General features: G+C 60.4%; 100 protein-coding genes, 2 tRNA genes, 1 other RNA gene and 3 pseudogenes (2 of these 106 running past the window's edge). 41 read left to right on the top strand and 65 right to left on the bottom strand.

Annotated elements, in window-relative coordinates:
• The 3 genes in view from HU725_RS03480 to HU725_RS03470 are tightly spaced (at most 50 nt apart) and all read right to left on the bottom strand, a layout consistent with a single transcriptional unit that may run on beyond the window.
• A protein-coding gene (locus tag HU725_RS03480) for a heme ABC transporter ATP-binding protein (RefSeq protein ID WP_060478614.1) crosses the window boundary here: on the bottom strand, nucleotides 1-164 show its start. The gene continues 604 nt to the left of window position 1, outside the view; 164 of the gene's 768 nt are visible here — the first part of the coding sequence; it begins with the start codon at nucleotides 162-164; the stop codon falls past the left edge of the window.
• Nucleotides 164-1,147, bottom strand: coding sequence for a FecCD family ABC transporter permease (locus HU725_RS03475; protein ID WP_186478875.1), 984 nt, complete (start codon nucleotides 1,145-1,147; stop codon nucleotides 164-166). The genes HU725_RS03480 and HU725_RS03475 overlap by 1 nt, the downstream gene beginning before the upstream one ends.
• A 50-nt stretch (nucleotides 1,148-1,197) precedes the next feature.
• Nucleotides 1,198-2,070: a heme/hemin ABC transporter substrate-binding protein gene (locus HU725_RS03470; protein WP_186478839.1), complete on the bottom strand. Its 873-nt coding sequence runs from the start codon at nucleotides 2,068-2,070 to the stop codon at nucleotides 1,198-1,200.
• Nucleotides 2,071-2,220: 150 nt separating this feature from the next.
• Between HU725_RS03470 and HU725_RS03465 the strand changes: the two genes are divergently transcribed.
• Complete coding sequence (locus HU725_RS03465; protein WP_060478617.1) at nucleotides 2,221-2,538, top strand: Rieske (2Fe-2S) protein; 318 nt, start codon at nucleotides 2,221-2,223, stop codon at nucleotides 2,536-2,538.
• Here the strand turns inward: HU725_RS03465 and sfsA are convergent.
• Entirely contained in the window at nucleotides 2,528-3,238 is a 711-nt protein-coding gene (gene sfsA, locus HU725_RS03460) for a DNA/RNA nuclease SfsA (RefSeq protein ID WP_186478840.1), read from the bottom strand. The genes HU725_RS03465 and sfsA overlap by 11 nt on opposite strands.
• Before the next feature lie 2 nt (nucleotides 3,239-3,240).
• Complete coding sequence (locus tag HU725_RS03455) at nucleotides 3,241-4,413, bottom strand: pyridoxal phosphate-dependent aminotransferase (RefSeq protein WP_060478619.1); 1,173 nt, start codon at nucleotides 4,411-4,413, stop codon at nucleotides 3,241-3,243.
• A gap of 211 nt (nucleotides 4,414-4,624) precedes the next feature.
• Between HU725_RS03455 and dksA the strand changes: the two genes are divergently transcribed.
• The 13 genes from dksA to HU725_RS03390 all read left to right on the top strand — a co-directional run bounded on the left by dksA (nucleotide 4,625) and on the right by HU725_RS03390 (nucleotide 23,208).
• A complete protein-coding gene (gene dksA / locus HU725_RS03450) occupies nucleotides 4,625-5,071 on the top strand; it encodes an RNA polymerase-binding protein DksA (protein ID WP_060478620.1) in 447 nt (148 codons plus the stop codon).
• A 63-nt stretch (nucleotides 5,072-5,134) separates the two neighbouring features.
• Complete coding sequence (gene gluQRS, locus HU725_RS03445; RefSeq protein ID WP_186478841.1) at nucleotides 5,135-6,022, top strand: tRNA glutamyl-Q(34) synthetase GluQRS; 888 nt, start codon at nucleotides 5,135-5,137, stop codon at nucleotides 6,020-6,022.
• 241 nt (nucleotides 6,023-6,263) lie between these two features.
• Complete coding sequence (locus HU725_RS03440; protein ID WP_003250005.1) at nucleotides 6,264-6,440, top strand: hypothetical protein; 177 nt, start codon at nucleotides 6,264-6,266, stop codon at nucleotides 6,438-6,440.
• Entirely contained in the window at nucleotides 6,424-9,399 is a 2,976-nt protein-coding gene (locus HU725_RS03435) for a sensor histidine kinase (RefSeq protein ID WP_186478842.1), read from the top strand. Before HU725_RS03440 ends, HU725_RS03435 begins: the two co-directional genes overlap by 17 nt.
• A 4-nt stretch (nucleotides 9,400-9,403) precedes the next feature.
• Complete coding sequence (locus tag HU725_RS03430) at nucleotides 9,404-10,846, top strand: sigma-54-dependent transcriptional regulator (protein ID WP_060478623.1); 1,443 nt, start codon at nucleotides 9,404-9,406, stop codon at nucleotides 10,844-10,846.
• Nucleotides 10,847-11,607: 761 nt separating this feature from the next.
• Complete coding sequence (locus tag HU725_RS03425) at nucleotides 11,608-12,999, top strand: polynucleotide adenylyltransferase PcnB (protein ID WP_060478624.1); 1,392 nt, start codon at nucleotides 11,608-11,610, stop codon at nucleotides 12,997-12,999.
• Nucleotides 12,996-13,475 (top strand): 2-amino-4-hydroxy-6-hydroxymethyldihydropteridine diphosphokinase, encoded by a 480-nt coding sequence (gene folK / locus HU725_RS03420; RefSeq protein ID WP_186478843.1) that lies wholly within the window; start codon nucleotides 12,996-12,998, stop codon nucleotides 13,473-13,475. Before HU725_RS03425 ends, folK begins: the two co-directional genes overlap by 4 nt.
• A 262-nt stretch (nucleotides 13,476-13,737) precedes the next feature.
• Entirely contained in the window at nucleotides 13,738-14,538 is an 801-nt protein-coding gene (panB, locus tag HU725_RS03415; protein ID WP_186478844.1) for a 3-methyl-2-oxobutanoate hydroxymethyltransferase, read from the top strand.
• On the top strand, nucleotides 14,535-15,398 hold the full coding sequence (gene panC, locus HU725_RS03410; protein ID WP_186478845.1) for a pantoate--beta-alanine ligase: 864 nt from the start codon (nucleotides 14,535-14,537) through the stop codon (nucleotides 15,396-15,398). Before panB ends, panC begins: the two co-directional genes overlap by 4 nt.
• 151 nt (nucleotides 15,399-15,549) lie before the next feature.
• Nucleotides 15,550-17,214, top strand: a complete 1,665-nt coding sequence (gene pgi / locus HU725_RS03405) for a glucose-6-phosphate isomerase (protein ID WP_186478846.1) — start codon at nucleotides 15,550-15,552, stop codon at nucleotides 17,212-17,214.
• Nucleotides 17,215-17,344: 130 nt separating this feature from the next.
• The gene (gene acs / locus HU725_RS03400) at nucleotides 17,345-19,279 is read left to right on the top strand and encodes an acetate--CoA ligase (RefSeq protein ID WP_186478847.1); all 1,935 of its coding nucleotides are present in this window, start codon (nucleotides 17,345-17,347) and stop codon (nucleotides 19,277-19,279) included.
• A 42-nt stretch (nucleotides 19,280-19,321) separates the two neighbouring features.
• The gene (locus HU725_RS03395) at nucleotides 19,322-20,191 is read left to right on the top strand and encodes an oxygenase MpaB family protein (RefSeq protein ID WP_186478848.1); all 870 of its coding nucleotides are present in this window, start codon (nucleotides 19,322-19,324) and stop codon (nucleotides 20,189-20,191) included.
• An 80-nt stretch (nucleotides 20,192-20,271) separates the two neighbouring features.
• Nucleotides 20,272-23,208, top strand: a complete 2,937-nt coding sequence (locus HU725_RS03390; RefSeq protein WP_186478849.1) for a DUF748 domain-containing protein — start codon at nucleotides 20,272-20,274, stop codon at nucleotides 23,206-23,208.
• A gap of 52 nt (nucleotides 23,209-23,260) precedes the next feature.
• Here the strand turns inward: HU725_RS03390 and HU725_RS03385 are convergent, their stop codons facing one another.
• Complete coding sequence (locus HU725_RS03385; protein WP_186478850.1) at nucleotides 23,261-23,674, bottom strand: VOC family protein; 414 nt, start codon at nucleotides 23,672-23,674, stop codon at nucleotides 23,261-23,263.
• A 60-nt stretch (nucleotides 23,675-23,734) separates the two neighbouring features.
• Here HU725_RS03385 and HU725_RS03380 point away from each other — a divergent pair, with 60 nt between their 5' ends.
• Entirely contained in the window at nucleotides 23,735-24,037 is a 303-nt protein-coding gene (locus tag HU725_RS03380; RefSeq protein ID WP_186478851.1) for a heme-binding protein, read from the top strand.
• 81 nt (nucleotides 24,038-24,118) lie between these two features.
• Here the strand turns inward: HU725_RS03380 and HU725_RS03375 are convergent, their stop codons facing one another.
• From HU725_RS03375 to rlmE, 16 genes are all read right to left on the bottom strand, one after another.
• Nucleotides 24,119-24,469, bottom strand: a complete 351-nt coding sequence (locus tag HU725_RS03375; protein ID WP_186478852.1) for a BON domain-containing protein — start codon at nucleotides 24,467-24,469, stop codon at nucleotides 24,119-24,121.
• A gap of 263 nt (nucleotides 24,470-24,732) precedes the next feature.
• On the bottom strand, nucleotides 24,733-26,838 hold the full coding sequence (gene pnp, locus HU725_RS03370) for a polyribonucleotide nucleotidyltransferase (RefSeq protein ID WP_060478635.1): 2,106 nt from the start codon (nucleotides 26,836-26,838) through the stop codon (nucleotides 24,733-24,735).
• Nucleotides 26,839-27,088: 250 nt separating this feature from the next.
• On the bottom strand, nucleotides 27,089-27,358 hold the full coding sequence (gene rpsO, locus HU725_RS03365) for a 30S ribosomal protein S15 (RefSeq protein ID WP_016391796.1): 270 nt from the start codon (nucleotides 27,356-27,358) through the stop codon (nucleotides 27,089-27,091).
• 148 nt (nucleotides 27,359-27,506) lie between these two features.
• Nucleotides 27,507-28,424, bottom strand: coding sequence for a tRNA pseudouridine(55) synthase TruB (gene truB, locus HU725_RS03360; protein WP_186478853.1), 918 nt, complete (start codon nucleotides 28,422-28,424; stop codon nucleotides 27,507-27,509).
• A 3-nt stretch (nucleotides 28,425-28,427) separates the two neighbouring features.
• Entirely contained in the window at nucleotides 28,428-28,826 is a 399-nt protein-coding gene (rbfA, locus tag HU725_RS03355) for a 30S ribosome-binding factor RbfA (RefSeq protein WP_033696035.1), read from the bottom strand.
• Nucleotides 28,827-28,942: 116 nt separating this feature from the next.
• Entirely contained in the window at nucleotides 28,943-31,480 is a 2,538-nt protein-coding gene (gene infB / locus HU725_RS03350; RefSeq protein ID WP_186478854.1) for a translation initiation factor IF-2, read from the bottom strand.
• Nucleotides 31,481-31,507: 27 nt separating this feature from the next.
• Complete coding sequence (nusA, locus tag HU725_RS03345) at nucleotides 31,508-32,989, bottom strand: transcription termination factor NusA (RefSeq protein ID WP_060478638.1); 1,482 nt, start codon at nucleotides 32,987-32,989, stop codon at nucleotides 31,508-31,510.
• Between the two features lie 59 nt (nucleotides 32,990-33,048).
• Nucleotides 33,049-33,507 carry a ribosome maturation factor RimP gene (rimP, locus tag HU725_RS03340; protein ID WP_009685348.1) on the bottom strand — a complete coding sequence of 153 codons (459 nt, stop codon included), beginning with the start codon at nucleotides 33,505-33,507 and terminating at the stop codon, nucleotides 33,049-33,051.
• Between the two features lie 130 nt (nucleotides 33,508-33,637).
• Nucleotides 33,638-33,714: transfer RNA gene (locus tag HU725_RS03335), tRNA-Met, on the bottom strand.
• A 100-nt stretch (nucleotides 33,715-33,814) separates the two neighbouring features.
• A tRNA-Leu gene (locus HU725_RS03330) sits at nucleotides 33,815-33,900 on the bottom strand.
• Nucleotides 33,901-33,921: 21 nt separating this feature from the next.
• On the bottom strand, nucleotides 33,922-34,317 hold the full coding sequence (secG, locus tag HU725_RS03325; protein WP_060478639.1) for a preprotein translocase subunit SecG: 396 nt from the start codon (nucleotides 34,315-34,317) through the stop codon (nucleotides 33,922-33,924).
• 4 nt (nucleotides 34,318-34,321) lie between these two features.
• Nucleotides 34,322-35,077, bottom strand: coding sequence for a triose-phosphate isomerase (gene tpiA, locus HU725_RS03320; protein WP_186478855.1), 756 nt, complete (start codon nucleotides 35,075-35,077; stop codon nucleotides 34,322-34,324).
• A 66-nt stretch (nucleotides 35,078-35,143) separates the two neighbouring features.
• Nucleotides 35,144-36,484 carry a phosphoglucosamine mutase gene (gene glmM / locus HU725_RS03315; protein ID WP_060478641.1) on the bottom strand — a complete coding sequence of 447 codons (1,341 nt, stop codon included), beginning with the start codon at nucleotides 36,482-36,484 and terminating at the stop codon, nucleotides 35,144-35,146.
• A gap of 17 nt (nucleotides 36,485-36,501) precedes the next feature.
• The gene (folP, locus tag HU725_RS03310; RefSeq protein ID WP_186478856.1) at nucleotides 36,502-37,353 is read right to left on the bottom strand and encodes a dihydropteroate synthase; all 852 of its coding nucleotides are present in this window, start codon (nucleotides 37,351-37,353) and stop codon (nucleotides 36,502-36,504) included.
• Between the two features lie 8 nt (nucleotides 37,354-37,361).
• Nucleotides 37,362-39,266, bottom strand: coding sequence for an ATP-dependent zinc metalloprotease FtsH (ftsH, locus tag HU725_RS03305; RefSeq protein ID WP_060478643.1), 1,905 nt, complete (start codon nucleotides 39,264-39,266; stop codon nucleotides 37,362-37,364).
• Nucleotides 39,267-39,467: 201 nt separating this feature from the next.
• The gene (gene rlmE / locus HU725_RS03300; protein WP_054885642.1) at nucleotides 39,468-40,094 is read right to left on the bottom strand and encodes a 23S rRNA (uridine(2552)-2'-O)-methyltransferase RlmE; all 627 of its coding nucleotides are present in this window, start codon (nucleotides 40,092-40,094) and stop codon (nucleotides 39,468-39,470) included.
• A 102-nt stretch (nucleotides 40,095-40,196) separates the two neighbouring features.
• Between rlmE and yhbY the strand changes: the two genes are divergently transcribed.
• On the top strand, nucleotides 40,197-40,505 hold the full coding sequence (yhbY, locus tag HU725_RS03295; protein ID WP_054892619.1) for a ribosome assembly RNA-binding protein YhbY: 309 nt from the start codon (nucleotides 40,197-40,199) through the stop codon (nucleotides 40,503-40,505).
• 122 nt (nucleotides 40,506-40,627) lie between these two features.
• On the opposite strand, the gene HU725_RS03290 is transcribed toward yhbY, so the two are convergent.
• The 8 genes from HU725_RS03290 to grpE form a co-directional block, all read right to left on the bottom strand.
• Entirely contained in the window at nucleotides 40,628-41,077 is a 450-nt protein-coding gene (locus tag HU725_RS03290; protein ID WP_081016655.1) for an MFS transporter, read from the bottom strand.
• Nucleotides 41,055-41,537 carry a transcription elongation factor GreA gene (gene greA, locus HU725_RS03285; RefSeq protein ID WP_081016656.1) on the bottom strand — a complete coding sequence of 161 codons (483 nt, stop codon included), beginning with the start codon at nucleotides 41,535-41,537 and terminating at the stop codon, nucleotides 41,055-41,057. The genes HU725_RS03290 and greA overlap by 23 nt, the downstream gene beginning before the upstream one ends.
• Complete coding sequence (carB, locus tag HU725_RS03280) at nucleotides 41,534-44,755, bottom strand: carbamoyl-phosphate synthase large subunit (protein WP_060478644.1); 3,222 nt, start codon at nucleotides 44,753-44,755, stop codon at nucleotides 41,534-41,536. The genes greA and carB overlap by 4 nt, the downstream gene beginning before the upstream one ends.
• A gap of 106 nt (nucleotides 44,756-44,861) precedes the next feature.
• Nucleotides 44,862-45,998, bottom strand: a complete 1,137-nt coding sequence (gene carA, locus HU725_RS03275; RefSeq protein ID WP_060478645.1) for a glutamine-hydrolyzing carbamoyl-phosphate synthase small subunit — start codon at nucleotides 45,996-45,998, stop codon at nucleotides 44,862-44,864.
• 255 nt (nucleotides 45,999-46,253) lie between these two features.
• Entirely contained in the window at nucleotides 46,254-47,057 is an 804-nt protein-coding gene (dapB, locus tag HU725_RS03270; protein WP_186478857.1) for a 4-hydroxy-tetrahydrodipicolinate reductase, read from the bottom strand.
• Between the two features lie 13 nt (nucleotides 47,058-47,070).
• Nucleotides 47,071-48,195: a molecular chaperone DnaJ gene (dnaJ, locus tag HU725_RS03265; protein ID WP_060478647.1), complete on the bottom strand. Its 1,125-nt coding sequence runs from the start codon at nucleotides 48,193-48,195 to the stop codon at nucleotides 47,071-47,073.
• Between the two features lie 197 nt (nucleotides 48,196-48,392).
• Nucleotides 48,393-50,318, bottom strand: coding sequence for a molecular chaperone DnaK (gene dnaK, locus HU725_RS03260; RefSeq protein ID WP_186478858.1), 1,926 nt, complete (start codon nucleotides 50,316-50,318; stop codon nucleotides 48,393-48,395).
• Nucleotides 50,319-50,420: 102 nt separating this feature from the next.
• Complete coding sequence (gene grpE, locus HU725_RS03255; protein WP_060478649.1) at nucleotides 50,421-50,975, bottom strand: nucleotide exchange factor GrpE; 555 nt, start codon at nucleotides 50,973-50,975, stop codon at nucleotides 50,421-50,423.
• A gap of 193 nt (nucleotides 50,976-51,168) precedes the next feature.
• Between grpE and recN the strand changes: the two genes are divergently transcribed.
• Entirely contained in the window at nucleotides 51,169-52,842 is a 1,674-nt protein-coding gene (gene recN, locus HU725_RS03250) for a DNA repair protein RecN (RefSeq protein ID WP_186478859.1), read from the top strand.
• Between the two features lie 63 nt (nucleotides 52,843-52,905).
• Here recN and fur read toward each other — a convergent pair whose 3' ends face one another.
• The gene (gene fur / locus HU725_RS03245) at nucleotides 52,906-53,310 is read right to left on the bottom strand and encodes a ferric iron uptake transcriptional regulator (protein WP_060478651.1); all 405 of its coding nucleotides are present in this window, start codon (nucleotides 53,308-53,310) and stop codon (nucleotides 52,906-52,908) included.
• A 97-nt stretch (nucleotides 53,311-53,407) separates the two neighbouring features.
• On the opposite strand from fur, the gene HU725_RS03240 reads away from it, so the two are divergent.
• Nucleotides 53,408-53,941: an outer membrane protein assembly factor BamE gene (locus HU725_RS03240; RefSeq protein WP_186478860.1), complete on the top strand. Its 534-nt coding sequence runs from the start codon at nucleotides 53,408-53,410 to the stop codon at nucleotides 53,939-53,941.
• Nucleotides 53,942-54,001: 60 nt separating this feature from the next.
• On the opposite strand, the pseudogene HU725_RS03235 reads toward HU725_RS03240, so the two are convergent.
• Both HU725_RS03235 and HU725_RS03230 read right to left on the bottom strand, forming a co-directional pair.
• A pseudogene (locus HU725_RS03235) lies at nucleotides 54,002-54,118 on the bottom strand (RnfH family protein); the annotation flags it as partial.
• A gap of 42 nt (nucleotides 54,119-54,160) precedes the next feature.
• Nucleotides 54,161-54,601, bottom strand: a complete 441-nt coding sequence (locus HU725_RS03230) for a type II toxin-antitoxin system RatA family toxin (RefSeq protein ID WP_186478861.1) — start codon at nucleotides 54,599-54,601, stop codon at nucleotides 54,161-54,163.
• A 163-nt stretch (nucleotides 54,602-54,764) separates the two neighbouring features.
• Here HU725_RS03230 and smpB point away from each other — a divergent pair, with 163 nt between their 5' ends.
• Nucleotides 54,765-55,247, top strand: a complete 483-nt coding sequence (smpB, locus tag HU725_RS03225) for an SsrA-binding protein SmpB (RefSeq protein ID WP_003249914.1) — start codon at nucleotides 54,765-54,767, stop codon at nucleotides 55,245-55,247.
• 161 nt (nucleotides 55,248-55,408) lie between these two features.
• Here smpB and HU725_RS03220 read toward each other — a convergent pair whose 3' ends face one another.
• Nucleotides 55,409-56,176 (bottom strand): FCD domain-containing protein, encoded by a 768-nt coding sequence (locus HU725_RS03220; protein ID WP_186478862.1) that lies wholly within the window; start codon nucleotides 56,174-56,176, stop codon nucleotides 55,409-55,411.
• 255 nt (nucleotides 56,177-56,431) lie between these two features.
• Between HU725_RS03220 and HU725_RS03215 the strand changes: the two genes are divergently transcribed.
• The 8 genes and pseudogenes from HU725_RS03215 (at nucleotide 56,432) to tnpC (ending at nucleotide 66,285) form a co-directional block, all read left to right on the top strand.
• Nucleotides 56,432-58,102 (top strand): lactate permease LctP family transporter, encoded by a 1,671-nt coding sequence (locus tag HU725_RS03215; RefSeq protein WP_060480027.1) that lies wholly within the window; start codon nucleotides 56,432-56,434, stop codon nucleotides 58,100-58,102.
• A gap of 63 nt (nucleotides 58,103-58,165) precedes the next feature.
• On the top strand, nucleotides 58,166-59,311 hold the full coding sequence (lldD, locus tag HU725_RS03210) for an FMN-dependent L-lactate dehydrogenase LldD (RefSeq protein WP_060480026.1): 1,146 nt from the start codon (nucleotides 58,166-58,168) through the stop codon (nucleotides 59,309-59,311).
• A 74-nt stretch (nucleotides 59,312-59,385) separates the two neighbouring features.
• On the top strand, nucleotides 59,386-62,196 hold the full coding sequence (locus HU725_RS03205; protein ID WP_186478863.1) for an FAD-binding and (Fe-S)-binding domain-containing protein: 2,811 nt from the start codon (nucleotides 59,386-59,388) through the stop codon (nucleotides 62,194-62,196).
• Between the two features lie 206 nt (nucleotides 62,197-62,402).
• A complete protein-coding gene (locus HU725_RS03200; protein WP_186478864.1) occupies nucleotides 62,403-62,699 on the top strand; it encodes a PA2433 domain-containing protein in 297 nt (98 codons plus the stop codon).
• A gap of 102 nt (nucleotides 62,700-62,801) precedes the next feature.
• Nucleotides 62,802-63,193, top strand: a transfer-messenger RNA (tmRNA) gene (gene ssrA / locus HU725_RS03195).
• A 129-nt stretch (nucleotides 63,194-63,322) separates the two neighbouring features.
• Nucleotides 63,323-64,036 (top strand): hypothetical protein, encoded by a 714-nt coding sequence (locus tag HU725_RS03190; RefSeq protein ID WP_186478865.1) that lies wholly within the window; start codon nucleotides 63,323-63,325, stop codon nucleotides 64,034-64,036.
• A gap of 319 nt (nucleotides 64,037-64,355) precedes the next feature.
• Nucleotides 64,356-64,715 (top strand): IS66 family insertion sequence element accessory protein TnpB, encoded by a 360-nt coding sequence (gene tnpB / locus HU725_RS03185; RefSeq protein WP_225915513.1) that lies wholly within the window; start codon nucleotides 64,356-64,358, stop codon nucleotides 64,713-64,715.
• An 18-nt stretch (nucleotides 64,716-64,733) separates the two neighbouring features.
• Nucleotides 64,734-66,285: pseudogene (tnpC, locus tag HU725_RS03180) on the top strand (IS66 family transposase).
• Between the two features lie 81 nt (nucleotides 66,286-66,366).
• Here the strand turns inward: tnpC and HU725_RS03175 are convergent.
• Together HU725_RS03175 and HU725_RS03170 are read right to left on the bottom strand one after the other, a co-directional pair.
• Complete coding sequence (locus tag HU725_RS03175; protein ID WP_186478866.1) at nucleotides 66,367-67,320, bottom strand: retron St85 family RNA-directed DNA polymerase; 954 nt, start codon at nucleotides 67,318-67,320, stop codon at nucleotides 66,367-66,369.
• On the bottom strand, nucleotides 67,317-68,261 hold the full coding sequence (locus HU725_RS03170; RefSeq protein ID WP_186478867.1) for a retron St85 family effector protein: 945 nt from the start codon (nucleotides 68,259-68,261) through the stop codon (nucleotides 67,317-67,319). Before HU725_RS03170 ends, HU725_RS03175 begins: the two co-directional genes overlap by 4 nt.
• Before the next feature lie 797 nt (nucleotides 68,262-69,058).
• Between HU725_RS03170 and HU725_RS03165 the strand changes: the two genes are divergently transcribed.
• From HU725_RS03165 to HU725_RS03155, 3 genes are all read left to right on the top strand, one after another.
• Nucleotides 69,059-69,301, top strand: a complete 243-nt coding sequence (locus HU725_RS03165; protein ID WP_186478868.1) for a hypothetical protein — start codon at nucleotides 69,059-69,061, stop codon at nucleotides 69,299-69,301.
• 111 nt (nucleotides 69,302-69,412) lie between these two features.
• Entirely contained in the window at nucleotides 69,413-69,682 is a 270-nt protein-coding gene (locus HU725_RS03160; protein WP_060480015.1) for a DUF3077 domain-containing protein, read from the top strand.
• Between the two features lie 968 nt (nucleotides 69,683-70,650).
• Nucleotides 70,651-73,566 (top strand): Alw26I/Eco31I/Esp3I family type II restriction adenine-specific DNA-methyltransferase, encoded by a 2,916-nt coding sequence (locus HU725_RS03155; protein ID WP_186478869.1) that lies wholly within the window; start codon nucleotides 70,651-70,653, stop codon nucleotides 73,564-73,566.
• On the opposite strand, the gene HU725_RS03150 is transcribed toward HU725_RS03155, so the two are convergent.
• The 3 genes from HU725_RS03150 to HU725_RS03140 form a co-directional block, all read right to left on the bottom strand.
• On the bottom strand, nucleotides 73,543-75,252 hold the full coding sequence (locus HU725_RS03150) for an Alw26I/Eco31I/Esp3I family type II restriction endonuclease (RefSeq protein WP_189658147.1): 1,710 nt from the start codon (nucleotides 75,250-75,252) through the stop codon (nucleotides 73,543-73,545). The genes HU725_RS03155 and HU725_RS03150 overlap by 24 nt on opposite strands.
• Before the next feature lie 66 nt (nucleotides 75,253-75,318).
• Nucleotides 75,319-75,573, bottom strand: a complete 255-nt coding sequence (locus tag HU725_RS03145) for a helix-turn-helix domain-containing protein (RefSeq protein ID WP_186478870.1) — start codon at nucleotides 75,571-75,573, stop codon at nucleotides 75,319-75,321.
• A 1,522-nt stretch (nucleotides 75,574-77,095) separates the two neighbouring features.
• Nucleotides 77,096-78,481: an AAA family ATPase gene (locus HU725_RS03140; RefSeq protein WP_186478871.1), complete on the bottom strand. Its 1,386-nt coding sequence runs from the start codon at nucleotides 78,479-78,481 to the stop codon at nucleotides 77,096-77,098.
• A gap of 846 nt (nucleotides 78,482-79,327) precedes the next feature.
• On the opposite strand from HU725_RS03140, the gene HU725_RS03135 reads away from it, so the two are divergent.
• Nucleotides 79,328-79,471: a hypothetical protein gene (locus HU725_RS03135; protein WP_186478878.1), complete on the top strand. Its 144-nt coding sequence runs from the start codon at nucleotides 79,328-79,330 to the stop codon at nucleotides 79,469-79,471.
• Between the two features lie 182 nt (nucleotides 79,472-79,653).
• Entirely contained in the window at nucleotides 79,654-79,923 is a 270-nt protein-coding gene (locus HU725_RS03130) for a DUF3077 domain-containing protein (protein WP_186478872.1), read from the top strand.
• Between the two features lie 94 nt (nucleotides 79,924-80,017).
• Here HU725_RS03130 and HU725_RS03125 read toward each other — a convergent pair.
• The 10 genes and pseudogenes from HU725_RS03125 to HU725_RS03080 all read right to left on the bottom strand — a co-directional run.
• Nucleotides 80,018-80,383 (bottom strand): annotated as a pseudogene (locus HU725_RS03125) (AraC family transcriptional regulator); the annotation flags it as partial.
• Nucleotides 80,384-80,881: 498 nt separating this feature from the next.
• Entirely contained in the window at nucleotides 80,882-82,831 is a 1,950-nt protein-coding gene (locus HU725_RS03120; RefSeq protein WP_186478828.1) for a PAS domain-containing hybrid sensor histidine kinase/response regulator, read from the bottom strand.
• Nucleotides 82,821-83,684 (bottom strand): sensor histidine kinase, encoded by an 864-nt coding sequence (locus HU725_RS03115; protein ID WP_186478827.1) that lies wholly within the window; start codon nucleotides 83,682-83,684, stop codon nucleotides 82,821-82,823. The genes HU725_RS03120 and HU725_RS03115 overlap by 11 nt, the downstream gene beginning before the upstream one ends.
• Nucleotides 83,677-84,693, bottom strand: a complete 1,017-nt coding sequence (locus tag HU725_RS03110) for an ATP-binding protein (protein WP_189658138.1) — start codon at nucleotides 84,691-84,693, stop codon at nucleotides 83,677-83,679. Before HU725_RS03110 ends, HU725_RS03115 begins: the two co-directional genes overlap by 8 nt.
• Nucleotides 84,684-85,088 (bottom strand): anti-sigma regulatory factor, encoded by a 405-nt coding sequence (locus HU725_RS03105; RefSeq protein ID WP_060479434.1) that lies wholly within the window; start codon nucleotides 85,086-85,088, stop codon nucleotides 84,684-84,686. Before HU725_RS03105 ends, HU725_RS03110 begins: the two co-directional genes overlap by 10 nt.
• Nucleotides 85,085-85,447 (bottom strand): STAS domain-containing protein, encoded by a 363-nt coding sequence (locus HU725_RS03100; protein ID WP_060479435.1) that lies wholly within the window; start codon nucleotides 85,445-85,447, stop codon nucleotides 85,085-85,087. The genes HU725_RS03105 and HU725_RS03100 overlap by 4 nt, the downstream gene beginning before the upstream one ends.
• A 3-nt stretch (nucleotides 85,448-85,450) precedes the next feature.
• Nucleotides 85,451-86,302 (bottom strand): STAS domain-containing protein, encoded by an 852-nt coding sequence (locus HU725_RS03095; RefSeq protein WP_186478826.1) that lies wholly within the window; start codon nucleotides 86,300-86,302, stop codon nucleotides 85,451-85,453.
• A gap of 271 nt (nucleotides 86,303-86,573) precedes the next feature.
• The gene (gene gabP / locus HU725_RS03090) at nucleotides 86,574-87,965 is read right to left on the bottom strand and encodes a GABA permease (RefSeq protein ID WP_186478825.1); all 1,392 of its coding nucleotides are present in this window, start codon (nucleotides 87,963-87,965) and stop codon (nucleotides 86,574-86,576) included.
• A gap of 365 nt (nucleotides 87,966-88,330) precedes the next feature.
• Nucleotides 88,331-89,674 carry an MFS transporter gene (locus HU725_RS03085; RefSeq protein ID WP_186478824.1) on the bottom strand — a complete coding sequence of 448 codons (1,344 nt, stop codon included), beginning with the start codon at nucleotides 89,672-89,674 and terminating at the stop codon, nucleotides 88,331-88,333.
• A 169-nt stretch (nucleotides 89,675-89,843) separates the two neighbouring features.
• Nucleotides 89,844-90,794, bottom strand: coding sequence for a 2-hydroxyacid dehydrogenase (locus tag HU725_RS03080; protein ID WP_186478823.1), 951 nt, complete (start codon nucleotides 90,792-90,794; stop codon nucleotides 89,844-89,846).
• A 99-nt stretch (nucleotides 90,795-90,893) separates the two neighbouring features.
• Here HU725_RS03080 and HU725_RS03075 point away from each other — a divergent pair, with 99 nt between their 5' ends.
• Entirely contained in the window at nucleotides 90,894-91,781 is an 888-nt protein-coding gene (locus HU725_RS03075) for a LysR family transcriptional regulator (protein ID WP_186478822.1), read from the top strand.
• 113 nt (nucleotides 91,782-91,894) lie between these two features.
• Here HU725_RS03075 and gudD read toward each other — a convergent pair whose 3' ends face one another.
• Complete coding sequence (gudD, locus tag HU725_RS03070) at nucleotides 91,895-93,250, bottom strand: glucarate dehydratase (RefSeq protein ID WP_186478831.1); 1,356 nt, start codon at nucleotides 93,248-93,250, stop codon at nucleotides 91,895-91,897.
• 19 nt (nucleotides 93,251-93,269) lie between these two features.
• Entirely contained in the window at nucleotides 93,270-94,622 is a 1,353-nt protein-coding gene (locus HU725_RS03065; protein WP_186478821.1) for an MFS transporter, read from the bottom strand.
• A gap of 260 nt (nucleotides 94,623-94,882) precedes the next feature.
• On the opposite strand from HU725_RS03065, the gene HU725_RS03060 reads away from it, so the two are divergent.
• The gene (locus HU725_RS03060) at nucleotides 94,883-95,581 is read left to right on the top strand and encodes a FadR/GntR family transcriptional regulator (RefSeq protein ID WP_186478820.1); all 699 of its coding nucleotides are present in this window, start codon (nucleotides 94,883-94,885) and stop codon (nucleotides 95,579-95,581) included.
• 13 nt (nucleotides 95,582-95,594) lie between these two features.
• Here HU725_RS03060 and HU725_RS03055 read toward each other — a convergent pair whose 3' ends face one another.
• The 7 genes from HU725_RS03055 to HU725_RS03025 form a co-directional block, all read right to left on the bottom strand.
• Nucleotides 95,595-96,356, bottom strand: coding sequence for an ABC transporter ATP-binding protein (locus HU725_RS03055; RefSeq protein WP_060479444.1), 762 nt, complete (start codon nucleotides 96,354-96,356; stop codon nucleotides 95,595-95,597).
• A complete protein-coding gene (locus HU725_RS03050; RefSeq protein WP_186478819.1) occupies nucleotides 96,353-97,414 on the bottom strand; it encodes a FecCD family ABC transporter permease in 1,062 nt (353 codons plus the stop codon). Before HU725_RS03050 ends, HU725_RS03055 begins: the two co-directional genes overlap by 4 nt.
• On the bottom strand, nucleotides 97,411-98,526 hold the full coding sequence (locus tag HU725_RS03045; protein WP_186478818.1) for an ABC transporter substrate-binding protein: 1,116 nt from the start codon (nucleotides 98,524-98,526) through the stop codon (nucleotides 97,411-97,413). The genes HU725_RS03050 and HU725_RS03045 overlap by 4 nt, the downstream gene beginning before the upstream one ends.
• Before the next feature lie 114 nt (nucleotides 98,527-98,640).
• The gene (locus HU725_RS03040) at nucleotides 98,641-99,651 is read right to left on the bottom strand and encodes a zinc-dependent alcohol dehydrogenase family protein (protein WP_186478817.1); all 1,011 of its coding nucleotides are present in this window, start codon (nucleotides 99,649-99,651) and stop codon (nucleotides 98,641-98,643) included.
• 140 nt (nucleotides 99,652-99,791) lie between these two features.
• Nucleotides 99,792-100,382 (bottom strand): HAD family hydrolase, encoded by a 591-nt coding sequence (locus HU725_RS03035; protein ID WP_060479448.1) that lies wholly within the window; start codon nucleotides 100,380-100,382, stop codon nucleotides 99,792-99,794.
• On the bottom strand, nucleotides 100,379-101,248 hold the full coding sequence (gene tesB / locus HU725_RS03030; RefSeq protein WP_060479449.1) for an acyl-CoA thioesterase II: 870 nt from the start codon (nucleotides 101,246-101,248) through the stop codon (nucleotides 100,379-100,381). The genes HU725_RS03035 and tesB overlap by 4 nt, the downstream gene beginning before the upstream one ends.
• Nucleotides 101,249-101,376: 128 nt before the next feature.
• Nucleotides 101,377-101,949 (bottom strand): GNAT family N-acetyltransferase, encoded by a 573-nt coding sequence (locus HU725_RS03025; protein WP_186478816.1) that lies wholly within the window; start codon nucleotides 101,947-101,949, stop codon nucleotides 101,377-101,379.
• Nucleotides 101,950-102,116: 167 nt separating this feature from the next.
• Here HU725_RS03025 and pmrG point away from each other — a divergent pair, with 167 nt between their 5' ends.
• From pmrG to HU725_RS03010, 3 genes are all read left to right on the top strand, one after another.
• A complete protein-coding gene (pmrG, locus tag HU725_RS03020) occupies nucleotides 102,117-102,803 on the top strand; it encodes a lipopolysaccharide core heptose(II)-phosphate phosphatase PmrG (RefSeq protein ID WP_186478815.1) in 687 nt (228 codons plus the stop codon).
• 38 nt (nucleotides 102,804-102,841) lie between these two features.
• Nucleotides 102,842-103,756, top strand: a complete 915-nt coding sequence (locus HU725_RS03015; protein WP_060479453.1) for a histone deacetylase family protein — start codon at nucleotides 102,842-102,844, stop codon at nucleotides 103,754-103,756.
• Between the two features lie 149 nt (nucleotides 103,757-103,905).
• On the top strand, nucleotides 103,906-105,147 hold the full coding sequence (locus HU725_RS03010; RefSeq protein ID WP_186478814.1) for a TIGR03862 family flavoprotein: 1,242 nt from the start codon (nucleotides 103,906-103,908) through the stop codon (nucleotides 105,145-105,147).
• A 102-nt stretch (nucleotides 105,148-105,249) separates the two neighbouring features.
• Here the strand turns inward: HU725_RS03010 and rhlE1 are convergent, their stop codons facing one another.
• The 5 genes from rhlE1 to HU725_RS02985 form a co-directional block, all read right to left on the bottom strand.
• Nucleotides 105,250-106,581 (bottom strand): RNA helicase RhlE1, encoded by a 1,332-nt coding sequence (gene rhlE1, locus HU725_RS03005; RefSeq protein ID WP_186478813.1) that lies wholly within the window; start codon nucleotides 106,579-106,581, stop codon nucleotides 105,250-105,252.
• 57 nt (nucleotides 106,582-106,638) lie between these two features.
• On the bottom strand, nucleotides 106,639-107,553 hold the full coding sequence (gene yedA / locus HU725_RS03000; protein ID WP_060479456.1) for a drug/metabolite exporter YedA: 915 nt from the start codon (nucleotides 107,551-107,553) through the stop codon (nucleotides 106,639-106,641).
• Nucleotides 107,554-107,662: 109 nt separating this feature from the next.
• Nucleotides 107,663-108,268, bottom strand: a complete 606-nt coding sequence (locus tag HU725_RS02995; RefSeq protein WP_186478812.1) for a 3'-5' exonuclease — start codon at nucleotides 108,266-108,268, stop codon at nucleotides 107,663-107,665.
• Between the two features lie 9 nt (nucleotides 108,269-108,277).
• Nucleotides 108,278-108,757 carry a LabA-like NYN domain-containing protein gene (locus HU725_RS02990; RefSeq protein ID WP_027917740.1) on the bottom strand — a complete coding sequence of 160 codons (480 nt, stop codon included), beginning with the start codon at nucleotides 108,755-108,757 and terminating at the stop codon, nucleotides 108,278-108,280.
• A gap of 66 nt (nucleotides 108,758-108,823) precedes the next feature.
• Nucleotides 108,824-109,588, bottom strand: coding sequence for a DUF2076 domain-containing protein (locus tag HU725_RS02985; RefSeq protein WP_186478811.1), 765 nt, complete (start codon nucleotides 109,586-109,588; stop codon nucleotides 108,824-108,826).
• A gap of 156 nt (nucleotides 109,589-109,744) precedes the next feature.
• Here HU725_RS02985 and HU725_RS02980 point away from each other — a divergent pair, with 156 nt between their 5' ends.
• Together HU725_RS02980 and HU725_RS02975 are read left to right on the top strand one after the other, a co-directional pair.
• The gene (locus HU725_RS02980; RefSeq protein ID WP_186478810.1) at nucleotides 109,745-110,401 is read left to right on the top strand and encodes a YciC family protein; all 657 of its coding nucleotides are present in this window, start codon (nucleotides 109,745-109,747) and stop codon (nucleotides 110,399-110,401) included.
• 95 nt (nucleotides 110,402-110,496) lie between these two features.
• Entirely contained in the window at nucleotides 110,497-110,991 is a 495-nt protein-coding gene (locus HU725_RS02975) for a hypothetical protein (RefSeq protein WP_186478809.1), read from the top strand.
• A gap of 11 nt (nucleotides 110,992-111,002) precedes the next feature.
• On the opposite strand, the gene hrpB is transcribed toward HU725_RS02975, so the two are convergent.
• Entirely contained in the window at nucleotides 111,003-113,531 is a 2,529-nt protein-coding gene (gene hrpB, locus HU725_RS02970) for an ATP-dependent helicase HrpB (RefSeq protein WP_186478808.1), read from the bottom strand.
• Nucleotides 113,532-113,647: 116 nt separating this feature from the next.
• On the opposite strand from hrpB, the gene pmcY reads away from it, so the two are divergent.
• Together pmcY and HU725_RS02960 are read left to right on the top strand one after the other, a co-directional pair.
• Nucleotides 113,648-114,067, top strand: a complete 420-nt coding sequence (gene pmcY, locus HU725_RS02965; protein ID WP_060479469.1) for a periplasmic Zn2+ metallochaperone PmcY — start codon at nucleotides 113,648-113,650, stop codon at nucleotides 114,065-114,067.
• Nucleotides 114,068-114,091: 24 nt separating this feature from the next.
• A complete protein-coding gene (locus HU725_RS02960; RefSeq protein ID WP_060479462.1) occupies nucleotides 114,092-114,961 on the top strand; it encodes a cation diffusion facilitator family transporter in 870 nt (289 codons plus the stop codon).
• A 1-nt stretch (nucleotide 114,962) separates the two neighbouring features.
• On the opposite strand, the gene HU725_RS02955 is transcribed toward HU725_RS02960, so the two are convergent.
• A protein-coding gene (locus HU725_RS02955; RefSeq protein WP_186478807.1) for a DUF6515 family protein crosses the window boundary here: on the bottom strand, nucleotides 114,963-115,343 show its 3' end. 438 nt of this gene lie beyond the right edge of the window; only the last 381 of its 819 coding nucleotides appear in the window; its start codon lies off the right edge, out of view — the gene reads right to left on this strand; its stop codon occupies nucleotides 114,963-114,965.

The following is a 115,343-nucleotide window of genomic DNA, read 5'->3' as shown; positions in this document are numbered from 1 at the left end:
CGCTGCGGCACCAACTCGCCACACAAGACCCCGAGCAAGCTGCTCTTGCCAGCCCCATTGGGGCCAAGAACGCCCGTCACCTGTCCGGGGCTCAGTTGTAAATCTATGTCATGGAGCACGTCATTGCTGCCACGGCGCAGATGCAGCCCTTGAACTTGCAGCATCAACTGCGCCCTCTTATCAACAGCATCAGAAAGAACGGCGCACCAATAAAGGCCGTGACGATACCGATTGGCAACTCGGCAGGCGCCAGCAACAGCCGCGCGGCAAGGTCGGCGAACAGCATGAGTATGCCGCCGGCCAGCAATGACGCGGGTAGCACGACCCGATGGTCGGGCCCAGCCAGCAGGCGCACCAGGTGGGGAACCACCAGGCCGATAAAACCGATCAATCCGGCTGCAGCCACGCCAGCGCCCACCCCCAATGCGGTACAGAACACCAGTTCGCGCTTGAGGCGCTCCACGTCGACCCCCAGGTGCCGCGCCTCCGATTCGCCCAACAACAAGGCATTCAACGCTTTGGCCCGGCGCGGTAGCCAGACGGCCACGCCCACAGCGATCAGCAACAGTGGCCAAAGCCGCGCGTAGCTGGCGCCATTGAGGCTGCCCAGGTTCCAGAATGTCAGGGTCCGCAGGGTTGCATCATCGGCCAGATAAGACAGCAGGCCCACGGCGGCGCCGCCCAGCGCTGTCATGGCCACACCGGCCAGCAGCATGGTGGCAACATGGGTCTGGCCATCACGTCGGCCTAGCCGATAAACCAGGGCAGTCACGCCTAACCCACCGATGAAAGCGCACAACGACAAGAGATAAGGCGCAATTACCTCTGGCAAACCACCCAGCCAGCTGCCACCGACGATGGCCAGCGCTGCGCCCATAGCCGCCCCAGAGGCAACACCGACCAGGCCCGGGTCGGCCAGAGGGTTTCGAAACAGCCCCTGCATGGCCACCCCAGATAACGCCAGTACCGCGCCCACTGCCAAGCCCAGTAAGGTACGCGGAAGGCGAATCTGCCCAACAATCATCTCGGCCTGTTGCACCCCGTCGCCTGCGATGGGCAAGCCCAGCAGACGCAGACCGGCGCGGGCGGTGTCGCCCAATGGCAGGCTGACCGGCCCTAGTGCCAGTGACAACCACACCGCCAGCAGGCACAGCAATGTCAGGCAAGTGAAAAGTGTTCGCGGTGCAATCCGTTGTTTCATTTAGCGTTGCTTGCCGGATAGAACGCCGCGGCCAGTGCCTGCAAGGCCCCTGGCAAACGCGGGCCCAGGCCACCCACCAACAAAGTCGGGTCGAACGACACCAGGCGCTGTTCATGCACGGCGCGCGAAGCCGCCAACCCGGGATTCTCCTTCAGCAAGGCCTGCAACGCCTGCTCGCCGGCCAGCGCGCGGTCGGAAAACACCACGACATCCGGGTCGAGCGCCGCCAATGCCTCGCTGGAAAAATTCTTGTAGCCCTGGTGCTCTGCGAGGTTACGCGCACCTGCCTGGCGCAGCACCCAATCCCCTGCCGTGCCCTGCCCGGCAACCAGCGGCTTGGCGCCGGCATGGCCGATCAGCAGCAGCACGCCCGGTGCCTTGCGTTGCTGCTTGGCCTGCGCCACGTGCAGCTCCAGCGCCTGCATTTGCTGGCGATAGCTGGCCGACAGCTGCGCGGCCTTCTGCTCGGTGCCCAACAGCGCGCCCAAGTGCGTGAGGTTCTGATCCACCGCAGCCAGCTCAGCCTGGCTTGTGAACAGCTCCACCCGCACACCGGCATTACGCAACTGCGTGAGTACCGGCGGCGGCCCCATCTCGTCGGTGCCCACCAGCACATCCGGGCGCAAGCTGAGAATGCCTTCGGCTGACAACTGCCGCTGATAACCTATGCTGGGCAGCGCCTTGAGCGACTCGGGGTGCTGGCTGGTGGTATCCACCCCCACAAGACGTGACTCACCGCCCAGCTCGCAGATCCACTCACTCAGCGCACCGCCAGCACTCACCCAGCGTTGCGGCACATCGGTGGCCACAGCCTGGAGAGAAGTGAATAAAGCTGCACACAGGGCGAGCAAAGCAGCGGGACGGCGCATCGTTGGTTTCCTTCTGAAGGCGGGCCGCAGGCCTTGTAGCGGGCGGCAGAACTGCGCACCATAGACAGCTGGCGCAGCCAATGAGTGGAATTTGATAATTATTCGCATTGGCGCGTCAAGCCATCACTTTGTTTCACGAGCCTTTGTGCAATGCACTTTCTTTGTCCTTCCGCAGCCCTGCCCGAGGCCCACAGCCGCGCTTTCAGCGTAGACGGCATCGACCTGTTGGGCGTGCGCCGTCACGGCCAGGTTTACCTGTACCGTAACCGCTGCCCGCATCGCGGCATCCCGCTGAACTGGGCACCCGATGCTTTCGTGGATGAGAGCGCCAGCCTGATCCGCTGCGCCCATCATGGCGCGCTGTTTCTTGTGGAAAATGGCGAATGCGTGGCAGGCCCCTGTGAAGGCGAGGTGCTGCAAGCCCTAGGCTGCCATGAAGACAGCCAGGGCATCTGGCTCAAGAATTGAGCAGCACCGGCAGAGCGCGGTCGATGACAATTTGTTCGCGGTCCAGACGAACAGCGTAGGCCAACACGTGCACACCGTCCGCTACTGCAGCCCGCAGGGCCTGGGCATAGGCAAAGTCGATTTCCTCGGCAGGACGCACGGCCTCGATACCGGTAAGGTTCACGCAATACAGCTGCACGGCCCGAACGCCTTGACGGGCCAGGGCCGCCAATTCGCGCAGATGCTTGGCACCACGCTGGGTCACGGCATCCGGAAATGCCGCTACGGCCGTGTCCGGGTAACCAAGGGTTACGCTTTTGACCTCGACATAAGCAGGCCCGGCAGGGAACTCAAGGCGAAAATCCACCCGGCTGCGTTCTTCACCATAAGCGACCTCACGTTTGAGCCCGGTGAAACCGGCAAGCTCCTCAATCACGCCTGCTCGCAGGGCCTCCTCGACCAACGCATTGGCCCGCCCGGTATTGATACAGGCCAGGCGCCCCTGCGGCGTTTCGCTGATCTCCCAGGTGCCTGGCAGCTTGCGCTTGGGGTCATTAGAGCGGCTGAACCATACCTGCCCACCCTCGCGCATGCAGTTGAGCATGGAGCCGGTGTTCGGGCAGTGAATGGTGAGCTGCTCACCATTGGCCAACTCGATGTCCGCCAGAAAGCGTTTGTAGCGGCGCAGCAGGCGCCCTTGTTCCAGTTTTGGAAAAAGCACCGTTAGCCCTGCCAGCTGCGCAGGCCACGGGCGATGCGCTCCACCGCCTGCTCCAGGCGCGGCAGGCTCTGGGTGTAGGCAAAGCGTACATGGTGCCCGGCCAAGTGGCGGCCAAAGTCCAGGCCCGGCGTGAAGGCCAGGTGTTCGGTTTCCAAAAAGTGCTGACAGAACGCGAACGCGTCACCGCCGAAGGCGCTGATATCGGCATACAGGTAGAACGCCCCCTGCGGTTCCACAGCGATGCGAAAGCCCAATTCACGTAACGCAGGCAACAGATAGTCGCGTCGACGAGCGAATTCAGCCCGGCGTTCCTCGAAAATCGCCAACGTTTGTGGCTGGAAACACGCCAGCGCAGCATGCTGAGCCATGCTCGGGGCACTGATGTAGAGGTTTTGTGCCAGCTTTTCCAGGTCGGCAACAGCACCGGGCGGCGCTACCAGCCAGCCAAGCCGCCACCCGGTCATGCCGAAATACTTGGAAAAACTATTGAGAACGAACGCCGAGTCGTCCACTTCCAGTACGCTCGGCGCATCCATGCCGTAGGTCAGGCCGTGGTAGATCTCGTCCACTACCAAATGGCCATGACGCTCATGGGTTGCCTTGGCCAGGCTAGCCAGTTCATCGCGCCCAAGCACCGTGCCAGTCGGGTTGGCCGGCGAGGCGACCAAGGCACCGACGCTGTCCTTGTCCCAGTAGCGTCCGACCAGGTCGGCTGTGAGCTGGTAATTGACCTCCGGCCCCACTGGCACCAACTGCGCCCCGCCTTCGACCAGGCGCAGAAAATGGCGGTTGCACGGGTATCCAGGGTCGGCCAACAGCCAGTGCTTGCCCGGATCTACCAGCAGACTGCTGGCCAGCAGCAACGCGCCCGAACCACCCGGCGTGACCAGAATTCGCTCGGGGTCGATACCCAGGCCGTAACGCTGGCCATAAAAATCGGCGATCGCCTCACGCAGCGCCGGCAACCCACGAGCGGCAGTGTAGCGAGTGTGCCCGGCAGCCAGCGCGGCCTGGCCGGCGGCGACGATCGGTGCAGCGGTGGTGAAATCCGGCTCGCCGATTTCCAAGTGGATCACATCATGCCCGGCCGCTTGCAGCTCGTTGGCACGCGCCAGCAAAGCCATGACGTGGAAGGGTTCGATGGCGCGGCTGCGCGCACTGTAAGGGTGGGCCATGACCTTCTCTCAAATGGGGCTAAACTGTTGATTCTACCTGTGCACGGCAGCGAACGTGCGGCGCGTGCCGCTGTCAACACCTAGGATCGGGCCGGGGTAGCGCACCCCCGATCTATCTGGTAAGTTCGGCGGCTCGCAGTCGCAGGGCCGGCGGGTGCCGGAGATGGAGCAGCCTGCGCATTGGATCAGATGAGTGAGAGGCGGTCTATTCATGTCCACCGTAGAAAAGCAAAAAACCGGTCAGACCATGTACGGTGTCGAGCCCTATAAAGAGACCAAGGGCGAGGAGTACATGGGTGAGCCCATGAAGAAGCACTTCACCAAGCTTCTCAACGCTTGGAAAGGCGAGCTCATGCAGAGTGTCGACCGCACTGTAGACCACATGAAGGACGAAGCTGCGAACTTCCCGGACCCGGCCGACCGGGCCAGCCAGGAAGAAGAGTTTGCCCTGGAGCTGCGCAACCGCGATCGCGAGCGCAAGCTCATCAAGAAGATCGACAAGACGTTGCAGAAGATTCAGGACGAAGAGTACGGCTGGTGTGACTCCTGCGGTATCGAGATCGGCCTGCGCCGCCTTGAAGCCCGCCCTACTGCCGACCTGTGCTTCGACTGCAAGGAAATTTCCGAGAAAAAGGAAAAGACTGTCGGCAAAGGCTGATCGTCAAACCACCCAAACGGGGCGCTTATTGCGCCCCGTTTCATTTATATGCCCGGCAATACCATGAAAGACTCCCGATACATCGGCCGCTTCGCCCCTACCCCAAGCGGGTTTCTGCACTTCGGCTCGCTGGTCGCCGCCCTCGCCTCCTGGCTGGATGCACGTGCGGTGGATGGCCGCTGGCTGTTGCGCATGGAAGACACCGACCCGCCGCGCGAAATGCCCGGCGCCCGCGATGCCATCCTGCAGACCCTGGAGCGCTACGGCCTGCACTGGGACGGCGAGGTGGTTTACCAGAGCCAACGCCACGAGGCTTATGCGGCAGTGGTAGAGCGCCTGTTCAACATGGGCCTGGCTTACGCCTGTACCTGTTCACGCAAGCAGCTCGAAGGCTACGACGGCATCTACCCGGGCTTTTGCCGCAACGCAGGGCATGCCCGCGAAGGGGCGGCGATCCGGCTGCGGGTGCCTGAACTGCTCTACCGCTTCACTGACCGCGTGCAGGGTGAATTCCAGCAGCATTTGGGGCGGGAGGTGGGCGATTTCGTGATCCAGCGGCGCGATGGGCTGTATGCCTATCAACTGGCAGTGGTGTTGGACGATGCCTGGCAAGGCGTCACCGATATCGTGCGCGGCGCCGACCTGCTCGACAATACCCCACGGCAGCTTTACCTGCAGGAGCTTTTGGGCTTTTCCCAACCGCGCTACCTGCACATTCCCCTGATCGTTCAACCCGACGGGCACAAGCTGGGCAAGTCGTACCGTTCACCGCCCTTGCAGGCCGAGCATGCGACGCCATTGCTGTTACGCGCACTGCGGGCCCTGGGCCAGGACACCACCCCTGACTTGCTGCTGGCAACGCCCGCCGAAGTGCTGGCGGTAGCGCGTCAGCAGTGGAGGCCAGAGGCAATTGCCCGAAAGGCCACGGTGCCAGAGGCTGACTTGCATTGAGACGGATGCGCCCCCTTCGCGGGTGAACCCTCTGTTGCAGGGCTTGCACAGTTGTGAGGTGCGAGTTACCCCCTCAGAGCGGGTTCACCGTTGAAGGGGGCGCCCAGGTCACACATTCTCGAAATCAAAAGTCGAACGAATTCAAACTCTTGGCCAATGCCATGGATTCCCGCTAGCATCCCCCCAGCCAATTGCGCCAATAATAACGCCAACCCCGCAGCGCCCAACCATCGAGGCCAGCATGTACATCTATCGTTTGGTCCTGCTTCTGGTCGTGGGGATCTATCTGTTCTCACCGGCCATCATGGACTGGTGGATCGAACCGACCGGTGCCTGGTACCGCCCCTACCTGCTCTGGCTGATCCTGATCGTCGTCACCTTCATTCTGCAGAGCCAACGAGATGCCGATGAGCTTTAGCCTGACCCAGATGATCCTGATCAGCGCCGCGTACCTGATGGTGCTGTTCGGCGTGGCCTGGATCAGCGAGCGTGGGCTGATCCCGCGGTCGATCATACGCCACCCGCTGACCTACACGCTTTCGCTGGGGGTCTACGCCAGTGCCTGGGCCTTCTATGGCTCGGTAGGCTTGGCCTATCAGTATGGCTACGGCTTCCTCGCCTGCTACCTGGGGGTATCGGGCGCCTTCCTGCTGGCGCCGGTGCTGCTGTATCCGATCCTCAAGATCACCCGCACCTACCAATTGTCGTCGCTGGCTGACCTGTTGGCATTTCGCTTTCGCAGCACCTGGGCTGGCGCGCTGACCACGATCATCATGCTGATAGGCGTGCTACCTCTGCTGGCCCTGCAGATCCAGGCGGTGGCCGATTCGATCAGCATCCTCACGGGGGAACCCGTCAAAGCACGGGTTGCCTTTGCCTTCTGCGTACTGATTGTTCTGTTCACCATCTTCTTCGGCTCGCGCCACATCGCCACCCGCGAGAAACACGAAGGCCTGGTGTTCGCCATCGCCTTCGAGTCGGTGATCAAGTTGCTGGCCCTGGGCGGCGTCGGCCTGTATGCGCTTTATGGAGTGTTCGGGGGCCCCCATCAGTTGGAAGTGTGGCTGCTGCAGAACCAGACGGCCCTGGCGGCGCTGCACACCCCATTGCAGGAAGGCCCCTGGCGCACCTTGCTGCTGGTGTTTTTTGCCTCGGCCATCGTCATGCCGCACATGTACCACATGGCCTTCACCGAAAACCTCAATCCACGTTCGCTGGTCAGCGCCAGCTGGGGCCTGCCGTTGTTCCTGCTGCTGATGAGCCTGGCAGTGCCACTGGTGCTGTGGGCAGGCCTGCGCCTGGGCGCCAGCACCAACCCCGAGTATTTCACCCTGGGCCTGGGCATCGCCGCTAACAACCAGGCGTTGGCTTTGCTCGCCTACGTAGGCGGGCTGGCATCGGCCAGCGGGCTGATCATAGTCACCACCCTCGCCCTCTCGGGCATGGCCCTGAACCACCTGGTGCTGCCGCTGTACCAGCCACCGGCCGAAGGCAACATCTATCGCTGGCTGAAATGGACGCGCCGCGCGCTGATCGTGGCGATCATCACCGCAGGGTTCGTTTTCTACCTGACTCAGAGCAACCACCAGAGCCTGGCCAACCTGGGTATCGTGGCATTCGTCGCTACTTTGCAGTTCCTGCCTGGCGTGCTGTCGGTACTGTACTGGCCGACCGCCAACCGCCGCGGCTTCATCGCAGGCCTGCTGGCCGGGACCTTCGTGTGGATGGCGACCATGCTGCTGCCGCTGCTGGGCAACCTGCAAGGGTTCTACATTCCGTCACTGGACATGATCTATGTGCTCGACGACACCAGCTGGCACATGGCGGCCATCGCCTCGCTGGCGGCCAACGTCTTGTTGTTCACGCTGATTTCGCTTTTCACCAACGCCAGCAGCGAGGAAGTCAGTGCCGCCGAAGCCTGCGCAGTGGACAATGTACGCCGCCCACAGCGCCGCGAACTGCATGCTGCCTCACCCCAGGAATTCGCCACCCAGCTGGCCAAGCCGCTGGGCGCCAAGGCTGCGCAGAAGGAAGTCGAGCAGGCCCTACGTGACCTTTACCTGCCATTCGACGAGCGTCGCCCCTATGCCTTGCGCCGCCTGCGCGACCGTATCGAAGCCAACCTCTCGGGCCTGATGGGGCCGAGCGTTGCCCAGGACATGGTCGAGACCTTCCTGCCTTACAAATCTGGTAACGAAAACTACGTCACCGAAGACATCCACTTCATCGAAAGCCGCCTGGAAGACTACCACTCGCGCCTCACCGGCCTGGCGGCCGAACTCGATGCCCTGCGCCGCTACCACCGTCAGACCTTGCAGGAACTGCCCATGGGCGTCTGCTCGCTGGCCAAGGATCAGGAGATCCTGATGTGGAACAAGGCCATGGAAGAGCTGACCGGCATCGCCGCCAAGCATGTGGTCGGCTCACGCCTGATGACCATCGGCGAGCCGTGGCGCGGCCTGCTGCAAGGCTTCATCAACGTTCCCGACGAGCACCTGCACAAGCAGCGCCTGGCACTCGATGGCCAGCCGCGCTGGTTGAACCTGCACAAGGCGGCCATCGACGAGCCGCTGGCACCGGGCAACAGCGGCCTGGTGCTGCTGGTCGAAGACCTTACCGAGACTCAAGCCCTGGAAGACAAGCTGGTGCATTCCGAGCGCCTGGCCAGCATCGGCCGGCTGGCTGCTGGGGTGGCCCACGAAATCGGCAACCCGATCACCGGCATCGCCTGCCTGGCGCAGAACCTGCGTGAAGAACGCGAAGGCGATGGCGAGATCATCGAGCTGTCCAGCCAGATCCTCGAGCAGACCAAACGTGTCTCGCGCATCGTCCAGTCGCTGATGAGCTTCGCTCACGCAGGTGGTAGCCATCAGAACAGCGAAGAACCCGTATGCCTGGCCGAAGTGGCGCAAGACGCCATTGGTCTGCTGGCATTGAACCGGCGCAATTTCGAAGTACAGTTCTTCAACCTCTGTGACCCAGACCACTGGGCCGAAGGCGACCCGCAACGCCTGGCGCAGGTGCTGATCAACCTGCTTTCCAACGCCCGCGACGCCTCGCCGCCGGGCAGCGCCGTGCGGGTACGCAGCGCCGTCTGCGAACACACCGTCGACCTGATCGTCGAGGACGAAGGCAGCGGGATACCCAAGAGCATCATGGACCGCCTGTTCGAACCGTTCTTCACCACCAAGGACCCAGGCGAGGGAACCGGACTTGGGCTCGCTCTGGTCTATTCCATCGTGGAAGAGCATTATGGGCAAATCACCATCGACAGCCCGGCCGACATCGAACGGCAACGTGGCACCCGGATACGCGTGACCCTGCCCCGGCATGTCGTAGCGACGTCCCCTGAAATTCGAGACCGTCGAGAGAATTGAATCAATGCCGCATATTCTGATCGTCGAAGACGAAACCATCATCCGCTCGGCCCTGCGTCGGCTGCTCGAACGCAACCAGTACCAGGTCAGCGAAGCCGGCTCGGTGCAGGAAGCCCAGGAACGCTTCAGCATCGCCACCTTCGACCTGATCGTCAGCGACCTGCGCCTGCCTGGCGCCCCTGGCACCGAGCTGATCAAACTCGGTCAGGGCACGCCGGTGCTGATCATGACCAGCTACGCCAGCCTGCGCTCGGCGGTAGACTCGATGAAGATGGGCGCGGTGGACTATATCGCCAAGCCTTTCGACCATGATGAAATGCTTCAGGCCGTCGCACGCATCCTGCGTGACCGGCAGAGCGCCCCAACGGCGGCGCAAGCACCGGCAGCCGAGCCGCGGGCCAACGGCAAGGCTGCAGCAGCGGACAAACCTGCCGCCGCCAATGGTGAGATCGGCATCATCGGGTCGTGCCCGCCAATGCAGGATCTGTACAGCAAGATCCGCAAGGTGGCGCCCACCGACTCCAATGTGCTGATCCAGGGTGAGTCGGGCACCGGTAAAGAGCTGGTGGCCCGTGCCCTGCACAACCTTTCGCGGCGCGCCAAGGCGCCGATGATTTCGGTGAATTGCGCGGCGATTCCAGAAACCTTGATCGAGTCAGAACTGTTCGGCCACGAAAAAGGCGCATTCACCGGTGCCAGTGCTGGCCGCGCAGGCTTGGTAGAGGCGGCCGACGGTGGCACCCTGTTCCTCGACGAAATCGGTGAGTTGCCGCTCGAAGCCCAGGCTCGCCTGCTGCGCGTGCTGCAGGAAGGCGAGATCCGCAGGGTCGGCTCGGTTCAGTCGCAGAAAGTCGACGTGCGCCTGATTGCCGCGACCCACCGTGACCTTAAAAACCTGGCCAAGGCCGGGCAGTTCCGTGAAGACCTTTATTACCGCCTTCACGTGATTGCGCTGAAGTTGCCGGCGCTGCGCGAGCGCGGCAGTGACGTCAACGAAATTGCCAACGCTTTCCTTGCACGCCAGAGTGCGCGCATCGGTCGGGACGACCTGCATTTTTCCGCCGAAGCCGAGCAAGCCATTCGTCACTACAGCTGGCCGGGTAACGTGCGCGAATTGGAAAACGCCGTGGAGCGCGCAGTTATCCTCAGCGAGAGCGCGGAAATTTCCGCAGACATGCTGGGCATCGATATCGAGCTGAGCGACCTGGAAGAAGACGACATTCTCGACAACGCCCTGGCCGCAGCCAGTGCCAGCAGCGCAAGCCATGAGCCCACCGAGGATTTGTCGCTGGAGGATTACTTCCAGCACTTCGTGCTCGAGCACCAGGACCACATGACCGAAACCGAGTTGGCACGCAAGCTGGGTGTCAGCCGCAAATGCCTGTGGGAACGGCGCCAGCGCCTGGGCATCCCGCGGCGCAAGAGCAACGCAACCAGCGATAACTGAGCGGGGCTCAAGCCCCTGCGCCTGTGAGATCGCGCGCCGCCCGCGCGGCGCTCGATTTCACAACCGCTAGAAATGTCACGCAAGCCCTCTCGTAACCCCCACCCCCACATAAATCTGTTACCCAACCTTTCCGACGTAACAGTTCCCGAGGCGTACGGTAACGAAATTTCTACATTTCCTGCCGTTGAAAAAGCCAAGAATCCTTCCAACCCCTTGATTTCATTGGGTTTGCAAAAGTTGGCACGGCACCTGCTATATGTCTGGTACAAGAACAATAACAAGCATAGCAACTCAGAATAAGAACAAGACGAAACGGCTCACGCACAATAAAAACAAGACGGCGGAGGCGCAGCTAACTGATTCTTTTGGAGAGGATGCGTGTTTGGGGCTTGCCCCACGACCAGGCAGAGAACAACAAAAACTGCACTTAAAAGCAGCGCCTGAACTGGTTGGATCGAAAGGTCAACGTGACATCAGCGGCCAAAGCAATCCGTTTGCTCTTAACCCCTGGATTGGGGGTCGTCCACAAGCTTCGAGATTTGTGGGCAGGGCACTCAACAAAAACAAGAAGCCCAGTCGAAAAATAATAAGAGCACGCAACGACTTCTTGGGGAGCTTAGGCTCCCCTTGTCGTTTCTCCCTCCTTGCGCAGGGCTTCCTGCGACCGCCTACACCATTCCCCGAGTAAATGCTAGAATCCCCGCCCATCATGCGGCCATTCTCCTATTGTTGGCCGAACATTCCTTCAAACAGTGCATCCCATGCTGAAGAAGCTGTTCCAGTCGTTCCGCCCTCCCGTACCGGGCCAGCACCACAGGCGCACTACGCCTGAGGTGATCAACAAAAGCCAACATTCGCTGCAGCGCCACCAGTTCAGCCGGCATGCGGTGAACATCGTCGAGCGCCTGCAAAGTGCGGGCTACCAGGCCTACCTGGTTGGTGGCTGCGTCCGCGACCTGATGCTGGGCATCACGCCCAAGGACTTCGACGTCGCCACCAGTGCCACCCCCGAACAGGTCCGTGCCGAGTTCCGTAACGCGCGCATCATCGGCCGGCGCTTCAAGCTGGTCCACGTGCATTTCGGCCGTGAGATCATCGAAGTCGCCACCTTCCGTGCCCATCACTCCGAAGACGACCAGGGTGACAGCCACCGTTCGTCGCACAACGCCAGTGGTCGCATACTGCGTGACAACGTATACGGCACCTTGGAAGAAGATGCGCAGCGCCGCGACTTCACTATCAATGCCCTTTACTACGACCCGGTCAGCGAGCGCATCCTGGACTACGCCAACGGCGTTCATGATGTGCGTAACCGCCTGCTGCGTCTGATTGGCGACCCGACTCACCGCTACCAGGAAGACCCGGTACGCATGCTGCGTGCTGTGCGGTTCGCCGCCAAGCTGGATTTCGGCATCGAGAAGCACACGTTCCAGCCGATCCGCAAACTGGCGCCTATGTTGCGCGAGATACCGCCTGCACGCCTGTTCGAGGAATGCCTGAAGCTGTTCCTTTCGGGGCAAGGGGCAATGGCCTTCGAAATGCTGGTCGACCTCGAGTTGTTCGAGCCGCTGTTCCCAGCCAGTGCTCACGCCTTGGACGAGCGTCCGACCTATACCCACACCCTGATCAGCCAGGCATTGAGCAACACCGACCTGCGGGTCAAACAAGGCAAGCCGGTCACCCCTGCCTTCCTGTTCGCGGCTCTGCTCTGGCCTGCCTTGCCAAGCCGTGTGCTGCACCTGCAGAGCCAGGGCGTACCGCCCATTCCAGCCATGAACGGTGCGGCCCATGACCTGATCGCCGAGCAATGTGCGCGCATTGCCATACCCAAGCGCTTCACCCTGCCGATTCGTGAAATCTGGGACATGCAGGAGCGCTTGCCCCGTCGCAGTGGTAAGCGTGCAGACCTACTGCTGGATAACCCGCGCTTCCGCGCCGGCTACGACTTCCTGCTGCTGCGCGAAAGCGCTGGCGAGCAAACCGATGACCTCGGCCAGTGGTGGACGGATTACCAGGAGGCCAACGACAGTGAGCGGCGCGAGATGATCCGCGAGCTGGGCAGCCGTGACGAAGGCGGCGCGGGCACGGCTCGCAAACGCAAGCGCAGTGGCGGCAAGCGCAAGCGCAGCGGTGGTGACGAGGCCTTCGAGTGACCACCCGCGCCTTCATCGGCCTGGGCAGTAACCTGGACGCCCCGGCCGAGCAACTGCGCAGCGCCCTCCAAGCGCTGGACAAGATTGACGGCACTGGGCTGGTAGCGGCATCGGCCCTGTATACCAGCGACTCACTGCTGCCCGGCCAACCGCGCTACACCAACGCCGTCGCGGCACTGGACACCACGCTGGCGCCACTGGCTTTGCTCGATGCTCTGCAAGTCATCGAAAACGATCAGGGCCGCGTGCGCAAAGAGCGCTGGGGCCCACGCACGCTGGACCTGGATATCCTGCTGTACGGTGACCAGGTCATCGACGTACCCCGCCTCAAGGTGCCGCATTACCACATGCATGCCCGCCCTTTCGTGCTGTACCCCTTGGCCGAGCTGGTGGCGAGCGACTTCTGCCTGGCCGATGGCCGTACCCTCGCCCAACTGCTCGAAGCCTGCCCGTTCGTCGGCCTGGAACGCCTGTAAACCGGGCGTTTGAGACATTAGGCAAAGCGCGGTAACGCCAGTAACACCCCGTTAGTAACAATGCGGTAACAGGGTGATTGACTTCCCCCACCTCGCTCACGACTATAGGCGTCCCGTGTGGCACCCCGATGCCACATACCCGTATTTAGGCCCGGACGGACCTGTGCCCGAACATCACACCCGATGATGTGCCGCTCCGGAAGATGACTACACGCGTTGTATGCAGTCGTTTTTCACAGCGCCTGAACGAGGATTTACCTACATGCCTGAAGTAACCCTGACGACCCTCCACGGCCTGAAGGCCAAGGGTGAAAAGATCACCATGCTGACCTGCTACGATGCAACCTTCGCCAAGGCCTGCAGCCAGGCCGGCGTCGATGTGTTGCTGGTAGGCGACTCTCTGGGCATGGTCTTGCAGGGCCATGACAGCACCCTGCCCGTCACCACCGAAGAAATGGCCTACCACACAGCCTGCGTCAAACGCGGCAACGATGGCGCGCTGATCCTCGCCGATCTGCCGTTCATGGCCCACGCGACACCAGAGCAGGCTTTTGCCAACTGCGCCAAACTGATGCAGGCCGGCGCTCATATGATCAAACTAGAAGGCGCTGCCTGGCTGGCCGATACCATCCGCCTGCTGGCCGAACGCGGTGTGCCGGTATGCGCGCACATGGGCCTGACCCCACAGACTGTCAACGTACTGGGCGGTTACAAGGTGCAGGGCCGCCAGGAAGCGCAAGCGCGGCAAATGCGCGCCGACGCCATCGCACTGGAACAGGCAGGCGCGGCAATGCTGCTGCTTGAATGCGTGCCCAGTGAGCTGGCAGCAGAAATCACTCAGGCAGTGAGCATTCCGGTCATCGGCATTGGCGCAGGTAGCGCCACCGACGGCCAGGTACTGGTCCTGCACGACATGCTTGGCCTGTCCTTGAGCGGCCGGGTGCCCAAGTTCGTGAGGAACTTCATGCAAGGTCAGCCAGACATCCACAGCGCCCTCAGTGCCTACGTCACCGCGGTCAAGGGTGTCACCTTCCCTGCAGCCGAGCACGGATTCAGCGCATGAACACAGTCAAGACCGTCCGCGAACTGCGCGCAGCCGTCGCTCGCGCCCGCGGCGAAGGCAAGCGCATCGCCTTCGTGCCGACCATGGGCAACTTGCACAGCGGCCACGCTGCGCTGGTGACCAAGGCAGTTCAACGTGCCGATTTCGTCGTGGCCAGCATCTTCGTCAACCCATTGCAGTTCGGCGCCAACGAAGACTTGGACAAGTACCCCCGCACCCTGGCTGCCGACCAGCAGCGCCTGCTCGATGCCGGCTGCCACCTGCTGTTCGCGCCCACGGTACAAGAGATGTACCCTGACGGCATGGCCGTGCAAACCCGCGTCAGCGTACCTCAGCTCTCCGAAGGCCTTTGCGGCGCCAGCCGGCCAGGCCACTTCGAAGGCGTGGCGACCGTGGTCAGCAAGCTGTTCAACATGGTCCAGCCAGACCTGGCCGTGTTCGGCGAAAAGGACTACCAGCAACTGGCGGTGATCCGCGCCATGGTGCGCGACCTGAACATGCCGATCCAGATCATTGGCGAGCCCACCGTTCGCGCCGAAGACGGCTTGGCGCTGTCTTCGCGCAACGGTTACCTCACCCCTGAACAGCGGACCACGGCGCCGGTCGTGTATCGCACCCTGAGGCAGATCGCCGATGCGCTTGGTCGCGGCCAGGTAGATTTCGACGCACTGATCGAGCAAGGCAAGGCCGACCTTATCGCCGCCGGGCTGCGCCCGGACTACTTGGAGGTGCGCCACGCAGTCAATCTGCGCCCGGCCACTTTTGGCGACCGCGACCTCGTCATTCTGGTAGCTGCTTATTTAGGCAACACCCGGCTGATCGACAATCTCTACCTGCATCTGGACGAAAAAACCGCATAACGGTCAGGGGGTGCCGTGCCGCCCATGGCCCCCCTAAAAACCCCCGCCTCCCCATTCCCTGCACGCGCCCTTTGCCTATAATGATGGCCAGTCTGAACCCGGCAATGAGTGCCCTGTCCAAGGCTCACCACGCATCAAGGAATTCCGTGCAATGGCGTATTACCGTACACCCCACGATGTGACGGCCCTGCCTGCCTGGCAGGCCCTGCAGAAACACCGCCAAGCCATGCAAGGCTTCAGCATGCGCGAAGCCTTCGCCGCCGATGCAAAACGTTTTGATGACTTCTCGCTGAGCTCCTGCGGCCTGTTTCTGGACTATTCGAAAAACCTGATCACCGACGAAACCCGCACGCTGCTGGTAGCGTTGGCAGAGCAGGTCGGTTTGCAGGATGCAATCAAATCGATGTTCAGCGGCGAGATCATCAATGCCTCCGAAGGCCGCCCGGTGCTGCATACCGCACTGCGCCGCCCGGTAGGCGACAAGCTCAGCGTCAACGGCGTCAACGTGATGCCGGAAGTGCACAAGGTGCTCAACCAGATCACTGAACTGGTCGGCCGCATCCATGACGGCCTGTGGCGTGGCTACAGCGAAAAACCGATCACAGATGTGGTCAACATTGGCATCGGCGGTTCCTTCCTAGGCCCTGAGCTGGTTTCCGAAGCCCTGCTGCCCTACGCTCAACGTGGCGTGCGCTGCCACTACCTGGCCAATATCGACGGCAGTGAGTTCCATGAGCTGTCGGCCAACCTGCGTGCTGAGACCACCCTGTTCATCGTCTCGTCGAAGTCGTTCAACACCCTCGAGACTCTGAAAAATGCCATTGCCGCACGTACTTGGTACCTGGCCCAGGGCGGCTCGGAAGCCGAGCTGTATCGCCACTTCATCGCCGTATCCAGCAACAAGGCCGCGGCCGTAGCCTTCGGTATCCGCGAAGAAAACATCTTCCCGATGTGGGACTGGGTCGGTGGGCGCTATTCGCTGTGGTCGGCCATCGGCTTGCCGATTGCGCTAGCCATTGGCACCGCCAACTTCAAGGAGCTGCTGTCCGGTGCCTACACCATGGACCAGCACTTCCAGACCGCCCCGTTCGAGAAGAACATGCCGGTACTGCTGGCCTTGCTGGGCGTCTGGTATGGCAACTTCTGGGGCGCCAGCAGCCACGCGATCCTGCCGTACGACCACTACCTGCGCAACATTACCAAGCACCTGCAACAGCTGGACATGGAGTCCAACGGCAAGAGCGTGCTGCAGGACGGCACCCCGGTGAAAACCGAGACCGGCCCAGTGATCTGGGGCGGTGTGGGCTGTAACGGTCAGCACGCCTACCACCAGCTGTTGCATCAAGGCACCCAGTTGATCCCCGCCGACTTCATCGTGCCAGTGGTCAGCTTCAACCCGGTGGCCGACCACCATCAATGGCTGTACGCCAACTGCCTATCGCAGAGCCAGGCGCTGATGCTGGGCAAGACCCGCGAAGAAGCCGAGACGGAGCTGCGCCAGAAGGGCATGAGCGAGGCCGACATCGAAAAACTCGCTCCGCACAAGGTGATTCCGGGCAACCGCCCAAGCAATACACTGGTGGTCGAGCGCATCAGCCCGCGCCGCTTGGGTGCGTTGGTGGCGATGTACGAGCACAAGGTGTTCGTACAGAGCGTGGTCTGGGGTATCAACGCCTTCGATCAGTGGGGCGTCGAGCTGGGCAAAGAGCTGGGCAAGGGTGTGTACCAGCGCCTGGTCGGCAGCCTGGAAGACAGCGCCGAAGATGGCTCCACCCAGGGCCTGATCAACTACTTCCGCGGCCGTCATCGCGGTTGACCGACAGCCTGTTTCGACCCTTTCGCGGGTAACCCTGCGAGAGGGCCGGCACAGGGTGAACACCACCTCCAGCTACACTATCCATCGAATAGCCGTTGCAGTCCCTCCGACAAGAGCAGGACCACCCGCCATGTTCGATATCAAGCAATATCCCCACGCCCTGGCAGTCAGCCAATCGGTAAGCCTCACCCCCGACGAATATCAGCGCCTGTACCGTCAATCGGTCGATGACCCCGACACATTTTGGGCAGAACAGGCCAAGCGTCTGGACTGGGTCAAACCCTGGTCGACGGTGCAGCAATGCGACCTGAACACCGGCAGCGCCCGCTGGTTCGACGGCGGCCAGTTGAACGTCAGCCATAACTGTATCGACCGCCATCTGGCTCAGCGCGGCGAGCAGACTGCCCTGTTGTGGGAGGGTGACGACCCCAAGGACTCGAAAGCTGTCACCTATCGCGAACTGCACCGTCAGGTCTGCCGCTTGGCCAACGCCCTCAAGGCACGCGGGGTGAACAAAGGCGACCGGGTTTGCATTTACATGCCGATGATCCCTGAAGCCGCCTATGCCATGCTGGCCTGCACCCGCATTGGCGCAATCCATTCGGTGGTGTTCGGCGGATTCTCGCCCGACGCGCTGCGTGATCGAATTCTCGATGCCGATTGCCACACCGTGATCACCGCCGATGAAGGTGTTCGTGGTGGTAAACGCATCCCGCTCAAGCACAACGTCGACAAGGCGCTGACCAGCTGCCCAGCGGTCGACAGTGTCTTCGTGGTGCGCCGCACTGGGGCCGGTGTAGCCTGGAGCGAGGGCCGCGACCTCTGGTATCACGAAGCCACCGAGCACGCCGGCGACGACTGCCCGCCAGAGCCAATGCAGGCCGAAGACCCACTGTTCATCCTGTACACCTCCGGCAGCACCGGCAAGCCCAAGGGCGTGCTGCACACCACCGCCGGCTACCTGCTGCAGGCGACCATGACCTTCAAGGTGGTGTTCGACTACCGCGATGGCGAGGTGTTCTGGTGCACCGCGGACGTCGGCTGGGTCACCGGCCACAGTTACATCGTCTATGGCCCCCTGGCCAATGGTGCAATTTCGCTGATGTTCGAAGGCGTACCCAACTACCCGGACACCTCGCGCTTCTGGCAGGTGGTGGACAAGCACCAGGTCAACATCTTCTACACCGCGCCTACCGCTCTGCGCGCCCTGATGCGTGAGGGCTCAGCCCCGTTGCAAGGCACCTCTCGCCAAAGCCTGCGCCTGCTTGGCAGTGTTGGCGAACCCATCAACCCGGAAGCCTGGGAGTGGTATTTCGAAGCGGTCGGGCAAAAGCGCTGCCCCATCGTCGACACTTGGTGGCAGACCGAAACCGGCGGGATCATGCTTACCCCTCTGCCGGGCGATCGCACACTCAAGCCCGGATGCGCCACCCAACCGATGTTCGGGGTACAACCGGCGCTGCTGGACGAACAGGGCAAGCCTATAGAAGGCCCAGGCGCCGGCCTGCTGGTGATCAAGGCCAGCTGGCCGGGGCAGATCCGCAGCGTCTATGGCGACCACCAGCGCATGGTCGACACCTACTTCAAGCCCATGCCTGGCTACTACTTCACAGGCGATGGCGCGCGCCGGGATGCCGACGGCGACTACTGGATCACAGGCCGCATCGATGATGTGATCAACGTATCCGGCCACCGAATCGGCACGGCCGAGGTAGAAAGCGCACTGGTGCTGCACGACAGCGTCGCCGAGGCCGCGGTGGTGGGGTACCCCCATGACCTCAAGGGCCAAGGTGTTTACGCTTTCGTCACCCCCATGAGCGGCATCACACCGGACGATACGCTCAAGGAGAAACTGCTGGCGTTGGTCAGCAAGGAGATTGGCAGCTTCGCCAAGCCCGAGCTGATCCAGTGGGCGCCGGCCTTGCCCAAGACCCGGTCGGGTAAGATCATGCGGCGTATACTGCGCAAGATCGCTTGCAATGAACTGGACACCCTCGGCGATACCTCGACCCTGGCCGACCCGAGCGTGGTACAAGAGCTGATCGATAAACGCCTCAATCAATAGCGGGCCGCCAGCTGCCATGGCCGCCCTGCGACACAGGACGCCATGGAAGCTCTACGCCGCCGCATCGAAACCCAGGTCATGAGCCTTACCGGGCTGGCCCTCGGCCAGCTCGACCTCGAATCACCCAAGGGTGACCCTGGCCTGTTCGGCCCGCACAGCATCAGTTGGCAAGTACATGGCGACTTCCCAAGCATGCTGGTCGGCGGCATCGGTGCCTTGATGCTGCAGCTGTTGCACCCGCTGGCGCTGGCCGGGGTGTGGGACCATTCCAACTTCCGCGAAGACCTGCTCGGGCGCCTGCGCCGCACCAGCCAATTCATTTCCGGGACAACCTTCGGCTCAACCCGCGATGCCGAATGGCTGCTCGACAAAGTGCGCACCATCCATTTGCAGGTAACCGGCACCGCCCCTGACGGCACGCCCTACGCTGCCAGCGACCCAGATCTGCTGACCTGGGTACACGTGGCCGAAGTCAGCAGCTTTCTCGCTGCCCACTTGCGTTACCGCGACCCCCACCTTTCACGTGCCGATCAGGATGCCTATTACACCGAGATCGCCCTGATCGCCGAACGCCTGGGGGCGCGCGATGTGCCACGCTCCTGTCAGCAGGTTGAGGATTACCTGCAACGCATGCGCCCCTCTTTGCAATGCAGTTCACGCAGCCTTGAAGTGGTGGGGATTCTACTCAAGGCGCCTGCTCCAAGCCGGCTCGCCGAGCCTGTCGGCAAGCTGATGCTGCAGGCCGGCATCGATCTGCTACCGGACTGGGCCCAAGCCATGCTCGGCCTGCAACAAGGGCCGCTGCAACGGCGCATGGTCCGCCTTGGCCTGCAGCGCACGGCGCCGATCCTGCGCTGGGCCATGCAAGACGGCTCGGCGCACCGGGCCAGGCGACGCATGGGCATCGAGTGAGGGGAAATCGGCTCGCCGCAGCGGAACCGTTTTAACGTGCCATACTCCAATCACTCCTGCTTGGACAGACGAAGCGACACATGTACAAAGGATTGACTCGCGCCCTTGGCGCCCTGCTGGCTCTGGTCGGCCTCTATAGCCTGCTCGGCTTTCTTGTGGTTCCTGGGGTCGCTTTGCGTGTGGCCAACCAGCAACTGGCCCAGTACGCCACCGTGCCTGCGCACCTGCAACGTGTGGAGTTCAACCCTTTCAGCCTCGAGCTGACGCTGTGGGGCCTGCAACTGGGCGAGCCGGGCAAGGAGCAGGTAGGCTTCGAACGGCTCTACGCCAACCTGGCACTCGACAGTGCGTGGACCGGCGCATTGCACCTGCAAGCCATTGAGCTCGACAAGCCTCGCAACGAGGTGTTGTTCGCCAAGGACGGTACGCTGAACCTGACCCAGCTATTCAAATTACCACCCAGCCAGCCCAAGCCGGATGAGCCCCCCAGCGACCCGTTTCCCCTGCGTATCGGCAGCATCAAGCTCACTGGCGGCTATTTGCATTTCGAGGACCAGCGCCCAAGCGAGCCAATCGAATTCCTCTACGATGACATGAACCTTGAGTTGAAGAACCTCAGCACCCTGCCGGACGACAACGCCGACATGACGCTGGTGGCGCTGAGCCCCAATGGCGGGCGCATCGACTGGAGCGGCACGCTCAGCCTGGCACCGATTGCCTCGCAAGGCACGCTGAAAGTCACCGACGCCAAGATGAAACTGTTCTGGCCCTATGTACGTGATGCCGTGCCTCTAGTGCTCGAAGACGGCGTGGTCAACCTCGACACCCACTACACCCTCAACCTCTCCAAGCAAACCGAGCTGTTGCTGGACAACACCTCGGTAAAAGTCGCCCCATTCGCCATCAAGGCCCCCGATGGTCGCCCCCTGGTGCGCCTGGCCAACCTGCAGGTGAGTGAGACCTCCATCGACCTGGCCAAACAGCGGGTCACCGTCGGCAAGGTGCGCAGTGAAAAACTGGAAACCTGGGCGGCGCTGGAGAAGGACGGTCAACTTGACTGGCAGAAACTGTTCGCCAGCCAGCCTGCGAAGGCCACACCCAAACAGAAGGCGGAACCTGCGGCTGCCGAACCTGCCAAGGATCAACAAGCCGCCAATGCGCCCAGCAAACCCTGGCAGGTGCTGCTCAAGGATGTGCAACTGCGCAACTATCAGGTACACCTGGCCGACCGCAGCCAGCCGGAGCCTGTGACCCTGGATGTCGGCCCGCTGAACATCAACCTGCAAGGCTACGACAGCCTCAACCAGTCACCCTTTACCCTCAAGCTCGATACTGGCGTGGGTAAACAAGGCAAGCTGCAGGCGGACGGTGAGGTTAACCTGGCGCCGGTCACGGCCAAATTGAATGTCAGTACCCGTGATATCGACCTGCGCGTTGCCCAGGCTTACATCAGCCCCTACATTCGCCTGGAACTTCGCAGCGGCATGCTTGCCAGCGATCTGAAGGTCGACCTCAAGGGCACCGAACCGCTGGCCCTCACCGTCGCGGGCAAGGCACACATCAACCAGTTGCACACACTCGATACCATCAAAGGCCGTGATTTCGTCAAGTGGCAGCAAGTCAACGTCGATGGCCTGTCGTATGTGCACGGTGATGCTCTGGCCATCGATAAGGTGACCTTGATGCAGCCGTATGCGCGGTTCATCATCAACGAAGACCGAACCACCAGTGTCGACGACCTGCTGATTCCGCAACCGGCTGGCGCAGCTGCAAGCAGCCCCGCCAAGGCGAGCCAGGCTGCAGCCAGCAAACCGCTCGGCATTCATATTGGCCAAATCGACATTAAAGACGGCTCTGCTAACTTCGCCGACCTGACCCTGACTCCGAACTTCGCCACTGCCATTCAACAGCTCAACGGCCAGATCGGCACTATCGATAACCGTAAGCCGACACCGGCCAAGGTCGACGTGAAAGGCAAAGTCGACCGTTATGCCCCAGTTACCATCAAAGGCGCCCTCAACCCGTTCAACCCGCTGGCCAGCCTGGACATCGCCACCAGCTTCAAACGCGTGGAGCTCACCACGTTGACCCCCTACTCCGGAAAGTTCGCGGGTTTTCGGATTCGCAAAGGTCGGTTGAACCTCGACCTGCACTACCTGATCACCAACGGCCAACTCAAGGCAGAGAACAAGGTGGTGGTCGAGCAACTGCAACTCGGCGAAAAGGTCGACAGCCCGGATGCCGTGGACCTGCCGATTAGACTGGCGATCGCCCTGCTCAAGGACACCCAGGGGCGTATCTCAATCGAATTGCCAGTCACGGGCGATTTGAACAACCCACAGTTCAGCGTCATGCCAATCGTCTGGCAGACGCTGCGCAATCTAGTACTGCGCGCCGCGCAGGCACCGTTCAAGTTCATCGGTGGGCTGATCAGCGGTGGTAGTTCGCAAGACCTCGGCACCGTGGCATTCGCCCCTGGTTCCAGCGACCTTAGTGGGGAAGCCCAGGCGGCACTCAATAAGCTGGCAGCAGCACTCAAGGAACGCCCAGAGCTGCGCCTGGAAATCGAAGGCACCAGCGCCCAGAGCAGCGACGGCCCTTTGATTGCGCAGCAGCGCCTGGAGCGCGAGTACCAGGCTACTTGGTACAAGATTCTGCAGCGCCGTGGCGATAAGGTCCCGGCCAACCCCTCGATGCTCCAGGTCGATGACAGCGACAAACCGGCGATGCTCGAAGGCATCTATCGCACCCGCCTCAAACAGCAGCCACCGGCGGAGTGGGAACAACTGAGCCGCGAGCAACGCACCGCCAAACTACGCGAAGCGGTGATCAAGTCGTGGGCCGAAAGCACCGCGCTGCTTCGTACCCTGGGCCAGGAGCGGGCGAGTAGCATCAAGGACTATCTGGTAGACAAGGGCAAGCTTGAAGATGACCGGGTGTACTTCATCGACACCAGCCTGGGACAAGCCGAGCCTGATGGGCGGGTGATCACGCCGATGCACCTGGACGCAGAGTGAGCCTTGAACCAGGCAGGGGCCTTCGCGCTTACCCACGAAGGCCAGTTCACGCTTACACCAGCCGCTGGCCCGATACTGCCGGGTGATACAGCGGCTGCACCTTGTTCCCAGCAGGGTCGAGTATGTGGAAACTGCGGGCGCCGTCACCATGGTTGAATGGCTTGTCCAGCAGGGTCACGCCCCGCGCCTTGAAGTAGTGGAACCAGGCTTCCAGTTCCTCCACGCTATCGACGATGAACCCGTAATGGTCCAGGGTCTGCAGCCCATTGGCCACCCCTGCCCCACGCCCCAGCGAAAGGTTGTCATTGCCACAGGTCAGGTACACCAGGTCTTCATTGGCGCGGTTGAGTACCTTCATGCCCATTACATCGACATAAAAGCGCTCGCACTCCTCAAGGTTGGGTACCAACAATGCGATGTGGCGCAGGCCATTCAGGCGACCCGGGCGAACTGGTAAATCAGACATTGGCGCGGCTCCGTTTTTGTATACAATTCTATATTGAATTTAAAACAAAAGGAGCGTGCTGTGTACAGTCTGTTCATCAAGAATCGCGTCAAAGCTGGCTGTGCCGAGGCATTTCTGACCGCCATCAAAGTCAACGCGGCCGCCTCGGTGGCAAATGAGCCGGGTTGCCTGGTATTCGACGTCTCACAAGACCGAGCGGATGCCGATGTGATCTATCTCTACGAAATCTACACCGACGTAGATGCGTACGAAGCGCATATTCAGACTGCGCATTTTCGTGACAGCAGGCCCCTGGTCGAACCTCTGATCCTCGAGCAGGAATGCTTCGAGAGCGATGTCGTGGCCCGCAACCCGGGCTTCTGACTGCACAAAAAGCAAGCCCCGGTAATAACCGGGGCTTGCTGGGTATGAGTGGCCAAATCCGTTTGGCCGACGGGACAATCCTTATTCGGCTTTCAGGCCGTCAGCCGAAACGGCTTTGACGCCTTTGATTTTCTTGGCAATAGATACGGCCATTTCTTTCTGAGATTCGGTCACAGCAGTGGTGGACGACAGGGATACGACACCTTTGTTGGTCTCGACCTTGATGTCGCTGCCTGGGATGCCCTTCTCGGTCAGCAGATCGGATTTAACCTTGGTGGTGATCCAGGTGTCCGAGGTAGCTTCCTTGGCTTTGGTCATCTCGCCAGCAGCCAGGGTCATTGGAGCCTGGGTGGACTGCTGGGCGAACGCTGCGTTAGCCATGGTCAGGGTCAGAGCGGTAGCAGTAGCGGCAGCAATGGCGAACTTCTTCATTTGGGTCACTCCTGTTTATCGAAAGGTCTGCGCCGTGTGTCCTGGCGGCAGGTACTTATACGATTGCATGTGCTGTGCCAGCTTTCAGAATTTAGTATTTACCTTATAAATCATACACTTACATAAATTCACCTAAGGTGCTTGTCGTGCATTTTGCAATCAGCAGGAAAAACCTGCATGCAAGATGCAAGTCCGCAAAAGGTTCCCGAAGCGCATAAAAAAAGGGCCCTCAAAGGGCCCTTTTTCGTTCTCAGGTCAGACGCTTAGACGCCCGAAGCCTTGGCTGCAGCTACGTCCTTGATCGACAGCTTGATACGGCCGCGGTTGTCCACGTCCAGTACCAATACCTCAACTTCCTGGCCTTCTTTCAGCACATCGGTCACTTTCTCGACACGAGCGTCGCTCAGCATCGAGATGTGCACCAGGCCGTCTTTGCCTGGCAGGATGTTGACGAAGGCGCCGAAGTCGACGATGCGCTCGACCTTGCCGACGTAGATCTTGCCGATCTCGGCCTCGGCGGTGATGCCCAGAATACGCTGCTTGGCAGCTTCTGCCGCATCTTTGGTTTCGCCGAAGATCTTGATCGAGCCGTCGTCTTCGATGTCGATCGAAGCCTTGGTTTCTTCGCAGATGGCGCGAATGGTCGCGCCGCCCTTGCCGATGACGTCACGGATCTTGTCGGTGTCGATCTTCATCGCGATCATGGTCGGGGCGTTGGCCGACAGTTCGGTACGCGACTGGCCAATGATCTGGTTCATCTGACCGAGGATGTTCAGGCGCGCTTCCAGGGCTTGGCCCAGGGCGATCTCCATGATTTCTTCGGTGATGCCGTTGATCTTGATGTCCATCTGCAGCGCGGTCACGCCTTTGGCGGTACCGGCTACCTTGAAGTCCATGTCGCCCAGGTGGTCTTCGTCACCCAGAATGTCGGTCAGGACTGCGAATTTCTCGCCTTCCTTGACCAGGCCCATAGCGATACCGGCAACCGGCGCCTTCATCGGCACGCCAGCGTCCATCAGCGCCAGGGAGGCACCGCAGACCGAAGCCATGGAGCTGGAACCGTTGGATTCGGTGATTTCCGACACTACACGGATGGTGTACGGGAACACGTCGGCAGCAGGCAGCATGGCCTGTACCGAACGACGGGCCAGGCGGCCGTGACCGATTTCGCGGCGGCCAGCACCACCCATGCGGCCACACTCGCCTACCGAGAACGGTGGGAAGTTGTAGTGCAGCATGAACGGGTCTTTTTTCTCGCCTTCGAGGGTGTCCAGCAGTTGGGCATCACGTGCAGTACCCAGGGTCGCAACGACCAGGGCCTGAGTTTCGCCACGGGTGAACAGCGCCGAACCGTGAGTCTTGGGCAGCACGCCAACTTCGATGTTCAGCGGGCGCACGGTCTTGGTGTCGCGGCCGTCGATACGAGGCTTGCCGTTGACGATGTTTTCGCGCACGGTGCGGTATTCGATTTCGCCGAAGATCTCTTTGACTTCAGCAGCCGACGGCTGGCCTTCCTCACCGGAGAACTTGGCAACGGCCTGATCACGCAGCTCGCCCAGGCGCGCATAGCGGTCAGCCTTGACGGTGATGGTGTAGCCCTGGGAAACGGCTTCGCCGAATTCGGCGCGGATGGCGTTGAACAGCTCGGTGTTGGCAACGGCCGGTTTCCAGTCCCAGGTTGGCTTGCCAGCTTCTGCAGCCAGCTCCTTGACCGCCTGGATGACCGCCTGGAATTCGTCGTGGGCGAACAGTACTGCGCCCAGCATCTGGTCTTCGGTCAGCTCTTGTGCTTCGGACTCAACCATCAGCACGGCGTCGGAAGTACCGGCAACAACCATGTCCAGGCTCGAGGCAGCCAGTTGCTCGTAAGTCGGGTTCAGCAGGTAGCCAGTGCTTTCGTGGAAGGCAACGCGGGCTGCGCCGATCGGGCCTTCGAACGGAATACCGGAGATCGCCAGGGCGGCCGAGGTACCGATCATCGCTGCGATGTCCGGGTCGGTCTTCTTGCTGGTCGAAACCACGGTGCAGACGACCTGCACTTCGTTCATGAAGCCTTCTGGGAACAGCGGGCGGATCGGACGGTCGATCAGGCGCGAGGTCAGCGTCTCTTTCTCGGAAGGACGGCCTTCACGCTTGAAGAAGCCACCTGGGATCTTGCCGGCAGCGTAGGTCTTTTCCTGGTAGTGGACAGACAGAGGGAAGAAGCCCTTGCCTGGGTCGGCCTGCTTGGCGCCGACCACGGTCACCAGCACGGTGACATCGTTGTCGACGGTAACCAGCACGGCGCCGGTTGCCTGACGGGCAATACGGCCCGTTTCGAGAGTAACGGTCGATTGACCGAACTGGAATTTCTTGATTACCGGGTTCACGGTTTCCTACCTTTTTTCAGTGGCTCTGGGGGAACTGGTTTCTTGCGAATTCTTGGGCAGAACGGGGAATCGGCCCCATTGACCGTCCAGATACAACACGAGGTTGGGAGCCTGGCCGCTGCGCGGAAAACCGCTCAGCACAACCAGGCTGCCAACCTCGCAGATACGCGTGGCGTGCCCGACGGCGATACTGCAAAGCAGCATAGCCGAAGCTTGCGACACGCCATGCACACCACTGACCAGGCCGCTATTAGCGACGCAGGCCCAGGCGACCGATCAGGGCGCTGTAACGAGTGGTGTCTTTGCCCTTCAGGTAATCCAGCAGCTTACGACGCTGGTTGACCATACGGATCAGACCACGACGGGAGTGGTGGTCTTTATCGTTGGCCTTGAAGTGGCCTTGCAGCTTGTTGATGTTGGCGGTCAGCAGAGCAACCTGCACTTCCGGGCTACCGGTATCGCCGGCGGCTTGCTGGTAATCGGCAACGATCTGAGCTTTTTCTTCAACGCTGAGGGCCATGAGGCTTCTCCAAATTCAACGGATCCTGCAAGCAGGCTCCAATAGGCCAGGGACTGAACCCTGTATTAATAAAATGAGTTGTGACCGTGCCTACTAACAGCCACCCTCGCCCACCGGTTTCGGCACAAGCCTCGGCCGATGGTTTCGGTCATTCCGACCGAATCAGTCGACGCGGCGCGATGCGCCCGTCTTCGCTCACTTCACCGATACCGATGAAGCGGGCATTGTGATCCTGTACGCGGACCATGCCGAACTGCGGTGCATCCGGCGCCCGCACTGCCTGGCCATGCAGCCAGTAGAACGCGCTGTGCTCGGACAGGCACACCAGGGGCCAGTCTTGCAGCCCACTGTCGGACGGCATCAGGAAGCGGTCGAGCGCCTCATTTCCGCCTTCGGCGTGGGCCTGCTCGAGTTCCTCGAGGGTAACCGTCTGGGCCAGGGCGAAGGGCCCGGCCTGGGTGCGGCGCAGCTCGGCGACGTATGCACCGCAGCCTAGCGCCTCACCGATATCCTCTACCAGGGTACGGATATAGGTGCCTTTGCTGCAGCCTACCGACAACCGCGCGCGGGTGCCTTCGCACTCGAGCAGCTCCAAGCGGCCAATAGTAACAGAACGCGCCTCGCGCTCCACTACCTCTCCTGCACGCGCCAGCTTGTAAAGCGGCTGGCCGTCGCGCTTGAGTGCCGAGTACATCGGCGGTACCTGACGGATTTCCCCGCGAAAACGCGGGATCACGGCTTCGATGTCGGCGCGACCAACGGTCACTTCGCGGGTCTGCAGGACTTCGCCTTCGGCGTCGGCAGTAGTAGTAGTCTGCCCCATCTGCATGACCGTTTCGTAGCCCTTGTCGGAATCGAGCAAGTACTGCGAAAACTTGGTGGCCTCACCGAAGCACAGTGGCAGCACGCCAGTTGCCAGCGGGTCGAGGCTGCCGGTGTGGCCAGCCTTCTCGGCATTGAGCAGCCAGCGGACTTTCTGCAGCGCAGCATTGGAAGTGAAACCCAGCGGCTTGTCGAGCAGGATGATGCCGCTGACGTTGCGGCGGATACGTTTGACCTGGGCCACCGCTTACTCCTTGGCGTCCGGCTCGTCGGCATCCTTGTGCAGGCGGTCTTCGGCCACTGCACGCTCGATCAGCGCCGACAGGTGAACACCGCGGCTGACACTTTCATCGAAGTGGAAGTGCAGTTGCGGCACGCTGCGAAGCTGCATCGAGCGGCCCAGGTGCAGGCGCAGGAAGCTGGCGGCGCTGTTCAAGGCCTTGAGCGACTGCTGCACGGCGTCTGGCGCTTCTTCGCCCATGACGGTGATGAAGACCTTGGCATGGCCCAGGTCGCGGCTGACATCCACGGCGGTGATGGTCACCAGGCCGACGCGTGGGTCCTTGACTTCACGGCGGATCAGCTCGGCCAGCTCACGCTGCATCTGATCCCCGATACGTTGGGTACGGCTGTATTCTTTGGCCATTCTTGCTACCTGTAACTTAAAGCGGCAAACGCCCGGTGAGGCGGGTGCCTGACCGGGCGCTACCTACTGAGGCGCTGCCCACCGCCCTGCGGCGGGGGCTGGCGCCCTGCTCTCCCTTAGAGGGTACGAGCAACCTGGACTTTCTCGAAGACTTCGATCTTGTCGCCGACCTTGACGTCGTTGTAGCTCTTGACGCCAATACCGCACTCCATGCCCGAACGCACTTCGGCAGCGTCGTCCTTGAAGCGACGCAGCGATTCCAGCTCGCCTTCGAAGATCACAACGTCTTCGCGCAGTACGCGGATCGGACGGTTGCGGTACACGGTACCTTCGATGACCATACAGCCAGCGATGGCGCCGAACTTCGGCGAACGGAACACGTCACGCACTTCGGCCACACCCAGGATGTTCTCGCGAACATCGCTGCCGAGCATGCCGGTCAGAGCCTTCTTGACGTCTTCGATGATGTCGTAGATCACGTTGTAGTAACGCATATCCAGACCTTCCTGCTCGACGATCTTGCGCGCACCGGCATCGGCACGCACGTTGAAGCCGAACAGTACTGCATTCGAAGCCAGCGCCAGGTTGGCGTCGCTTTCGGTGATACCACCGACGCCGCCACCGATCACGCGTACCTGAACTTCGTCGTTGCCCAGGCCCGACAGCGAACCCTGCAGTGCTTCCAGGGAGCCGCGAACGTCGGTCTTGAGGACGATGTTGAGGGTCTTCTTCTCTTCCTGACCCATGGTCTCGAAGATGTTTTCCAGCTTGCCGGCGTGAGCACGGGCCAGCTTGACCTCGCGGTACTTGCCTTGACGGAACAGGGCAACTTCGCGGGCCTTCTTCTCGTCGGCAACCACGGACAGCTCGTCACCGGCTTCCGGGGTACCGTCCAGGCCAAGAATCTCGACCGGGATCGACGGGCCGGCTTGCTTCACAGGCTTGCCGTTCTCGTCGAGCATGGCACGCACGCGGCCATAGTTGGAGCCGCACAGGACCATGTCGCCCTGACGCAGGGTACCGTCCTGAACCAGGATGGTTGCCACCGGGCCACGGCCCTTGTCCAGGCGCGATTCGACCACCACGCCACGACCAGGAGCGGTCGGAGTAGCGGTCAGCTCGAGGATCTCGGCCTGCAGCAGGACGGCTTCAAGCAGCTCGTCGACACCGGTACCCATCTTCGCCGAAACCTTGACGAATGGCGTGTCACCACCCCAGTCCTCGGAGGTTACGCCTTCGACGGCCAGTTCGTTGCGAATGCGATCGAGGTCGGCACCAGGCTTATCGATCTTGTTCACTGCAACCACCAGCGGAACGCCAGCTGCCTTGGCATGCTGAACGGCCTCGCGGGTCTGTGGCATCACGCCGTCGTCCGCCGCCACTACCAGGATGACGATGTCGGTGGCCTTGGCACCACGGGCACGCATCGCGGTGAACGCGGCGTGGCCTGGGGTATCGAGGAAGGTGACCATGCCGCGGTCGGTTTCCACGTGGTAGGCACCGATGTGCTGGGTGATACCACCGGCTTCGCCGGCAGCTACCTTGGCACGACGGATGTAGTCGAGCAGCGAGGTCTTGCCATGGTCAACGTGACCCATGACGGTGACGACCGGCGCGCGGGATTCAACTTCACCTTCGAACTTCAGCGACTCGGCCAGGGAGTCTTCCAGGGCGGTATCGCTAACCAGGGTCACTTTGTGGCCCAGTTCTTCGGCGACCAGCTGAGCGGTTTCCCGGTCGAGCACCTGGTTGATGGTGACCGGCGTACCCAGCTTGAACATGAACTTGACCACTTCGGCGCCCTTGACGGACATCTGGTTGGCAAGCTCGGAGACGGTAATGGTCTCGCCGATGGTCACGTCACGGATGACGGGGCCGGTCGGGTTCTGGAAGCCGTGCTGGTTGCGTTTCTTCAGCTTGCTCTTGCCACCGCGGCCACGGCGTACGCCATCGCTCTCTTCATCGGTGGTGCGTGGCGCGGCACGAGGGGTCGGAGCTTTTTCCTTCTCCTTGACCTTGACCTTGATCGACACACGTGGCGCTTCGCCACGACGCTCGCCACCACGACGGTCTTCGTCACGGGTGCGGCCTTCGTTGCGACGGGCTTCGTCCTTCTTGCGCTCGGCAGCACGGGCTGCGGCGTCTTCGGACGCTGGTGCGTCGGCCACGACCGGAGCTGGAGCTGGTGCCGGCGCGGGCTCAGCCTTGGCGGCAGGCGCCGCAGTGGAGGCAGTGGCTTGCGCCTGACGGCGAGCCTGCTCTTCATTGCGCTGGCGCACTTCGGCCTCGACCTTTTCGCGAGCGGCATTTTCAGCCGCGCGGCGCTCATCGAGCTCACGTTTTTGCTCAGCCTGGATTTCTTCCTGGCTGCGCTGCACGAAAACTTTCTTCTTGCGTACTTCTACGCTAATGCTCTTGCTACCGGCGACACGCAGGGTGCTGGTGGTTTTGCGCTGCAAGGTAATCTTGCGCGGCTCTTCCGCCTTGCTCTTGTGGCTGCTTTTCAAATGGGTCAGCAGAGTCTGCTTCTCATTGTCGGTCACTACCTGACCGGCGTCGGTGTGCGGCAGACCTGCCTCACGCATCTGCTGCAGCAGGCGCTCTACCGGTGCCTCGACCTCTTGGGCCAGTTCTTTCACCGTGACTTGCGTCATGCACTTCTCTCCTCAGGCCGCGCCTAATTACTCGAACCAGTGGGCTCGGGCGGCCATGATCAACTTGCCGGCACGCTCTTCGTCGATGCCGTCGATGTCGAGCAGGTCGTCAATCGACTGCTCGGCCAGGTCTTCGCGGTTAACCACGCCGCGCACCGCCAGTTCCGCTGCCAGGTCCTTGTCCATGCCCTCGAGGGAGAGCAGGTCTTCGGACGGATGAGCGTCTGCCAGTTTTTCTTCGGTAGCGATGGCCTTGGTCAACAAACGGTCCTTGGCACGAGCGCGCAGCTCATTGACGATATCTTCGTCAAAGCCATCGATGTTGAGCATTTCTTCCAACGGTACGTAGGCAATTTCTTCGAGGCTGGTGAAGCCTTCGTCGACCAGCACTTGGGCCAGCTCCTCGTCGACTTCCAACTCTTCGATGAAATTGCGCAGGATGTCACCGGTTTCAGCCTGTTGCTTGGCCTGGATGTCCTTCTCGGTCATCACGTTCAGGGTCCAGCCAGTCAGCTGACTGGCCAGGCGAACGTTCTGACCACCACGGCCAATGGCCTGGGCCAGGTTGTCTTCGGCGACGGCGATGTCCATTGCATGGGCATCTTCATCAACGATGATCGCCGCGACTTCAGCCGGCGACATGGCGTTGATGACGAACTGCGCCGGGTTCTCGTCCCACAGGACGATATCCACACGCTCACCACCCAGCTCGCCGGATACGGCCTGGACGCGCGAACCACGCATGCCGATGCAGGCACCTTGCGGATCGATACGCTTGTCCTTGGAGCGGACGGCGATCTTGGCACGCGAACCCGGATCACGGGAGGCTGCCATGACTTCGATGAGGCCTTCGGCGATTTCCGGCACTTCGATGCGGAACAGCTCGATCAGCATCTGTGGCGCAGTACGCGACAGAATCAGCTGAGGGCCGCGGTTCTCGGTGCGGATTTCCTTGAGCAGGGCACGCAAGCGTACACCGACTCGGAAGGTCTCACGTGGAATGATGTCTTCGCGGGCCAACAGGGCCTCGGCGTTGTTGCCCAGGTCAACGATGACGTTGTCGCGGGTAACTTTCTTGACGGTGCCGGAGATGATCTCGTTGACCCGCTCGCGGTAGGCGTCGACCACCTGGGCGCGCTCGGCTTCACGGACCTTCTGCACGATGACCTGCTTGGCGGTCTGCGCGGCGATACGGCCGAACTCGATGGACTCGATCTTTTCTTCGATCACATCACCGATTTTGGCTTCCGGATGCGTGTCCTTGATCTTGTCCAGCCAGGTTTCGATCGCAGGATCGTCCAGGTCGTTTTCGTCGACCACGGTCCAGCGACGGAACGTTTCGTAGCTACCGGTGTGGCGGTTGATTTCCACACGCAGGTCGACTTCGTCCTCAAAACGTTTTTTGGTTGCAGTGGCCAGGGCCACCTCCAGCGCTTCGAAAATGACGCCGGGCGGTACACCTTTTTCGTTGGATACCGATTCAACAACCAGCAGTACTTCTTTGCTCATCGTACGCCTCGCCTTGCGCAAGCCATTGGGCCCGGATAATCCGCCGGGCCCGGCACGTCTCAGTCAAAACTGGGAATAATATTGGCCTTGTCGATCGAGTCGATCGGCAGCAGGAACTCTTGGTTGTCCACCTGAACCACCACATCCTGCTCCTCCACACCACGGAGAAGGCCCTGGAAGTTACGACGACCCTCGAAGGGTGAACGCAGCTTGATCTTCACTTGTTCGCCGGCATGCGAGGCAAACTGTTCCAACGTGAACAGTGGGCGATCCATGCCTGGAGAGGAGACCTCAAGGGTATATTCGCTGCTAATAGGATCTTCCACATCGAGGATCGCGCTGGCCTGCCGGCTGACCGCTTCGCAGTCGTCCACCAGGATGCCACCTTCCTTGTCGATATAGATGCGCAGTACCGAATGCTTACCCTGGGATACGAACTCGATCCCCCAGCACTGATAGCCCAGACCCTCGACCACCGGGGCCAACAAGGCCTGCAACTGTTCTAGCTTGCTCGACACCTGAACCCCCTCGTGCATGCTGTGCAAATAAAAAATGGGCGAAGCGCCCATCCCTGAAAGCGCCGTAGGACAACGACGCCGTAAATTCTTCAGCTAGCAAAAAGCCCCTTAAAAGGGGCTCCGCTGAAGCTGGTTGCGGGGGCTGGATTTGAACCAACGACCTTCGGGTTATGAGCCCGACGAGCTACCAAGCTGCTCCACCCCGCGACAAAGCTGGGGCGAAAGTATAAGACCTAACCTACTCAAGGGTCAAATCCAAACCTTCACCTGCAAGAAAGCCCGCTAAAGCGGGCTCTCAAGCTTCAATTGGTACCGAGAAGGGGACTCGAACCCCTACACCCTATGGGCACAACCACCTCAAGGTTGCGTGTCTACCAATTCCACCACCTCGGCAATACTACTACTTGAAACCCGTTACTTCTGCTCTTCGGCCGGAGGAGGTACATCACCTTTAGGGGTGGTTTCGCTCTTCTGCTCCTGGAGCACCGGTACATCATCATTAACTGCCGGTTTGGGCTGCTCTTTCACTTCTAGCACTGCTGGATCTGGAAGACCTGCTTGGCTAAGCTGGTGAGCTTGTTGCTTCGCGAAGTATCCTAACCCAAGTGCTGTCAAAAAGAAAGTGGCAGCGAGTATAGCAGTTAATTTACTTAGGAACGTTGCAGAACCTTGGCTTCCGAACACGGTGTTTGAGGCACCTGCGCCGAAAGATGCTCCTGCTTCCGCACCTTTACCCTGTTGCAGCAGAACCAGCACTACAAGCGACAGCGCTGCCAACAGATGAAAAACAACGATAACTGTTTCCAGCATTTGTTCAGTTTCCTGCGGCGCGACAAATTGCACCGAATTCGTCTGCGTTCAGGGAAGCTCCACCAATGAGCCCCCCATCGATATCCGGCATGCCGAACAGTTCGGCCGCATTGGCCGCCTTCACGCTGCCGCCGTAGAGAAGCTGCACGCTTGCGGCAACTTCGGCGTCTTCGGCTGCCAACTGCGCCCGGATGGCTGCGTGCACATCCTGAGCCTGCTGAGGCGAAGCCGTCAAACCTGTGCCAATGGCCCAAACAGGCTCATAGGCAATTACTGCTTTGGCAAAAGCCTTAACACCGAACGCGTCGATGATACTGCTTAGTTGACCCCCGACAACTTCGAGGGTTTTGCCTGCCTCGCGCTCTTCGAGGGTTTCCCCTACGCAAAGCACCGGCATTAAACCACTAAGTTGAGCGGCTGCAAACTTCTCTTTCAACACTTCTTCACTTTCGCCAATGATCTGGCGGCGTTCGGAATGGCCAATCAAGACAAACTTGCAACCTGCTTCAACCAACTGACTGGGTGCAACTTCACCGGTCAGCGCGCCCTGTTCGGGCTTTATTGCAGAATTCTGTGCTCCGACGGCGATTTCCTTGCCTTGCAACCCATCAACGACTTGATTGATGAATAACGCGGGTGGAAACACCGCTACTTCGACACCGTTCGGCACGGACATATCGCCCAGGCCCAGGATCAGCTCAGCGACGCTGGCGCGGGTACCGTGCATCTTCCAGTTACCAGCTACCATGGGGCGACGCATGCTTTACCTCGTCGGTCAAAGTGGGCGCAGATCTTACCCAACCCGATCTGCGCTGGCAAGCCTCTTTCAGGCACAAACTTCGGTGACCAGCTTGGCCAAGGCTTCGGCATGGCCGCGCACCTGGTTTTCGTCGTCGCCTTCGACCATCACCCGCACCAAGGGCTCGGTGCCGGATTTACGCAGCAGCACGCGCCCACGCCCAGCCATGGCTTCGGTGACCTTGGCACTGGCTTGCTTGACCGCAGGGTGCTCCAACGGGTCGACCTTGCTCGCACCAAAGCGCACGTTGATCAACACCTGAGGGCACTTGCGCAACGCCTGGCGAGCCTGAGCCAGGGTTTCACCCCGGCGCTTGAGCGCCATCAGCACCTGCAGCGCGGCAATGATCGCGTCACCCGTCGTGGTGTGATTGCAGCAAACGACATGCCCGGAGTTCTCCCCGCCAATCAACCAGTCACGCTCGAGCAGCTCAGCCATCACGTAGCGATCGCCAACCTTGGCGCGCACGAAGGGGATATCCAAGTCCTTGAGCGCCAGCTCCAGGCCCAGGTTGCTCATCAGTGTGCCGACCACCCCGCCCTGCAACTTGCCACGTTCGTGCAGGTCGCGAGCAATGATGTACAGCAATTCGTCACCGTCGACGATCGCCCCTGTGTGATCGACCATCAGCACGCGGTCACCATCGCCGTCAAAAGCGATACCCAGGTCGGCATGACCGACCAGCACGGCAGCCTGCAACGATTCGATGTGAGTCGAGCCGCAACCCTCGTTGATGTTCAGGCCGTCGGGCTGCGCATGGAGCACGGTCACATCGGCTCCAAGCTCGCGAAACACGCTTGGTGCAACCTTGTAGGTGGCGCCGTGAGCACAATCGACCACCAGTTTGAGGCCTTCGAACCCAGTACTGCTCGGCACGCTGCTCTTACAGAACTCGATGTAACGCCCCGCCGCATCGTTGATGCGCGACACCTTGCCCAGTTTGCTCGATTCGACCACGGTCATCGGCTGGTCGAGCAACTCTTCGATCATCAATTCGACTTCGTCGGGCAGCTTGGTGCCTTGGCCTGAGAAGAACTTGATGCCGTTGTCATCGTGAGGGTTGTGCGAGGCACTGATGACAATGCCGGCTTCGGCATGGAAGGTGCGGGTCAGGTACGCGATGGCCGGGGTCGGCATCGGCCCGAGCAGCATCACGTCAGCCCCCGCCGCCGACAAACCTGCCTCTAGCGCCGATTCGAACATGTAACCGGAAATACGCGTGTCCTTACCCACCAGCACCCGGCAGTTGCCTTGCTTGCGAAAGGCCATGCCGGCCGCCCAGCCCAGCTTCAACATGAAATCCGGCGTGATCGGGTATTCACCGACGCGGCCACGGATACCGTCGGTACCAAAGTATTTTCTGCTCATAGTGACTCCAAAAGTTCTTATTCGGCGTTCTGCACCGCGGCGATCATGCGCACGACATCGACGGTTTCGGCCACATCATGGACGCGCAGAATGCTGGCACCCTTGGTCATAGCCAATGCTGCCAGCGCGAGGCTGCCGTACAGCCGCTCATCGACCGGACGGTTCAACGTAAGGCCGATCATGCTTTTGCGCGAAACGCCCACCAGCAGCGGGCGACCAAGGCGATAGAACGCTTCGAGATGCTTGAACAGGCTGAGGTTGTGCGCCAGTGTCTTGGCGAACCCGAAACCTGGATCAAGAATGATGCGCTCAGCGGGGATACCTGCAGCAGCGCACGCCGCCATGCGCTGTTCGAGGTAGCTCCCAACCTCGGCGGCGACATCGTCGTAATGCGGATCATCCTGCATGTTCCCAGGCTCGCCACGCATATGCATAAGGCAAACCGGCAAGCCGGTGTCCGCCGCGGCATCCAGGGCGCCGTCGCGCTCCAGGGCACGTACGTCGTTGATCAGGCCAGCACCAAGGCGCGCCGATTCGCGGATCACCGCGGGCGTGGAAGTATCGACTGAGATCACCACATCGAACCGGCTGTTGATGGCCTCGACCATCGGCGCCACGCGTTCGATCTCTTCAGTGACCGAAACCGCGCGCGCACCGGGCCGGGTCGACTCACCCCCGATGTCGATCAAGGTGGCGCCAGCCGTGATCATCGCCTCGGCATGGCGCAACGCCTCGTCGCGCTGGCTAAAGCGACCGCCATCGGAGAAGGAATCCGGGGTGACATTGAGAATACCCATAACATGGGTACGGGAAAGGTCAAGAACCCGGTTGCCGCAAGGCAACCGGGTCGGGTACTGCACTGAGCTCATAGATGCCCTTAGTGTTGCGCTGCCGGCCCGCCGATCGGCGATTCCGGACGATCGTCCTGGGCTGCTGGAGTGCCCGAGTTCTTATCATCGTCCCAATCGCGAGGCTCACGCGGTGTACGGCCAGCCATGATGTCGTCGATCTGATCGGAGTCGATGGTTTCGTACTTCATCAGCGCTTCGGTCATCGCTTCAAGCTTGTCGCGGTTCTCGATCAACAGCTGCTTGGCCGTGGCATAGCACTGGTCGATGATGCTGCGCACTTCGGAGTCGATCAGCTTAGCGGTTTCACCGGAGACGCTTGCGTGCTGGCTGCCAGCGCTACGACCGAGGAACACCTCACCTTCTTCTTCGGCGTACATCAGCGGGCCTAGTTTTTCCGACAGGCCCCATTTGGTCACCATGTTACGAGCGATCTGGCTGGCGCGCATGATGTCGTTGGAGGCACCGGTGGTGACACCATCGAAGCCCAAGGTCATTTCCTCGGCAATACGGCCGCCGTACAACGAGCAGATCTGGCTGATCAAAGCGCGTTTGGACAGGCTGTAACGGTCTTCTTCCGGCAGGAACATGGTCACACCCAGGGCTCGACCACGGGGAATGATCGAAACCTTGTAGACTGGGTCGTGCTCAGGCACCAGGCGCCCGACGATGGCGTGGCCCGCTTCGTGGTAAGCGGTGTTTCGTTTTTCTTTCTCGGACATGACCATGGTTTTGCGCTCCGCGCCCATCATGATCTTGTCTTTGGCCAGCTCGAACTCTTTCATCTCGACCAAGCGCTTGTTGGCACGTGCCGCAAACAGCGCAGCCTCGTTGACCAGGTTGGCCAGGTCGGCACCGGAGAAACCAGGGGTACCACGGGCAATCACAGCCGGGTTGACGTTATCGCCGATCGGCGCCTTGCGCATGTGCACCTTGAGAATCTGCTCACGGCCGCGGATATCCGGCAAGCCCACCACGACCTGGCGGTCGAAGCGACCAGGGCGCAACAGCGCAGGGTCGAGCACGTCCGGGCGGTTGGTGGCGGCGATGACGATGATGCCATCGTTCATTTCAAAGCCGTCCATCTCCACCAGCAGCTGGTTGAGGGTTTGCTCACGCTCGTCGTGACCACCGCCCATGCCGGCACCACGATGGCGGCCCACCGCGTCGATCTCGTCGATGAAGATGATGCAAGGCGCGTGCTTCTTGGCCTGCTCGAACATATCACGCACACGGCTGGCACCAACGCCGACGAACATCTCGACGAAGTCGGAACCAGAGATGGTGAAGAACGGCACCTTGGCTTCACCGGCAATGGCTTTTGCCAGCAATGTTTTACCCGTGCCAGGCGGGCCGACCATCAGCACCCCGCGCGGAATGCGGCCGCCCAGGCGCTGGAACTTGCCTGGGTCGCGCAGGAACTCGACCAGCTCGCCAACCTCTTCCTTGGCTTCGTCGCAACCGGCGACGTCAGCCAGCGTGGTCTTGACCTGATCTTCGGACAGCAGCCGCGCCTTGCTCTTGCCAAAGCTCATCGGCCCACCCTTGCCCCCTGCACCACCCTGCATCTGGCGCATGAAGAACATGAATACGGCGATGATTACCAATATCGGGAAGCTCGCCACCAACAGCTGGGTCCAGATGCTCTGCTGCTCGGGCTGCTTGCCTTCGACGACCACGTGATTGTCGACCAGGTCGCCGATCAAGCCATTGTCGGTGATGGCTGGGCGGACGGTCTTGAAGTTGTCACCGTCGGTGCGCTTACCCGTGATGATGTAGCCGTCGACAGTCACACGCTCGACCTTGCCATCCTTGACCTGCTGGATGAAGTCGGAGTAGTTGAGGGTCTGCGGCTCGTTAGGGCTGGAGAAGTTGTTCATCACCGTCACCAGGACGGCTGCGATGATCAACCAGAGGATCAGATTCTTTGCCATGTCGTTCAATTCGCTACCCTCTGAGGCCGGCGCACGACGCAGCCGTGCCTCGCATGATATTCATCGCCCTAACTTACTACATTACCTACGCATCCGCAGGCACCGTCTGTAACCCTTTGTGAAACTCAGACTACACGAAGATCGGACGATCCAGACGCGAGAGCCGATTGGAAATAACTATCGACCAACGCGCAATTCGCCTCATGCTCCTTTGAAACCCCTGCCCAGCAAGTACTGCTCACGGGAACGATCCCGCGATGACGAAGGCTTGCGCATCTGCACCTTGTCGAACTTGCTACGCACGTCCTTGAGGTACATATCGAAACCCTCACCCTGGAAGATCTTGATCAGGAAGTCCCCGCCTGGTTTGAGCACGCGGGTCGCCAGATCCAGGGCCAGCTCGCAGAGGAACATGGCTCGCGGCATGTCGACCGCAGGCGTACCACTCATATTGGGGGCCATGTCTGAAATCACAAGGTCCACGTGCGAATCACCGACCGCCTGCAATATCTGTTGCAGCACTTCGTCCTGGGTGAAATCACCTTGGATGAAGGTCACGTCGGGGATGGAGTCCATTTCCAGGATGTCCGAGGCGATCAGTCGCCCCTGACCACCAATCAGACGACTGGTCACCTGTGACCAGCCCCCCGGGGCCGCGCCGAGGTCGATGACGCTCATGCCGGGACGAATAAGACGGTCTTTCTCCTGGATCTCCAGGAGTTTGTAGCTAGCACGCGAGCGGTAGCCGTCCTTCTGCGCCTGTTTCACAAAAGGATCGTTGAAATGCTCTCGCAGCCAGTTTGCGCTGCTTTTGGAACGTTGTACCACGGGGCACCTCGATGATATGCGTGGTGATTGACTGGGCGGAGCCGGTGGCCCTCGGGTAAAATGCCGGTCAATTTTACAGAATCAGACGGAAAGGGTCAGATTATGCCGCTCAATAACGAGCAGAAGAAGCAATACAAATCCATTGGTCACGACCTCAAGCCGGTCCTGATCGTCGCTGGCAACGGTTTGAACGAAGGCGTCATCGCTGAACTTGAGCGTGCACTGGCCGACCATGAACTGATCAAGGTCGAAATCCGCTCGGAAGACCGCGAAGAACGTGCCGCAGCCATTGCCGAACTGTGCAAGGCAGGTCGTGCCGAGCTGGTACAGACCATTGGCAAGAAGGCGTTGATCTATCGCAAGAACCCACAGCCAAACAAGCAACTGTCCAACATTCACCGTTACAAGTAACGGGCAAGGGCTTTCCAACAGCCCTGTGCGATGCCTGTGGGAGCGGGCTTACCTGCGAACACGGGCCAAGCCCGTGCCAACCACCGCAACGCCTGCTTGCACAGGGGCGCGGTTGAGCCCAGTCAGTGGCGCGCTTGGCGCGCCCTGAGCGGGACCGGCTGGGCTACCAGCACGATGCCGGAGAAACCCAGCACCAGGAAACAGAACATCTGCCAGCGCTCGCCGACCGAAATACCGTAGCGCAAGGTGTAGTACCCCACGCAGGCCGCAAGGCCCAACAACAGCATTTGCCCGCGAAACTGCCGCCACCAGGCCGCCAGGCCGTCCACTCTCGCCAATACCGCCAGCTGAGTGAGCAAACCAAGCAGTGCCACGCCGATCAACCAACGGTCGATCTGCCCGGCGACATCCTGCACCAGCAAGGGTGCAAGGCCACTGACTTTCAGCGCCGGCACCAACCCCACATGGAACACCCAAAGGCCACCGACCCAGAAAACCTGGGCCAGTTGCCAGAGGATCCCCTCAAGGGATGGCGCCCGCAGGCGCCGCTCAGATGTGTTTGACTTCGACAATCTCGTACTCGACCGTACCGCTTGGTGTCTTCACCACCACGGTGTCACCTTCTTCCTTGCCAATGATGGCACGGGCGATAGGTGCGCTGTTCGAAAGCTTGCCTTGTTTCACGTCAGCTTCATCTTCGCCAACGATCTGGTAGGTCACCTCATCGTCGGTTTCGGTGTTGGCCAGCACCACGGTGGTGCCGAAAATCACCTTGCCGGTGTGAGCGATGGTAGTGACGTCGATCACCACCGAGTTCTGCAGGCGGCCTTCGATGTCACGGATGCGCGCCTCGACCATGCCCTGCTCTTCACGGGCGGCGTGGTATTCGGCGTTTTCCTTGAGGTCGCCCAGCTCGCGCGCTTCGCCAATGGCTTGGCTCAGGCGCGGGCGCTCGGTCTTGCTCAGGAAGGTCAATTCCTCTTCCAGGGCGCGAGCGCCCTGGACGGTCATCGGGTATTTGGTAATGCTCATGCTTTGAGTCCTGCATGCAGATCCTGCAGGCGACGAACAGTCTTCTCCGGACCGAATTTCAACGCCTCGCAGATGGCTTCACCGGCCGCAATGGTAGTGGTGCAGTAGATCTTGTGCTGCAGCGCATTGCGGCGAATCGAGTAGGAGTCAGCGATCGACTGACGGCCTTCGGTGGTGTTGATGATCAGCGACACTTCGTCGTTCTTGATCATGTCGACCACGTGTGGGCGGCCTTCGGTCACCTTGTTCACACGGCGCACTTTCAGGCCAGCGGCTTCGATGACCTTGGCAGTGCCTGCCGTTGCAACCACTTCGAAGCCCAGGGCGATCAGGTCACGGGCAACGCCCGCCACTTGCGGTTTGTCGTCGTCGCGCACGCTGATAAACGCGGTACCGCCAGTAGGCAGGACTTCGCTGGCACCCATCTGGGCCTTGGCGAAAGCTTCGCCGAAGCTGTCGCCGACACCCATGACTTCACCGGTCGATTTCATCTCAGGGCCGAGGATCGGGTCAACCCCTGGGAACTTGGCGAACGGGAAGACGGCTTCCTTGACGCTGTAGAAGTTCGGGATGATTTCCTGGGTGAAGCCCAGCTCCTTGAGGGTTTTACCAGCCATGACACGGGCTGCGATCATCGCCAGGGAAGTGCCGATGCACTTGGACACGAACGGTACGGTACGCGAGGCGCGTGGGTTGACTTCGATCACGTAGATCTTGTCGCCCTGCAAAGCGAGCTGCACGTTCATCAGGCCGACGACACCCAGTTCCAGGGCCATTTTCTTGACCTGTACGCGTACTTCGTCCTGCACTTGCTGGCTCAGCGAGTAAGGCGGCAGCGAGCACGCCGAGTCACCGGAGTGAACACCGGCCTGTTCGATGTGCTGCATGATCGCGCCGATCACCACGTCGGTGCCGTCGCAGACCGCATCCACGTCCATCTCGATGGCGCAGTTGAGGAAGTGGTCGAGCAGCACTGGGCTGTCGTTGGATACCTGTACCGCTTCACGCAGGTAGCGCTTGAGCTCGTCCAGTTCGTAGACGATTTCCATGGCGCGGCCGCCCAACACGTAGGATGGACGCACCACCAGCGGATAACCGATGCCGCCAGCTGCGCTGATGGCTTCTTCTTCGCTGCGCACGGTAGCGTTTGGCGGCTGCAGCAGGCTCAGGCGCTGCACCATCTGCTGGAAGCGCTCCCGGTCTTCGGCGCGGTCGATGGCGTCCGGGCTGGTGCCGATGATTGGCACGCCAGCTTCTTCCAGGGCGCGAGCCAGTTTCAGCGGGGTCTGGCCGCCGTAGTGAACGATGACGCCTTTGGGCTTCTCGACGCGGCAGACTTCCAACACGTCTTCCAGGGTCAGTGGCTCGAAGTACAGGCGGTCGGACGTGTCATAGTCGGTGGAGACGGTTTCCGGGTTGCAGTTGACCATGATGGTCTCGTACCCGTCTTCACGCAGCGCCAGTGCGGCGTGCACGCAGCAGTAGTCGAACTCGATGCCTTGGCCGATACGGTTCGGGCCACCGCCGAGGATCATGATCTTGTCGCGGGTCGACGGGTTGGCCTCGCACTCTTGCTCATAGGTGGAGTACAGGTAGGCGGTGTCGGTGGCGAACTCGGCGGCGCAGGTGTCGACGCGCTTGTAAACCGGGAACACTTCCAGCTTGTGACGGTGACGGCGCAGGTTCTTGTCGGTGATGCCCAGCAGCTTGGCCAGGCGCTGGTCCGAGAAGCCCTTGCGCTTGAGGCGCAGCATGTAGTCCTTGTCGATCGACGACAGGGCCAGGGTCTTGACCTTCTCTTCTTCCTTGATCAGGTCTTCCATCTGCACCAGGAACCACATGTCGATGCCGGTCAGCTCGAAGATCTGCTCGCAGGTCATGCCCGAGCGCATGGCGTCCGCGACATACCAGATGCGCTCGGCACCCGGCACGGTCAGTTCGCGCTTGAGGATGCTGGCGGCTTCCGGGTTGGCCAGGTCGACTTTAGGGTCCAGGCCGCAGGCGCCAACTTCCAGACCGCGCAGGGCTTTCTGCAGGGACTCCTGGAAGGTACGGCCGATGGCCATGACTTCACCCACGGATTTCATCTGGGTGGTCAGGCGGGCGTCGGCTTTCGGGAATTTCTCGAAGGCGAAACGTGGCAGCTTGGTGACGACGTAGTCGATCGACGGTTCGAAGGACGCCGGAGTGCGGCCGCCAGTGATGTCGTTCTGCAGCTCGTCAAGGGTGTAACCAATGGCCAGCTTGGCGGCGATCTTGGCGATCGGGAAGCCGGTAGCCTTGGACGCCAGAGCGGACGAACGGGAGACGCGCGGGTTCATTTCGATCACGACCATACGGCCAGTGTTCGGGCAGATGCCGAACTGAACGTTGGAACCGCCGGTTTCCACGCCGATTTCACGCAGCACCGCCAGCGAGGCGTTGCGCATGATCTGGTATTCCTTGTCGGTCAAGGTTTGCGCAGGCGCGACAGTGATCGAGTCGCCGGTGTGCACACCCATCGGGTCGAAGTTCTCGATGGAGCAGACGATGATGCAGTTGTCCTTCTTGTCACGGACAACCTCCATCTCGTATTCCTTCCAGCCGATCAGCGATTCGTCGATCAGCAGCTCTTTGGTCGGCGACAGGTCCAGACCGCGGGTGCAGATCTCTTCGAATTCTTCACGGTTGTAGGCGATACCACCGCCAGTGCCGCCCATGGTGAACGACGGGCGGATGATGCACGGGAAGCCAAGCTTCTCGAGGACCGCGTTGGCCTCTTCCATGCTGTGAGCGATGCCGGAGCGCGGGCACTCCAGGCCGATGTCCTTCATGGCCTTGTCGAAACGCGAGCGGTCTTCGGCCTTGTCGATGGTGTCGGCATTGGCACCGATCATCTCGACACCGAACTTTTCCAGAACGCCGTGGCGCTCCAGGTCCAGGGCGCAGTTCAGTGCAGTCTGGCCACCCATGGTCGGCAATACGGCGTCAGGGCGCTCTTTCTCGATGATCTTGGCCACCGACTGCCATTTGATCGGCTCGATGTAGGTGGCGTCGGCCATGGCTGGGTCAGTCATGATGGTGGCCGGGTTGGAGTTCACCAGGATGACGCGGAAACCTTCCTCGCGCAGGGCCTTGCAGGCCTGGGCGCCGGAATAGTCGAATTCGCAGGCCTGGCCGATCACGATCGGGCCAGCGCCGAGAATCAGGATGCTTTTGATGTCTGTACGTTTTGGCATGGTTGTCACTCAAATCCGCGGGTCAGTCGGCAAGCCGTCTTGAACAATCTGGGTCAGGCGCTTCCGGGCGCGGCGCGAGCCGGCCCGGGGCCTTGATGCAAAATGCTCAGCGGCGCTTGGCCATGGCATCGGTGAAACGATCGAACAGTGGCGCGACGTCGGTCGGGCCTGGGCTCGCTTCAGGGTGGCCCTGGAAGCTGAACGCGCTCTTGTCGGTGCGCTCGATACCCTGCAGGGTGCCGTCGAACAGCGACTTGTGGATGGCGCGGACGTTGCCCGGCAGGGTGGCTTCGTCAACGGCGAAGCCGTGGTTCTGGCTGGTGATCATGACCACGCCGGTGTCCAGGTCCTGGACCGGGTGGTTGGCACCGTGGTGGCCGTGGCCCATCTTCACGGTCTTGGCGCCCGAGGCCAGGGCCAGCAGCTGGTGACCCAGGCAAATGCCGAACACCGGGATGTCGGTTTCGAGGATTTCCTTGATCGCCTGGATGGCGTAGTCGCACGGCTCCGGATCACCAGGGCCATTGGACAGGAACACGCCGTCCGGATTGAGCGCCAGCACTTCGCTGGCCGGAGTCTGGGCAGGCACCACGGTCACGCGGCAGCCGCGGGCGACCAGCATGCGCAGGATGTTCAGCTTGACGCCATAGTCGAACGCAACCACGTGGTACGGCAGGTCGGCCGCGTCGATGGTCGGGTGGCTGTCGGTTTTCAGCTCCCAAACACTGGAGCGCCACTCATAGCGCTCCTTGGTGGAAACAACTTTGGCCAAGTCCATGCCTTTAAGGCCTGGGAAGCCACGGGCAGCGGCGATGGCGGCCTCTTCGCTGATGTTGTCACCGGCCAGGATGCAGCCGTTCTGAGCGCCTTTCTCACGCAGGATACGGGTGAGGCGACGGGTGTCGATACCGGCGATGGCAACGACGTTGTTAGCCTTGAGGTATTCAGGCAGCGACTGGGTGTTACGCCAGTTGCTGGCCAGCAGCGGCAGGTCACGAATGACCAGGCCAGCGGACCAGACACGGTTCGACTCGGCGTCTTGCGGCGTGGTGCCGGTGTTGCCGATGTGCGGGTAGGTCAGGGTAACGATTTGCTGCGCGTAGGAAGGGTCTGTAAGGATTTCCTGGTAGCCGGTCATAGCGGTGTTGAATACCACCTCACCAACGGTCTGACCGTCGGCACCAATGGCTTCACCGCGAAAAATACTGCCGTCGGCAAGGGCGAGTATGGCTGGCTTTGTCAAGAAGACCTCCCGTTAATCAAGCATGAAAGGGCGATCGCAGGTTGCAAAAAAGCGGAGTGACGTATGGACACGTCACCCCGCTTTTATGTGCTGAATTCAATTCGCTGCGCGCTTTTAGTGGACACACTAAAGCTGTAGCTTACAGAAAAGTGCGTTTTGGGTCTACCGCATATGTGCCTCTAAAACACATCAATGCGACAGACCGGCATTGGCGTGGCCTGCTTCGTAGGCTTACCCGCGAAGCAGGCCAACAGCTCAACGCAGTTCGAGCACGTCCTGCATGTCGTACAGGCCCGCAGCGCGCCCATCGAGCCACAGCGCCGCACGCACCGCGCCCTTGGCGAAGGTCATGCGGCTGGACGCCTTGTGAGTGATCTCCAAGCGCTCGCCATCCGCTGCGAACAGCACCGTGTGATCGCCCACTACATCACCGGCACGTACAGTGGCGAAACCGATGGTCTTGCGGTCACGCGCCCCCGTCTGCCCCTCACGGCCATAGACTGCCACTTCCTGCAGGTCACGCCCCAGGGCATTGGCGACCACTTCACCCATGCGCAGCGCGGTACCCGAAGGCGCATCGACTTTGTGCCGGTGATGCGCCTCGATGATCTCGATATCGACATCATCACCCAGCACCCGCGCCGCCATATCCAGCAGCTTGAGGCTGAGGTTGACGCCCACACTGAAGTTCGCGGCGAAAACGATCGGTATGTCCTTGCCAGCCTCGGCCAGCAAGTGCTTCTCCTCGACCGTGAAACCGGTGGTGCCGATCACCATCGCCTTGCCGTGCTTACGGCAGAACGCCAGATTCTTCAGAGTGACGGATGGGTGCGTGAAATCGATCAGCACATCGAATTCGTCGGCCACCTTGACCAGATCATCGGACAACAGCACGCCGATCCGACCGAGGGCTGCCAGCTCACCGGCATCAGCACCGACGAGCGAGCTGTCAGGGCGATCGACCGCCGCCGTCAGCCCCGCACCCGGGGTTTGCTGCACGGCTTCGATGAGGGTCTTGCCCATCCGCCCTGCTGCGCCCATTACCGCAATACGTCGCATAGCTTATTCCTTGTCAGAGATCGCCGAAGAAGCGTTTAACACCATCGAACCAGCCACTGGCCTTGGGCGAATGGGAGCTATCGCCTTCCAGCGAACTGCGCAGCTCTTCAAGCAGCTCACGCTGACGGCGGCTGAGGTTGACCGGGGTTTCCACCGCAACACGGCACAACAGGTCACCGGCACCACCGCCGCGCACTGGTGCTACACCCTTGCCACGCAAGCGGAACTGCTTGCCGGTCTGGGTACCCTCCGGGATTCTCAGCTTCACACGGCCATCGAGGGTCGGCACTTCCAACTCACCGCCCAAGGCAGCATCGGTGAAGCTGATCGGCACTTCGCAATACAGATGCTTGCCATCGCGCTGGAAGATCTCGTGCTCACGCACGTTGATCACCACGTACAGGTCGCCAGTCGGGCCACCGTGGGTCCCCGCCTCGCCTTCGCCCGACAAACGGATACGGTCGCCCGTGTCGACGCCCGCCGGCACCTTGACCGACAGAGTCTTGTATTCCTCGACACGGCCTTCGCCATGGCACGAGGTGCAGGGGTCGGTGATGATCTTGCCTTGGCCGTGGCAGCGAGGGCAGGTCTGCTGCACCGAGAAGAAGCCTTGCTGCATGCGCACTTGGCCGATGCCACCGCAGGTTGGGCAGGTGGAAGGAGTCGAGCCCTTCTTGGCGCCAGAACCATCGCATGGCTTGCAGTTGACCAGCGTAGGCACACGGATGCTGACCGTGGTGCCACGCACCGCTTCTTCCAGGTTCAGCTCAAGGGTGTAACGCAGGTCGCTGCCACGCTGGGCACCGCCACGGCCGCCACCACGCCCGCCACCAAAGAAGTCGCTGAACACGTCACCGAAGATGTCGGAGAAGTTGGCACCACCGAAGCCTGCACCGCCGCCACCCATGCTCGGATCGACGCCGGCATGGCCGTACTGGTCGAACGCCGCGCGCTTGCTGGCATCGGACAGCACTTCGTAGGCCTCGTTGGCCTCCTTGAACTTGTCTTCCGACTCTTTATCGCCTGGGTTGCGGTCGGGGTGGTACTTCATCGCCAGGCGGCGGTAAGCCTTCTTGAGGTCAGCTTCGGTGGCGCCGCGCTCGACACCCAGGACCTCATAATAATCACGCTTGGACATAGGTCATTTGCACCTTTTGGGGCGTCCGGCATCTGCGCCGCGCCATCAGCGCCTGCCTAGAGGCCACGGATGGCCCGGACAAACGCTGTAAAAAATCTCGAATTCCAGATACGCCAACGCGGGAGCAAGCCCCCGCGCGGCGACATCCTACCAGTTCACCGGCCTAAGCCGGTGAGCGGGTCGACAACCTGCAAGAATTACTTCTTGTCGGCGTCTTTGACTTCTTCGAACTCAGCGTCAACCACGTCGTCGTGCTTGGCTTCAGCTTCTGGCTGCTGTGCACCGCCCTGAGGCTGCTCAGCTTGTTGCTCGGCGTACATCTTCTGAGCAACTGGGGCCGAGACCTTGGACAGCTCTTCGACCTTGGCGTCGATGGCAGCTTTGTCGTCGCCTTTGACAGCGGCTTCCAGGGCAACCACAGCAGCTTCGATCGCGGTCTTCTCTTCAGCGGTGACCTTGTCACCGGCATCAGCGACCATCTTGCGAGTCGAGTGCACCAGCGCATCACCCTGGTTACGGGCAGCGGCCAGCTCTTCGAACTTGCGGTCTTCCTCGGCGTTGGCCTCGGCATCACGCACCATGCGCTCGATTTCTTCATCGGACAGGCCGGAGTTGGCCTTGATCACGATCGACTGGGTCTTGCCGGTGGCCTTGTCTTTGGCGCTAACGTGCAGAATGCCGTTGGCGTCGATGTCGAAGGTCACTTCAATTTGCGGCACACCACGCGGTGCTGGCGGAATGTCAGCCAGGTCGAACTTGCCCAGCGACTTGTTCTGCGCAGCCTGCTTACGCTCACCCTGCAGCACGTGAATGGTCACAGCGCCCTGGTTGTCGTCGGCAGTCGAGAACACCTGCGACTTTTTGGTCGGGATGGTGGTGTTCTTCTCGATCAGCGGGGTCATCACACCGCCCATGGTTTCGATACCCAGGGTCAGCGGGCTGACGTCCAGCAGCAGCACGTCTTTCACATCACCCGCCAGTACAGCACCCTGGATGGCAGCACCCATGGCCACGGCTTCGTCGGGGTTAACGTCCTTGCGTGCTTCTTTACCGAAGAAATCAGCAACAGCCTTCTGCACCATCGGCATACGGGTCTGGCCACCGACCAGGATCACGTCGTCGATCTTGCTGGCGTCGATACCGGCGTCCTTGAGCGCGATGCGGCAAGGCTCGATGGTACGGTTGACCAGGTCTTCTACCAGCGACTCCAGCTTGGCGCGGGAGATCTTCACGTTCAGGTGCTTAGGACCGGTTGCGTCTGCAGTGATGTACGGCAGGTTGACGTCGGTCGATTGAGCCGAGGACAGCTCGATCTTGGCTTTTTCAGCGGCTTCTTTCAGGCGCTGCAGAGCCAGTGGATCGTTTTTCAGGTCCATGCCCGACTCTTTCTTGAACTCGTCGACGAGGTAGTCGATCAAGCGCATGTCGAAGTCTTCACCACCGAGGAAGGTGTCGCCGTTGGTGGCCAGTACTTCGAACTGGTGCTCACCGTCGACTTCGGCAATTTCGATGACCGAAACGTCGAAGGTACCACCACCGAGGTCATAAACGATGACGGTATGGTCGCCCTTGGCCTTGTCCATGCCGTAAGCCAGCGCAGCAGCGGTCGGCTCGTTGATGATACGTTTTACGTCCAGACCGGCGATACGGCCGGCGTCTTTGGTGGCCTGACGCTGGCTGTCGTTGAAGTAGGCCGGAACGGTGATGACCGCTTCGGTGACAGGCTCGCCGAGGTAGTCTTCGGCGGTCTTCTTCATTTTCTTCAGGACTTCGGCGCTGATCTGCGGCGGAGCCATTTCTTTGCCGCTGGCTTCAACCCAGGCGTCGCCGTTGCCGGCTTTGACGATCTTGTAGGGAACCAGCTTGATGTCTTTTTGCACGACATCTTCTTCGAAGCGGCGGCCAATCAGGCGCTTCACTGCGAACAGGGTGTTGTGCGGGTTGGTGACAGCCTGACGCTTGGCCGACTGACCTACCAGGATTTCGCCGTCGTTGGCGTAGGCCACGATCGAAGGGGTAGTACGCGCACCTTCGGCGTTTTCGATGACCTTGACGTTACCGTTTTCCAGAATGGAGACGCACGAGTTGGTGGTCCCCAGGTCGATACCGATGATTTTGCCCATGTTAACTCTCCCGAAACTTGAATTTTTCAGCAGCGGCTGTTTCTAGCCAACTGTGGTAATACTTGAGTGCTTGACACTTAAATGGGGATGCCCGGAAAGATTTCAAGCCTTCTCATCGATAGAAGGTTGCGCGGCTGCCGGGGCCTTGCTCACCACCACCATGGCAGGGCGCAGCAGGCGGCCGTTGAGCAGGTAACCCTTCTGGAACACGTTGAGTACGCTGTTAGGCTCAACGTCCGCGCTCTCCTGCATGGCCATGGCCTGGTGGTGCTCAGCGTTGAATGGCTGGCCGTGCGGGTCGATGGCTTCGAGGTTGTAGCGCTTGAGGGTGTCCTGGAACATCTTCAGGGTCAGCTCGACGCCTTCACGGGTATTCTTGACTTGCTCATCCTCAGGGTCGAGGTGGGTCAAAGCCATTTCCAGGCTGTCGATCACCGGCAGCAGGTCGCCCGAGAACTTCTCGAGGGCGAACTTGCGCGCCTTGTCGACCTCCTGCTCGGCGCGGCGAATGCTGTTCTGCGCTTCGGCAGCAACACGCAGGGACTGATCCTTGGCGGCGGCCAGCTGCTCCTCGAGCTCCTGAACGCGGGCGCCGTTATCCACTGCACCAGCCTCTTCGGCATTAAGGTCTTTTTCATTCAGCTGTTCGTCAGCCATGGGTTCTCTCCTCCGCAATTTCTGTTGTACGAGCAAAGCTCGCCGTGTCTGCGGGCTATATGGGGCCGGAAAAACCAGCTTCAAGGGGCAAGCAGGTTTTTGCCGGCCGCAACAGTTTCCGCCAAGGGGCATTGGCAGGTCTGAAAAAAGTACTGTATAAATAACCAGACCTGAACTTCGGGAGCCGTCCACCATGCTGGTGCACCTGTCCATTCACAACTACGCCATCGTCGAACACCTCGACCTCGAAATCGCCCGCGGCATGTCGGTCATCACCGGCGAGACCGGCGCTGGCAAATCGATCATGCTCGACGCCCTCGGCCTGGCCCTGGGCGACCGCGCCGACAGCGGCGTGGTGCGCCCCGGCACCGACAAGGCAGACATCCTGGCCACATTCGACCTGGTGGACATCCCCGAAGCCCATGCCTGGCTGGCAGAGCGCGACCTGGCCAATGACGGCCCTTGCATCCTGCGCCGGGTCATCACCGCCGAAGGCCGCAGCCGCGGGTACATCAACGGCACGCCCTGCCCGCTTGGCGACCTCAAGGCACTGGGCGAGCTGCTGATCGACATCCACAGCCAGCACGAACACCAGTCATTGCTCAAAACTGACACCCACCGCCGCCTGGTGGACGAATACGCTGGCGCCGTCGACCTTTCCCGCCAGGTGCAGCTGGCCGCCAAGCGCTGGAACCAGACACGCCTGGAGCTCGAACGGCTGAGCAACTCCGGCGACGAACAACGCGCCCGCCACCAACTGCTCAGCTACCAACTGGAAGAGCTCGACAACCTCGGCCTGGGCGAAAACGAACTGGAGCAACTGGAGCAGGAGCACAAGAACCTGACCAACGCCGAAGCCCTGTTCGGCATCTGCCGCCAGGTCATCGACCAGTGCAGCGAAAGCGATTCGGGCAACGTGCTCAGCGCCCTCACCGCCAGCCTCAACCGGCTGGGCGCCGCCACCAATGCGCCGCGCGCGTTGAGCGAGGCGGCCAACATGATCGCCAGCGCGCAAATCCAGGTCGAAGAAGCTGTGGGGGAGCTCAACCGCTTCCTCGACAATTTCGATGCCGACCCCATGCGCCTGCAAGCCCTGGAGGAGCGCCTAGACACCATCTATACACTGGCGCGCAAACACCGCGTGCACCCCACCGAGCTGCCGCGGCTGCAGCAGCAACTGATGGATGAACTTGAGGGCTTGAACGCCAGTGACGAGTCCATCGAGCGCTTGGGCGAGGAGCTGGCCGCTTTTGCCCAGCACTATAAACAGAAGGCGCAGGAGCTGAGCGCTCTACGCCAGCAGGCCGCCAAGCAGCTGGCAGTTGCGGTCGAGCAGGAAATCCAGCGCCTGGGCATGCCAGGCGGGCGGTTCTGCATTGAACTCACCCCCAATGAAAGCGATGAGCTGTCTGCCCATGGCCTGGAGCAGGTCGAACTGCTGGTCAGCGCCAACCCCGGGCAGCCGCTCAAGGCCCTGGCGAAGGTGGCTTCCGGGGGTGAGCTGTCACGGATCAGCCTGGCAATTCAGGTGATCACTGCGCAGACCTCACGCATCCCCACCCTGGTATTCGATGAGGTCGACGTCGGCATCGGTGGCCCGACTGCCGAAATCGTCGGCCAGTTGCTACGCCGCCTGGGCGAGCGCGGCCAGGTATTGACCGTGACGCACCTGCCACAGGTCGCCGCGCAAGGGCATCACCATCTGTTTGTGCACAAAGTGCGTAACAGCGACACCACCCACACGGCTGTGACCAGCCTGGGCAAACGTGAACGGGTCGAGGAAGTGGCTCGAATGCTGGGCGGCATCGACCTGACCAAGGAATCCCTCGCCCACGCTCGCAAGATGGTGGTGTCAGGTAAAGCCTGAGTTACCCCAGAAAGCACAAAGGCGACCCGAAGGTCGCCTTTGTTATTGGTAACGGAGAAATCGTTACTTTTTCTTGCGCACGTAGAGGACCAAGTTATGGTCCACCAGCTCGTAGCCATGCTCGGCCACGATCTCCCTCTGGCGACGTTCGATTTCTGCGTCCATGAACTCGATTACTTCACTGGTATCAACGTTCACCATGTGGTCATGGTGGCCGCCATCAGCCAGTTCGAACACCGCGTGGCCACCGTCGAAGTTGTGGCGCACCACCAGTCCTGCTGCTTCGAACTGGGTCAGTACGCGATACACGGTTGCCAGACCGACGTCCTCGCCAGCCTCCATCAGCGCCTTGTAGACATCCTCGGCGCTCATGTGACGTTGCTCGGCAGAGTCGAGCATTTGAAGGATCTTGACTCGAGGCAGTGTCACCTTGAGACCGGCTTTGCGCAGTTCGCTATTTTCAACCATGGTCAGCTTTCTCGCCGATGCTGCTTCGCAGCTTCTCTTAATACGGGTATGATCGGTGTTTACGTTGTCCAGCCAAGATAGTGGAAGTCGCCCACCGATGCAAAACACCAAGCTCTTGCTAAACAGCCTCGCCTTCGCGGGACTGCTCGCACTCGCCGGTTGCTCGTTTCCCGGGGTTTACAAAATCGACATCCAGCAGGGCAATGTCGTCACGCAGGACATGATAGACCAATTGCGCCCGGGAATGACCCGCCGGCAAGTAAGGTTTATCATGGGTAACCCGCTGTTGCAGGACACTTTCAACACCAATCGTTGGGATTATCTGTACAGCCTGCAACCCGGTGGCGGCCAGCGCCAGCAGGAACGCATGAGCATCTTCTTCAACGACAGCGACCAGTTGGTCAGCCTGTCGGGTGACTTCATGCCAGGGGTGAGCCGCGACCAGGAAATCCTTGGTGGCAGCGGCAATACCACAGTCAGCCCAGCTACCCAGCCAGGGGAAGCCACACCGCAACCGGAAGAAAAACCGGCCAAGCCAGGCTCGACGGAAGAAGCCATCCAGCGCGAAATCGACACCATCGAGACCACACCGGTCCCGACACCCGCGCCGCTGGACACTTCGCCGCAGTAAAAGCCGGCTCCAACAAAAAGCCCGGATCATGGTCCGGGCTTTTTGTTGTGTGGGCACTGCCACCAGCTTGCCGAAAATACCGACTGGGCACTGCTCGACATCCAGGCCTTGCACCTGCCTGGCAATACCCGAGCAATGCAACGCTTCACGCACGGTCGCCCCATGCGGGGGGGGCACTCACCAACAGCTACTGACGCTCAGGCCGTGGCGTAGGCCACCTCAACCTTTGGCATTGAGCTCTTTGGCACGCTGGCAAAACGCATCCACCAGGGTATTGGCTGCCTGATTGAACAGCGGCCCCAGGGTTGCGCGCACCAGGGCGCCGGCGTAATCGAAGGTGAGGTCCAGGCTGATCTTGCAGGCTTTATCACCCAGCGGCTTGAACACCCACAGGCCATGCAACTGGGTAAACGGCCCCTCCTCCAGGTTCATCTCGATGGACTGGCCCGGCACCAGCACATTACGGGTGACGAAGTGCTGACTGATGCCGCCCTTGGCCACATCCAGCTTGGCGCGCATGTGAGTCTCGCTGGCCTCGATCACCGTCGAGGCCGAGCACCAAGGTAGAAATTCAGGGTAACTGGCCACATCGTTGACCAGATCGTAAAGCGCCTGGGCAGGGTACGGCAGCAGGGCGGAGCGTTGAATATGGGTAGTCATCCAGGCATCACTTCCAAGGCTGGTTGGCGGCGCTTCGCAGCGTGCCGAAAACAGGTTCTGTACAAAGAACAGGCTTTGTATTGTCCGGTATTCATTGCAGTGGCTCAAGCACACCGAAATCCCGTAGCCGACCGCACGATGAGTTGCCTATAATGCCGCCCCTATGGCTAAACAAAAGAAACATCCGACCGGGACCATCGCGCAAAACAAGAAAGCGCGACACGATTACTTCATCGAGCACAAGTTCGAGGCCGGGCTGGTCCTGTCCGGTTGGGAAGTAAAAAGCCTGCGGGCCGGCAAGGCGCACCTGACCGACAGCTACGTGCTGCTCAAGGATGGCGAAGCCTGGCTGTTCGGCAGCCACATCACCCCGCTGACCACCGCCAGCACCCACGTCATCGCTGACCCCACCCGCACCCGCAAGCTGCTGCTGAACAAGCGCGAGCTGGAGCGCGTGGAGGCCGCCGTGGCGCAAAAGGGCTACACCTGTGTGGCCCTGGCGCTGTACTGGAGCAAGCACCTGATCAAGTGCGAGATCGCGCTGGGCAAGGGTAAGAAGGAGTTCGACAAGCGCGACACCATGCGCGAACGCGACTCCAACCGCGAGCTTCAGCGGGCAGTGCGCAACAAGGGTAAGGAAGAGTGAGTCTTCACTAGCCTGGCCCGACCGCTTCGCGGGTGAACCCGCTGCCACAGGGTATGCACGGAGCTTGAAATCTGCGCATTAGCTGTGGCCCCTCACGGATTAGCACAGGGCCTTGGAACCTGCGCACTGTCTGTAGGAGCAGGTTCACCCCCGAACAATCATCAATGCCCGCTGCGCCGCTCCGCACGTGCCACGCGTTGCGCTTCGTGTTGCGCTTCTTCCAGCACCTCCTGCACATACAGAATGTGCCGGCTGGACACCTCCCGGGCATCCTCCGCCCTGCCCTCGACGATCGCCTGATACAACTCGCGGTGCTGGCTGATCAGCATGTCGCGTGTTTCCGTGCGCTGCTGGTACATGCCACCAATGTTGGTCACCACATTGCGCTTGAGCAGGTCGAACAAGCCTCTGATCGTATGCAGCAACACCGCGTTATGACTAGCCTCGGCAATGGCCAGGTGGAAACGCGCATCGGCCGCGCCCTCTTCGGCACGGGTTGCCTCGTCGGCCCGCGCATAGCAGTCCTGCAAGGTATCGAACGCCTCCTTCAGCCGCGCCCGATCCGGCTCGGTGGCGCGCTGGGCGGCGTAATAGGCACAGGACGCCTCCAGCGTATGGCGAAACTCCAGCAGGTCGCGCTGCGCCTCGGTGCTGTGCTCGAGCAACTGCAGCAGCGGGTCGCTGAACGTCGAGCCCAGGGCCTGCGCCACGTAATTGCCCCCGCCCTGGCGGCTGACCAGTAACCCCTTGGCCACCAGCTTCTGGATTGCCTCGCGCAGTGACGGGCGCGACACCCCGAACTGTTCGGCCAGGACGCGCTCGGCCGGCAACCGCTGCCCAGACGTCAGCGTGCCTTCAAGGATCATCCCTTCCAACCGATCGACGATATCGTCGGACAGGCGCCGTTGGCGAACCTGATCAAAAACCATCACTTGCTCTCCACAAACCCCGACCTATTCAGCGGGCTGCCTATTCTCGCCGATCCGCGCCGCCCCAGCACGCCTCAGCCGACGATTTTCGCAATGAAACAGCCGGCCGTTCATCGCCACGCGACCAAGGTTTTACACGGGACAAATTGACACACCCCCAACCGCGCTTTTAACCTAGCGACCAGCCATTGTAAATTGGTCTTACCAATTATCCAATGCCAGTGCCTGACCAACAACAATTAGGGGCCACCCCATATGCAAACCTGGCAACAACTCTATACCCCGCTTGGTAGTCTCGGCCTGTCCGCGCTGGCGGCGGTCATCCCTATCGTGTTCTTCTTCCTCGCCCTGGCCGTGTTCCGCCTCAAAGGCCACGTGGCAGGCAGCATTACCCTTGCCCTGTCGATCCTGGTGGCTATTTTTGCCTTCCAGATGCCTGTCGACATGGCCTTGGCTGCTGCAGGTTATGGCTTCCTTTACGGCCTCTGGCCCATCGCCTGGATCATCGTTGCCGCGGTGTTCCTGTACAAACTCACGGTCAAGAGCGGCCAATTCGAAGTGATCCGCAGCTCGGTACTGTCGATTACCGACGACCAGCGCCTGCAAGTGCTGTTGATCGGCTTCTGCTTCGGTGCCTTCCTCGAAGGCGCAGCCGGCTTCGGCGCACCGGTCGCCATCACTGCGGCCCTGCTGGTAGGCCTGGGCTTCAACCCGCTGTACGCCGCTGGCCTATGCTTGATCGCCAACACTGCCCCTGTGGCGTTTGGCGCCCTGGGCATCCCGATCATCGTGGCCGGCCAGGTCACCGGTATCGACGCCTTCCACATTGGCGCCATGACCGGCCGCCAGCTGCCGCTGTTGTCGCTGTTCGTGCCGTTCTGGCTGGTATTCATGATGGACGGCCTGCGTGGCGTGAAGGAAACCTGGCCTGCCGCCTTGGTCGCTGGCCTGAGCTTCGCCGTCACCCAGTACTTCACCTCCAACTTCATCGGCCCCGAGCTGCCAGACATCACCTCGGCCCTGGCCAGCCTGATCTGCCTGACGCTGTTCCTGAAAGTGTGGCAGCCCAAGCGCGCATTCGCCGAAGCCAAAGCCAGCGTCGGCGCTGCGGTGGTGCAGCCAAGCGGCAGCCAGCCGACCCCTTACAGCTTCGGCGAAATCTTCAAGGCCTGGTCGCCGTTCCTGATCCTAACCGTGCTGGTGACCATCTGGACCTTGAAGCCCTTCAAGGCGGCCTTCGCTCCGGGCGGTGCGATGTACAACTTCGTGTTCAACTTCGCGATCCCTCACCTCGACCAGTTGGTGATCAAAACCGCACCGATCGTCACCGCACCTACGGCCATGCCTGCAGTGTTCAAACTTGACCCGATCTCGGCCACCGGCACCGCCATCTTCCTCTCGGCGCTGATCTCCATGGCCGTGCTGAAGATCAACTTCAAAACTGGTCTTACCACTTTCAAAGAGACGTTCTGGGAGCTGCGCTGGCCGATCCTGTCGATCGGTATGGTGCTGGCCTTCGCCTTCGTCACCAATTACTCGGGCATGTCCTCGACCATGGCCCTGGTACTGGCCGGTACTGGCGCCGCCTTCCCGTTCTTCTCGCCGTTCCTCGGCTGGCTGGGCGTGTTCCTGACCGGCTCCGACACTTCCTCCAACGCGCTGTTCAGCTCGCTGCAGGCCACCACCGCGCACCAGATCGGGGTCAACGACACCCTGCTGGTCGCGGCCAACACCAGCGGCGGCGTGACCGGCAAGATGATCTCGCCGCAGTCCATCGCCGTGGCCTGCGCCGCCACTGGCCTGGTTGGCAAGGAGTCGGATTTGTTCCGCTTCACCGTCAAACACAGCCTGTTCTTCGCCACCATCGTCGGCCTGATCACCCTGATTCAGGCGTATTGGCTGACCGGCATGCTGGTTCATCACTAAAGTGAAAGGGGCCGGGCGCAATGACGCGCCCGGCATCGCCTTCAACCCACGCTGCGAGAATCCATGATCATTTCCGCCTCCACCGACTATCGCGCCGCGGCCCAACGCAAGCTGCCCCCCTTCCTGTTCCACTACGCCGACGGCGGCGCCTACGCCGAGCACACCCTGCGCCACAACGTCTCGGACCTGGCCAGCATTGCCCTGCGCCAGCGCGTACTGAAGAACATGTCTGCGCTGAGCCTTGAAACCAAACTGTTCGATGAAACGCTGAGCATGCCCGTGGCCCTGGCCCCAGTCGGCCTCACCGGCATGTACGCCCGCCGGGGCGAAGTGCAGGCGGCGCGTGCAGCGGCGGCCCACGGCATCCCCTTCACCATGTCCACCGTGTCGGTGTGCCCGATCGAAGAGGTGGCGCCAGCCATCGACCGGCCGATGTGGTTCCAGCTTTATGTGCTCAAAGACCGCGGCTTCATGCGCAACGCCCTGGAGCGGGCCAAGGCCGCTGGCGTCAAAACCCTGGTGTTCACCGTCGACATGCCAGTACCCGGCGCCCGCTACCGCGACGCCCACTCCGGCATGAGCGGCGCCAACGGCCCGATGCGCCGCGTGCTGCAGGCCATGACCCACCCCCAATGGGCGTGGGACGTCGGCGTGATGGGCCGGCCCCATGACCTGGGCAACATCTCCAAATACCGTGGCAACCCCACGGGCCTGGCCGACTACATCGGTTGGCTGGGCAATAACTTCGACCCCTCCATCTCGTGGAAGGACCTGGAATGGATTCGCGAATTCTGGGACGGCCCGATGATCATTAAAGGCATCCTCGACGCCGACGACGCCCGTGACGCAGTCAAATTCGGCGCTGATGGCATCGTCGTGTCCAACCACGGCGGCCGCCAGCTCGACGGCGTGCTGTCCAGCGCCCGCGCACTGCCGGCGATTGCCGATGCGGTCAAAGGCGATTTGAAGATCCTCGCCGACTCCGGCATTCGCAGTGGCCTGGACGTGGTACGCATGATCGCCCTGGGCGCCGACACCGTGCTGATCGGCCGCGCCTTCCTGTGGGCCTTGGCTGTGCATGGCCAGGCCGGGGTGAAGAACCTGCTTGAGCTGTTCGAAAAGGAAATGCGCGTGGCCATGGTGCTCACCGGCGCCAAGTCGATCAGCGAAATCAACCGCGATTCGCTGGTCCGCGAACTGGGCGCCTGAGCGCCCCCTCCCGTACCGCCTGAATGACCGGGGCACGCCGCGCGCCAGACGCCGCGGCCCCGTGAGGAGATTGCATGAGCCTGCCCGCTGCGTTTCTGCGTGATGTCGAGCGCCTGATCCCGGCCGAACGCCGTTTCGACGACCCAACCTCCACCTTGGCTTTCGGCACCGACGCCAGCTTCTACCGGCTGATCCCCAAGCTGGTGGTGCGCGTGGAAAGCGAAGACGAAGTGGTGGCGCTGCTGCAACTGGCCCAGCGCGAGCGCGTGCCGGTCACCTTCCGCGCCGCTGGCACCAGCCTGTCTGGCCAGGCTATCAGCGACTCGGTGCTGATCGTGCTGGGCGACAACTGGAATGGCCGCGACATCCGTGGCCAAGGCGAGCAGATTCGCCTGCAACCCGGCGTGATCGGCGCCCAGGCCAACGCCTGGCTAGCACCCTATGGGCGCAAGATCGGCCCTGACCCGGCCTCGATCAATGCCTGCAAAATCGGCGGCATCGTCGCCAACAACGCCAGCGGTATGTGCTGCGGCACCGCGCAGAACAGCTACCACACCCTCGCCGGCCTGCGCCTGGTACTGGCCGATGGCACTCGCCTGGACAGCGAAGACCCGGCAAGCGTCGCGGCCTTCGAAAGCAGCCACGCCGAACTGCTCGAAGCCCTCGCCCGCCTAGGCCGCGAAACCCGCGCCAACACCGAACTGGCCGCGCGCATCCGGCATAAGTATCGGCTGAAGAACACCACCGGCCTGTCACTCAACGCCCTGGTGGACTACGACCAACCGCTGGATATCCTTCAGCACCTGTTGGTCGGCTCGGAAGGCACCCTGGGCTTCATCAGCGCCGTCACCTACAACACGGTGCCCGATCACCCTCACAAGGCCAGCGCTCTGCTGGTATTCCCCAGCGTGGAAAGCTGCTGCCGCGCCGTCACCGTGCTCAAGCGCCAGCCCGTGTCCGCTGTGGAGCTGCTCGACCGCCGCAGCCTGCGCTCGGTGCAGAACATGCCCGGCATGCCAGTATGGGTCAAAGGCCTATCGGGCAATGCCTGCGCGCTGCTGATCGAGTCCCGCGCCGCCAGCCAGAGCCTGCTGCACGAGCAACTGCACCAGGTAATGGACTCGATCGACGATTACCCGCTGGAACAAAAAGTCGATTTCAGCGAAGACCCAGCCGTCTACAACCAGCTGTGGAAGATCCGCAAAGACACCTTCCCCGCCGTCGGTGCCATTCGCCAAACCGGCACCACGGTGATCATCGAAGACGTCACCTTCCCCGTGGAGCAACTGGCCGAAGGCGTCAACCGCCTGATCCAGCTGTTCGACAAGCACCGCTACGACGAAGCGATCATTTTCGGCCACGCCCTTGAGGGCAACCTGCACTTCGTCTTCACCCAAGGCTTCAACAGCCCCGAAGAAGTCGCCCGCTACCAGGCCTTCATGGACGACGTAGCGCAGCTGGTGGCGGTGGAGTTCGGTGGCTCGCTCAAGGCCGAGCACGGCACCGGCCGCAACATGGCGCCTTTCGTGGAGTTGGAATGGGGCGCCGATGCCTACCAGCTGATGTGGACGCTCAAGCGCCTGCTCGACCCTAACGGCATTCTCAACCCCGACGTAGTGCTGAGCACCGATCCCGACATTCACCTGAAAAACCTCAAGCCCCTGCCCGCTGCCGACCCCATCGTGGACAAGTGCATCGAGTGCGGTTTCTGCGAACCGGTCTGCCCCTCCAAAGGCCTGACCTTGAGCCCCCGCCAGCGCATCGTGATGTGGCGCGACATCCAGGCCAAGCAGCGCGCCGGTATCGACACCCGCGCCCTGCTGCAAACCTACCAGTACCAGGGCATCGACACCTGCGCAGCCACCGGCCTGTGCGCCCAGCGCTGCCCGGTTGGCATCAACACAGGCGAGCTGGTGAAAAAACTGCGCAGCCAGGCCGCGACCCATGGCAAAGCCGCCGACTGGCTGGCCGAGCATTTTCAAACAGCCCTGGCTGGCGCGCGCTTCACCCTCACCGCCGCCAACACCGCCCGCAAACTGCTCGGCGCGCCGCGCCTGGCCAGCCTGAGCGCCACGCTGAGCAAAGCCAGCAAAGGCCGCCTGCCCCAGTGGTCGGCTGCCATGCCACAGCCGCTGCGCACCCCGGCAGTGGGCCCAGCGAGCAACGACGCCCGCCCCCGCGTGGTGTACCTGGCCGCCTGCGTATCCCGGGTGATGGGCCCTGCCTACGCCGACCGCGAGCAAAGCTCGCTGCTCGACAAAACCCGCGCCCTGCTGGAAAAAGCCGGTTACCAAGTGGTGTTCCCCGACAACGCCGATAGCCTCTGCTGCGGCCAGCCGTTCGCCTCCAAGGGTTACCCCGAACAGGCCGAGCACAAACGCCAAGAGCTGATCAACGCCCTGCTGCACGCCAGCCGCGGCGGCCTGGACCCGATCTACTGCGACACCAGCCCCTGCACCCTGCGCCTGGTGCAAGACCTGGGTGAAACCCGGCTAGACCTGTACGACCCGGTGCGCTTCATCCGCACCCACCTGCTCGACAAACTGGAGTTCACCCCCCAGCAAGCGCCAGTGGCCGTGCACGTGACCTGCAGCACCCAGCACTTGGGCGAAAGCCAGGCCCTGATCGACCTGGCACGGCGTTGCAGCACACAGGTGGTGATCCCCGAAGGCATCCACTGCTGCGGCTTTGCCGGCGATAAAGGCTTCACCACCCCCGAGCTGAACGCCCACTCGCTGCGCAGCCTGAAAGACGCCGTGCAACATTGCAGCGAAGGCATCTCCACCAGCCGCACCTGCGAAATCGGCCTGTCCAGCCACAGCGGCATCGACTATCACGGCCTGGTTTACCTGGTAGACCGCGTCACGCGCCCACGCAGCCTTTAAACCCCAGGCCGCACAGCAACCCGCCCCCACCACCGGTGGGGGTGGGCTAACCCGTGAACACGGGCAACGCCCGCGCCATCCCCTTCTATTTCGCCGCCCAATTCACCCCCCAAAGCCAAAAGCCATCACTGCGATTGAACCCTCGCCAAACCGCAGCAGTCCACTTTTACAGGCCCACTTCCCAGCGGCCATTAAAGGAGACACCTATGAAAGGTACCGCGCTTTCGGCCCTCTTCGCGGCCGCAACCCTCCTGGCCTCGCCGGTTTTCGCCGCCGATGACCTGTGCACCACCAACCTGCAGAAGATCGACGACAGCATGGCTACCGCGGGCGCTACTGCTGAAGGCCTGGATAAAGCCCTGACCGAACAGGTCGACAAAGCCAAAGCCGCCCAGGCTTCTGGCGACACGAAAGAATGCATCGCCATCACCAGCAAAGTACTGCTGCGCCTGGAAAAGACCGAAAAAGGCAGCGGTTCGGCTGGCGGCGGCGGCGGCGCCTGAAGCTAGACAGCGCGGGCAACAGGACCAGCTGTCGACGTTGCCCGCGCAATGGCGTATACTCCGTTTCACGTGCCGTAAGGTACGTTAGCCAAGAGCTAGTGTGGGGCCGATCAGGATTCGACGCCGGTAGCGAAACTCTAGGTGCATGCCGAGTTGGTAACAGAACTCGTAAATCCACTGTTGCAACTTTCTATAGTTGCCAATGACGAAAACTACGAGGGCTACGCTCTCGCTGCGTAAGCAGCTGAGCCCGCTCTCCTGGTAGCTTCGGCTCCAGCAATCATCAGGGGATGCCTGTAAACCCGAAATGATTGTCATACAGAACAGGATCGTCGTGTAGCACGTTGGGGGCAAAGCGACTAAAACTTACCCAACTCATCCAAAGCACCCTGCCCGTCGGGCGGCTGCGGATTAAATCAGTAGACACGGCTAAGCATGTAGTACCGACAGCGGAGTACTGGCGGACGGGGGTTCAAATCCCCCCGGCTCCACCAATTTTCTTGTAAATCGTTCATTTCTAAGGCTTTTTTCCAAAGCAGCACTTCAAGATTTCATCTTGGGGCGGCAAAAGGCGGTAGGAATGGGCGGCATGCCACCCTTGACGCACTCACCAGGAGTGCGCCATGCCTCGCTACATCGAACGAAGCCGTCACGGCCTCTATTACCTTCGATTGCCCAAACACCTTGCCCACCTCAACCAGGGCAAGCGCGTGTCCCTGCACACCCACAGCAAACGGCTTGCTATCCAGCGCGCCGGTCGGCATATAAGCAGTCTCAACCTGTACCTGAGCCTGAGCCCGACAATGACTGACCCGATCCCAACCTCTATCGCCGAGTACCAAGCACTCAAAGAAGAAATGGCGCGGGATTTTCAAACTGAAAACCACAAGCTTGATCAGGCGTTGCAGAAAGCGGCACGGCTTCCTGACAGCTCAAATGCGGTGAGGCTCGCGCTTGAACAGCGCCTGCGCAATGTGTTCGTCGAAGAGGCCATGCGCTACATCACTCTGCAACTGGAGGGCACAGCTCTCCCCCTGCACGGCACTGCTCAGGATCAGTACTCAATCCTGAACGACCTACTGACTTTTGCAGAAAACACCGATCTGGAAAACAACGGCGCTCGGCAGGCGGACGGCACGATTAGCCGATCCGCGCTGGAGGTTGCAAAAGGGGCGTTTAAACAGGCGATCTACAGCAAGCATGAAGAGATGTCCGAAAGTCTCCGAAGCGTCACGAAAGCCCCCGCCCAGGACGAGCGAGCGCCTTCACCATCAGCCCTTGCTCCCACTCCCCTAACCCCACCAGTGACCCTGCTAGCCTTGCATGAACTCCAATAAGTAGATGCTGAGGAGCTGGAGGGGCCACTAACCAAAAACACCCGCACAGAATATGAGCGCCAGTCCCGTGTGCTGACCGTACTCAGCGAACGCAAACCCATCCATGAATTCACCCAAGTCGATTTTGAACAGCTCCACAGAGCCGTGCTAAGAATCAAGCTGGGCGCAGTACGGGCTTTGGATTGCGATAAGGCGGGACGTAGGGATCTGATACCTGAGGACGCGGACTACACCGTAAGCGCTCCATGAATCCCACATTCAAAGCGCTTACCTGATCCCCGATGCTGTGCTCCCGATTTCTTTCTGGAGCCTGCCGACCATGATGCGCCCCGACGCCAAAGTCGAAAAAGTATATCTCTACCCCAAGCCTGTCGACTTCCGAAAATCCATCGATGGCCTCGCCGCCTTGGTCGAACTGGATCTCAAGGTGGCGGTGTTCGACCCGGTTCTTTTCGTGTTCCTCAACAAACCGCGCAATCGCGTGAAGATCCTCTATTGGGAGCGCAACGGTTTTTGTCTCTGGCTCAAGCGCCTGGAGTCCGAACGCTTCAAAACCTCGCCCGACGCCACTGACGAAGCCATTGTCCTGACGGTTCAGGAGCTGAACTGGCTACTCGACGGCTTCGACCTCTGGCGCAACCGTCCGCATCAGGTTTTGACCCCTCGTTTCGTTGCCTGAATCGGAATAATCCTCGGCATGAACTCCATGCCCGATGACCTTCCCGATGACCGTGTCCTCCTCAAGCAAGTGCTCCTCGAGGCTTACGCAGCACGCTCGCGTGAGCAGGAAGTCAAAGAAGCCTACGCCATTCACATCGTTGATCTGAAAGAACAGATCAAGTTGCTGCGTGATCGTCTTTTCGGCCGCAAGTCCGAGCAGGCCATCGACCCCAACACGCCGCAACTGGCGATGTTCAACGAGGCAGAAAGCGAACCTCTGTTGACGGTGGAGACGCCGGATGAAGAAGTCGTCACGCCAGCGCCACGCCGGGGAAATCGCAAGCCACTCTCGGCTGATCTGCCGCGTATCGAAGTCATCCACGAACTGCCTGAACACGAACTGACCTGTGCCTGCGGTTGCCGCAAGCATGAGATCGGCGAGGAAATCAGTGAGCAACTGGATATCGTGCCGATGCAGATCCGCGTGCTCAAACATGTCCGTAAGGTCTACGGCTGCCGGAGTTGTGAAATTGCCCCGATCACGGCAGACAAACCGGCTAAACTGATCGAGAAGAGCATGGCCAGCCCGAGCGTGTTGGCGATGTTGCTGACCACCAAGTATGTCGATGGCTTGCCGCTGCACCGTTTTGAAAGTGTCCTGAGCCGGCACGGGATCGACATTCCACGTCAGACACTGGCGCGCTGGATTATCCAATGCAGCGAACATGTCCAGCCGCTGCTGAATCTGATGCGTCAGCGATTGCTGGAAAGCCCGGTCATCCATTGTGATGAAGCCCGTGTCCAGGTACTGAAAGAGCCGGATCGAGACCCGACCAGCCAATCCCGGATGTGGGTGCAAGTCAGCGGGCCGCCTGACCGAAAAGTCGTGCTGTTCGACTACAGCTCCAGTCGAGCGCAGGAAGTGCCGTTGCGTCTGCTGGTAAGTTATCGCGGGTATGTCATGACGGACGATTACGCTGGCTATAACGCGTTGGCGCTGCAGTCTGGCGTGGAACGGTTGGCGTGCATGGCGAATGTCCGGCGCAAGTTTGTTGAGGCGCAGAAGGTGCAGCCGAAAGGCAAAACCGGACGGGCCGATGTTGCGCTGACGATGATCAACAAGCTGTATGGCATCGAGCGCGAACTGAAAGACGCCAGGGACGAGCAGCGTTATGTAGCGCGACAGGCGCAAAGCCTGCCAGTCCTGACCCAGTTGAAGTTGGTTGGACAAGGCCCAATCCCAAGTGACGCCGCAAAGCGTGCTGGGCAAGGCCGTGAATTATCTGGCGAATAGCTGGAGCCGGTTGGTGCGTTACGTCGAGGCTGGTTATCTGCCAATCGACAACAATCTGGCTGAGCGCTCGATCAAGCCGTTTGTCATCGGTCGCAAGGCCTGGCTGTTCAGCGACACGCCCAAGGGCGCTACGGCCAGTGCCCAGATCTACAGCTTGGTCGAGACTGCAAAGATCAACGGCCAAGAGCCTTATACGTGGCTGCGCCACGTACTGGAGCGACTGCCCCACGCGCAGACTGTGGCGGACTATGAAGCGTTACTGCCGTGGAACTGCTCACCGGAGATGCCACGGTAACTGCGACTTCCTCTTCTCGGTAGGTGGGGTTCATGGATCGCTTACGAGTAACTCACCAATCACTACAGGAGTTTTGCTACATCAGTCGTCTTTCTTAGCTCTCACTCTCATGAGTTCGGTAATCACCTTAGATGTATATTTACCTCTGAGCTTAGCAACAAATAGCGGCTCAACATCCAGTGCAAAACCAAGCAAGCCTTGTAGGTTTGCGATTGACCGATTATCAAGTTCGCCTAAAGCGTAACGATGAACCATAGCGCTTATAAGTCGTTTTCTATCACGTCCAATAGTCACGTTGCCGTCATTGCTCAGTACTAGTCCAGTGACACGACGCTGATTCTTTTTTGACGCATGAACCGTTTTTTCTGTATTCAGAGATAACGACGGCTCAGGCAATTCCTTCAAAGTACCTTGAAGAAAATCCTCCACTAGAAAAGTAACGCCTTTTCTGTTGGAGGAAAACGTCAAATCATCTGCATATCGCGAGTACACAATATCGTGCTCACGGCACCATTGGTTAACAACAGAGTCAAAATTAAACATTACCGCATTGGACAACACAGGGGAGGATGGGGCACCAATACTAAGCACTAGCCGCCCTGTCACTCTATCTCTGATGCAACTCATTCTCGCCATATCAGCTATACTTTTTTCGGACAACTGACTGCCAAAAACCTCAACCAGCAGGTTTCTAATATCGACTTCAGTTATAGATCCAAAAAAGTTAACAAAATCAAACTTCGATATATAGGCACAATCGCTATGTCGCTGTGCGTTATCTTTAATACTTGCTCCAGACTTGTAAGCGGCCGCACACTCATGAACTGGTAGCTTAGAGAACCACTCACTCATCATGAAGTGTTGAATGATTTTGGTTTCCTTCGCCGGTTGGGCAATGTGTCTAACCCCACCATTCTTTTTGGGAATAGTGTAACGCTTGTATGCGTATGGCGCCCTGAGCAGCAGTCGAGAGACATCGTGCTCGGAAATCACGAACTCATCTGAAAGGTGCTCACGAAAATTGTATTCGCTCATTTCGCAACCCCTAGCTTGGCTCGTTCGATGGCCTTGTTCCGGTTTCGCTCAGACTTTGTTGCTTTATAGTAATCAACACACTCCATTCTTAGCCTCAACGTGTCAACCATACCTCCCGCCTTAAGTGCGAAACGGAGAGTATGAAATGAGTCTTTATAACAGGCATAGAATACAGAGTCGCTGTAGCCAATCTTTTTTATAAAATCAAACTCTTGCAAAAGGAATATTTTACGCCGCACATCATCACGATGAACTTCCTTACCAAGACCTTTGATTGCCTCGACTATCTCGCCTTCTTTAAGTGCCACAAACAGCCTGATCAACTCATATATCATTACGATTATATGGATATTATTATCAAGAGATAGGTTCTGCGTTTTCTTCAGACCCTCAAGCTCTTCCAAAATATCATCCATAACATCTGTAACAACATCATCTGGGATATCACGTGGGCATTTGGGGTGCCAAGGATATACCTTTACGCCGCTCCCGTGCTTTTCGTTTATATGCCTCAGAATCCCTAGATTGATAAAGGACTTAGCACCTGCGTATTCCTCAGGGACAAAGACTATGAGTTTTTTTTGAAAGTCGGGCAACTGAGAGAAAGCACCTAACTCAGCAATAGAACCCTCGCTTTCAACGGCAATAGCAATCAGTGAGCAGATACTGGCAAGATCTGCTTCAAAGTCCATCAGATTTCTATAAACCCCATCTTCATGCCAAGACTTGATCTCTTCTGGCCTAAAAATCTGGGGAGACTTGATCATGCTGAGCGCTTTGCGCTTCAAAGCATCACGAAGAGAACTGATAGGAGGGTCATCTGCATCTGCATGTTCTTTTTCAGGGACATAGCCCCCACAAAGCAGAACAATTGGATCTTTGGAGAAATGAATCTTGCTTTCGGCCAGGTCTACGTCAGCAAGAATTTGTCGCGGATCCATGCGAAAAAAGGCTCTTTACCAAGGTACAGCCGCAGACAAGATCTGCGGACTGGAGCGACGAAGGAGTCGTAAGGCCGCAGATCTTGTCTGCGGAATAAAACAACGCAATGCTATTGAGTCTGGCGAAGCGCCTGACTAAGCCTTCAGCAAATAGCTGCTAGCTTTAAACTCGTAAAGAGGAATCCCTTATAAATCAGATGACAGCCATTGTCAATAGTCTCTATCAGGTTCGGTGGCCCTCACATTAGCTGACCACCTGATCAGGTTTTTAGCTACTCCCAAGGGAGTGAAATACTCTCTGCCCCTAGCGTCAAGGGGCGGCATTTTGTGCGGAGCAAGGGCGGCAAAACCCTCAACCAAATTCTCGGTAAACATCTGATTTATAGGCTTTTTACAGAATTTTTACATTGGGTTCACCTCCCCCCGGCTCCATCAAATCCAAAGAAGAAGACGCCCTGGGGCGTCTTTTTTTATGCCTGTCATCTGTCAATTGCGTAACACCCTGTTACGGTCAAAATCAGATTTCACCCCTATCTTGTAGGACATTTCCCAAAGATACTCCCAGCCATTGTGGTGTTCAGGGCTAGGGACTAGTGTCGGCCTGTCGTTGCGCGCAACGGCCGGCTTTGACAGGCCGCCCTGAACACACCACATGGCTTTGCCTTTTTATGGCAGCTGTCATGGGGCACCTCGTGTGCGCCGGTTTGGTCTGTTCCCGGTCTGTCAACCCATGCACAGCTGCCGCCTTTCTGTTTGACAGCAGAACGGTGGTGGCCCCACTCGAACAGGCCAAGACCATGCTGAAGATCGTTCCCGACCCGCCCCACCCTCTCCATTCCCTTGAAGGCAAACTGATACTGGCCGCCGACTCAGCGCCATGCGCAGAAGCCGTCGCGCAGCAGGCCATGCTGATGCAGCCCAGGTCGCCTGTGTCGGCGTTGATCATGACTTCGATGCACGAGCTCGATGCCTTGCGCAAATTGCTCGAAGCCGCGCTTGTTCAGATTCAAAAGCCCATCGAGACGCGGACGCAGCACTGATCCGTAAAGACCGCTGCCTGGTCTTGCACTCGTACAGTCATGGATCGATGTGCGCCCAGCTTGGCTGCGATTGGCTAGGCCAGGCATCTACAACTTCAGGGAGATTACCCAATGGCCATTGAAGAAACCTGCTTCACCGTCGGCAAAACAACGTTCTTTCAAGGGGAGGAACGAACCCACCCACTTTTTCGCGTCGAGGCTGGCATCCCCTGCCAGGCAGCTCGTGAGCAAGCGTCTGAATTGATGGGCTATGTGCGCGACTTGAGCATTGACGGGTTGATGGAAGACAAGCCCCAACTGCTGTGGGCATCCTACTATCTCAGCGCATTGGCCAAAGCCCTATTGGATGATGCCGAGTTGGGGATGGCGAAGGCTTCTTGATAGCCAGGGGCCGCGAAGCGGCCCTAACAATTCAAAGTGGCAACACAAAAAATTTCAGCGGAGCTCGCTGATCGTGGAAACCCGACCATGGAGAGTGAAATGGGGGCAACCTATATGGTAGATGCTGACCAAGCTAATGATGGTTTTTGGCAAAATCGGAGCCAAAGCTGCATGGGCTCACGGGCAACAGATCTAATCCATCGACCGCGATTCCTCTCTCAATGCACCGAGATAATTCTGGGCGATTAACACCAGTCGTAGTAGGGCTTCTGTACGAGATGGTTATCCCAACGGGCGAAGCCCTTGACCGCTTTTAACGCCCCCCAAAGCACTGGATTTCTGCCCGCAATCGGGTTTATCCACAGGCGTAGAACTGCCCGTGCAAAGGATATTGCTGACAGCACACCAGGTGACCCAAGCCTTCAAGGTCCCGCCGCTCCTGCGATGGTTCTACCCAAGGGCGATCCGCATCGGACAACTCGAACAGTCAACTCCCCGGTGATGGATGCTTTTCCACATATAGCGCTCGTCCGCCAGATACACCGGACCTATCTGCCCTAAAGCAACCTATCCACTTGGGCAAATCTTGCGCCACTGCTGCAGCTCAGATCGCACAGGGCTTTGCAGCATTCCCCTCGTGAGAATCGGCGTGACGAACCCCGATATCACCAGCAACAACTCTGTGACGATGGAGCAGCGTGAACGCACCCTCGCTGCACCATGCGATGATCAGGATGTGCGAATCTCCAGCCATCAGGGGCTAGAACTGCAACAGCGTGGTAATTCAACACCTATGCTAACGAAGTACCGCCGTCAGTCCTCCGGTGAGCAACGCGAACCACAGGTCAGTCTCCATCGACGCAGCCCAGGGGTTGCTCCTACAATGGCAGCTGAACGTCCCCGGGCAACCCTCCACCGCATGCGCCAACTCGGCGCTAACGGTTCACTATTCGTAACTTGGAAAATGCGTGCTACATCTCAACCACGTCAGTACTGCCGATGCACCGACCCACGACAATTTCATCAAGAAGGCCTCTGGCCGTTATTATACGGGCGAGTCTGTAGGTCGCCAACTTGCACGCACCGTGGCACGTTCATTTGCCGCGACCAGTGATTTGTCCGAGGAAATCTGTGTCATCGACCCTTTCGGCGGCGATGGCCGGCTTCTTGGCTGGCTAATCGATGCTTGGGCTGAGCTTTGTCTACCAAGACGCAAGTGGCGTCTCCAACTCTGGGATATCTCTGATCTCGGCTTCGACGTCGCTCGGGAGAAGTTTGACAAATTGCGACAAGATGGACTCGAAGTAGAATGCGATTTCATCGTAGATGACGCCTTCCGGTACGGTCCAACATGTGATGCCAGATTCGATATAGTCATCACGAATCCACCGTGGGAGCTGTTGAAGCCAGATCGCCGCGAAGTAGATCAGCTCAGAGAAGGGCTCCGAGAAGAGTACGTCTCTAACATGAGGCTCTATGATAAGTGGATATCTCGTCAATTCCCACGTTCCCAGCCTCGCCGAAAGTTCGCTGGCTGGGGGACTAACTTATCACGAGTAGGCCTTGAGTTAAGCTTTCTGCTTGCGCGCCGCAATGGAGTGATTGGCGCTGTGCTACCAGCTAGTTTGCTAGCTGACGATCAATCTTCGGTGTTGCGTCAGCACCTGCTGCTCGAGCATGCCCTCAGAGATGTTACTTATTACCCAGCAGAATCTAAGCTTTACGAAAGTGCCGACGTAGCGTCGATTACTATCGTGGTTGAGGCGTATAATAAACCAATGAAAACGGTCCCTATTACAACTTATAGCGCTTGCGGGTCGTCGACTGAAACAGCGGAGGTCAGTTTAGAGCCAGAACGGCTTTTAGCTTCAGACTTTGTTCTACCGGTTGCATTTGGTGCAAGCACCGTTCGACTTATGTCTACGCTTATGACTCGATTCTCTACTTGGGGAGAACTTGAGCAGGACCGTGACTCTGGATTTTGGGCTGGTCGAGAGATCGATGAAACTGGAAGCGCGAACTGGTTGACTCCAATATCTGACATAGCGATGCCTTTCTTGAAAGGCCGTATGATAGACCGATTCAGTATCCGGCATAGACCTACGCTTAGTGTAGCCAAACAAGGTTGGACCCCCCCTCCCTCAGTTAAGTATGAGCGTATCGCATGGCGTGACATTTCTAGGCCAAACCAGAAACGTAGGCTTATTGCGACAATCGTTCCTGCAGGCTGGGTATTAGGTAACTCGCTCGGGGTCGCGTTTTTTTCTGGGGGTAGGCCGACTGCTCTCCGGGCTCTGCTCGGAATAATGAATTCAACGACATTCGAACTGCTTCTACGGGCAAACCTTGCAACCGGGCACGTGTCCCTGAGTTCTCTTCGAAAGGTACCTGTACCTAAGGCAAGCCAACTTGAAGCTGACTCGGATCTAGGGCAGCTAGTGAACGCAGCACTCCTTGGTGACACTCATGCCGAAGTGACCGCCGACGCGTATGTTGCTCTTCGAGTATATGGATTAACTCCGAATGAGTATTCAATGGTGTTAGATCTATTCTCGAAACTGAGCAACGAAGAGAAGGAAGAAAGAAAAAAAGCCTTCGAGAGGCTATCAAGCAACGTGACGAATACTAAAACTTCCTCGGGCAGCACTTGCGGAAACAGTAGTCATATTGAGTCTAAGCTAGAGAGGGAAAGTTCTATCATTTTCAATCATCACAGTGCAAAACTGAGCGAGCTTGACCTCCAAATGGTTCGTGCTGTACCCGAGGGTGGAAATTGGAAAAACATCCCAGAAAGTATCCCCTCAAAGCGCCTTGAGCAAATACGCGAAAGCTACAAGCGAGGGGAAGGTAGCCGCTCAACTTACTATGGACGACTTCGCCGAGACATGCCGTCCTATACCATAAATACGTATTTCAACCGCCCAGGTAACGGGTGCCACGTCCATCCCACTCAAGATAGGGTTCTATCTCAACGTGAAGCAGCCAGACTACAGAGCTTTCCCGACAGTTATGAATTCATGGGAGGGCAAGGGGCAATCTGTACCCAAATAGGCAACGCTGTACCACCGCTTTTAGCCTACCGAATTGCGCAAACTCTAGGAACAAAAGGTGGCTACATTGACCTATTTTCTGGCGCTGGCGGGATGGGGTTTGGGTTTAAGTGGGCAGGCTGGAGGCCTATCATTGCGAATGATATCGAAGCTAAATATCTCTCAACTTACTCTCGCAATGTTCATGAGCGAACAGTAACGGGCAGCATCACCACCCCGTCAGTTTTCAATGAGATAGTTAAAGCAGCTAAAAATGGCCGGAGAGCGGGTGAGCCCCTCTGGGTACTAGGGGGCCCCCCATGCCAAGGTTTCTCCACAGCAGGAAACCGCAGATCAATGGAGGACTCTCGAAATCATTTATTTAGCGATTACGTCCGTTTTTTAGAAGAAGTACAGCCTGACGGCTTCGTTTTTGAGAACGTTACTGGGCTCTTAAATATGCAAGGAGGCAAGGTATTTGCTGCAGTCAAAGAAGCGTTCTCCTCTGTTATGCCATCAATCTACGCTACAGTCATTTCAGCAGATGAGCATGGCATACCTCAGCGACGCAAGCGTGTGATTTTGGTTGGCTTTCGGGAAGAGAGAATTGAGCCCTGGCAACCTCCGGAGCCAATTACGTCGTCAACTTCCTCAGGACCAACCCTGTTTTCCAATGTGCAGGTGGCGGTATCTGTCGAGGAAGCTATTAGCGATCTTCCCACTCTTAAGCCTGCTGAGGATGGTAGTTCAAAACCTTACCAATCAGCCCCTGCATCAACTTATCAAGCGCTGATGCGAGGACTGATCTCACCTGCAGAGTATTTCGCAAGATTAGAGGCGGGGGATCGCTATTAGAGCCGGCAATATGTTTTCGATGAGTTCATCGGACTCATCGACAGCGCACCCGACTCGTACATATCGCTCGTTTTCCCAGTTAGCGACCAGAATATCGGCTACGACTTGCATTGCAGCCTGAAGAAGGCTGCGAGCGTCAGTAAAAGCTTGCTCCTCAGAAATTTTTGGCAGGCTAGCACAGACACTTCGTAGCTCTTCTTCAAAAGTGTAGGTTCCCGGCTGATCAAGAATCATAGTAATTTGCTTATCGAGCTCAAGAATCCTGTTCGGCGCGCCACGTAACGTAGCATGAGCAAGCTCAAGATTGTATTCGATACTCGCATCCCTCACTTGCCAGAAGTGACGATTCGTCTTCGCCGAGTATGAGCGAAGAGCTTCGAAGCCGATCCGCATTCTGCGCGCCTTTTGCTCACTAGCGTACTTCGTCGTCCGATGTCTACGCATTATAGAACTGAAAGAAGTCACAAAGTTGACCACCTTAAGATCTTCAAATTCGACATTGAAATCGGCGCGGTCTAACTCGAGGAAACTACCAAGAAATGCGGCATGACCTTTTTCCCTCAATTCTGCCAAAAAATACATAGCTTGGCGCTGATTATCACGCATAATTTTAGATAAGCGCAAAGCTGTTTCTTCATTGACCACGCGATCCTTTAGCGCTGACCAGATTGGAGCTGCATACCAAGAAACAATCTGCACTCCACGAGCTTCTTGCTCACGAAGGTAACCTACATCCCAAAAAGTCATTCGGTTATTTTTCGCAGAGTTGGCAGATTTACTTAGAAGCCGAAACTCAGGAAGATGTGCAAAGCCTAAAGAAAGCGGGCCAATGTGATCCGCACTAGGTGGTCCCATACCGCCATCAGCACAAGAGTGACTTGCGAATCTGGCACGTACCAGCCCCATCATACGGTCGGCAGCAATCCAATCTCCTTCCGACCAATATTCAAATACGCGACGATCTGTTGTGTAGCATTGCATGTTAGGCTTATGGCGCCCCGTATCTGCCTCGCCACGGCAACAACGGTTAAACGAGTGGAAACCGTCCAGCCTGTCTGGAGCGTTCGACATAACCCCTGGGCTCAGGAGAGTAGGCTCAGAAGGAACATAAATTTCCTCCACCCACTCCAGCCAAGAGTCGAGATCTTCACCCAACTGAGGAGGTAATATATCCTTAGTTTTAAATAACGATGAAAAGTGTCGCAGCTGAGATACACCGCCCGAATCGACGATACGACGCATATAGCTTGCCACTTCTTCAAGCGCACCTGGCGCGTAATCCTCACCAAACGCCTTTATGCATCTAGAGACAAAGCTTCGCGAGGGATATACGTAGGCTATTCTGAGTGAATTACCACAACGCTTACAAGGCTTCGACCCTGTTGGATGGATGACCTTGGCAACTCTACTAATCCACTGAGATTCACCATCAAAAATCCCGATCCCAGGGCTTTCACCTTTCTCCCGCCACCAGTTTCGGCGTTTGTGATGTGTATCTTTATAGAGGCCACCACCTCGATTAGACGGTGCCTCCCACTGAATTCTCCCGTCTGCCTTAATAGCGTCAGGCATTCCCGCATAGTTTGGATGTAGAACTATGAATTTCATGTACTCAACAAAATTAGGATGCCAGGCTTGTCCTTTACTTCCATACAGACTTGATTCAGAAATAACTTCAGCATTCATACTCCCTGACATTTTCAAGCTCCGGTATCAAATTTTTAAAGGCATTTGCGAGAGCCGAGCGCGAGATCACTCAATGTGCTCAAGGGCATCCGTAATAAGGCGATAGATTTTTGAGGGTTCAAAACAGAGGGCACGACCAATAGCATCTAAAGTGCATAAAGAAGGAGATCGCCGAGATCGTTCGAGTAAGCTAATGTAGGTCCGATGAAGACCTGCAGCTTCTGCAAGCGCCTCTTGAGAGAGGCCGGCTGCAACTCGCGCCTCTCGAACCACTCTCGCGGCTGCTTGGTCGGCGATGGAAGGACGGGGGGATGTGTTCATCGTCGCGAGAATTACTCAACCTTGGCCGGCATTCCACAGACAATAGTCTGCTAGAATCACTACGATCCATGATATTGACTCAGCAGTTCGCACCAAAAGGACGAAGTAGGGCTGCCTCATTAGGAATTTCCGCTGACCGCGCCTATAGAATTGCGAGGCGATATGGTTGAATCTGGAACGAACTGATTGGTCATGAGATACCACGCCACTATCCGGAGGACCGGGGCGCACCACCAAATACCTGCTCTTGATCCCTGCGCCGTAACTCCATCGCTTGTTTTGGCACCTACCTTGAGCCGATGCAGCCCACGTCGAGGCCATCTCACCAAGGACGTCGCTTGAACCAAAATCTGGCGCGTGGAAATCCTGGCAACAAAAGTGATCGCGTCCGGTGAAAAAACACGCGGACACCATCGCCCTTGAAGCTGTAGCTTGGAAGGTGAGCTCGCTGGACGCTGACCCACCTGCTACGGCAAAAAAGCTCGCGACGGGTTTGTTTGCGCTTAATGGAGTACTTGCAATCGGAAATGCTCATCTGACTCATGTGATGGGGAACTTGGAGGGGGCGATTGGACGGAGGGCTATTTCAGCACAGGTCGGATGGCCTGCGCTGACATGATCTGAGCCCCTAGAAGTAAGGCTCCAAACCTTGTTTTCAGCCAGCCAGGTGACTGGGACCTTGAAAGTTGCTTTACTCAAAGTGGTGCCTTCCAAGTGCAAACCGCGTCAGGTAGCTCGCACTGTCACTCGACAGAATGATGAATTCCGTCCCAAACAAATCCTGAATTGGAGCAAGCTCCACCGTAAACGCTCCACTAACCGCACTTTTGGCGAGCTGGGGTCCATAGAGCGTTTACGGATTTCTTGGGATAACGATGGGGCGACACCGGGGGCGGACTTTCGAAACGTAAACCGCGCGCATGTAGGGTTGATGGTGCTCGCTATCACGAGTTGCGTTTTGGCTGAGACAGTTAGTGCGCCACGATTCGCAAACCCTAGTACCTTCTGCGGAGGGTGATGGAAATTCTCGTCGTACTCGTACCTGAATTTCCAATAGAGCTGCTTCCATGCTTCCGCAGTCTCCAGTGACAACGACAAGTATTCGGATATGTCGTTGCGTAGGTCATCTATCTATTCATGGCGCTTGTCACTGATGAATGTGGACGCTGAGCGTGCATTCGTCAGGCGCTGAACATCGAGCGTTTTACGTGTATTCCAAAGACTGACGATCGCCGTAATGAGAGCACCCACCAATTCACCAATCACGGCCATGCGCCTACTGGCAGCCCCGCGATGAATTCCCATGTACCTGTTAAGAAAGCAGTCATTCTCCAGCTCCTGGACGCACGTGAGGCCACCTCTTCACCCGTATAGGTAAGAGCATCGGCCAGGCGCAGCCATCACCCCGTGCTTCGCATAGTAAGAATCGATGGGCTTGGCCAGCCTATGGTCGAATGAAATGACTTGGCCGCTTGCGCGGCACGCAGGATCGCTTTCCTCAACAATACGTGGAGAACACCCCTCATTGCTCAGAACGAAATTTGACACTCCTCGACGGATCCGCCGCATAGGCAGATAGCCGTCCCTGCCCCCCACTGAACCGCGATTTGGCCATTGCAGTTGGAATTCTTGGAGCATCGGGCATATGACCTTGCAGCTCAAGGCCCGCCTCTTCCGCCTTCAAGGCAACGAAGCCTCGGAGCAGATTCTCACGGTACGAGTACATGTGTTCCCTACCTTCGACCAACTCCAACACTTGACCACAATCTTTAGAAAGAAATTTCTTCAGAATTTTCTTGAACTGGGTTGGCTCAAGCGGCTTTTTGTCGGCCTCAATCGGATCCAGACCAAAGACTTGCTGATTGATTCTCAAATAAGATTTGAAGATATTTTCGACATAGCGAACCGTATCCTCAGAGTCTGCAGTGGCCCATAATGCCAGCATATAATCATGACTCTTGTGCAATACCGCACTGTCGTAGGGTTTTTGCAAGCGCCCACTGATGCCAATGATCGAACGTGAAATAGCTGCGTCAAAATGAACGCGTTCGATGCGGCATACTTCCCGTTCGTCCTTGAATACCGACCACAAAAGATTTTGGGTCAAAAGATGCACAAAATACGGAAATCCGTTGCTGATGCGTGCGATCGAGTGAATAATTTCCTCATCCACCTCCAGACCGAAGGCGTTGATCGCACTGTAGGCTATATCCTCACGATAGGACCAATACAGCCGATCCAGTTTTAAGGTGAAGAGTTGGCGAAAGCTAGATTCGTGATCACCCAATAACTGATAAAGCGAAGTGGCGATTCCAGTGAAAATGAATTTCACGTTCACCCCCCGATCGCCAAGGTCTTTCAGGAAATGTGCAAACTTGGCGCGCTCGGCGGCCGACTCGATCTGGTCAAATTCGTCGATAACCACAACCGGTCGTTCAGAATGTACGCCGGCCACCTCTTCCATAACATCCACAGCGGAAAACATCGAGTCGATGGAGGGAATCGTGATGCTTTTTTCCTTATCCTTTACCTGCAGCTTGTAAAGTTTCAAGTTGAAGGTATGGGTGTACTCCAGGTCTCGCCGACCACCTGCGCGACGCAGAATTCGCTCGGAGATCTCTTCAATGGTTTTATAAAAACAGGTATCCTTGCCGCACGGGATTTGAATCGGCTCGTTGTCGCTACTCTGGTATTGCGCGGCCACCGACGCCGCTAGGGATGACTTTCCTACACCGCGATCGCCATAGATGAAGACGTGCCCGCACTGGTCAAATAGGGCCTCCTCCACCAACTCCAGCTCTTTGTCTCTCCCGAACAAACGTTCGATACTCTTGACTGGAGAGCGCACCGACAGCTTGGATTGGAGGATCTCAACAAACTGATCCTGGTCGACGTTCCGAATAGTCACATTCGTATCCTTGATAAATGACGAACTCCCGCCTCACTTGCATGGAATCAGTGACGGAGAGGCCTCGTGAGATTCGCCTCATTCACTAAGCTGCGAAGGGTTGTCTGGCGATTATGTTGAATGAAGTCCAAGGTGGCAAGAGAAGACGCACACGCACCACTGACCGCCCGTGTGCGGTTTTCCCTGGACAACGTCTCAACCCACTGAATCGACTCTGGCTTGGCAACCACTTTTCAATGAGTTCTTCTGGCCGATCTGTGCCTCCCGCCACTGCCATGTATGGACAGCTCAATACCAATCATGGTTAAAAGCGTGCTGGTCAGATTGCATGCACACGGCCGTTCAAGTGGAGTGCTGTATTCCAATTGGCATCCCAACTAAAAATCGGAATATATATAAATGTTGTGCATCATAAGGTTAACGACCCTATCCAAATCACCCCGGACCACCCAAAGTCCCGGACCACCCAAGTCCACAGCCAAATATCCTGAATCGTCATTGACGCCCCCTCTCAACTCCCCGCCCTCACAAATTGTTTCGAAACCCATCACCCCCCTCAGATTTCCCCCCTTCCCTGTAGTCCATTTCCCAAAGATACTCCCCACCCCAGTTTCCCGTTGCGACCATCCCCGCACCCTTCTAGTCTCACCCAGCCGTCAACTCGAACGGCATGACTTTGACAGGTCGCAACGGTAAACAACAAAGCGGTTCGCCTTAATGGCGGCTGTACGTGCGGGCACGCTTGCGTGCGCCGGAGCTTGTTGTTTCCGCCGGTCTGTCAACCCACGTACAGCTGCCACCCTCTGTTTGACAGCAGAAGGTGCCGGCCCTGAAATGGAAGCAATCATGTTGAAGATCGTGCCCGACCCACCTCACCTTCACCATTCCCTCGAAGACACGCTGATGATGGCCGCCGGTTATGCCCGAAACGCAGAACCCGTCGCCCAACAGCCGATGCTGATGCTGCCCAAGCCCCTTTGTCGTTTTTGATCATGACTTCGATGCACAAGTCGAATGCCTAAAAAATTTTGCTCGAAGCGGCGCTTGCCGAAGTGCAAAAGCCAACCGCCCCAACAACGCGGGGTTGATTCGCATCACGCGCCACTTGGGCTGCACGGCTTATCGCCGATAGGGCCAGCCTCGGTACGTTTCCATTTCAGGGAGATCACTCAATGACCATTGAAGAAACCCGCTTCACCGTCGGCAAAACGACCTTCTTTCAAGGTGAAAACCAGACCTACCCCCTGTTCCGCGTAGAAGCCGGCATCCCGTGCCAGGCAGCCCGGGAGCAGGCCTCCGAACTGATGGGTTACGTCCGGGACCTGAGCATCGACGGCTTGATGGAAGACAAACCGCAACTCCTCTGGGCCTCTTACTACCTCAGCGCGCTGGCCAAAGCGCTACTGGACGATGCCGAACTCGGCATGGCGAAACACCCATAAACCGAGGCCACTCCCACAATTCACCACGGGAGTGGCCCGCCCTCGCTCTACCTCAACGGCACATAAATATCCGTCTCCCACTCCTCCACCGGCCTTTGCGGGTTCCATAGTCATTGGGCGCCACGTCCCCCTTTATCTCGCCACAGATATCAAAGCGAAACCCCTGGGCTGGCGTGGTATCCGGGTTGCCGTAGGGAATGCCGAAGGTGCGACTTTCACCCACTGGCGACTGCCCACTGGCCATCCGCCACTGAATGAACTGCTCCACGGTCTGGTCCAGCTGTGCAGGCGGGCCTTGGTGTTCCAGTGCGGCGACGCGCACTTGGGCAAAGTCGACGATACGAACGTGCATGGTAATGCTCCTGGTGAAATGAGGAATGCTGAAAACCGCATGCCAGGTCTGCCAGTTCGGCTTTTGCCTGAACGTGCTGGGGGCCATGCCGAAGTCTCTGCGAAAGGCGTAGTGCTGTTTACTTGGGCCTAGAGGCTTGGCGTGAGCTCTTCGGTGGAGCGCAGATCGAGCGCCGCCCACGCGGCGCATCGCGAGCTGCGCTCGCTCCTACGTTTGTTTCGGGCCAATTAGTCCTGTGGGATTTGCGCGCGGACGCCTTTGTGCATGGCGCGGTATCGCGTCGTATGACCCAGGCGGTCGCGCGCGCCTGCCACAGGCGTTACTGGCCCGAAACAAACGTAGGAGCGAGCGCAGCTCGCGATGCGCCGCGCGGGCGGCGCTCGATCTCACAGGCGCCAAAAGGCTCAAATTGAACCCCAAAAAAACCCGACACTAGATCACTGATATCGGATTTTTTCGACCCCAAGCCTGGACTCAAATGCTTAAGTGAACAGCATTACTGCGAAAGGCGGGGCTGTCCAAGCCGGCGTCCAGGAAGGCGTCCAGTATGGTGCATCGCCCACCCCGGGGCGGGAAAGCCTAGCCGAGCTTGCTCAGTTCCGGGGATTACTGGCGCTCAGCCCCAATCGCTCGGCGCACCGTGCCCAGCAATTCGCTCAGGCGGAAGGGTTTTACCAGCATATCCATGCCCTCGCCCAAGAACGCCTGGCGGTCACGCGCTTCGTCGGCGTAGCCGGTCATGAACACCACCGGCAGCGCGGGCCGGCAAGCGCGGGCCAAGTCCGCGAGTTCGCGGCCGCTCAGGGTGGGCAAGCCTACGTCGGTCAGCAGCAGGTCTGGGCCAGGCTCCTGGCGCAGGTGCTGCAGTGCCTCATCCACAGTTGATGCCAGGGTGCACCGGTAACCGGCATCGGTCAGGGCCTCGGCCACCGATACGCGCACCGAGGCCATGTCCTCGACGATCAGCACATGCTCACCATTGCCTTGCGCGTCTTCGGTGGCTTCGCGGTGTGGGGCCGTGGCGGCGGATTGGGTGGCGGGCAGCATCAGGGTGACTTCGGTGCCCTCGCCCGGCACGCTGCGCAGCGCCACATGCCCACCCGACTGGCGGGCGAAGCCGTAGATGGTCGACAGGCCAAGCCCGGTGCCCTGCCCCACCGGCTTGGTGGTGAAGAATGGGTCGAAGACCTTTTCCAGCAGCTCAGGCTCGATGCCGCAGCCGTCGTCACGGACGGTGACCGCAATATAGGCCCCGTCGCGCAGGTTCAGGTCGCCGTAAACCTGTGCCATGCAGGTCGACACCCAGATATGTCCGCCCTTGGGCAAGGCATCGCGGGCGTTGATCACTAGGTTGAGCACGGCGCTTTCCAGTTGCACCGGGTCCACCAGGGCGATGGTGGATGAGCTGGAAAGCTCGAGAATCAGGGTGATGCGTTCGCCAATGGTGCGGGTCAGCAAGTCTTCCAGGGAATGCACGTGCTGGTTGACGTCCACCGGGCGGGTGTCCAGCGGCTGCTTGCGGGCGAAGGCCAGCAGGCGATGGGTCAGCGCGGCGGCGCTGCTGGCTGAGCTCAGCGCCGCTTCGATGTACTTGGGGACCTTTTCCGTGCGGCCCTCGGTAACCCGTTTGCGAATCAGCTCCAGGCTGGTGATCACACCGGTCAGCAGGTTGTTGAAGTCATGGGCGATGCCGCCGGTAAGGCTGCCCAAGGCATCCATCTTCTGCAGTTGCAGCAGCAAGGCTTCGGTGCGGGCGCGTTCCGCCACCTCTTTGGCCAGCTGGTTGGTGGCGTCGTCCAGGCGGGCCAGGTGAAAGCGCTCGCGGTGGCGGTGCTCGGTCACATCTTCGACGAACACCAGGCACAGGCCAGGCGTGCGGTAGGGTGACAGTTGCCACTCGGTGTCGCGGGGCTGGCCGTTCACCAGCATGCCCAGTTGGCCTTTCCAGCGCGCACCTGCGCCGATGTGCTCGCGCAGTTCGCACAGTGCCGCATCCTGCTGCGGGGCAAAGCAGTCGCGCAGGTAATCGGGCTGGTGGTTGTCTTGTACCAGCTGGGAAAAGGCATGGTTGCACTCATGCACCCTGAGCTCGGCATCGAGCACGGCGATCGGCGCCGACACGCTGCGGAAAATTTCCTGGAAGCGCGCTTCGCTTTCACGCAGTGCCCGTTCGCTGTCACGCACCCGCAGCAAGGTACGCAGGGTGGCCAGCAACACGTCCGGGTCCACTGGGTGGATCAGGTAGGCATCGGCGCCGGCGTTCAGGCCGGTGATGATGTCACCGCTCTGGATCGACGCCGCCGACACGTGAATCACTGGCAGCAAGGCGGTGCGTTCGTTGTCGCGCAGCAGGCGCACCACATCGAAGCCGCTCATGTCGGGCAGGTTGACGTCGAGGATCAGCGCGTCCAGGTGCTGCTCACCGATCAACGCCAGCCCCTCGCCGCCGGTGCCGGCTTCGAGCACTTGGTAACCCTGCGCAGTCAAGCGTCGGCGCAAGGCATAGCGGGTGGCTGCGTTGTCATCGACGATCAGCAGGCGCAGGTCAGCTCTCATCGGCATTCTCCTGGGCCAGTGCCAGCGGGATGGTCACATGGAAGCACGAGCCGACTCCTGGCTCGCTGGTCACGCCCACTTCACCGCCGAGCAAAATGGCGAAGCGTTTGCACAGCGACAGGCCCAGCCCGGTGCCGCGCAGGCGCTTCTGCAGCGGCGAATCGACCTGGGCGAAGTCCTCGAACAGGCTCCCGAGCAGCTCTTCAGGTATGCCGATGCCGGTGTCGCTGACGGCGAAGCGGATCTTGTCTTCACCCTGCAACTGAGCCGATACGCGCACCTCGCCACGGGAGGTGAACTTCAACGCGTTGGAAACGAAATTGCGCAGTATCTGCGCCAGCTTCTTGTCGTCGGTGTAGAGCCTGGGCAGGCCTACCGGCTCTTCGAAAATCAGGTCCACCGCACCGCCTTCGACGATGGGGCGGAACATGCCGCGCAGGGCGGCGAACAGGTCGAGCATGTCAAACCAGGCTGGGGAGATGGAAATGCGCCCGGCCTCGATCTTGGCCAGGTCCAGCAGGTCGTCGACCATGTCCGACAGCTCGCGGGTGGCAGTGCTGACGAATGCAACCTGGCGGTGCTGCTCTTCGGACAAAGGGCCGTCCAGCTCATCGGCCAACAGGCTGGTGATGCTCAGGATCGAGCCCAGCGGTGTGCGGAACTCGTGGCTCATGTAAGACAAGAAGCGGCTCTTCAGGTCAGAGGCCTGGCGCAGCTGCTGGGCCTGAATGTCCAGCTCGGCATACAGCGCCAGCACGCCTTGGTTGGTTTCTTCCAGCTCGGCGCGCAGCGCTTCGTTTTCGGCTTGCAGGCTGGCAACCAATGCCGCCTGGTCGGTAGCGGGTTCAGCCATAGGTGGGCTCCAGGTCGACGACCAGCACTGCTACATCATCCCGCCCACGGCAGAAATCACGGTGCAGCACGGTCGCGATGACGGCCGGGTGGCGATGCACCAGGCCAGGGTAGTCGTCGAGTTTCCAGCGCGACTGCAAGCCGTCACTGTACATAATCAGCAAATTGCCGTTCACCTGAGCGTAGTCGAACGCCTGTGCCTTGCGGTACTGATTACCGACGATGCCTGGGTGTGAGGCCAGGCCACGGGCGTGCACACCGCCAACCAGGCTCCCGCCGATGTTGCCGATGCCGGTGAAGGTCAAGCGGCTGTGGTTGGCGTCGTGCTGGGCAATGGCCACAGCGCCGCCGCGGGTGCCGGCCATTGCCTGGTGCAGGCGCTCGATCAGCAGCAACGGGGTTACGAACGGGTCGGCGGCGAAAGCCTGGGCGCCTGCGTGGGCTGCCGCTTCGGCGTCCGGGCCGTGACCCAGGCCGTCCACCATCAGGGCGCTGAGACGGTTGCCATCGATCGCCACGTGCCAGGTGTCACCGCAGGCCGGGTCATCGTGCAGGGCATGGTGACTGACGCCGATGCGCAGGTCAGCACAGGCGCTGTTGCGTGGGTAAACCCGCGCCAGAATCACCGAGCCGCGCTGGTCGGTGTACACATCGAACACCTGGGCCAGGCGCGCGATGGCGCCAAGGCCGATGCCTTGGGTGCCGCCCGTGGAAAACCCGTCTGCCAGGCAAGCTGTGGCATCGAAACCCTGGGCGCGGTCCACGGCCAGCAGTTCGATACCAACCCCGTTGGCGACTGGCAGCGCTCGCAGGTGCAGCTCGCCGCGCTGGGCGTGCTTGAGCACGTTGCTGCACAGCTCTGTAGCCAGCAAGGCCACACGCCCAGCGTCTTCATCGTCGAAACCGTGATGCTGCGCCATTTTTTGCGCCGTGCGCCGGGCATGGCCAATCTGGCTGCTGTCTTCGAGGGGCAGCACTAGCGTACAGCTGCCTTGAATGCTTATGCCCATCGCGTGATCGTCACCCGTGTGCCCTGGCCGGGTGCGGTATCCAGTTCGAACTCATCCACCAGCCGCCGGGCGCCGGTCAGGCCAAGGCCCAGGCCGTTGCCGGAGGTCCAGCCATCGGTCAGGGCCAGCTTGATGTCGGGAATGCCGGGGCCCTCATCGCGGAACACCAGGCGCAGGCCGGTGCGCCCCGGCTCTTGCAGTATTTGCCAGTCCATGTCGCCGCCGCCGCCATACACCACGGTGTTACGCGCCAGTTCGCTGACGGCGGTGACCAGTTTGGTCAGGTCGACCAGGCGCATGCCGCACTCACCGGCAAGCTTGCGGGTGAGCTGGCGAGCCAGCACCACATCCTGCTCGATACGCACCGGCAAGGTGCCACTTTGCTCGGCGTTCATGTGCGCCTCACTGTCTGGCTCAAGCGCTGCATGCCGCGTTCGACGTTCAGCGCGGTGCTGACACCCGGCAAGGTCAGGCCCAGCTCGACCAGGGTGATGGCCACTGCCGGTTGCATGCCCACCAGCATCACCTGGGCATCCATCAGCCGCGACAGGCTGGCGATGTCGGCGATCATCCGGCCGATGAACGAGTCGACCATGTCCAGTGCAGAAATGTCGATCAACAGCCCACGGGCCGAGGTGCTGCTGATGCGGTCGGTCAAATCGTCCTGCAAGCGCATGGCCAGTTCGTCATACATGTCGACCTGAATGGTCACTAACAGGTATTCGCCCATTTGCAGAATCGGGATGCGTTCCATGGCTTATACCTGCTCGGCCAGGCTCACACCCATACGCGACAGGGCCAGCTTCAAGGCGTCGGCAAGGTTGGCCTTGGTGGTCAGGGTGCCAAGGTCCAGCCCCAGGTGCACGATGGTCTGGGCGATCTGTGGGCGTATGCCGCTGATGATGCAATCGGCGCCCATCAGGCGGATCGCGGTAACGGTTTTCAGCAGGTGCTGGGCCACCAGCGTGTCGACGGTGGGCACGCCGGTGATGTCGATGATGGCGATTTCCGAACCGGTATCGACGATGCGCTGCAGCAACGATTCCATCACGGTCTGGCTGCGTTGCGAATCCAGCGTGCCGATCAGCGGCAACGCCAGCACGCCGTCCCACAGTTTGACCACAGGCGTGGACAACTCCAGCAGCTCTTCCTGCTGGCGTTTGATCACGGCTTCGCGGGTTCTCTGGAAGGTACGCATGGTGTGCATGCCCATGCTGTCAATCAGCTCGGAAAGCACCCATTGCTGTTCGGCCAACTGCGTAGGGTTAGCGCTGTAGTGCGCCTGTAGCAAGCCGAACAGCGGCCCTTTGAGGGCGAAAATGAAGTAGACGGTTTGGTGGGAGTCATGGCCTAACTGGGCGCGGCTGGCGGACAGTTTCTCCAGGAACCGCCGGGCTTCGTCCCAACCGGCAGCGTTCAGGTCGCTGCCGCTTTGCGATTGCAGGCCATTGATCAGCGCCTGCAGAAATTCGCGGGTTTCCTGGGCGAGTAGCTGTTCCTTGATATTACGGGTGGCGCCGCTGGCTTCGAGGCTTGCAGTCCACTCATTTAGCAGCTGTGCCTGATGGGTGGTGATCGCTTCCAACGTGCCGCCGTGCAGTGCTGCCATATGCTTCTCGCTCCTATGCGTTAAGGCCGGCATCCCCAGGTGTCCGCCGGCCTGCAGAAATGACATCTGCCCTTACAAATAGTTGTGGAGAATAGAAAAGATAGTTGCAATGAGCCACAACTGCGCGGCGTTTGCAATGAAGGCCCCATTGCGGGGCCCCAAAAACTGCAAAACACCTCAACAGGGCAGTGCCAGTTAGTTGCACCAATTGGCTCGACTAACTGGCACCGCCCGTTCGAGGGCGTTTTTCGTTACTGCACGTTCACTCGCATCACCCCATCGACCGCACACCAACCGCCTGCGCATGGCCTCGTGAGGTGACGATGCCCAGGAAGGAAATCACGATCGCCAGGCCCAGGGTCGAACTCACTTCTGCGCGGTGCTCGGGCGTGAACATCATCACCGCCAATGCGCCAGCGATGAAGATGATCACCGCCCACGTCAGGTACGGGAACAGCCACATGCGGAATTTCAACTCGGTGTTCTCGCGCTCCAGGCGGCGGCGCATGCGTAACTGGGAGATGGCGATAACCAGGTACACCAGCAGCGCAATGGCGCCGGAGCTGGCCAGCAGGAACTCGAATACGCCCTTGGGTGCGAAGTAGTTGAGGATGGCGATGGCGGCGCCGATCAAGGTGCTACCAAACACCGCCGCACGGGGCACACCCACTTTGGAGGTCTTGTTGAGGAACGCCGGTGCATCACCGCGCTTGGCCAGTGAGTACATCATGCGCGAGGCGATGTAGATCGACGAGTTCATGCAGCTGGTCACGGCCACCAGCACCACCAGGTCCACCATGAAGCCGGCGCTGGGGATGTTCATGATTTCCAGTGCACGCTGGTACGAACCCACCACTGCCAGTTGTGGGTCGTTCCACGGCACCACGGAAATGATCACGAAGATCGACAGAATATAGAAAGTGCTGATCCGCCAGATCACCGAACGGGTGGCCTTGGCGATGTTGCGCGAGGGGTCGCTGGATTCGGACGCCGCGATGGTCACCGCCTCGGTGCCGATGAAGCTGAACATCACGGTGATGAAGGCGCCAACCACCGCCGACCAGCCGTTGGGCGCGAAGCCGCCGTGCTCGGCCATCAGCGTGCTCAAACCGCTGACCTCACGGTTGGGCAGCCAGCCCATCAGCGCGGCGAAGCCCAAGCCGATGAAGCCGAGAATCGCCGTGACCTTCATAATGGCGAACCAGAACTCGAACTCACCGTACTTGGCCACGCTGAACAGGTTGGTGCCTGCCAGCAGCAGCACCGAGGCCAGGGCGAAGATCCAGCTGGGGATATCGGGGAACCAGGCGTTGAGCACATGCCCTGCCGCCAGCGCCTCGATGGGGATCACCAGCACCCAGAACCACCAGTACAGCCAGCCGATGGTATAGCCGGCCCAACGGCCGATGGCCTGGTCTGCGTAAGTGGAGAACGACCCAGTGTCTGGGTGTGCGACGGCCATTTCGCCGAGCATGCGCATCACCAGCACCACCAAGGTCCCGGCGACGAAATACGAAAGAATGGTAGCTGGCCCGGCCACCGCGATGGCGTGCCCGGAACCTACGAACAGTCCGGCACCGATAATGCCCGCAATGGACAGCATCGTTACATGACGTGGCTTGAAACCTTGCGCGAGGTTGCCATCGGATCCCACGGTGTTCATTGATCTTGTTCTCTTTTTGCTGACACAAGGAAGGGCGGGCAGAGGGAGGCGAAAATATCTCCTTTCAAATCAATAAGTCGACAGGATACAGGTGCTTGTTTGTTGGTATTGGGCACAGGTCACTGAGCAAGCTGCTGGTGAGGTTCGGGCTTCATTTAAGCCCCGCAAGGCTGTGGGAAATTACACGAGAACGCCTCAGAACTGTTCGATCACGACAGCGGATTTCCAGAAACGCCAAATGTCGCCCATGGCCTGTCCAATCGCGCCAACGCTGCCACCCGGGGCTTTCGGTTTTCATTTGGATGTGTGCGCCCAGGCAAAAAAAAGCCCCGGTATCCCGGGGCCTCTGTTGCTCAGGCGTCTGCCTACGCCTGCCCAGTACGCTCGAAGCGTTTGGCCAGCAACAGGTAAGCGAAGATCCCCAGCACGCCATGGGCGGCCACGAACCAGAGTGCGTTGTGGAACGAGCCAGTGCTGGCGACCACGTAGCCGATCACCAGCGGGGTGACGATACCGGCGATGTTGCCAATGCCGTTGAAGACACCGCCGCACAGGCCGACCATCTTCTTCGGTGCCACATCCGACAGCACCGCCCAGCCCACGGCCGCCAGCCCTTTGCCGAAGAAGGCCAGGGTCATCAGGGCGATGACCGCGGCGTTGCCATCCACATAATTGGCCAGCACCAGCGTGGTGGACAGCGCCATACCGATCACGAAGGGCGTCTTGCGCGCTTTGGACGGGTGCACACCACGGCGAATCAGGTAGTCGGAGACGAAACCACCGAGAATCCCGCCGGTAAAGCCGCAGATGGCTGGCAATGCGGCGACCCAGCCGGCCTCCATGATGGTCATACCACGGCCTTTGATCAGGTAGATCGGGAACCAGGTGATGAAGAAGTAAGTGAGCGCGGTGATGCAGTACTGGCCCATGTACACCGCCCACAGGTTACGGCTGGTGAACAGCTGGGCGACTTCGGCGCGGGTCGGTTTGCTCTTGGCCGTCTTACGTTCCTTTTCAAGGTCCACCAGGGCCCCGCCTTCGCGCATGTAATCCAGCTCTTCGCGGCTGAGCCCCGGTGCGCTGTGGGGCTCGTGATACAAGCGGAACCACACCACGCTGAGCACAAGCCCCAGTACGCCCATCCAGATGAACACCTGCTCCCAGCTCAGGGTGTGAGTCATCCACGCCATCAACGGTGCGAACACCACTACGGCCATGTATTGCGCGGAATTGAACAAAGCCGACGCAGTGCCGCGCTCACGGGTGGGGAACCAGCAACTGACGATGCGCGAATTGGCCGGAAACGCTGGCGACTCCACCAACCCGAGCATGAAGCGCATAGAAAACAGCGCCACGGCCGCCGACACGCCCGCCAGGCCCAGCCAGCCGACGGTGCCTTGCAGCAGGGTGAACAGGGACCAGAGGATCAGGCTGATGCCATACACCCGGCGCGCGCCGAAGCGGTCGAGTAGCCAGCCCCCCGGCACCTGGCCCAGGGCGTAGGCCCAAGCGAAGGCGGAGAACACCATGCCCAGCATCACCGGGTCGAGGCCAAGGTCTTTGAGCACCTCGGTGCCGGTGATCGACAACGTGGCGCGGTCGGCGTAGTTGATGACGGTGATGACGAAGATCAGCGCCAGGACCAGGAAGCGATGGCGACCGATCCCGGCCCCGGCCTGCGATGCGGCGACGGCGGATTTGCTGTTCATTTGGCCCCTCTTGCTTCTCGTGGGAAGCGTTTGTTCTTGTGTGAAGGTATGGCCCGTGGGCCTTGTGTTGCCTGTGCTGCCTGCTTCGCGGGTGAACCCAGCCCTATGGCCTGCGCCGTTTTCAGCATCTGCGCACTTACCGTGGCGCGGCTATAGCCGCGAAGAGGCCCTAACGCCCGGTGACGCGGTTCGGCGGCGCCTCGCCACGGAAACAGGCTTCTAGGTTGTTCAACACCATGCGGCCCATTTCCAGCCGGGTCTGCAGCGTGGCACTGCCACGATGCGGCTGCAGCGCCACCTGATTGAGGTCACGTAGCGCCGGGGGCACGTTGGGTTCGTCGACGAATACGTCCAGCCCGGCCCCGGCGATGCGCTGTTCACGCAAGGCATCCACCAGCGCCTGCTCATCCACCAGCTTGCCGCGCGCCACATTGATCAGATGACCCTGCGGCCCCAGTGCATCGAGCACCTCGGCCGTCACCAGCACCTGCCCGCCATCGGCAGACGCCGCGACCACCAACACATCCACCGAGCGTGCCAAGGCCACCAGGTCAGGCTCATAGCGGTAGCCGCTTTCTGGCTGCTCGCGCCGCCCGTTGTAGGCAATGGCCATGTCGAATGCCGCTGCGCGCCGTGCGATGGCCTTGCCAACCTCGCCCAGGCCGACGATGCCCAACTCGATACCACTGACCTTGCGCGCCAGGGGCAAGTTGACCGTGCCCCACAACCCGTCGCGTACCAGCCGCTCACCTTCGCCCAGGCGGCGCAAGCTACTGATGATCAGGCCCATGGCAAGGTCGGCTACATCGGCGGTCAGCACGCCCGGCGTGGTGGTGACCTGAACGCCGCGGCCAGCCGCATGGTGCAGGTCTACGGCGTCGGTACCGATGCCGCTGATGGCAATGATTTCAAGAGCCGGCAATTGGTCCATCAACGCATTCGACAGGCCCTTGGCGCCACCTGTGACTACGCCGCGAATGCGCGGGCCAACCTCGGCGAGCAACTGTTGCGGTTGTTCGTACTGGTACAGGCGGTGCACGTGGTAGCGGCTGACCAGCTCGGCATCGATGGCCTCTGGCACAGGCTGGGTCAGCAGTATGTCGATGGGAGTGTTGTGCATGCTGGGCTTCCGGCAGTTCGAAGACATGACTCGATGCTAGGCCCGTATTTGATACAGGTCTAATATAGATACTGGATCGAATAATTCAGGAATTGAATCATGGAGCTGCACCAACTGCGCTGTTTCGTCGCTGTCGCTGAGGAGCTGCACTTCGGCCGCGCCGCCACACGCCTGCACATGACCCAGCCCCCGCTGAGCCGGCAGATCCAATTGCTGGAGCACTCTCTTGGCGTGCTGTTGCTTGAACGCAATAACCGCCAGGCGCGGCTGACCCTGGCAGGGCAAAGTTTTTTGCAGGATGCCCGGCGCATCCTGCAGGTAGCTGAATCGGCCAGCCAGTCGGCGCGGCGTATCGCCCATGGCGAAGCAGGCAGACTGACCTTGGGCTTCACTGCCGTGGGCGCCTACAGCATGATCCCGCGCTTGCTGGTGCATGCCGGGCACACCTTGCCTGACATCGAACTGGTGCTGCGCGAACGGGTGTCGGCCACCCAGGTGCATGACCTTGAAGCGGGCCTGATCGATGTCGGCCTGGTACGCCAGGTGTTGCCAAGCGCCCGCGTGCAATACCTGCCGATCCACCGCGAACCGTTCCTCGCTGCCCTGCCCGCCGGGCACCCATTGGCGGCGCGCAAGCAGCTCAGGCCGAGCGATTTCGACGGCGAGGCATTTGTGATGTACAGCGCCAGCGAGGGGCGGTACTTCCATGACCGCATTGCCAACCTGTTTGCCCAGTATGGGGTGCAGCCGCACTACCTGCATCAGTTGGGGCAGACGCATTCGATTCTTGGCCTGGTCAACGTCGGGCTGGGGTGTGCTGTGGTACCGGCTTCGGCGCAGGCGCTGCGCCTTGAACAGGTGGTGTTCAAGCCGCTGGAGGGAATGGAGCAGCAGGCTGAGATCTTCCTGGCGTTTTGCCGGGATAATCCGAACCCCGTGCTTGAGGGTTTTGTGGAGATGGCGCGGGTATTTTTCGAAGCAGGGTAGATAGCGGTGGCTTGTTCGCGGGTAAGCCGCTCCCACAGGTATGGAACTGTCCAGGCCCGCAAGCCTGTGCAAAACCCATGGGAGCGAGGTCACCCGCGAACAGGCCGGCAGCCTCAACGCACCATGCAAGGCCGCTTGTTATCGAAGCGCCAGCCTGGGATCAAAAACTGCATCGCCACGCTGTCATCGCGCGCGCCCAACCCCATGTTGCGGTAGCACTCGTGGGCCTTGGCCAGTTGGTCTTCGTCCAGTTCCACGCCCAGCCCCGGCCGCGCCGGTACCCGCACATGGCCATCGACGATGCGCAGGGGGTCGCGGGTCAGGCGCTGGCCGTCTTGCCAGATCCAGTGAGTGTCGATGGCGGTGATGTCACCCGGCGCCGCCGCAGCGACCTGGGTGAACATCGCCAGCGAAATATCGAAGTGGTTGTTGGAGTGAGAGCCCCAGGTCAGGCCCCAGTCGTTGCACATCTGCGCCACGCGCACCGAGCCCTGAAGGGTCCAGAAGTGCGGGTCGGCCAAGGGAATGTCCACCGACTGCAACTGGATGGCGTGGCCCATCTGCCGCCAATCGGTCGCGATCATGTTGGTGGCCGTGGGCAGGCCAGTGGCGCGGCGGAACTCGGCCATCACCTCACGGCCTGAGTAACCATTTTCCGCACCGCACGGGTCTTCGGCGTAAGCCAGCACGTGGTGTTTGTCGCGGCACAAGGCGATGGCTTCCTTGAGCGACCAGGCGCCGTTGGGGTCAAGGGTGATACGCGCTTCGGGGAAGCGTTCGGCCAGGGCGGTGACCGCTTCCATTTCCTCCTCGCCGCGTAGCACCCCACCCTTGAGCTTGAAGTCACTGAAGCCATAGCGCTGCTTGGCGGCTTCGGCCAGGCGCACGACGGCTTCCGGGGTCAGCGCCTTTTCATGGCGCAGGCGGAACCAGTCGTCGTCGGCATCGGCTTCGTTACGGTAGGCCAGGTCGGTCTGCTGGCGGTCACCGATATAGAACAGGTAGCCCAGCATCTTCACCGCATCGCGCTGCTGGCCTTCGCCAAGCAAAGCTGCAATTGGCACGTTCAGGTGCTGGCCGAGCAGGTCGAGCAACGCCGATTCGATGGCCGTCACCGCGTGCACCGTGATGCGCAGGTCGAACGTTTGCAGGCCGCGCCCGCCAGCATCGCGGCTGTCGAAGGTCTGGCGCATGGCATTGAGCACGCGCTGGTAGTGCCCGATCGGCTGGCCGACCACCAGGCTGCGAGCGTCTTCCAGCGTTTGACGGATGGCCTCGCCACCCGGCACTTCGCCCAGGCCAGTATTGCCGGCGCTGTCACGCAGCACCACGACATTGCGGGTGAAGTAAGGGCCGTGGGCGCCACTGAGGTTGAGCAGCATGCTGTCGTGGCCTGCCACGGGGATCACGCGCAGCTCTGTGACCACAGGGGTTTGGGCATGAACGGCGGGGTTGGTCTGCATATTCATCATTGTTTTCTCGCAGTCATCAGTGGGTCTGGCCCAAGGCCGAAGGTGCCTTGAGCTCGTCAGTGGGGGCGCCCTTTGGGCGAATGCGTAGGAAGAATACGGCGATGGCTGCCAGCACCGAGGTCACGGCCAGGCCATACAGGCCGCCCTGGATCGACCCGGTCTGCTGCTCCAGCAGGCCGAAGGTGGTAGGGGCAACGAAGCCGCCGAGATTACCGACCGAGTTGATCAAGGCAATCACGGCCGCAGCGATGCGTGCGTCCAGGTAGCCTTGGGGGATCGGCCAGAACAGCGACGAGGCCGACTTGAAGCCAATGGCCGCGAAGCACACCGCAACGAAGGCGAACACCGGGCCGCCGGTGGTGGACATGAACATGCCGATGGCCGCAACCACCAAGGCACCTGCCACCCACGCCTGCTGGAATTTCCAGCGCGAGGAGCCAGCGGCGAAGGCGTACATGGCGATGATCGAGATCAGCCACGGGATGGAATTGAAGAAGCCGACCTGCAGGTCACTGAGGTCGCCCATGCGTTTGATGATGCTGGGCAGCCAGAAGGTGGCAGCGTAGATGGTCAGCTGAATGCAGAAGTAGATCAGGCAGAACAGCAGGATCTGGCGGTCCTTGAGCAGGCTCCAGGCCGATGGCTTCACCGCGCCGACGGCTTCACGCTCACGTTGTTCACGGTCGATGGTCGCTTCCAGCGCCTGCTGTTCCGCCGGGCTCAGCCATTTGGCATCCTTAGGCTTTGAGTCGAGCCAGAAGAACACGAAGAAGCACAGTGCTACCGAGGCCATCCCTTCGATGAACAGCATCCACTGCCAGCCATGCATGCCCAACCCTTGGATCTGCATCAGCGCGCCGGCCAAGGGGCCGGAAATCAGCGATGCCAGGGCCGAGCCGCTGAGGAAAATGGCGATGGCTTTGCCGCGCTCGGCGGCCGGCAACCAGCGGGTGAAGTAGTAGATCACCCCAGGGAAGAAGCCCGCTTCGGCGACCCCCAGCAGAAAGCGCAGCACGTAGAACTGGGTTTCGTTCTGCACGAAGGCCATGGCAGTGGCCACCAGGCCCCAGGTGAACATGATGCGGGTCAGCCACAGCCGTGCACCGACCTTTTGCAGCAACATGTTGGACGGCACTTCGAACAATGCATAGCCGATGAAAAACAGCCCGGCGCCGAAACCAAAAGCAGCGGCGCTGATGCCCAGGTCGCTCTCCAGGTGGGGGCGGACGAAGCCGATGTTGACGCGGTCCAGGTAGTTGACGATGAACATGATGACGAACAGCGGCAGGACATGGCGTTTGACCTTGGCCACGGCACTGGCCAAAGCGTCGCCTTCATTCCGGGCAGACGGAGCGAGGGTGTCGTTCACAGGTAGATCTCCCACTAATTGTTTTTGTGCGGGTCGAGGTTGTCTGACATGACAGTGGAACGGAGCATATGCCTCGCGAGGTTGTACGACAAGATGCCAATCATCGCGAAAATCGCTTGATACAAGCAGCTAAAAAGGTAAATTGAGTCGATCTTGTCTATAAAGGCTTGTAACAGACCTACACGCAGATGAAAAAATCCTGCAAAAAAAATTTTGCCAGGTTAACTTGTCATACAAGCTCACCTACCCCGGAAATTGCCATGGACCACGCCTGCGCAAAACGTAGCCACAGTCGCACCCACGACCTGGTATCGAGCCTGACCCAGCAGATTCTGTTGGGCACCTTCAAACCAGGGGACAGGTTGCCCTCGGAGAACACCCTGGTGCGTGAGCACGGTGTCAGCCGCACTGTGGTACGCGAAGCGCTATCGAAACTGCAGGCCTCAGGCCTGGTAGAGCCGCGCCATGGCATCGGAACCTTCGTGATGGAGCGCCAGGGCCCTGCAGGTTTGCGGGTGGGCGCGGAGAATGCGGCGAGCGTGCGTGACCTGCTGGAGCTGCGCATCGGCCTGGAAGGCCAGGCAGCTGCGCTGGCTGCGGTGCGCCGCAGTGACGAACAGCTGGCACGCATGCGCAAGGCGCTGGATGACTACCAGGATCTAGCGGCGGCCGGGGACAGTTGCATCGAGGCAGATCGGCGCTTTCACCTGTTGATCGCCGAAGCCACCGGCAATCTGTATTTCAGCGAGATGATGGCGCAGTTGGGCAACGGCCTGATCCCGCGTAACCGTGTGGCCCTGGCCGAACGCGCCGGGGCCAACCTGGCGCGGCATGCGTACCTGGCCAACCTTGAGCACGAGGCCATTCTCAATGCCATCCGCCGGCAAGACCCGGATGCCGCACGGGCAGCGATCTGCCTGCACCTGTCCAACAGTCGGGACCGACTACTGCCAGATTGAGTGCTGCAGTGCATCAAGCCAGGGCCCGGTCCACCAGCACCTGCAAGCGCCCCTGCGAACAACGCTCGACCCGCGCCTGAACGCCATACACCTCGGCCAGTAGCGCAGGTTGCAGCACCTGCTGGGGTGCCCCGCAGGCCACTACCCTACCCTCGCGCAATACCACCAGCCAGTCGGCATGGCTGGCAGCAAGGTTGATGTCATGCAACACCGCCACGGCCAACGAGCCATGCGCAACCACCCGCTCGCGCACCGCCCCCATCACCCGCAATTGGTAATGTAGATCCAGCGCACTGGTCGGCTCGTCCAGTAGCAGCACCTGGGGGTTACGCGCCAACAACTGGGCCAGCGCCACCAGTTGCCGCTGGCCACCTGACAGGCTATCGAGGGAACGCTCGGCCAGCGCCTCGATCCCCAGGTGACGCAGCGCCGCGTAGGCGCTACCTAGCAAGTCGTCTTCACCCGCCACACGCAGCGCCGCGACAATGCTTTCCAACACCCCCAGGGCAATCCCTGGTGGCAATTGCTGGGGCATATAGGCCAAGCGGCGCGCACGCTCGGCAAAGCTCAGCCGGTTCACGTCCTGGCCATCCAGATGCAGGCTGCCAGTCATGCGCTCAAGCCCGGCAAGCGCACGCAGCAAGGTCGACTTGCCCGCACCGTTCGGCCCGACCAGCGCCACCAGGCTACCGGCCGGCAGTGCCGGCAGGCTCACCCCGTGCAGGATCTGCCGCGCACCATAGGCGACCGCCACGTCCTCGATCAGCAAGCTCACAGTTTTCGCCCCCGACGGAACACCAGCAGCACGAACACCGGCACCCCGACCAGTGCCGTCACGATGCCTACCGGCACGATCACACCAGGCAGGATCAACTTGCTGGCAAGCGACGACAGCGACAGCATCAGCGCCCCTACCAGCGCACTGGCCGGCAGCAGAAACCGCTGATCCTCACCCACCAGCAGGCGCGCTATGTGTGGCCCGACCAGGCCGACAAAACCAATGGTGCCGACGAACGCCACCGCCGTGGCCGACAGCAGGCTGATACGCAGCAGCGAAGCAAAACGCAGGCGCCGGGTATCCACACCAAAGCTGCGCGCGCGGTCCTCGCCCATGCGCAGCAATGTCATGGCCGGGGCTGCACGCAGCGAGAACGGCAGTAGCACCGCCAGCACCAAGGCCAGAATGCCCAGTTTCTGCCAGTCGGCCCGGGCTACGCTGCCCAAGGTCCAGAACACCAGTTGCTGCAACACGTCCTCGGTGGCCAGCAACTGCAGCAGCGAAACCAGCGCATTGCAGCTGAATACCAGCGCGATACCGAACAGCACCAGGCTCTCTACACCGGCACCGCGCAAACGTGACATGGCCTGCAGCAGCAACACCGACAGGCAGGCGAAGGCGAAAGCCATCAGCGTCACCTGCGCGCTCGGCGCCAGCCAGGTGATAGCCAGTGGATAGGCAATCGCCAACGATGCTCCAAGCGCTGCCGCCGACGACACGCCAAGGGTGAAGGGGCTGGCCAGCGGGTTATCGAGGATCGCTTGCATTTCGGCGCCTGCCAGGGCCAAGGCTGCGCCCACCAGCACGGCCATCAGCGAGTACGGCAGGCGCACGTTCCAGATGATCACCCGTTCGGTTGCGCTCAGCGTGGCCGGGTCGAGCATGCCATGCAGCAGTTGCCCAAGGCCCATGCCCGACGCACCGCTGGCCAGGTCGCACAGCACCGACAGCAGCAACAGCAGTGCCAACGCCAACACCAGCAAGGCCCGCCGCCACAGCAGACGACGGTAGTGCCAGGCGGCGCGCGCCGCACCGTCATGAGCCAACGCGGTCACTTGGCGTTGACCCAGTACTGGCCGTCCAGGCCTACTTTGAGCATTTGATTGATTTCGCCCATGGTGGCCTGCGGGTCGATGTCTTTGAAGTGCTCAGGGTGCACCCACTTGGCCATGGCTTCGATCGCAAGGATGTTGAAGGGCGAGTTGTAAAAGTCATGCCAAAGGCCGTGAGCCTGCCCCGCCTGGATGGGACGAAGCGGCGCGAACTCGGGCCGGGCAGTGATCTTCGCCAGGCTCTGGCGAGCGGTTTCAAGCGAGACACCTGCCCCAAGCAGCACGCCCGGTGCGCGGTTGCCGGTGGCGATGTAGACATCAGGGTCGGCCTGCAGCACATATTCGACGCTGACATCCCCAAGGGCCCCCGGCACTACATCGGCACCGATGTTATGCCCGCCGACCGCTTCGATCACGCTACCCAAGCCGCTTTTGCCAGTGGTATGACCCGGCGCCTGCCAAACACCTGGCAGCAACTCCAGGAACACCTTCGGCCGCTGGTCAGCCGCCAGCGTGGCCACGCGCTCGTTGATGCGCGCGAGGTGGCGCTCATACAGGCTCAGGTAAGCCTGCGCTTGCTGCTCACGCCCCAACAATGTGCCTAGCGCTTGCATGCTGACCCGCGTGTTGCGGATCGGGTGCACGCGGAAGTCGATAAACAGCACCGGGATGCCAGCCTTCTCCAGCAAGTCGGCCACCGGGCTGTGCTGGGTCGGGCCTTCGCCGGCGATGCTGAAGATCGCAAGGTCCGGCTTGAGCGCAAGAATCTGCTCGGCGCTGACGCTCTGCTCCGAGGCCTGCCCGATCAAGGGCAGTTTGGCGAGCTGGGGGTATTGCTTGGCGTAAACCTCATAGGTATGCGGGTCGAGCAGGCGCATATCGTTCTGCCAGCCCACCACCCGCTGGAACGGGTTGTCGCGGTCGAGCAGCGCCAAGGCGAAGAACAGCCGCCCTTCACCCAGCACGATGCGCTGCGGGCTGTGGTCGACTTCAACCTTGCGCCCAAGCACATCGGTGACCTCCAGCGCGTGGGCGGTGCGGGCGACACCCGCTAGGGCAGCCAGCAACAACAGCGCCAGCAGCAGGCGCTGGGGTGATAGGCAAAGGCGGTACATCGGGGGAATCCTCTTGTGGAGAATCAGTCGCATCTGGTCCGGCGCATTCTAGCCAGCCGCCTTCCCCTGCCGATGTACGCAAATGTAGTGGCTTGTCCAAGCCTCGTTACAGTTCTACCACGTCAGGCAAATCTTGCCGAAATGCCGGTTGCTCTCTTGGTAGCGAAACGCTTCGACGATCTGTTCCAGCTCGAAGTGCTTGTCCACCACTGGCCGCAAACCATTGGCATCGATCGCCCGGATCATCGCCTGCTGCTGCGCGCGGCTGCCCACCAGCACACCTTGCAGGCGGATCTGCCGCACCAGCGCTTGTACCAGCGGCAGTTGCCCGGCCACGCCGGTAAGGATGCCGATCAGCGACACATGCCCGCCAATGCGCGCGGCGATCATCGACTGCTCGAGCGTTGCCGGGCCGCCTACTTCGATGACGTGATCGACCCCGCGATTGCCGGTGAGCTCACGGACTTTTTCGCCCCATTCTGGGGTACGTTGGTAGTTGATCAGGTGGTCGGCGCCGAGGGCTTTGAGGCGTTCGAGCTTGGCGTCGCTGGATGATGTAGCGATGACTGTGGCACCTGCCAGCTTGGCAAACTGCAGGGCGAAGATCGAAACGCCCCCCGTGCCCTGCACCAGCACCGTATCGCCAGGTTTGAGGTGGTCATCGCCCATGAGCGCACGCCAGGCGGTAAGGCCGGCGGTGGTCAATGTTGCCGCCTCGGCATGGCTGAACCCCCGAGGCGCCAAGGTGAAAGAGGTTGCCGCAGCGGTGACCTGCTGCCGGGCATAGCCATCGATGCCGTCGCCGGGCACACGAGCAAAACCTTCGACATTGGCTTGGCCGTCGAGCCAGTCGGGGAAGAATGTGCTGACGACGCTGTCGCCAACTTTGAACTCGCTTACACCCGCGCCAACCGCTACCACCTCGCCGGCCCCGTCGGCCATGGGGATACGCCGCTCGCTCGGGCCCCACATGCCGCTCACCACAGCGAAATCGTGGTAGTTGAGGGAACTGGCCTGCAGCCGCACGGTGATTTCACCGGTATTGGGCGCCGGGGCTTCGCAGGTGCCGACTTCGACCTTGTCGTAGCCGCCGCCGGGTTGCACAAAAATGGCTTTACTGGTCATGACCAAGGCTCCATTGCCAATAAGGATTGGCGTTCAGCATAGCCAGTGCAGACTTACCTGTGCTGGCCTCTTCGCAGGTAAACCCGGCCCCACAGGGCCAGCTCGAATCCGCGAAGAGCCCTGCACGAACAACAGACAGTTCAGCCCAGCATCATCCGCAGTGCCCGGCAATCGGCCGCGTGCCAATCCACCAGTTCAGGCCATGGGTTGTCCGGCAGGTTCACCAGCACCGTGCGCGCACCCGCAGCCCGCCCGCAGTCCAAATCGAAGCGGTAGTCGCCGACCATCACCATTTCCTGGGGCGCCACGCCCCAGCCCTTGGCAATTTTCAGCAGCCCATCGGGGCTCGGCTTGGGCTGTGCCTCATCGCGCCCGAGAATGTGCTCGACATCGAAGCAGTCAGCCAGGCCAATGGCCTGCAGCGTCACATGGGCCAGCTCCCGCGCATTGCGGGTCAGGATACCCAGCCGGCAGCCACGTTCGGCCAGCTCGCGTACCAGCTCCACCGCCCCGGTAGCCGCTGTCGAATCGACCGCCAACTGCCGTTCGTGCTCCAGCAGCCACGCATGCTTTTGCGCCGCCTGCGCCGCTGGCAGCGCGGCCAGGTGGGTGAGGATGTCGTCCTCGGCCGGAATGTCCAGGGCTACACGGATCGCCGCGAAGTCGTGCACCGCTACGGTGAGGGTGCCGTCCATGTCGAACACCCAGTTGCGAATCTCGCTCAGGCTCATGCCCAGTCCTTCCGGTGACGGATCAAGCCTTCCTGGGTGGACGACGCCACCAACTGGCCTGCGCGGTTGAAGATGCTACCGCGGCAGAAGCCACGGGCATTGCCGGCCCACGGGCTGTCTGTGGCATACAGCAGCCACTCGTCGGCACGCAGGTTGCGGTGGAACCACAGCGAGTGGTCGAGGCTGGCGATCTGCATGTCGCGCTGCCACACCGACTTGCCGTGGGGCAGCAGCGAGGTGGTCAACAGACCGAAGTCGGAGGCATAGGCCAGCAGGTATTTATGCAGCGCGGGCACGTCAGGAAGGCTGCCGTCGGCGCGGAACCAGGCGTACTTGACCGGGTCGCCGGGTTTTGGGTTGAACGGGTCACGCTCGCTCACCGGGCGGATCTCGATCGGTTTGGCGCACAGCACCTTGTCGCGGATGCGCTCGGGCAGCTTGTCGGCATGGGCGCTGGCCAGCTCCACTTCGGTCGCGAGGTTTTCCGGGCCCACCACATCGGGCATCTGCACCTGATGCTCGAAGCCTTCTTCGTCATACTGGAACGACGCACTGCAGGTGAAAATTGGCTGGCCCTTCTGGATCGCCGTCACCCGCCGGGTGCTGAAACTGCCGCCATCGCGCACGCGGTCGACCGAGTACACCACAGGCAGGCTTGCATCGCCTGGGCGCAGGAAGTAACCGTGCAGCGAGTGCACATGGCGTGCATCCTCGACCGTCTGGCTGGCAGCCGACAGTGACTGGCCCAATACCTGGCCGCCGTACAGTTGGCGGAAGCCCAGGTCCTGGCTGCGGCCACGGAACAGGTTTTCCTCGATCGGCTCGAGGCTCAACAGGTCGACCAAGTCGTCCAACACGTGACTCATCGGGGGTTCTCCTTGTAGGAACGAGCCTTGCTCGCGATGCTCGGTTTCACAGGCGCTGAACGTTTTCGGCGAGCACCTTACAGTCGGCAAATGATACAGGCTTTGCTATAGATACCGCGCATGGCCAGTCATTCCGTTCGCAGCGTCTGCTCCCAATGCGCACGGTCGATGCGGTACAGCACATGGGGGCGCAAAGGGTGGCCAATGGGCAACCGCGGGTGTTCGAAGCTGCCGTTGACATCTTCGATCATACCGATGGCCTGCATGACTTTCTGCGACGGCAAATTGCTCTTGCTGGTGAACGACACCACCTCTTCCACGCGCAACTGGGCGAAAGCGCAGCGCAGGCAGGTCCACGCAGCCTCGCTGGCGAACCCCAGCCCCCAGTGGCGCCGCGCCAGACGCCAGCCGATCTCCACCGCCGGGGCGAAAGGCGCATCGAAATTGACATTCAACAGCCCCGTCATGCCGATAAACGCGCCGCTGTCCTTGCGCTCCAAGGCCCACAGGCCAAAGCCGTATTCGTTGAAGTGCCCGCGAACCCTGCCGATCAACGCAGCAGCTTCCAGGCGCGTCATTGGCGCGGGGAAATAGCGCATCACCTGGGGGTCGGCACACATCGCGGCGAACTCGCGCAGGTCATCATCGTGCCATTGGCGCAACACCAGCCGTGCGCTTTCCAGTTGAAGGATTGGGGTCATGGGGCGAACTCCGGTTTTGCGGTGGGGCATCTTACAGCGTAGGCGCGGCCAGGGGTTTCACCCAGCAGGCAGCCACCGGAACGCATTTTTCACACCCCCTTCACCGTAGCCCCACAGCTGGCTGCGCAAAATGCCCAGCAACTACCGCCGCGCCATTGGAGTGACGCATGCATCCGAGCAGTACCTTGGGCTACCCCGCCATCAACGCACCTCGCAAGTGGCGCATGTCGCGCCAGGCCCTGGGTGCTGTTGTCGGTATATGCGTGATGCTCGCGGCGGTCACTACCTGGCTAGCGACGAGGACCCCTATCGTGGACCTTGGAAACGAACAACAGCTTAGCGACAGCGGCCTGCTGCAGGACTGGGCCGACGGCGCGGTAATCGTGATGATCCGCCACGCCGAGCGCTGCGACAGCGCCCCCGGCCCTTGCTTGAGCGACCCCACTGGTATCACCGTGGCTGGCAGCGAGGCCGCCGCGCGGGTGGGCGAGGGTTTGGGCAAGCTGGGCCTGGCCGGCGCCGATATGCTGGCCAGCCCCAAGCTGCGCACTCAGCAAACGGCGCACTTCATTCTTGGCCAGGCCGTAACGAGCCAAGCCTGGTTGGAGCACTGCGACAATCAGTTCGCCAGTGAGTCCCTGGCGCACAAACGTGCGGGGCATAACCTGGTGCTGGTGACCCACAACGGCTGCATCGACCACTTTGCTCGTCAGCAAGGCGTTGCCGGGGGTGAACGCGAGAGCAACTACGCCAGTGCGCTGTTCGTTTCGGTGGACGCCAAGGGTAAAGCACGCGTTCTTGGCCGTTTGAACGAACCCGATTGGCAACGGGTATTGGCGAGTACGGGGCGATAACTGGCAAGATCAGCGCTGGCCCCGATTGCGAACTCCCCATGCCGTTGCCGCTGATCTACCACGAAGACTACAGCCCGGAATTCCCCGCCGAGCATCGCTTCCCCATGGACAAGTTCCGCCTGCTGCACGATCACCTGGTCGAAAGCGGGTTGACTACCGACCAAGCCCTGCTGCGCCCGGATATCTGCCCCAACGATATCCTTGCCCTGGCCCACGACCGCGGTTACATCGAGCGCTACATGAGCGGTGAGCTGTCGCGCGAAGACCAACGCCGCCTCGGCCTGCCCTGGAGCGAGGCACTGGCCCGGCGCACGGTGCGGGCGGTTGGCGGCTCGCTACTGACCGCCGAGATGGCGCTGCAGCACGGCATCGCCTGCCATCTGGCCGGTGGCACCCACCATGCGCACTACGACTACCCGGCGGGCTTCTGCATCTTCAATGACCTGGCGGTGATCAGCCGCTACCTGCTCGAGGCCGGCCGTGTACATCGGGTGCTGATCTTCGACTGCGATGTGCACCAAGGCGATGGCACTGCCCGCATCCTCCATGACACGCCTGAGGCCATTACCGTGTCACTGCACTGCGAGCAGAACTTTCCAGCACGCAAGGCCCACAGCGACTGGGACATTCCCTTGCCTAGGGGCATGGGCGACAACGCTTACTTGAACGTGGTGGAAGATGCGCTGAACTACCTGCTGCCGCTGTATCAGCCCGACCTGGTGCTGTATGACGCGGGTGTGGACGTACACAAGGACGATGCGCTGGGTTACCTGCAACTGACCGACGCCGGCTTGGCCGCGCGGGACGAAAAGGTAATGCGCCACTGCCTGGGGCGCGATATTCCGGTGGTCGGCGTGATCGGTGGAGGCTACAGCAAGGACCGCGAAGCCCTGGCCAAGCGTCACGGCATTCTTCACCACAGCGCGGCGCGGGTGATGGGTTGTTCACAATGACTGTGGAACCGCTTGTGGATAACCTGCGGGAAAGGCGCTGCAGCCCTTTAATGGCCTGGCCTGCAGAGCACTGATTATTTTTTGACCAGTGCTCAAGCGCCCCGTGCTGCGCTAAACTACGCGGCCTTTTCCACAAGCTGCTGCCCACCATGCCCGAATTGTCCCCTGCATCCCCTCCCCTGGCCGTTGTCATCGGTGGCGGCCCCGCTGGCCTGATGGCTGCAGAAGCCATGGCCCAGGCAGGCCTGGCAGTAGAGGTGTTCGATGCCATGCCTTCGGTGGGCCGCAAGTTTCTGCTGGCGGGTGTGGGAGGTATGAACATCACCCACTCGGAAGCTTATCCACAGTTCGTTTCGCGCTATGGCGAGCGTGAAGGCCAAATCGACGGGCTGCTGCGCGACTTCGATGCCGATGCCCTGTGCCGCTGGATTCACGGTCTGGGTGTCGACACCTTCGTCGGTACTTCGGGTCGAGTGTTCCCCACCGACATGAAGGCTGCCCCGCTGCTGCGCGCCTGGCTCAAGCGCCTGCGCGATCAGGGCGTGGTTATCCACACCCGCCACCGTTGGCTGGGCTGGAATTCAGACGGGAGCCTGCGGATCGCTTATCCACAGGGGGAATTGCTGGTCGAAGCTAGCGCAGTTGTATTAGCCCTGGGTGGCGCCAGCTGGGCCAGGCTTGGTTCGGACGGCGCCTGGCAGCCGGTGTTGGCCGAGCGTGCTGTGGATATCTCGCCCTTGCGGCCCAGCAACTGTGGTTTCGAAGTGGCAGGCTGGAGCGACGTGCTTGTGGATAAATTCGCAGGCGCGCCGCTCAAGAACGTCGCGTTGAGCGTGCCTGGCATGCCGCCGCGCAAAGGCGAGTTCATTCTCACTGCGCAAGGCGTTGAAGGCAGCCTGGTATACGCCTGGTCGGCGCTGTTGCGCCAGGCGATCGAACAACAAGGCCAGGCTCGTCTGTTGCTTGACCTGCTACCGGACAAGCCTGTGGAAAAAATCGTCCAGGCGCTGGCCAAGCCTCGTGGGTCAAGGTCGATGGCCAAGCACCTGCACAGCCAGTTGGGAATCGACGGGGTAAAGGCCGGGCTGTTGCGCGAGCTGACTGACCAGGCGACCTTCGCGCAGCCCCAGGCACTGGCACAAGCGATCAAGGCCTTGCCAATCACCCTGGTACGCACACGACCGCTGGACGAAGCCATCAGCAGTGCCGGTGGGGTGTGTTTCGAGGGGCTGGACGAAGGGTTGATGGTGCGCGCACTGCCGGGTGTGTTCTGTGCCGGCGAGATGCTGGACTGGGAGGCACCGACCGGGGGGTATCTGCTGACGGCGTGTTTCGCCAGTGGGCTAAGGGCCGGACGCGCTGCTGCAAGCTGGCTGAAAGCCCAAAGTTGAACGGTTGACCTGCGGGAGAGGATTAGCCGCGAACACGGGCGCAGCCCGTGTCATCCACTGCGGCGAATTTTTTGCGGATAAACCCGCTCCCAATGGGCCTGCTTAGGGTTTGCGCTTGCGTGGCCCGCTGTTGAAACTCGGTACCTTGCGCACTGCCTTCACCGAAGGCTCCGCCGGCCCCGACTCGGTACTGTCCATCCAACGTCCCAACCCCCGTTTAGCGCTGTTCTCTTTCGGCTTCTTGGGTTTTTTCGGTTTCTTGATCACCTGGCCACTGGCATCGGTCATCGGTACCCGGTGCTCGGGGATAAAGTCAGGCTCCTCATGGCGCGGCAGGGTCTGCCGGGTCAGCACTTCGATGGCCGACAGCATCTGCACTTCATCGGCGCATACCAGGGAAATCGCCTCGCCCTTGTTACCGGCTCGGCCGGTACGGCCGATACGATGCACATAGTCCTCGGCCACGATGGGCAGGTCGAGGTTGACCACCAACGGCAGGTCGTCGATATCCAGGCCACGGGCGGCGACGTCGGTCGCCACCAGCACCTGCACCTCCCGCGCTTTGAAGCTGTCCAGCGCGCGCTGCCGGGTGGCTTGCGGGCGGTCGCCGTGGATACCGTCGGCATTCACGCCTTCGGCCAACAAGCGCTCGACCAGTTGATCGACACCGTTACGGGTTTTGGCGAACACCAGTACTTGCTTCCAGCGCTGCTTGCGCAGCAGGTGCATGAACAAATCCGCCTTGCGCTTTTTGTCCACCGGCACCAGCCACTGCTTGACCGTGGTTGCCGCAGCGTTGCGCGGGCTGACTTCGATGCTCAGCGGGTCGTTCAAAGCCAGGCCCGCGAGCACACGGATCTGCTCGGAGAAAGTGGCAGAGAACAACAGCGTCTGACGCTTGCGCGGCAAGGCGGCGTAGACCGATTGCAGCTCCTCGGCAAAGCCGAGGTCGAGCATGCGGTCGGCTTCGTCGAGCACCAGCGTTTGCACCTGGTTGAACTTCACCGCGTTCTGACGGAACAGGTCGAGCAAACGGCCGGGGGTGGCCACCAGCAGGTCGACGCCACGGCGCAGGCGCATCATCTGCGGGTTGATGCTGACCCCGCCATACACCGCATAGGTGCTCAGCGGCAGGTTTTCCGCATATTCGCGCACGTTGTTGTGCACCTGCTCGGCCAGCTCGCGGGTCGGCACCAGCACCAGGGCGCGGATCGAATTGCTGGCGACCTTCTCACCTTCCAGGGCCAGGCGCTGCAGCACAGGCAACGCGAAGCCGGCTGTTTTGCCGGTGCCGGTCTGGGCTGCGGCCATCAGGTCACGACCAGCCAGCACGGCAGGGATGGCCTTGGCCTGGACCGGGGTGGGCGTGGTGTAGTCGAGCTGCTGCAAGGTACGCAGCAAGGGTTCGATCAGGCCGAGTTTGGCGAAATTCATGGCAATACCGTCAGAGGGGGTTCAGCGAAGGCGGCAAGTTTACCGCATCCCCTCGGGCTACTTGCAGATTTCGCCTTTCAACGGCGGCTGCGGTGCCTTGCGCCATTGCGGCAGGCCAATCAGCACCACAGCGCCAATGATCACCGCCATGGCCAGGCATTCCTCGGTGCCGATCTGTTCACCGGCAAACACGATGCCCAACAATACGGCTACTGCAGGGTTGACGTAGGCATAGCTGGTGGCAGCTGCTGGGCGCACGTTCTTGAGCAGGTACATGTAGGCACTGAAGGCAAGAATCGAACCGAACAGCACCAGGTAGGCCAGCGCAGCCCAACCGGCCGCAGTGGGCATGTGCGTCATGCGCTCACCGGACAGCACGCTGCCGATCAACAACACCGCGCCACCCACCAACATCTCGGCGGCACTGGCCATGGGGCCCTGAGGTAAGGGCAGGCTTTTGCTCCACACCGAACCGAACGCCCAAGACGCTGCTGCGAACAGCACAAGCGCCGCACCCACCGGGCTGGCTTGCAGGTTCGAGCCCAGGTTGAGCAGAGCGATGCCCAGCAGCCCGAGCATGATCCCGGCCCATTCCAACCGCGAGTTGCGATGGCCGAACAGCAAGCCGAAAAGCAAAGTGAACAGCGGCACCGTAGCCACCGCCAACGCCGCTACGCCCGAGGCCACACCGGCATGCTCGGCCACGGTCACCCCGCCGTTGCCACAGCTGAGCAGCAGAAACCCGATGGCACCTGCCGCTCGCCATTGCGGCCAAGTCGGCGCCGGCACCCCGCGCCAACGCAAAAAGCCATACAGCAGGCTGCCCGCGATCAAAAAGCGCACGCCCGCCATCAGCATCGGTGGCCATGACTCGACACCAATGCGGATGAACAAATAGGTGGAACCCCAGACCAGGTAAAGGGCCAGAAAGGCCCCAACGAGCAATAGTGGAAAGCGACGGGAGGCAGGCATGGCAGACAACTCAGAAATCCGTTTTCGGGCGACCGAGTTTAGGGCTGCGTGCAATGGAAGATAAGTTACAAATCAGTGCGAAATTAGCGGCACACTTTCGTACCGCCAGTCACACAAGCTTGGCCAACGCTTCACGCATTTTCGCTGCGGGTGTCTTCTGCAACCGGCAAAGCAGCTGGTGGGAAAGCTGCTGGACCCCATGGGCCTGGCGCAGCACACCTGCCAGATGTTGCAGCAGGTTGGCCGCCATCTCGGCATCGGCCATGGCCCGGTGCGCAGTACCGGTGTTCGGCAGCCCAGCCCAACGGGTCAGGGTACCCAGCTTGTGGTTGGGCGCCGCCGGCAGCAGGCGCCGCGAGAGCAGCAGGGAACAGGCGAAGGGCTGCTGACGGCTGCGGCCAATGCGGCCCAGTTCGTAGTCCCAGAACTTCTGGTCGAAAGCGGCGTTGTGGGCCAACAGCGGCGTTTCCCCGACGAATTCAGCAACCTCGTTCATCACCTGGTCCACAGGTGGCGCACTGCGCAGCATGCTAGTGGTGATGCCGGTCAGCCCGGCGACGAAGGCCGGCACCGGTACGCCAGCGTTCATCAGGCTCTGATAACGCTCGACGATCCGCCCGCGTTCGAACATCACCACCGCCACTTCAGTGGCACGGCAGCCGGCACCGGGGGAGATGCCCGTTGTTTCAAAGTCGATGACCGCAATACGTTCCATAAAAAAACCTTAGTGCTTGAGCAACAGCGCGCCCTCGATAGGCACATAGCGGGTGGCAGCGCGAATCAGCGACAACGCCGTGAGGCCAGGCACGCCATACACCACTGCCTCGGTACCATGGCGCTGGATGACCCGTTCCAGCAACAGGTCGAAATCACCATCCCCCGAGGCCAAAACCACTTGGTCGACCCGGCTGGCCGCATCGATCACATCCAGGGTGATGCCCACGTCCCAATCGCCTTTGGCAGAGCCATCACTGCGCTGGATGAACGGTTTCAGGCGTACGTCGAACCCCAGGTTGCGCAGGATCTGCTGAAATTGCTGCTGCTTGCTATCACCCCGGTCGATGGCATAAGCCACGGCCTCGACGATCTCGCCTTCACGGCTGACGTCCTTCCACAGCGCGGTGTAGTTGAAGTGGCAGCCATGGGCCTGGCGCACGGTGTAGTAGAGGTTCTGCACATCGGCGAACAGCGCGATCTTTTTCACCACATACCCTCGACATGAAAAGGGGCGCAGAGCGCCCCTCGAATTGCCGCCAGTATGCCAGAGCGATCAGACGAAGGTATCGTCGTCCGAGAAGAAGCCACCGTCATCGTTGCCGTAGTCACTATCGGCCCAACCGCCTTGGTCGTTGTTCCAGTCACTGTTGTCGGCGACCTGCTGTTGCCCGCCCTGGTCGTTCCAGCCGCCGCTGTCGCTGGCCGGGGTCGGCTCTTCTTTGATCACCTCGACCACTTCCTCAGGCTGCGAGTGGTGGTTGAACAGGCTGCTGATGCCTTGTGCCAGCAACACGCCACCGGCAACCCCAGCAGCGGTCTGCATCGCACCACCCAGGAAGCTACTGGCACCGCTGCGGGCAGGCGCCGCGCCGAAGCTTGAAGGTTGCGCCTGAGCCTGTGGTTGCGGTTGCTGTTGCGCCGCAGAGAAGCCTGGCGCACTTGGCTCGCGCCAACCGCCGCCGGAGGCGACCGGCGTGCTAGGGCGCTGCGGCTGATTCGGCTCTGGCGTGCGCGCGCCAGCACCGAAGATGCTGGAAAGGAAACCGCCGCCATTGCCGCTACTCGCCCGCGTGGCCTCAAGCTGTGCCCGGGCCTGCTTGAGCTCGGCTTCCAGTTGTTTGTTCTGCTCGTCCAGGCGCTTGAGCGCCGCCTCCTGAACCAGAATCGCCTGGGCCATGTAGTAAGGCGCCGCCGGTTGCTGGCGCACATGCTCCTCGATCCGCGCCTGCGCCTGGGCATCACGCGGCTGGCTGGGGTCTTCGGCTTGCTTGATGCGGCCGAACAAGCCGTCGATCAGAGTTTGTTCATCAGTGTTCATTGGGCTACCTCGTGGGGTGAGCAGGACATCGGACATGCCAAAGATGGGGCGCACGGGCCGCAGATTCAATCATCGTGCGGGTGAAACTTTTTTCAGCCAACGACCGCTCTAGGCTAAAGTTAGGCCCCAGCTTTTACTGCCGTGCGATGTTGACTGATGAATCCGCTGAGCGTTCTACGCGACTCCCTGTACTTCTTCCGCCGTCACCTGGCCAGCATCATCCCGCTGTGCCTGCCGCTGGTGGTGCTCGAGGCCTTGACCACCGAACTGCTGTATCGCCAGTTGGGTGATCAGGCCTCTGCCGCCTACGGCATGCTGATCAGCCTGTTGTTCTACCCGCTCTACAGCGCGGCGCTGATCCTTTACCTGGATACCCGCAGCAACGGCCAGCCAATCCCCAAACGCGACCTGTTCGCCCGCGCCGTGCAACTGTGGCCGCAGCTGGCGTTGTTGGTATTGATCAGTTCGCTGCTGATCATGGCCGGCCTGGCACTGCTGGTGTTCCCCGGCGTGTGGATCATGATCAACCTGGTGTTCGCCGAATACCTGCTGGTACTGCGGGGCCTACCGGTGGTGCAATCGATGCGCGAAAGCGCACGCATGACCACTGGGCACTTCATGCGCATCATGATTTGCGTACTGGGGGTGCTGGCACCGATCTGGCTGATCGACGGGCTACTGATGATGGCCTTCCCCGAGCCTGCGCCAGGTGTGCAACTGGCCTTGGATAGCCTTAGCGGCTTCCTGCAGCTGTTCAGTACCGTAGTGCTGTACCGCCTGTTCATGTTGCTCGAAGGTCAAGCAAGCGCCTGAGCGGTGCATGGACCACGGCCTAGAGGAAGCCATTCTGCCTCCCAGGCACCGCGTACAAGCCATAGGGTTGGGTCTTCATCACACGGAGACCCGCTATGGACTCGCAAATCCAAGACGCTTACGCCAGGTCATTCACCGGCCGCTTGCATGCCATCGCCACCGGCGGCTACGTGCCGTTGCGCTTGAGCAGAACTCACGATAAATGGAATTGGGGAATCGCCCCCCAATACGACTGGCTGATGGCCGGCGGCACTGAGAAATCCATCGCGATGGATTTTGCCTTCAACTCGCAGACAGACGATCGCCTGCACTACCACATAAGCCTGGCAAGCAAGACTCAACCACCCAAGAAGCTGGGCCTGAGCCATAACAGCTACTTAGGCTTCTACCAGCGAACCAACGTTACTGATTATTGGAAGATCGAGCCACTTCAGCTGACCGAACACGGTTTGGTCTGCTACCTGCGCGATCATCAAGGCTACCGTGTGGGTGCCATCAAGGACACGCCGCATCGCAGCGGCCAGACCATGTATCTACTCAATACCAAAGAAGGTGAAACCATCACTTTCCTGCTTCAGCAGCGCACGTAAAAATATTCGGCTCAGCTACCGCGCGGCTTGGCCCGCGCGGTAGCTTCGGCCACCAGCGGGTCGTCGGGCCAATAATGTTTCGGGTAACGCCCCTTCAAGTCCTTCTTCACCTCTGCATAGGTGGTACGCCAAAAGCTGGCCAGGTCCTGGGTCACTTGCACTGGCCGCCGCGCTGGGGATAACAGGTGCAGTTTTACCTGCTGACGGCCCTGGGCAATGCGTGGGGTATCGGCCAGGCCAAACAGCTCTTGCAGGCGCACGGCCAAGATCGGCGGGTGTTCACTGTAGTCCAGGCGGATGTTCGAACCGGACGGCACGGTCAGATGGGCCGGTGCCCATTCGTCCAGGCGCTGGGGCAACGGCCAGGGCAGCAGATTGCGCAAGATCGAGGGCAGGTCCAGGGCAGCGAAGTGGCTCAGGCGCGACACTTTGCCGAGGTAGGGCTGCAGCCACTGGTCCAGACTCGCCAGCAAGGCTTCGTCACTCAGATCAGGCCATTGGCTCCGGCCTTCGCTGTTGAGGTCCAGCTGCCGCAACAGCGCGACCCGTGCTTGCCACTGGCGCAGCTCCGGGGTCCAGGTCAGCAGGTTCAGGCCTTTGCGTCGCACCAGGCCAATCAGCGCTCGGGCGCGGGCGTCGTCGTCCAGGCCCGGCAAGGGTTCACGGCTCAGTACCAGTTCACCGACCTTAGTCTGGCGTTCGGCACGCAGTACCTGTTCACGCTCGTCCCAGTCAAGGATATCGACGCGCTCGACTTGTTCTGCCAGCACATCATCGAACAGCGCCGGGTCGAATTCGGCCGCCAGATAGATACGTTCTTCGCGTTGGCCCTGGCGGCTACCAAGGTCAGCGATGACCAGCCACGGGCATTTCATCAGCGCGTCCACTTCCGCGAACAGGGCGGCACGGCCGTTGGCCAGGCGGTATTCGGCGCTGCCCTGGCGGCGCTGCTGCGCCACGCGGTCAGGATAGGCCAGCGCCAGCAAGCCACCGAGCCAGCGTGGGTGCTCAGGGTCGGCGACCGTGGCCGTGGGCTTGCCGCGCAACAGGTTGCGATACTGGCGCGCAAGCTGCCGGGCGCGCTGCACACCGCCCAGGGCGCCACGGCTGGTCTTGCCTTCACCACTGACCAATGCCAAGCGGCTGTGCAGATCGGCACCACCGCCACGCTGTATATCTCGTTCACCGAGCAAGGCCGCAACCTCGCAAGCCATGCTCGCCAGGCCCAAGTCCTGGCCACGCAGCAGCAGGTGGGCAATGCGCGGGTGTGCCGGCAGTTCGGCCATTGCCTGGCCATGTTCGCTCAAGTGGCCATGGCTACCCGGTTTGAATGCACCCAGGCGCGCCAGCAAGTCTTGGGCTTGGGAGAACGCCGCCGCTGGCGGTTGGTCGAGCCAGCGCAGTTGGTCTGGGGTGACGCCCCAACGCGCCAGTTGCAGAGCCAGGCCAGCTAGGTCGGCCTGGAGAATCTCGGCGCTGGCGTGGGCAGCCAATTGATCATGCTGGGCCTCGGACCACAGGCGGTAGCACACGCCAGGTTCCAGGCGCCCGGCACGGCCGGCACGCTGGGTGGCGCTGGCTCGGGAGATGCGCTGGGTGTCCAGGCGGGTCATGCCGCTACCCGGGTCGAAACGCGGCACGCGCGCAAGGCCGGCATCGATGACCACCCGCACCCCGTCGATGGTCAGGCTGGTTTCGGCGATGTTGGTGGCCAGCACCACCTTGCGCAGGCCGTTGCCTGGCGAATCGATGGCCGCGCGCTGCTCGCTGAGCTCCAGCTCCCCGTGCAAAGGGCACAGCAGAATGTCGGGTCGCTGGCCCAGGGCCTCCTGCAAGCTCTGGTGCACACGGCGGATTTCGGCCTGGCCGGGCAAAAACACCAGCACACTGCCAGGCTGTTCAGCCAAGGCCAGCAGCACGTTATCCACAACCCGTGGTTCGATGAATTCGCCCGGCTGGAACGGCCGCCCCCAGCGGATATCCACTGGGTGCATGCGCCCTTGGCTACTGACCACAGGGGCATCGTCGAGCAGACGCGACAGGCGCTCGCCCTCCAGAGTCGCCGACATTAGAAGGATTTTAAGCGGGGGATCATCACGTAGCAGTTCCCGGCCGTTGAGGCTCAGCGCCAGCGCAAGGTCTGCATCCAGGCTGCGCTCGTGAAACTCGTCGAATATCAGCAGACCAACCCCTTCGAGTGCCGGGTCAGCCTGCAACCGCCGAGTCAGGATGCCCTCGGTGACCACCTCAATGCGCGTCTTTGGCCCCACCTTGCTGTCCAGGCGAATGCGATAGCCCACCGTCTCGCCGACCTTTTCCCCCAGTTCGCTGGCCAGGCGTTCGGCCGCAGCCCGCGCGGCCAAACGGCGTGGTTCGAGCATGAGGATGGTCTGCCCCGCTAGCCACGGCGCATCGAGCAGCGCCAGTGGCACCCGAGTGGTCTTGCCGGCCCCCGGAGGCGCTTCGAGCACGGCTTCGTCGCGGTTTTCCAAGGTTTCGCGCAGGGCGGGCAACACGGCATCGATCGGTAATGAAATCATGGTGGTCCTCGAACAGTGTGGCGAGTATAACGGCGAACCCAGCCTGCTCTATCATGGTCTTAGCAGCAGGTGCTGGCGCATCGCTTGCCCTGCTGAACACCTTTTCGGAGATTTACATGCGCATCCCATCCCGCGTCATTGGTGGCGCCCTGATCGTCACCCTGCTGACCCAGCTGACGGCCTGCGGCACTATTTTCTATCCAGATCGCCGTGGCCAGATCGGCGGCAAGATCGACCCTGTGGTCGCCGCCATGGATGCTATCGGCATCCTGTTCTACGTAATCCCCGGCCTGATTGCCTTCGGCATCGATTTCGCCACGGGCGCCATCTACTACCCCGGCGGCCGGACGGCCCAGATCGACCCGGTCAAACTGCGTGATGCCGTAAGCCCTGATGGCAAGGTCGACAACCTCAAGCTGCAGTCCATCGTGCAAAGCGAGCTGGGCCAGCGCCTGCCGCTGGATGACCCACGGCTGATCCAGCACCGCGGCAGCTTAGAGCAGCTGGCGGCCTTGGGCCTGGTTCCTGCGGCCTAAATCGCACAAGGACATCACTTGAACATGATTACCGCCGCCGAACACCAGCGCCTGCTGCGCCTGGCAACACGTGCCTCACTGGCCGTGGCCAGCATCTTGGTGGTCAGCAAGGCCGTGGCCTGGTGGCTAAGCGGCTCGGTCAGCCTATTGGCGGGGCTGACCGACTCGGCACTGGATGCCGTCGCCTCGTTCCTCAACCTGCTTGCTGTGCATTACGCCCTGCGCCCAGCCGATGACGATCACCGCTTCGGTCATGGCAAGGCCGAGGCCCTGGCCGGGATGGCCCAGGCGCTGTTCATCGGGGTCAGCGCGGTGCTGATCGGGGTGCAGGCGGTCGAACGCCTGCAAGACCCGACTCCGCTGGGCAATACCAGCATCGGCATCGCCGTGATGCTGCTGTCGCTGGTGCTCACCGTCGCCCTGCTGGCACTGCAGCGCAAAGTCATCCGCTTGACCGGCTCCACCGCCGTGCGCGCTGACTCGCTGCATTACCGCTCTGACCTGTTACTCAACGGCAGCATTCTGCTTGCCCTGCTGCTGGCCCGTTTCGGCTGGCCGCAACTGGACGCACTGTTCGGGCTGGGCATCGCGCTTTATATCCTCTGGAGTGCGCTGCAGATCGCCCGCGAAAGTACGGCGATTCTCATGGACAAGGAGTTGCCCACCGACATCGGCGAAGGGATGGTCGATCTGGTAATGGGCATCGCTGGGGTCAAAGGCGTGCACGACCTGCGTACGCGAATGTCCGGCAACCAGTGGTTCGTGCAACTGCACCTGGAGCTGCCGGGGCAGCTGCCACTGCATGAAGCCCATGAACTGTGCGTGCAAGCTTCAGAGGTAATCCGCCAGCGTTATCCGAAGGCGGATGTAATGGTGCACGCCGACCCGGTATGAGTCAGTTGACGCTGTAGCCGCGGCCGCTGAAGCAGGCGCTCAGTGCCCGGCGGTAGTTGCTGGCCACCTCCACAGGCGGGGCATAGGGTGCTGTGGCTGGATCGAACCCGGACTGGCTTACGGCCCAGCGGTGGCACTGATAGCGGTCCTGGTCTTGTTGTTCCTGCCCCTGCCCATACATCGGATAAGCGACTACATCGTAACCGTTGCCGGCCACAGGCGTTGCGGGCAGCGGTGCGGGCGCGGCAGCGGGCGGGTTGACCACCACATACTCTTGGCTATCGGCCAGGTACTGGTAATAGGTATCGGCGACCAGGAAGAACAGCGCGCCCCCCAGCCACACCTCCCGCGCATAGGCCGGCAGGTAATTGACCCTTACGCC

It is taken from the genome of Pseudomonas promysalinigenes, assembly GCF_014269025.2.
Lineage (GTDB): Bacteria > Pseudomonadota > Gammaproteobacteria > Pseudomonadales > Pseudomonadaceae > Aquipseudomonas > Aquipseudomonas promysalinigenes.
The sequence above is the reverse complement of the archived record's forward strand: the minus strand, read 5'-3'. Positions and strand labels throughout refer to the sequence as shown.

Excerpts from the sequence above, each read along its gene's own strand:
- fur (WP_060478651.1), bottom strand. The coding sequence starts at position 53,310 with ATGGTTGAAAATAGCGAACTGCGCAAAGCCGGTCTCAAGGTGACACTG.
- rpsO (WP_016391796.1), bottom strand. The coding sequence starts at position 27,358 with ATGGCCCTCAGCGTTGAAGAAAAAGCTCAGATCGTTGCCGATTACCAG.
- yhbY (WP_054892619.1), top strand. The coding sequence starts at position 40,197 with ATGCCGCTCAATAACGAGCAGAAGAAGCAATACAAATCCATTGGTCAC.
- HU725_RS03455 (WP_060478619.1), bottom strand. The coding sequence starts at position 4,413 with ATGGCCCACCCTTACAGTGCGCGCAGCCGCGCCATCGAACCCTTCCAC.
- grpE (WP_060478649.1), bottom strand. The coding sequence starts at position 50,975 with ATGGCTGACGAACAGCTGAATGAAAAAGACCTTAATGCCGAAGAGGCT.
- HU725_RS03100 (WP_060479435.1), bottom strand. The coding sequence starts at position 85,447 with ATGGAACGCATCCCGATTCTGCAAATGGGCGAATACCTGTTAGTGACC.
- HU725_RS03440 (WP_003250005.1), top strand. The coding sequence starts at position 6,264 with ATGTACATCTATCGTTTGGTCCTGCTTCTGGTCGTGGGGATCTATCTG.
- HU725_RS02980 (WP_186478810.1), top strand. The coding sequence starts at position 109,745 with ATGAATCCGCTGAGCGTTCTACGCGACTCCCTGTACTTCTTCCGCCGT.
- HU725_RS02995 (WP_186478812.1), bottom strand. The coding sequence starts at position 108,268 with ATGGAACGTATTGCGGTCATCGACTTTGAAACAACGGGCATCTCCCCC.
- HU725_RS03390 (WP_186478849.1), top strand. The coding sequence starts at position 20,272 with ATGTACAAAGGATTGACTCGCGCCCTTGGCGCCCTGCTGGCTCTGGTC.
- HU725_RS03060 (WP_186478820.1), top strand. The coding sequence starts at position 94,883 with ATGGACCACGCCTGCGCAAAACGTAGCCACAGTCGCACCCACGACCTG.
- HU725_RS03435 (WP_186478842.1), top strand. The coding sequence starts at position 6,424 with ATGCCGATGAGCTTTAGCCTGACCCAGATGATCCTGATCAGCGCCGCG.
- HU725_RS03465 (WP_060478617.1), top strand. The coding sequence starts at position 2,221 with ATGCACTTTCTTTGTCCTTCCGCAGCCCTGCCCGAGGCCCACAGCCGC.
- HU725_RS03215 (WP_060480027.1), top strand. The coding sequence starts at position 56,432 with ATGCAAACCTGGCAACAACTCTATACCCCGCTTGGTAGTCTCGGCCTG.
- HU725_RS03470 (WP_186478839.1), bottom strand. The coding sequence starts at position 2,070 with ATGCGCCGTCCCGCTGCTTTGCTCGCCCTGTGTGCAGCTTTATTCACT.
- infB (WP_186478854.1), bottom strand. The coding sequence starts at position 31,480 with ATGACGCAAGTCACGGTGAAAGAACTGGCCCAAGAGGTCGAGGCACCG.
- rhlE1 (WP_186478813.1), bottom strand. The coding sequence starts at position 106,581 with ATGAATTTCGCCAAACTCGGCCTGATCGAACCCTTGCTGCGTACCTTG.
- tpiA (WP_186478855.1), bottom strand. The coding sequence starts at position 35,077 with ATGCGTCGCCCCATGGTAGCTGGTAACTGGAAGATGCACGGTACCCGC.
- pmrG (WP_186478815.1), top strand. The coding sequence starts at position 102,117 with ATGCATCCGAGCAGTACCTTGGGCTACCCCGCCATCAACGCACCTCGC.
- HU725_RS03045 (WP_186478818.1), bottom strand. The coding sequence starts at position 98,526 with ATGTACCGCCTTTGCCTATCACCCCAGCGCCTGCTGCTGGCGCTGTTG.
- HU725_RS03430 (WP_060478623.1), top strand. The coding sequence starts at position 9,404 with ATGCCGCATATTCTGATCGTCGAAGACGAAACCATCATCCGCTCGGCC.
- HU725_RS03385 (WP_186478850.1), bottom strand. The coding sequence starts at position 23,674 with ATGTCTGATTTACCAGTTCGCCCGGGTCGCCTGAATGGCCTGCGCCAC.
- HU725_RS03200 (WP_186478864.1), top strand. The coding sequence starts at position 62,403 with ATGAAAGGTACCGCGCTTTCGGCCCTCTTCGCGGCCGCAACCCTCCTG.
- nusA (WP_060478638.1), bottom strand. The coding sequence starts at position 32,989 with ATGAGCAAAGAAGTACTGCTGGTTGTTGAATCGGTATCCAACGAAAAA.
- HU725_RS03170 (WP_186478867.1), bottom strand. The coding sequence starts at position 68,261 with ATGGATCCGCGACAAATTCTTGCTGACGTAGACCTGGCCGAAAGCAAG.
- HU725_RS03230 (WP_186478861.1), bottom strand. The coding sequence starts at position 54,601 with ATGACTACCCATATTCAACGCTCCGCCCTGCTGCCGTACCCTGCCCAG.
- gabP (WP_186478825.1), bottom strand. The coding sequence starts at position 87,965 with ATGAACACCGTGGGATCCGATGGCAACCTCGCGCAAGGTTTCAAGCCA.
- recN (WP_186478859.1), top strand. The coding sequence starts at position 51,169 with ATGCTGGTGCACCTGTCCATTCACAACTACGCCATCGTCGAACACCTC.
- dapB (WP_186478857.1), bottom strand. The coding sequence starts at position 47,057 with ATGCGACGTATTGCGGTAATGGGCGCAGCAGGGCGGATGGGCAAGACC.
- HU725_RS03010 (WP_186478814.1), top strand. The coding sequence starts at position 103,906 with ATGCCCGAATTGTCCCCTGCATCCCCTCCCCTGGCCGTTGTCATCGGT.
- HU725_RS03145 (WP_186478870.1), bottom strand. The coding sequence starts at position 75,573 with ATGAACACATCCCCCCGTCCTTCCATCGCCGACCAAGCAGCCGCGAGA.
- HU725_RS03395 (WP_186478848.1), top strand. The coding sequence starts at position 19,322 with ATGGAAGCTCTACGCCGCCGCATCGAAACCCAGGTCATGAGCCTTACC.
- HU725_RS03075 (WP_186478822.1), top strand. The coding sequence starts at position 90,894 with ATGGAGCTGCACCAACTGCGCTGTTTCGTCGCTGTCGCTGAGGAGCTG.
- HU725_RS03240 (WP_186478860.1), top strand. The coding sequence starts at position 53,408 with ATGCAAAACACCAAGCTCTTGCTAAACAGCCTCGCCTTCGCGGGACTG.
- HU725_RS03160 (WP_060480015.1), top strand. The coding sequence starts at position 69,413 with ATGGCCATTGAAGAAACCTGCTTCACCGTCGGCAAAACAACGTTCTTT.
- pmcY (WP_060479469.1), top strand. The coding sequence starts at position 113,648 with ATGCGCATCCCATCCCGCGTCATTGGTGGCGCCCTGATCGTCACCCTG.
- glmM (WP_060478641.1), bottom strand. The coding sequence starts at position 36,484 with ATGAGCAGAAAATACTTTGGTACCGACGGTATCCGTGGCCGCGTCGGT.
- yedA (WP_060479456.1), bottom strand. The coding sequence starts at position 107,553 with ATGCCTGCCTCCCGTCGCTTTCCACTATTGCTCGTTGGGGCCTTTCTG.
- smpB (WP_003249914.1), top strand. The coding sequence starts at position 54,765 with ATGGCTAAACAAAAGAAACATCCGACCGGGACCATCGCGCAAAACAAG.
- gluQRS (WP_186478841.1), top strand. The coding sequence starts at position 5,135 with ATGAAAGACTCCCGATACATCGGCCGCTTCGCCCCTACCCCAAGCGGG.
- HU725_RS03085 (WP_186478824.1), bottom strand. The coding sequence starts at position 89,674 with ATGAACAGCAAATCCGCCGTCGCCGCATCGCAGGCCGGGGCCGGGATC.
- HU725_RS03080 (WP_186478823.1), bottom strand. The coding sequence starts at position 90,794 with ATGCACAACACTCCCATCGACATACTGCTGACCCAGCCTGTGCCAGAG.
- HU725_RS03425 (WP_060478624.1), top strand. The coding sequence starts at position 11,608 with ATGCTGAAGAAGCTGTTCCAGTCGTTCCGCCCTCCCGTACCGGGCCAG.
- HU725_RS03105 (WP_060479434.1), bottom strand. The coding sequence starts at position 85,088 with ATGAACGCCGAGCAAAGTGGCACCTTGCCGGTGCGTATCGAGCAGGAT.
- HU725_RS03115 (WP_186478827.1), bottom strand. The coding sequence starts at position 83,684 with ATGGCTGAACCCGCTACCGACCAGGCGGCATTGGTTGCCAGCCTGCAA.
- HU725_RS02960 (WP_060479462.1), top strand. The coding sequence starts at position 114,092 with ATGATTACCGCCGCCGAACACCAGCGCCTGCTGCGCCTGGCAACACGT.
- HU725_RS03165 (WP_186478868.1), top strand. The coding sequence starts at position 69,059 with ATGCTGAAGATCGTTCCCGACCCGCCCCACCCTCTCCATTCCCTTGAA.
- HU725_RS03135 (WP_186478878.1), top strand. The coding sequence starts at position 79,328 with ATGTTGAAGATCGTGCCCGACCCACCTCACCTTCACCATTCCCTCGAA.
- dnaJ (WP_060478647.1), bottom strand. The coding sequence starts at position 48,195 with ATGTCCAAGCGTGATTATTATGAGGTCCTGGGTGTCGAGCGCGGCGCC.
- HU725_RS03375 (WP_186478852.1), bottom strand. The coding sequence starts at position 24,469 with ATGAAGAAGTTCGCCATTGCTGCCGCTACTGCTACCGCTCTGACCCTG.
- tnpB (WP_225915513.1), top strand. The coding sequence starts at position 64,356 with ATGATGCGCCCCGACGCCAAAGTCGAAAAAGTATATCTCTACCCCAAG.
- hrpB (WP_186478808.1), bottom strand. The coding sequence starts at position 113,531 with ATGATTTCATTACCGATCGATGCCGTGTTGCCCGCCCTGCGCGAAACC.
- HU725_RS03150 (WP_189658147.1), bottom strand. The coding sequence starts at position 75,252 with ATGAATGCTGAAGTTATTTCTGAATCAAGTCTGTATGGAAGTAAAGGA.
- carB (WP_060478644.1), bottom strand. The coding sequence starts at position 44,755 with ATGCCAAAACGTACAGACATCAAAAGCATCCTGATTCTCGGCGCTGGC.
- secG (WP_060478639.1), bottom strand. The coding sequence starts at position 34,317 with ATGCTGGAAACAGTTATCGTTGTTTTTCATCTGTTGGCAGCGCTGTCG.
- HU725_RS03035 (WP_060479448.1), bottom strand. The coding sequence starts at position 100,382 with ATGAGCCTGAGCGAGATTCGCAACTGGGTGTTCGACATGGACGGCACC.
- dksA (WP_060478620.1), top strand. The coding sequence starts at position 4,625 with ATGTCCACCGTAGAAAAGCAAAAAACCGGTCAGACCATGTACGGTGTC.
- panB (WP_186478844.1), top strand. The coding sequence starts at position 13,738 with ATGCCTGAAGTAACCCTGACGACCCTCCACGGCCTGAAGGCCAAGGGT.
- HU725_RS03095 (WP_186478826.1), bottom strand. The coding sequence starts at position 86,302 with ATGGCAGCACTGCACGGCGGCACGTTGGAAGCGATCACCACCCATCAG.
- ftsH (WP_060478643.1), bottom strand. The coding sequence starts at position 39,266 with ATGGCAAAGAATCTGATCCTCTGGTTGATCATCGCAGCCGTCCTGGTG.
- HU725_RS03015 (WP_060479453.1), top strand. The coding sequence starts at position 102,842 with ATGCCGTTGCCGCTGATCTACCACGAAGACTACAGCCCGGAATTCCCC.
- HU725_RS03130 (WP_186478872.1), top strand. The coding sequence starts at position 79,654 with ATGACCATTGAAGAAACCCGCTTCACCGTCGGCAAAACGACCTTCTTT.
- HU725_RS03205 (WP_186478863.1), top strand. The coding sequence starts at position 59,386 with ATGAGCCTGCCCGCTGCGTTTCTGCGTGATGTCGAGCGCCTGATCCCG.
- dnaK (WP_186478858.1), bottom strand. The coding sequence starts at position 50,318 with ATGGGCAAAATCATCGGTATCGACCTGGGGACCACCAACTCGTGCGTC.
- pgi (WP_186478846.1), top strand. The coding sequence starts at position 15,550 with ATGGCGTATTACCGTACACCCCACGATGTGACGGCCCTGCCTGCCTGG.
- gudD (WP_186478831.1), bottom strand. The coding sequence starts at position 93,250 with ATGAATATGCAGACCAACCCCGCCGTTCATGCCCAAACCCCTGTGGTC.
- tesB (WP_060479449.1), bottom strand. The coding sequence starts at position 101,248 with ATGAGTCACGTGTTGGACGACTTGGTCGACCTGTTGAGCCTCGAGCCG.
- HU725_RS03025 (WP_186478816.1), bottom strand. The coding sequence starts at position 101,949 with ATGACCCCAATCCTTCAACTGGAAAGCGCACGGCTGGTGTTGCGCCAA.
- lldD (WP_060480026.1), top strand. The coding sequence starts at position 58,166 with ATGATCATTTCCGCCTCCACCGACTATCGCGCCGCGGCCCAACGCAAG.
- greA (WP_081016656.1), bottom strand. The coding sequence starts at position 41,537 with ATGAGCATTACCAAATACCCGATGACCGTCCAGGGCGCTCGCGCCCTG.
- HU725_RS03175 (WP_186478866.1), bottom strand. The coding sequence starts at position 67,320 with ATGAGCGAATACAATTTTCGTGAGCACCTTTCAGATGAGTTCGTGATT.
- HU725_RS03040 (WP_186478817.1), bottom strand. The coding sequence starts at position 99,651 with ATGACCAGTAAAGCCATTTTTGTGCAACCCGGCGGCGGCTACGACAAG.
- panC (WP_186478845.1), top strand. The coding sequence starts at position 14,535 with ATGAACACAGTCAAGACCGTCCGCGAACTGCGCGCAGCCGTCGCTCGC.
- HU725_RS03110 (WP_189658138.1), bottom strand. The coding sequence starts at position 84,693 with ATGGGCATAAGCATTCAAGGCAGCTGTACGCTAGTGCTGCCCCTCGAA.
- folP (WP_186478856.1), bottom strand. The coding sequence starts at position 37,353 with ATGAGCTCAGTGCAGTACCCGACCCGGTTGCCTTGCGGCAACCGGGTT.
- rbfA (WP_033696035.1), bottom strand. The coding sequence starts at position 28,826 with ATGGCCAAAGAATACAGCCGTACCCAACGTATCGGGGATCAGATGCAG.
- HU725_RS02985 (WP_186478811.1), bottom strand. The coding sequence starts at position 109,588 with ATGAACACTGATGAACAAACTCTGATCGACGGCTTGTTCGGCCGCATC.
- HU725_RS02975 (WP_186478809.1), top strand. The coding sequence starts at position 110,497 with ATGGACTCGCAAATCCAAGACGCTTACGCCAGGTCATTCACCGGCCGC.
- HU725_RS03120 (WP_186478828.1), bottom strand. The coding sequence starts at position 82,831 with ATGAGAGCTGACCTGCGCCTGCTGATCGTCGATGACAACGCAGCCACC.
- HU725_RS03220 (WP_186478862.1), bottom strand. The coding sequence starts at position 56,176 with ATGGTTTTTGATCAGGTTCGCCAACGGCGCCTGTCCGACGATATCGTC.
- acs (WP_186478847.1), top strand. The coding sequence starts at position 17,345 with ATGTTCGATATCAAGCAATATCCCCACGCCCTGGCAGTCAGCCAATCG.
- HU725_RS03190 (WP_186478865.1), top strand. The coding sequence starts at position 63,323 with ATGCCTCGCTACATCGAACGAAGCCGTCACGGCCTCTATTACCTTCGA.